Source organism: Streptomyces sp. NPDC031418 (assembly GCF_055581605.1).
The window spans coordinates 112031-212904 of sequence record NZ_JBVIJC010000017.1; the positions used below are offsets into that span (position 1 = coordinate 112031).

Annotated in this window: 85 protein-coding genes; 30 read left to right on the forward strand and 55 right to left on the reverse strand. The window is 72.3% G+C overall.

Annotation, left to right across the window (positions count from 1 at the left end; translation table 11 throughout):
- Positions 1 to 79: 79 nt before the first annotated feature.
- The 3 genes from ACZ5CZ_RS25130 to ACZ5CZ_RS25140 form a co-directional block, all read right to left on the reverse strand.
- Positions 80 to 1543, reverse strand: a complete 1464-nt coding sequence (locus tag ACZ5CZ_RS25130) for a glutamate synthase subunit beta (RefSeq protein WP_468946148.1) — start codon at positions 1541 to 1543, stop codon at positions 80 to 82.
- Positions 1536 to 6128: a glutamate synthase large subunit gene (gene gltB, locus ACZ5CZ_RS25135; protein ID WP_468946151.1), complete on the reverse strand. Its 4593-nt coding sequence runs from the start codon at positions 6126 to 6128 to the stop codon at positions 1536 to 1538. Before gltB ends, ACZ5CZ_RS25130 begins: the two co-directional genes overlap by 8 nt.
- 452 nt (positions 6129 to 6580) lie before the next feature.
- A complete protein-coding gene (locus ACZ5CZ_RS25140) occupies positions 6581 to 7312 on the reverse strand; it encodes a VIT1/CCC1 transporter family protein (protein ID WP_385843881.1) in 732 nt (243 codons plus the stop codon).
- Positions 7313 to 7594: 282 nt separating this feature from the next.
- Between ACZ5CZ_RS25140 and ACZ5CZ_RS25145 the strand changes: the two genes are divergently transcribed.
- The 7 genes from ACZ5CZ_RS25145 to ACZ5CZ_RS25175 all read left to right on the forward strand — a co-directional run bounded on the left by ACZ5CZ_RS25145 (position 7595) and on the right by ACZ5CZ_RS25175 (position 15573).
- A complete protein-coding gene (locus ACZ5CZ_RS25145) occupies positions 7595 to 8818 on the forward strand; it encodes an ADP-ribosylglycohydrolase family protein (RefSeq protein WP_468946154.1) in 1224 nt (407 codons plus the stop codon).
- A 133-nt stretch (positions 8819 to 8951) separates the two neighbouring features.
- Positions 8952 to 10097, forward strand: coding sequence for an ADP-ribosylglycohydrolase family protein (locus ACZ5CZ_RS25150; protein ID WP_468946286.1), 1146 nt, complete (start codon positions 8952 to 8954; stop codon positions 10095 to 10097).
- 8 nt (positions 10098 to 10105) lie between these two features.
- A complete protein-coding gene (locus tag ACZ5CZ_RS25155; protein ID WP_468946157.1) occupies positions 10106 to 11329 on the forward strand; it encodes an ADP-ribosylglycohydrolase family protein in 1224 nt (407 codons plus the stop codon).
- Positions 11317 to 12678, forward strand: coding sequence for an ADP-ribosylglycohydrolase family protein (locus tag ACZ5CZ_RS25160; protein ID WP_468946160.1), 1362 nt, complete (start codon positions 11317 to 11319; stop codon positions 12676 to 12678). The genes ACZ5CZ_RS25155 and ACZ5CZ_RS25160 overlap by 13 nt, the downstream gene beginning before the upstream one ends.
- Positions 12675 to 13568, forward strand: a complete 894-nt coding sequence (gene rbsK, locus ACZ5CZ_RS25165; RefSeq protein WP_468946161.1) for a ribokinase — start codon at positions 12675 to 12677, stop codon at positions 13566 to 13568. Before ACZ5CZ_RS25160 ends, rbsK begins: the two co-directional genes overlap by 4 nt.
- Positions 13565 to 14764: a CaiB/BaiF CoA transferase family protein gene (locus ACZ5CZ_RS25170; protein WP_385843890.1), complete on the forward strand. Its 1200-nt coding sequence runs from the start codon at positions 13565 to 13567 to the stop codon at positions 14762 to 14764. Before rbsK ends, ACZ5CZ_RS25170 begins: the two co-directional genes overlap by 4 nt.
- Positions 14761 to 15573: an HpcH/HpaI aldolase/citrate lyase family protein gene (locus tag ACZ5CZ_RS25175; protein WP_468946163.1), complete on the forward strand. Its 813-nt coding sequence runs from the start codon at positions 14761 to 14763 to the stop codon at positions 15571 to 15573. Before ACZ5CZ_RS25170 ends, ACZ5CZ_RS25175 begins: the two co-directional genes overlap by 4 nt.
- 134 nt (positions 15574 to 15707) lie before the next feature.
- Here the strand turns inward: ACZ5CZ_RS25175 and lgt are convergent, their stop codons facing one another.
- From lgt to ACZ5CZ_RS25220, 9 genes are all read right to left on the reverse strand, one after another.
- Entirely contained in the window at positions 15708 to 16703 is a 996-nt protein-coding gene (lgt, locus tag ACZ5CZ_RS25180; RefSeq protein WP_468946166.1) for a prolipoprotein diacylglyceryl transferase, read from the reverse strand.
- An 82-nt stretch (positions 16704 to 16785) separates the two neighbouring features.
- Positions 16786 to 17562 carry a DsbA family protein gene (locus tag ACZ5CZ_RS25185; RefSeq protein ID WP_468946168.1) on the reverse strand — a complete coding sequence of 259 codons (777 nt, stop codon included), beginning with the start codon at positions 17560 to 17562 and terminating at the stop codon, positions 16786 to 16788.
- A gap of 89 nt (positions 17563 to 17651) precedes the next feature.
- Entirely contained in the window at positions 17652 to 18470 is an 819-nt protein-coding gene (gene trpA, locus ACZ5CZ_RS25190; RefSeq protein WP_385843895.1) for a tryptophan synthase subunit alpha, read from the reverse strand.
- Positions 18467 to 19750, reverse strand: a complete 1284-nt coding sequence (gene trpB / locus ACZ5CZ_RS25195; RefSeq protein ID WP_468946172.1) for a tryptophan synthase subunit beta — start codon at positions 19748 to 19750, stop codon at positions 18467 to 18469. The genes trpA and trpB overlap by 4 nt, the downstream gene beginning before the upstream one ends.
- Before the next feature lie 135 nt (positions 19751 to 19885).
- The gene (trpM, locus tag ACZ5CZ_RS25200) at positions 19886 to 20053 is read right to left on the reverse strand and encodes a tryptophan biosynthesis modulator TrpM (RefSeq protein ID WP_385843897.1); all 168 of its coding nucleotides are present in this window, start codon (positions 20051 to 20053) and stop codon (positions 19886 to 19888) included.
- A gap of 21 nt (positions 20054 to 20074) precedes the next feature.
- A complete protein-coding gene (gene trpC / locus ACZ5CZ_RS25205; protein WP_385843899.1) occupies positions 20075 to 20884 on the reverse strand; it encodes an indole-3-glycerol phosphate synthase TrpC in 810 nt (269 codons plus the stop codon).
- A 134-nt stretch (positions 20885 to 21018) separates the two neighbouring features.
- Positions 21019 to 21393 (reverse strand): DUF2752 domain-containing protein, encoded by a 375-nt coding sequence (locus tag ACZ5CZ_RS25210; protein ID WP_385844107.1) that lies wholly within the window; start codon positions 21391 to 21393, stop codon positions 21019 to 21021.
- Between the two features lie 214 nt (positions 21394 to 21607).
- On the reverse strand, positions 21608 to 21868 hold the full coding sequence (locus tag ACZ5CZ_RS25215) for an HGxxPAAW family protein (protein WP_385843900.1): 261 nt from the start codon (positions 21866 to 21868) through the stop codon (positions 21608 to 21610).
- A 119-nt stretch (positions 21869 to 21987) separates the two neighbouring features.
- Complete coding sequence (locus ACZ5CZ_RS25220) at positions 21988 to 22626, reverse strand: TIGR02234 family membrane protein (RefSeq protein WP_385843902.1); 639 nt, start codon at positions 22624 to 22626, stop codon at positions 21988 to 21990.
- A 264-nt stretch (positions 22627 to 22890) separates the two neighbouring features.
- On the opposite strand from ACZ5CZ_RS25220, the gene ACZ5CZ_RS25225 reads away from it, so the two are divergent.
- Positions 22891 to 24099, forward strand: a complete 1209-nt coding sequence (locus tag ACZ5CZ_RS25225) for a S53 family peptidase (protein WP_468946178.1) — start codon at positions 22891 to 22893, stop codon at positions 24097 to 24099.
- Between the two features lie 6 nt (positions 24100 to 24105).
- Here the strand turns inward: ACZ5CZ_RS25225 and ACZ5CZ_RS25230 are convergent, their stop codons facing one another.
- Both ACZ5CZ_RS25230 and hisI read right to left on the reverse strand, forming a co-directional pair.
- Positions 24106 to 25584 carry an anthranilate synthase component I gene (locus ACZ5CZ_RS25230; RefSeq protein WP_385843904.1) on the reverse strand — a complete coding sequence of 493 codons (1479 nt, stop codon included), beginning with the start codon at positions 25582 to 25584 and terminating at the stop codon, positions 24106 to 24108.
- Between the two features lie 11 nt (positions 25585 to 25595).
- A complete protein-coding gene (hisI, locus tag ACZ5CZ_RS25235; protein WP_385843905.1) occupies positions 25596 to 25997 on the reverse strand; it encodes a phosphoribosyl-AMP cyclohydrolase in 402 nt (133 codons plus the stop codon).
- Between the two features lie 82 nt (positions 25998 to 26079).
- Between hisI and ACZ5CZ_RS25240 the strand changes: the two genes are divergently transcribed.
- Positions 26080 to 26715 (forward strand): TIGR03085 family metal-binding protein, encoded by a 636-nt coding sequence (locus ACZ5CZ_RS25240; protein WP_468946182.1) that lies wholly within the window; start codon positions 26080 to 26082, stop codon positions 26713 to 26715.
- Between the two features lie 19 nt (positions 26716 to 26734).
- Here the strand turns inward: ACZ5CZ_RS25240 and hisF are convergent, their stop codons facing one another.
- Genes hisF through hisD form a run of 8 tightly spaced genes read right to left on the reverse strand, consistent with a single transcriptional unit; the run spans position 26735 to position 32446 of the window.
- Positions 26735 to 27490 carry an imidazole glycerol phosphate synthase subunit HisF gene (gene hisF / locus ACZ5CZ_RS25245; RefSeq protein WP_385843907.1) on the reverse strand — a complete coding sequence of 252 codons (756 nt, stop codon included), beginning with the start codon at positions 27488 to 27490 and terminating at the stop codon, positions 26735 to 26737.
- Positions 27487 to 27891 carry a RidA family protein gene (locus ACZ5CZ_RS25250; RefSeq protein WP_385843908.1) on the reverse strand — a complete coding sequence of 135 codons (405 nt, stop codon included), beginning with the start codon at positions 27889 to 27891 and terminating at the stop codon, positions 27487 to 27489. Before ACZ5CZ_RS25250 ends, hisF begins: the two co-directional genes overlap by 4 nt.
- Positions 27888 to 28613 (reverse strand): bifunctional 1-(5-phosphoribosyl)-5-((5-phosphoribosylamino)methylideneamino)imidazole-4-carboxamide isomerase/phosphoribosylanthranilate isomerase PriA, encoded by a 726-nt coding sequence (gene priA / locus ACZ5CZ_RS25255; protein ID WP_468946186.1) that lies wholly within the window; start codon positions 28611 to 28613, stop codon positions 27888 to 27890. The genes ACZ5CZ_RS25250 and priA overlap by 4 nt, the downstream gene beginning before the upstream one ends.
- A gap of 3 nt (positions 28614 to 28616) precedes the next feature.
- Positions 28617 to 29270 (reverse strand): imidazole glycerol phosphate synthase subunit HisH, encoded by a 654-nt coding sequence (gene hisH / locus ACZ5CZ_RS25260; protein WP_385843910.1) that lies wholly within the window; start codon positions 29268 to 29270, stop codon positions 28617 to 28619.
- Entirely contained in the window at positions 29261 to 29425 is a 165-nt protein-coding gene (locus tag ACZ5CZ_RS25265) for a hypothetical protein (RefSeq protein ID WP_385843911.1), read from the reverse strand. The genes hisH and ACZ5CZ_RS25265 overlap by 10 nt, the downstream gene beginning before the upstream one ends.
- On the reverse strand, positions 29422 to 30015 hold the full coding sequence (gene hisB / locus ACZ5CZ_RS25270) for an imidazoleglycerol-phosphate dehydratase HisB (protein ID WP_247470096.1): 594 nt from the start codon (positions 30013 to 30015) through the stop codon (positions 29422 to 29424). The genes ACZ5CZ_RS25265 and hisB overlap by 4 nt, the downstream gene beginning before the upstream one ends.
- Positions 30012 to 31124 (reverse strand): histidinol-phosphate transaminase, encoded by a 1113-nt coding sequence (locus ACZ5CZ_RS25275; RefSeq protein WP_468946191.1) that lies wholly within the window; start codon positions 31122 to 31124, stop codon positions 30012 to 30014. Before ACZ5CZ_RS25275 ends, hisB begins: the two co-directional genes overlap by 4 nt.
- A complete protein-coding gene (gene hisD / locus ACZ5CZ_RS25280; protein ID WP_468946193.1) occupies positions 31121 to 32446 on the reverse strand; it encodes a histidinol dehydrogenase in 1326 nt (441 codons plus the stop codon). The genes ACZ5CZ_RS25275 and hisD overlap by 4 nt, the downstream gene beginning before the upstream one ends.
- A gap of 205 nt (positions 32447 to 32651) precedes the next feature.
- Here hisD and ACZ5CZ_RS25285 point away from each other — a divergent pair, with 205 nt between their 5' ends.
- The 4 genes from ACZ5CZ_RS25285 to ybaK all read left to right on the forward strand — a co-directional run bounded on the left by ACZ5CZ_RS25285 (position 32652) and on the right by ybaK (position 36739).
- Positions 32652 to 34253, forward strand: a complete 1602-nt coding sequence (locus tag ACZ5CZ_RS25285; RefSeq protein WP_468946196.1) for an oxidoreductase — start codon at positions 32652 to 32654, stop codon at positions 34251 to 34253.
- A gap of 138 nt (positions 34254 to 34391) precedes the next feature.
- On the forward strand, positions 34392 to 35480 hold the full coding sequence (locus ACZ5CZ_RS25290; RefSeq protein ID WP_468946198.1) for a hypothetical protein: 1089 nt from the start codon (positions 34392 to 34394) through the stop codon (positions 35478 to 35480).
- Positions 35477 to 36217, forward strand: coding sequence for an LON peptidase substrate-binding domain-containing protein (locus ACZ5CZ_RS25295; RefSeq protein ID WP_385843916.1), 741 nt, complete (start codon positions 35477 to 35479; stop codon positions 36215 to 36217). Before ACZ5CZ_RS25290 ends, ACZ5CZ_RS25295 begins: the two co-directional genes overlap by 4 nt.
- An 18-nt stretch (positions 36218 to 36235) precedes the next feature.
- Complete coding sequence (gene ybaK / locus ACZ5CZ_RS25300; RefSeq protein ID WP_385843918.1) at positions 36236 to 36739, forward strand: Cys-tRNA(Pro) deacylase; 504 nt, start codon at positions 36236 to 36238, stop codon at positions 36737 to 36739.
- Between the two features lie 348 nt (positions 36740 to 37087).
- Here the strand turns inward: ybaK and ACZ5CZ_RS25305 are convergent, their stop codons facing one another.
- The 4 genes from ACZ5CZ_RS25305 to ACZ5CZ_RS25320 all read right to left on the reverse strand — a co-directional run bounded on the left by ACZ5CZ_RS25305 (position 37088) and on the right by ACZ5CZ_RS25320 (position 41035).
- The gene (locus ACZ5CZ_RS25305; protein WP_468946203.1) at positions 37088 to 37747 is read right to left on the reverse strand and encodes an AAA family ATPase; all 660 of its coding nucleotides are present in this window, start codon (positions 37745 to 37747) and stop codon (positions 37088 to 37090) included.
- 34 nt (positions 37748 to 37781) lie between these two features.
- Positions 37782 to 38609 carry an ABC transporter permease gene (locus ACZ5CZ_RS25310; protein WP_385843920.1) on the reverse strand — a complete coding sequence of 276 codons (828 nt, stop codon included), beginning with the start codon at positions 38607 to 38609 and terminating at the stop codon, positions 37782 to 37784.
- 64 nt (positions 38610 to 38673) lie between these two features.
- On the reverse strand, positions 38674 to 39687 hold the full coding sequence (locus ACZ5CZ_RS25315; RefSeq protein ID WP_385843921.1) for an ABC transporter ATP-binding protein: 1014 nt from the start codon (positions 39685 to 39687) through the stop codon (positions 38674 to 38676).
- 118 nt (positions 39688 to 39805) lie between these two features.
- Positions 39806 to 41035 (reverse strand): NYN domain-containing protein, encoded by a 1230-nt coding sequence (locus tag ACZ5CZ_RS25320; protein WP_468946208.1) that lies wholly within the window; start codon positions 41033 to 41035, stop codon positions 39806 to 39808.
- 226 nt (positions 41036 to 41261) lie between these two features.
- Between ACZ5CZ_RS25320 and ACZ5CZ_RS25325 the strand changes: the two genes are divergently transcribed.
- A complete protein-coding gene (locus tag ACZ5CZ_RS25325; protein WP_385843923.1) occupies positions 41262 to 41438 on the forward strand; it encodes a hypothetical protein in 177 nt (58 codons plus the stop codon).
- A 79-nt stretch (positions 41439 to 41517) separates the two neighbouring features.
- Here ACZ5CZ_RS25325 and dnaE read toward each other — a convergent pair whose 3' ends face one another.
- Positions 41518 to 45057, reverse strand: a complete 3540-nt coding sequence (gene dnaE, locus ACZ5CZ_RS25330) for a DNA polymerase III subunit alpha (protein ID WP_385843924.1) — start codon at positions 45055 to 45057, stop codon at positions 41518 to 41520.
- A gap of 176 nt (positions 45058 to 45233) precedes the next feature.
- On the opposite strand from dnaE, the gene ACZ5CZ_RS25335 reads away from it, so the two are divergent.
- The 4 genes from ACZ5CZ_RS25335 (at position 45234) to ACZ5CZ_RS25350 (ending at position 49945) form a co-directional block, all read left to right on the forward strand.
- A complete protein-coding gene (locus ACZ5CZ_RS25335) occupies positions 45234 to 46559 on the forward strand; it encodes a DUF2252 domain-containing protein (protein ID WP_468946212.1) in 1326 nt (441 codons plus the stop codon).
- A gap of 68 nt (positions 46560 to 46627) precedes the next feature.
- Entirely contained in the window at positions 46628 to 47308 is a 681-nt protein-coding gene (locus ACZ5CZ_RS25340; RefSeq protein ID WP_468946215.1) for a hypothetical protein, read from the forward strand.
- A 66-nt stretch (positions 47309 to 47374) separates the two neighbouring features.
- A complete protein-coding gene (locus ACZ5CZ_RS25345; protein ID WP_385843928.1) occupies positions 47375 to 48184 on the forward strand; it encodes a DsbA family protein in 810 nt (269 codons plus the stop codon).
- Between the two features lie 90 nt (positions 48185 to 48274).
- Positions 48275 to 49945 (forward strand): alkaline phosphatase D family protein, encoded by a 1671-nt coding sequence (locus ACZ5CZ_RS25350; RefSeq protein ID WP_468946219.1) that lies wholly within the window; start codon positions 48275 to 48277, stop codon positions 49943 to 49945.
- A 36-nt stretch (positions 49946 to 49981) separates the two neighbouring features.
- On the opposite strand, the gene ACZ5CZ_RS25355 is transcribed toward ACZ5CZ_RS25350, so the two are convergent.
- Positions 49982 to 50560, reverse strand: a complete 579-nt coding sequence (locus ACZ5CZ_RS25355; protein WP_385843931.1) for a dienelactone hydrolase family protein — start codon at positions 50558 to 50560, stop codon at positions 49982 to 49984.
- A 105-nt stretch (positions 50561 to 50665) separates the two neighbouring features.
- On the opposite strand from ACZ5CZ_RS25355, the gene ACZ5CZ_RS25360 reads away from it, so the two are divergent.
- Positions 50666 to 51760: a mechanosensitive ion channel family protein gene (locus ACZ5CZ_RS25360; protein ID WP_385843932.1), complete on the forward strand. Its 1095-nt coding sequence runs from the start codon at positions 50666 to 50668 to the stop codon at positions 51758 to 51760.
- 25 nt (positions 51761 to 51785) lie between these two features.
- On the opposite strand, the gene ACZ5CZ_RS25365 is transcribed toward ACZ5CZ_RS25360, so the two are convergent.
- A complete protein-coding gene (locus ACZ5CZ_RS25365) occupies positions 51786 to 53372 on the reverse strand; it encodes a Na+/H+ antiporter (RefSeq protein WP_468946223.1) in 1587 nt (528 codons plus the stop codon).
- A gap of 246 nt (positions 53373 to 53618) precedes the next feature.
- Between ACZ5CZ_RS25365 and ACZ5CZ_RS25370 the strand changes: the two genes are divergently transcribed.
- Together ACZ5CZ_RS25370 and ACZ5CZ_RS25375 are read left to right on the forward strand one after the other, a co-directional pair.
- Positions 53619 to 53930 carry a trypco2 family protein gene (locus ACZ5CZ_RS25370; protein WP_385843934.1) on the forward strand — a complete coding sequence of 104 codons (312 nt, stop codon included), beginning with the start codon at positions 53619 to 53621 and terminating at the stop codon, positions 53928 to 53930.
- A gap of 11 nt (positions 53931 to 53941) precedes the next feature.
- Positions 53942 to 59218 carry a trypsin-like peptidase domain-containing protein gene (locus ACZ5CZ_RS25375; RefSeq protein ID WP_468946226.1) on the forward strand — a complete coding sequence of 1759 codons (5277 nt, stop codon included), beginning with the start codon at positions 53942 to 53944 and terminating at the stop codon, positions 59216 to 59218.
- 34 nt (positions 59219 to 59252) lie between these two features.
- Here the strand turns inward: ACZ5CZ_RS25375 and ACZ5CZ_RS25380 are convergent, their stop codons facing one another.
- The 4 genes from ACZ5CZ_RS25380 to ACZ5CZ_RS25395 form a co-directional block, all read right to left on the reverse strand.
- The gene (locus tag ACZ5CZ_RS25380; protein ID WP_385843937.1) at positions 59253 to 59720 is read right to left on the reverse strand and encodes a GNAT family N-acetyltransferase; all 468 of its coding nucleotides are present in this window, start codon (positions 59718 to 59720) and stop codon (positions 59253 to 59255) included.
- Positions 59717 to 60661 (reverse strand): RluA family pseudouridine synthase, encoded by a 945-nt coding sequence (locus tag ACZ5CZ_RS25385; RefSeq protein WP_385843938.1) that lies wholly within the window; start codon positions 60659 to 60661, stop codon positions 59717 to 59719. The genes ACZ5CZ_RS25380 and ACZ5CZ_RS25385 overlap by 4 nt, the downstream gene beginning before the upstream one ends.
- Positions 60662 to 60735: 74 nt before the next feature.
- Positions 60736 to 61305, reverse strand: coding sequence for a signal peptidase II (gene lspA / locus ACZ5CZ_RS25390; RefSeq protein ID WP_468946229.1), 570 nt, complete (start codon positions 61303 to 61305; stop codon positions 60736 to 60738).
- Positions 61306 to 61372: 67 nt separating this feature from the next.
- The gene (locus tag ACZ5CZ_RS25395) at positions 61373 to 62323 is read right to left on the reverse strand and encodes a TraR/DksA family transcriptional regulator (RefSeq protein WP_468946232.1); all 951 of its coding nucleotides are present in this window, start codon (positions 62321 to 62323) and stop codon (positions 61373 to 61375) included.
- Between the two features lie 593 nt (positions 62324 to 62916).
- On the opposite strand from ACZ5CZ_RS25395, the gene ileS reads away from it, so the two are divergent.
- The gene (gene ileS / locus ACZ5CZ_RS25400) at positions 62917 to 66060 is read left to right on the forward strand and encodes an isoleucine--tRNA ligase (RefSeq protein WP_468946234.1); all 3144 of its coding nucleotides are present in this window, start codon (positions 62917 to 62919) and stop codon (positions 66058 to 66060) included.
- Between the two features lie 227 nt (positions 66061 to 66287).
- On the opposite strand, the gene ACZ5CZ_RS25405 is transcribed toward ileS, so the two are convergent.
- The 16 genes from ACZ5CZ_RS25405 to rsmH form a co-directional block, all read right to left on the reverse strand.
- Positions 66288 to 67433 carry a DivIVA domain-containing protein gene (locus ACZ5CZ_RS25405; RefSeq protein ID WP_385843942.1) on the reverse strand — a complete coding sequence of 382 codons (1146 nt, stop codon included), beginning with the start codon at positions 67431 to 67433 and terminating at the stop codon, positions 66288 to 66290.
- 54 nt (positions 67434 to 67487) lie between these two features.
- Entirely contained in the window at positions 67488 to 67778 is a 291-nt protein-coding gene (locus ACZ5CZ_RS25410; protein WP_385843943.1) for a YggT family protein, read from the reverse strand.
- A gap of 61 nt (positions 67779 to 67839) precedes the next feature.
- Positions 67840 to 68481, reverse strand: coding sequence for a cell division protein SepF (locus tag ACZ5CZ_RS25415; RefSeq protein ID WP_385843945.1), 642 nt, complete (start codon positions 68479 to 68481; stop codon positions 67840 to 67842).
- Positions 68482 to 68609: 128 nt separating this feature from the next.
- Entirely contained in the window at positions 68610 to 69329 is a 720-nt protein-coding gene (locus ACZ5CZ_RS25420; protein WP_468946238.1) for a YggS family pyridoxal phosphate-dependent enzyme, read from the reverse strand.
- A gap of 6 nt (positions 69330 to 69335) precedes the next feature.
- Entirely contained in the window at positions 69336 to 70067 is a 732-nt protein-coding gene (gene pgeF / locus ACZ5CZ_RS25425; RefSeq protein ID WP_385843947.1) for a peptidoglycan editing factor PgeF, read from the reverse strand.
- Complete coding sequence (gene ftsZ / locus ACZ5CZ_RS25430) at positions 70064 to 71275, reverse strand: cell division protein FtsZ (protein ID WP_385843948.1); 1212 nt, start codon at positions 71273 to 71275, stop codon at positions 70064 to 70066. The genes pgeF and ftsZ overlap by 4 nt, the downstream gene beginning before the upstream one ends.
- Before the next feature lie 279 nt (positions 71276 to 71554).
- Positions 71555 to 72346 (reverse strand): cell division protein FtsQ/DivIB, encoded by a 792-nt coding sequence (locus ACZ5CZ_RS25435; RefSeq protein ID WP_468946242.1) that lies wholly within the window; start codon positions 72344 to 72346, stop codon positions 71555 to 71557.
- A gap of 28 nt (positions 72347 to 72374) precedes the next feature.
- On the reverse strand, positions 72375 to 73463 hold the full coding sequence (gene murG / locus ACZ5CZ_RS25440) for an undecaprenyldiphospho-muramoylpentapeptide beta-N-acetylglucosaminyltransferase (RefSeq protein WP_467542629.1): 1089 nt from the start codon (positions 73461 to 73463) through the stop codon (positions 72375 to 72377).
- A gap of 6 nt (positions 73464 to 73469) precedes the next feature.
- Positions 73470 to 74828, reverse strand: a complete 1359-nt coding sequence (gene ftsW / locus ACZ5CZ_RS25445; RefSeq protein ID WP_385843952.1) for a putative lipid II flippase FtsW — start codon at positions 74826 to 74828, stop codon at positions 73470 to 73472.
- A gap of 68 nt (positions 74829 to 74896) precedes the next feature.
- Positions 74897 to 76327, reverse strand: coding sequence for a UDP-N-acetylmuramoyl-L-alanine--D-glutamate ligase (gene murD, locus ACZ5CZ_RS25450; RefSeq protein WP_385843954.1), 1431 nt, complete (start codon positions 76325 to 76327; stop codon positions 74897 to 74899).
- Positions 76309 to 77382: a phospho-N-acetylmuramoyl-pentapeptide-transferase gene (gene mraY, locus ACZ5CZ_RS25455; RefSeq protein WP_385843955.1), complete on the reverse strand. Its 1074-nt coding sequence runs from the start codon at positions 77380 to 77382 to the stop codon at positions 76309 to 76311. Before mraY ends, murD begins: the two co-directional genes overlap by 19 nt.
- Positions 77379 to 78785 (reverse strand): UDP-N-acetylmuramoyl-tripeptide--D-alanyl-D-alanine ligase, encoded by a 1407-nt coding sequence (locus tag ACZ5CZ_RS25460; protein WP_385843956.1) that lies wholly within the window; start codon positions 78783 to 78785, stop codon positions 77379 to 77381. Before ACZ5CZ_RS25460 ends, mraY begins: the two co-directional genes overlap by 4 nt.
- 4 nt (positions 78786 to 78789) lie before the next feature.
- Positions 78790 to 80310 carry a UDP-N-acetylmuramoyl-L-alanyl-D-glutamate--2,6-diaminopimelate ligase gene (locus tag ACZ5CZ_RS25465; RefSeq protein ID WP_385843957.1) on the reverse strand — a complete coding sequence of 507 codons (1521 nt, stop codon included), beginning with the start codon at positions 80308 to 80310 and terminating at the stop codon, positions 78790 to 78792.
- Positions 80311 to 80502: 192 nt separating this feature from the next.
- A complete protein-coding gene (locus ACZ5CZ_RS25470; protein ID WP_468946248.1) occupies positions 80503 to 82467 on the reverse strand; it encodes a peptidoglycan D,D-transpeptidase FtsI family protein in 1965 nt (654 codons plus the stop codon).
- Between the two features lie 5 nt (positions 82468 to 82472).
- Positions 82473 to 83030, reverse strand: coding sequence for a cell division protein FtsL (gene ftsL, locus ACZ5CZ_RS25475; protein WP_468946251.1), 558 nt, complete (start codon positions 83028 to 83030; stop codon positions 82473 to 82475).
- A 73-nt stretch (positions 83031 to 83103) separates the two neighbouring features.
- Positions 83104 to 84060, reverse strand: coding sequence for a 16S rRNA (cytosine(1402)-N(4))-methyltransferase RsmH (rsmH, locus tag ACZ5CZ_RS25480; protein WP_385843961.1), 957 nt, complete (start codon positions 84058 to 84060; stop codon positions 83104 to 83106).
- Between the two features lie 419 nt (positions 84061 to 84479).
- Here rsmH and ACZ5CZ_RS25485 point away from each other — a divergent pair, with 419 nt between their 5' ends.
- The 4 genes from ACZ5CZ_RS25485 to ACZ5CZ_RS25500 all read left to right on the forward strand — a co-directional run bounded on the left by ACZ5CZ_RS25485 (position 84480) and on the right by ACZ5CZ_RS25500 (position 90054).
- Positions 84480 to 85028: a beta-class carbonic anhydrase gene (locus ACZ5CZ_RS25485; RefSeq protein ID WP_385843962.1), complete on the forward strand. Its 549-nt coding sequence runs from the start codon at positions 84480 to 84482 to the stop codon at positions 85026 to 85028.
- Between the two features lie 246 nt (positions 85029 to 85274).
- On the forward strand, positions 85275 to 86315 hold the full coding sequence (locus ACZ5CZ_RS25490) for an AAA family ATPase (protein ID WP_385843964.1): 1041 nt from the start codon (positions 85275 to 85277) through the stop codon (positions 86313 to 86315).
- Positions 86315 to 87676 (forward strand): DUF58 domain-containing protein, encoded by a 1362-nt coding sequence (locus tag ACZ5CZ_RS25495; protein ID WP_385843965.1) that lies wholly within the window; start codon positions 86315 to 86317, stop codon positions 87674 to 87676. The genes ACZ5CZ_RS25490 and ACZ5CZ_RS25495 overlap by 1 nt, the downstream gene beginning before the upstream one ends.
- Positions 87673 to 90054, forward strand: a complete 2382-nt coding sequence (locus tag ACZ5CZ_RS25500; RefSeq protein ID WP_468946258.1) for a transglutaminase TgpA family protein — start codon at positions 87673 to 87675, stop codon at positions 90052 to 90054. The genes ACZ5CZ_RS25495 and ACZ5CZ_RS25500 overlap by 4 nt, the downstream gene beginning before the upstream one ends.
- 92 nt (positions 90055 to 90146) lie before the next feature.
- On the opposite strand, the gene ACZ5CZ_RS25505 is transcribed toward ACZ5CZ_RS25500, so the two are convergent.
- From ACZ5CZ_RS25505 to ACZ5CZ_RS25515, 3 genes are all read right to left on the reverse strand, one after another.
- On the reverse strand, positions 90147 to 90530 hold the full coding sequence (locus ACZ5CZ_RS25505; RefSeq protein WP_468946260.1) for a DUF3040 domain-containing protein: 384 nt from the start codon (positions 90528 to 90530) through the stop codon (positions 90147 to 90149).
- A 287-nt stretch (positions 90531 to 90817) separates the two neighbouring features.
- The gene (locus tag ACZ5CZ_RS25510; protein WP_385843969.1) at positions 90818 to 91645 is read right to left on the reverse strand and encodes a methyltransferase; all 828 of its coding nucleotides are present in this window, start codon (positions 91643 to 91645) and stop codon (positions 90818 to 90820) included.
- A gap of 124 nt (positions 91646 to 91769) precedes the next feature.
- Positions 91770 to 92342, reverse strand: coding sequence for an SAV_6107 family HEPN domain-containing protein (locus ACZ5CZ_RS25515; RefSeq protein ID WP_385843971.1), 573 nt, complete (start codon positions 92340 to 92342; stop codon positions 91770 to 91772).
- A 168-nt stretch (positions 92343 to 92510) separates the two neighbouring features.
- Between ACZ5CZ_RS25515 and ACZ5CZ_RS25520 the strand changes: the two genes are divergently transcribed.
- The 4 genes from ACZ5CZ_RS25520 to ACZ5CZ_RS25535 all read left to right on the forward strand — a co-directional run bounded on the left by ACZ5CZ_RS25520 (position 92511) and on the right by ACZ5CZ_RS25535 (position 98030).
- Positions 92511 to 93380 carry an ATP-binding cassette domain-containing protein gene (locus tag ACZ5CZ_RS25520; protein WP_385843972.1) on the forward strand — a complete coding sequence of 290 codons (870 nt, stop codon included), beginning with the start codon at positions 92511 to 92513 and terminating at the stop codon, positions 93378 to 93380.
- A complete protein-coding gene (locus tag ACZ5CZ_RS25525; protein ID WP_385843973.1) occupies positions 93352 to 95436 on the forward strand; it encodes a YhgE/Pip family protein in 2085 nt (694 codons plus the stop codon). Before ACZ5CZ_RS25520 ends, ACZ5CZ_RS25525 begins: the two co-directional genes overlap by 29 nt.
- A 47-nt stretch (positions 95437 to 95483) precedes the next feature.
- On the forward strand, positions 95484 to 96113 hold the full coding sequence (locus tag ACZ5CZ_RS25530; protein ID WP_385843974.1) for a TetR/AcrR family transcriptional regulator: 630 nt from the start codon (positions 95484 to 95486) through the stop codon (positions 96111 to 96113).
- 405 nt (positions 96114 to 96518) lie between these two features.
- Positions 96519 to 98030 (forward strand): phytoene desaturase family protein, encoded by a 1512-nt coding sequence (locus tag ACZ5CZ_RS25535; protein WP_468946266.1) that lies wholly within the window; start codon positions 96519 to 96521, stop codon positions 98028 to 98030.
- A gap of 15 nt (positions 98031 to 98045) precedes the next feature.
- Here the strand turns inward: ACZ5CZ_RS25535 and ACZ5CZ_RS25540 are convergent, their stop codons facing one another.
- The 3 genes from ACZ5CZ_RS25540 to thiE all read right to left on the reverse strand — a co-directional run bounded on the left by ACZ5CZ_RS25540 (position 98046) and on the right by thiE (position 100718).
- A complete protein-coding gene (locus ACZ5CZ_RS25540; protein WP_468946269.1) occupies positions 98046 to 98948 on the reverse strand; it encodes an SCO2102 family sporulation regulator in 903 nt (300 codons plus the stop codon).
- A 56-nt stretch (positions 98949 to 99004) separates the two neighbouring features.
- Complete coding sequence (metF, locus tag ACZ5CZ_RS25545) at positions 99005 to 99928, reverse strand: methylenetetrahydrofolate reductase [NAD(P)H] (RefSeq protein WP_385843977.1); 924 nt, start codon at positions 99926 to 99928, stop codon at positions 99005 to 99007.
- A 142-nt stretch (positions 99929 to 100070) separates the two neighbouring features.
- On the reverse strand, positions 100071 to 100718 hold the full coding sequence (gene thiE, locus ACZ5CZ_RS25550; RefSeq protein ID WP_385843979.1) for a thiamine phosphate synthase: 648 nt from the start codon (positions 100716 to 100718) through the stop codon (positions 100071 to 100073).
- Positions 100719 to 100874: the final 156 nt, after the last annotated feature.

The window sequence follows — 100874 nt, forward strand, 5'->3', positions numbered from 1 at the left end:
AGGCGTCCGGTCGGGGACAGTTGGGCAGGCGCCGTTCGGTGTTCCGCACGCCGTTGTGCGGGACGTCTCAGGGGTGCCGTCAGACCGCCAGGGCGCGGTCCGTCGGGCGGATCGGGGCCGGCAGGTCGCTGGCACCGGTCAGGTAGCGGTCGACTCCGCGGGCGGCCGAGCGGCCTTCCGCGATCGCCCACACGATCAGGGACTGGCCGCGGCCGGCGTCACCGGCGACGAACACACCCGGCACGTTGGTCTGGAAGTCGGCGTCGCGGGCGATGTTACCGCGTTCGTCGAGGTCTAGACCAAACTGGTCCACCAGGCCGTTCTCCCGGTCGGTGCCGGTGAAGCCCATGGCGAGGGTGACCAGCTGGGCGGGGATCTTGCGCTCGGTGCCCGGCTTCGGGGTCAGCTTGCCGTCGACGAACTCCACCTCGCTGAGGTGCAGCCACTGGACGTTGCCGTCCTCGTCGCCCTCGAAGTGGGTGGTGGAGACCGAGTAGACGCGGTCGCCGCCCTCCTCGTGGGCGCTGGTCACCTTGTAGAGCATCGGGAAGGTGGGCCACGGCTGGCTGGCCGGGTTCCGCTCCTCGCTCGGGCGGGGCATGATCTCCAGCTGGGTGACGGAGGCCGCGCCCTGCCGGTGGGCGGTGCCCACGCAGTCCGCACCGGTGTCACCGCCGCCGATCACGACGACGTGCTTGCCCTCGGCCGAGATGGGCGCGGTGACGTAGTCGCCCTCCTGCACCTTGTTCGCCAGGGGCAGGTACTCCATCGCCTGGTAGATGCCCTTGAGCTCGCGGCCCGGCACCGGCAGGTCACGCGCGGTCGTGGCACCGGCGGCGATCACGATCGCGTCGTACCGCTTCTTCAGGTCGCGCGCGTTGATGTCGCGGCCGATCTCCACCCCGGTCCGGAAGCGGGTGCCCTCCGCGCGCATCTGCTCGATACGGCGGTTGATGTGCCGCTTCTCCATCTTGAACTCGGGGATGCCGTAGCGGAGGAGGCCTCCGATGCGGTCCGCGCGCTCGTAGACGGCGACCGTGTGGCCGGCCCGGGTCAGCTGCTGGGCGGCGGCGAGACCCGCCGGGCCCGAGCCGATGACCGCGACCGTCTTGCCGGACAGGCGCTCGGGGATCTGCGGGGCGACGTCCCCGGTCTCCCACGCCTTGTCGATGATCGAGACCTCGACGTTCTTGATGGTGACCGGCGGCTGGTTGATACCGAGCACGCACGCCGACTCACAGGGGGCGGGGCAGAGGCGACCGGTGAACTCCGGGAAGTTGTTGGTCGCGTGCAGCCGCTCCTGGGCGGCCGCCCAGTCCTCGCGGTAGGCGTAGTCGTTCCACTCGGGGATCAGGTTCCCCAGCGGACAGCCGTTGTGGCAGAACGGGATGCCGCAGTCCATGCACCGGCTGGCCTGCTTGCTGATGATCGGCAGCAGCGAGCCGGGGACGTAGACCTCGTTCCAGTCCTTGACGCGCTCGGCGACGGGACGGGTCTTGGCGACCTCACGGCCGTGGTTCAGGAAGCCCTTCGGGTCAGCCATTGATCGCCGCCTCCATCATCTTCTCGGTGATCTCGGTCTCGGACAGACCGGCTCGCTCGGCGGCGTCCTTGGCGGCGAGCACTGCCTTGTACGTGCTGGGGATGATCTTGCTGAACCGCTGCACGGCCGTGTCCCAGTCGGCGAGCAGCTTCTCGGCGACCGTCGAGCCGGTCTCCTCGGCGTGGCGGCGCACCACGTCGTGCAGCCACTGCTTGTCGGTGTCGTCCAGCGCCTCGACCGCGTCGGCGTTGCCGGCGTTGACGTTGTCCGGGTCCAGGTCGATGACGTAGGCGATACCGCCGGACATGCCCGCCGCGAAGTTGCGGCCGGTCGGGCCGAGGACGACCGCGTGGCCACCGGTCATGTACTCGCAGCCGTGGTCGCCCACGCCCTCGGAGACGACCAGCGCGCCGGAGTTGCGGACGCAGAACCGCTCACCGGTGCGGCCGCGCAGGAACAGCTCGCCGCCGGTCGCGCCGTAGCCGATGGTGTTGCCCGCGATGACCGAGTACTCGGCGAGGTGGTCGGCGGCCCGGTCCGGGCGGACGATGACACGGCCGCCCGAGAGGCCCTTGCCGACGTAGTCGTTGGCGTCGCCCTCCAGGCGCAGCGTGACACCGCGAGGCAGGAAGGCGCCGAAGGACTGGCCGGCCGAACCGGTGAAGGTGATGTCGATGGTGTCGTCGGGCAGGCCCGCACCGCCGAACTTCTTCGTCACCTCGTGGCCGAGCATGGTGCCGACCGTGCGGTTGATGTTGCGGATGGCGACCTGGGCGCGCACCGGCTGGGCCTCGGTGGCGTCACCGGCGGCGAGGGCGTCGGCGGCGAGCTTGATCAGCTCGTTGTCCAGCGCCTTCTCCAGGCCGTGGTCCTGCTCGACCACCTGGTGGCGCACCGCGCCCTCGGGCAGCGACGGCACGTGGAACAGCGGCTCCAGGTCCAGGCCCTGCGCCTTCCAGTGGTCGACGGCACGGGCGACGTCGAGCGCCTCGGCGTGGCCGACGGCCTCCTCGATGGAGCGGAAGCCCAGCTCGGCGAGGATCTCGCGGACCTCCTGCGCGATGAACTGGAAGAAGTTCACCACGTACTCGGCCTTGCCGGCGAAGCGGTCGCGCAGCACCGGGTTCTGGGTGGCGATGCCGACCGGGCAGGTGTCCAGGTGGCAGACGCGCATCATCACGCAGCCGGAGACGACGAGCGGAGCGGTCGCGAAACCGAACTCCTCGGCGCCGAGCAGCGCGGCGATGACCACGTCACGGCCGGTCTTCAGCTGGCCGTCGGTCTGCACGACGATACGGTCGCGCAGGCCGTTGAGCAGCAGGGTCTGCTGGGTCTCGGCGAGGCCCAGCTCCCAGGGACCGCCGGCGTGCTTCAGCGAGGTGAGCGGCGAGGCGCCCGTACCGCCGTCGTGGCCGGAGATCAGGACGACGTCCGCGTGCGCCTTGGACACACCGGCCGCGACCGTGCCGACGCCGACCTCGGAGACCAGCTTCACGTGAATCCGCGCCTGCGGGTTCGCGTTCTTCAGGTCGTGGATCAGCTGGGCCAGGTCCTCGATGGAGTAGATGTCGTGGTGCGGCGGCGGCGAGATCAGGCCGACGCCCGGCGTCGAGTGACGCGTCTTGGCGACCCACGGGTAGACCTTGTGGCCGGGCAGCTGGCCGCCCTCGCCGGGCTTGGCGCCCTGGGCCATCTTGATCTGGATGTCGTCCGCGTTGACCAGGTACTCGGAGGTGACGCCGAAGCGGCCGGAGGCGACCTGCTTGATCGCCGAGCGGCGCGCCGGGTCGTACAGGCGCTCCGGGTCCTCGCCGCCCTCACCGGTGTTGGACTTGCCGCCCAGCTGGTTCATGGCGATGGCGAGGGTCTCGTGCGCCTCCTTGGAGATGGAGCCGTACGACATGGCGCCGGTGGAGAAGCGCTTGACGATCTCGGAGACCGGCTCGACCTCGTCGACGGGGATCGGCGCGCGGTCGGACTTGAAGCCGAAGAGTCCGCGGAGCGTCATGAGCCGCTCGGACTGCTCGTTCACGCGCTCCGTGTACTTCTTGAAGATGTCGTAGCGGCCGCTGCGCGTGGAGTGCTGGAGGCGGAAGACCGTCTCCGGGTCGAACAGGTGCGGCTCGCCCTCGCGGCGCCACTGGTACTCGCCGCCGATCTCCAGCGCGCGGTGCGCCGGGGCGATGCCGGAGGCCGGGTAGGCCTTGGCGTGCCGGGCGGCGACCTCCTGGGCGATGACGTCGATGCCGACGCCGCCGATCTTGGTGGCGGTGCCGTTGAAGTACTTCTCCACGAAGGTCTCGTCCAGGCCGACGGCCTCGAAGACCTGGGCGCCGCGGTAGGAGGCGACGGTGGAGATGCCCATCTTCGACATGACCTTCAGCACGCCCTTGCCGAGGGCGTAGATCAGGTTCTTGATGGCCTGCTCCGGCTCGATGCCGTCGATGAAGGTGCCCGCGCGCAGCAGGTCCTCGACCGACTCCATGGCCAGGTACGGGTTGACGGCGGCGGCGCCGTAGCCGATCAGCAGGGCGACGTGGTGGACCTCGCGGACGTCACCGGCCTCGACCAGCAGGCCCACGTGGGTGCGCTGCTTGGTGCGGATGAGGTGGTGGTGGACGGCCGCGGTGAGCAGCAGCGACGGGATCGGCGCGTGCTCGGCGTCGGAGTGGCGGTCGGACAGGACGATCAGCCGGGCGCCGTTCTCGATGGCGGCGTCGGCCTCGGCGCAGATCTCCTCGATCCGCGCGGCGAGGGAGTCGCCGCCGCCGCTCACCCGGTACAGACCGGACAGGGTCGCGGCCTTGAAGCCGGGCATGTCGCCGTCGGCGTTGATGTGGATGAGCTTGGCCAGCTCGTCGTTGTCGATGACCGGGAAGGGCAGCACGACGGACCGGCAGGAGGCGGCGGTCGGCTCGAGCAGGTTGCCCTCCGGGCCCAGCGAGCTGCGCAGCGAGGTGACCAGTTCCTCGCGGATCGCGTCCAGCGGCGGGTTGGTGACCTGCGCGAACAGCTGGGTGAAGTAGTCGAAGAGCAGACGCGGGCGCTCGGACAGGGCCGCGATCGGCGAGTCCGTGCCCATGGAGCCGATCGGCTCGGCGCCGGTGCGGGCCATCGGGGCGAGGATGACGCGCAGCTCTTCCTCGGTGTAGCCGAAGGTCTGCTGGCGGCGGGTGACCGAGGCGTGCGTGTGCACGATGTGCTCGCGCTCGGGCAGGTCGCTCAGCTCGATCTCGCCGGTCTCCAGCCACTCGGCGTACGGCTGCTCGGCGGCGAGGGCCGCCTTGATCTCGTCGTCCTCGATGATGCGGTGCTCGGCGGTGTCGACGAGGAACATCTTGCCGGGCTGGAGGCGGCCCTTGCGGACGACCTTGGCCGGGTCGATGTCGAGGACGCCGACCTCGGAGCCGAGGACGACGAGGCCGTCGTCGGTGACCCAGTAGCGGCCGGGGCGCAGACCGTTGCGGTCGAGCACGGCGCCGACCTGGGTGCCGTCGGTGAAGGTGACACAGGCCGGGCCGTCCCAGGGCTCCATCATCGTGGAGTGGAAGCCGTAGAAGGCGCGCCGGGCGGGGTCCATGGAGTCGTGGTTCTCCCACGCCTCCGGAATCATCATCAGCACGGAGTGCGGCAGCGACCGGCCACCCAGGTGCAGCAGCTCCAGCACCTCGTCGAAGGAGGCGGAGTCGGAGGCGTCCGGGGTGCAGACCGGGAAGATGCGCGAGAGGTCGCCGTCGCCGAACAGGTCGGAGGCCAGCTGCGACTCGCGGGCGACCATCCAGTTGCGGTTGCCCTTGACGGTGTTGATCTCACCGTTGTGGGCGACGAAGCGGTACGGGTGCGCGAGCGGCCACGACGGGAAGGTGTTCGTGGAGAAGCGCGAGTGGACGAGCGCGATCGCGGAGCCGAAGCGGCGGTCGGACAGGTCGGGGAAGAAGGGCTCCAGCTGGCCGGTGGTCAGCATGCCCTTGTACACGATCGTGCGCGCGGAGAGCGACGGGAAGTAGACACCGGCCTCGCGCTCGGCGCGCTTGCGCAGCACGAAGGCCTTGCGGTCCAGCGCGATGCCCTCGCTGGCGTGGTCGGTCACGAAGATCTGCCGGAAGGCCGGCATGGTGGAGCGGGCGGTGGCGCCGAGCAGCTCCGGGGCGACCGGGACCTCGCGCCAGCCGAGGACCGTCAGGCCCTCCTCGGCCGCGATCGTCTCGATCTTCGAGACGGCGTCCTCGGTGCCGTCCTCCGGCAGGAAGGCGACGCCTACCGCGTAGGAGCCGGCGGCGGGAAGGTCGAATCCGGCCACCTCACGGAAGAAGGCGTCCGGCACCTGACAGAGGATGCCCGCGCCGTCGCCCGAGTCGGGCTCGGAGCCGGTGGCACCGCGGTGCTCCAGGTTGCGCAGCACGGTGAGTGCCTGCTCGACCAGCGTGTGGGACGCCTCGCCGGTAAGGGTGGCGACGAAACCGACGCCACAGGCGTCGCGTTCGTTGCGGGGGTCGTACATACCCTGCGCAGCAGGGCGAGCATCCATGAACGACCAGTTCTGGCCATTCGCGGAGTGCTGGGACGGCTGGCGCGGCGTACGCATCGGCTCTCCCGTCGTCGTCATGAGGCATGTGGCAGGTGCCGAGGGACGACGTTGGCCCTCTGCGTGAGATGCAAAATTTCGTGCAGGTTACATGATGGAGCGTTTCTCGGGAAGCGGGATACTCCGTTCCACCATGTGGACGCCACGGGTCCGTGGCCGGTGCCGCGCGAGGGCGGCGGGGGTACCGCGCGAGGCGGCAGGGCGCCGCACGGGGCGGCTGTGTGCCGCGCGGTGGCGGCGGACGTGTAAGAGGGGACCGCTGCGGACGAGATCGGTCGGATCGGTGTCCGTCGGCGGCCCGGAAGGCGGCGGGGGGAGCGTCGTCGGCTCACCCCGCGGGGGTGCGGCGGGCGTCATTGCCCACAGTGCTTACGGCTCATGCCCGGTGGTCACGCAGTCGAAACCAGCGAGTAACGGCTATTTATGCGGCCCAACGCATAAGTACCGGACGCTTATCCTACGGCCGTTCCGAACAGGCTGCCCAGGACGTACGTCACACCGGCCGCGGCACCGCCCAGCGCGAGCTGCCGCAGACCGCTGTACCACCAGGTCCGCGCGGTCACCTTGGCCACCACGGCACCGCAGGCGAACAGCCCCACGAGGGCGAGCAGCAGGGCGGGCCACAGGGCGGTCGCACCGAGCAGGAACGGCAGTACGGGCAGCAGGGCGCCCAGGGCGAAGGAGCCGAAGGACGACACGGCCGCGACCAGCGGCGACGGCAGATCGCTCGGGTCGATGCCCAGCTCCTCGCGGGCGTGGATCTCCAGCGCCTGCTCGGGGTCCTTGGACAGCTGCCGGGCCACCTCGCGGGCCAGCTGCGGCTCGACCCCGCGGGAGACATAGAGGGCGGCCAGCTCGTCCTCCTCGTCCTGCGGGTGCTTGCGCAGCTCACGCCGTTCGACGTCGAGTTCGGCCTCGACGAGTTCGCGCTGCGAGGCGACCGAGGTGTACTCGCCGGCCGCCATGGAGAAGGCGCCGGCGGCAAGGCCCGCGAGCCCGGTGAGGACGATCGTCTGATGGCTCACGGCACCGCCGGCCACACCGGTCATCAGCGCGAGGTTGGAGACCAGGCCGTCCATCGCACCGAAGACGGCGGGCCGCAGCCAGCCGCCGTTGACATCGCGGTGGGTGTGGTTGTCGCGGTGCGCCTCGTGCAGCGCGGCGGTGGTTTCGATGATGGCCATGCGGGCCCCCCGGGATAGCTTAGCCAAAGCTAACTTTGGACGAGTTCTACTTTTCGACTACAGGAAATCTACGCCGATCCGGTGCCCCCCGCCAGCAAGGAAAGGCTGGGCTAACCTGCGCTTTCTCCGTGACGTGCGCATCGGAGCCCCCTGCTTCCCGGGTGCGCGAGCGGGTGAACCCGGCCCCTCGACCGGCTCGGTGCGAGGCCCCCCGGGGGACACATCCGCAAAGGGTTTCCCCGGCACGGAGCCCGCGCGGTGCCGCCCCCAAGGAGGCCGTCCATGGCATCGATCGCCTGCTTGCCCCCGCTCCCCGCGCCCGGGGACGCCACCGGTCCGCGCGCCCGGGCCCGTGGCGCCCTGCTGGGGCTGGCCGTGGGCGACGCGATGGGCGCCCCCGCCGAGAACCTCAGGCCCTCCGAGATCCGCGCCCGCTGGGGCCGCATCACCGGTTATGTCACCGAGGACCCGTGCGGCACGGACGACACCGAGTACGCGATCCTCTCCGGCCTGCTGCTGGCCCGGCACGGCTCGGCGCTCACCCCGGCCCATGTGGAGGCGGCCTGGCACGAGTGGATCGCCGACCGGGCCGAGGGCCCCTTCCGGGGCGCGGGCTTCAGCGAGCGCGGCACCCTGGAGAACCTGCGCCGGGGCCTGGCCGCGCCCGTCTCCGCCCAGCACCGCCACGCCTGGAGCGACGGTCTGGCGATGCGCGCGGCGCCCTTCGGCGTCTTCGCCGCGGGACGCCCCGAGGAGGCCGCCCGGCTCGCGGCGATCGACGGCTCGGTCAGCCACGAGGGCGAGGGCATCTACGGCGGCCAGGCGGTCGCCGCCGGGGTCGCGGCGGCGATGGCGGGGGCACCGGTCCCGGTGGTGGTCGCCGCCGCGCTCGCGGTCGTCCCCGAGGACTCCTGGACGGCCCGTTCGCTGCGGCGAGCGGTGGCCGTGGCGCACCGCGGTGAACGGGCGGTGCGCTCCGCGGTCGTCATCGGCGGCTACCCGTGGACGGACCTGGCCCCGGAGGCGGTCGCCCTGGCCTTCGGCGCGTACGCCACCGCCGACGGCGACTTCCGGCAGGCGGTGCTCACGGCCGTCAACATGGGCCGGGACGCCGACACGACGGCGGCGGTGGCGGGCGCCCTGTCCGGTGCGACCCAGGGCGTCTCGGCCATCCCCCCGGACTGGGCCCGACCCATCGGCCCGTCCCGCGGCCGCTGCCTGCCCGCCATGGCGGGCCGCCACATCCTGGACATCGCCGAACTGCTGGTACCCGGGGAACGGGAACACCCTCGGCCACCCGGGGAGGGGGAGCACCTTCGGCCACCCGACGAGCCGGAACGCCGGCGGCCACCCGGTCGCCTGCCGACCGGACACCGGCCGACCCCCGCCTCCCAGCCGCCCGCCCACCAGCCGGCTCCCACCCCGCGACCCACCGAGCCCGGCGGCGGGAGCCCCCTGGTCGCGGTCGGCCAGTCCGCGGAGCACGACAGCGAGGGACGGCCATGAAGCCCCACACGACCAAAAGCCCCTTGGTCGGGCTCGGCACGGGCCACGCCACCGACCGGCCCACCCACCCCGGCAACACCGGCCGCCTCATCAGGCTCGGCCAGGCCGCAGCGCACGACAGCGAGGCATGCCCATGAAGCCCCGCAGGATCGAGGGCCTCCTGCTCGGGCTCGCCGCGGGCGATGCCGCCGGCTGGCCCGCGGCCCGGCACCGGGCCACCCGGATGCCCGAGTGGACCCGTCGGCTCACCCGCGAACTGGACACCTTCGCCGAGCAGAACGCGACGACCACCCTGCCCGTGCCGATCGCCCTGAACCAGCCCCCCGAGCCGCTCCGCCTCGGCCCCTCCGACGACGCCGAATGGGCCGTGTTCGCCGCGGAGGCGGTGCTGCGGGCCGGTGACGCCGACGCCTTCGGCGCCCCCGGTGACCTCGGTGATCCGGGCGACCTCGGCCGGGAGCGCCGGATGCGCGCCGCGATCGACCTCACCTGGACCGCCGTCGCCGCGGAGGTCGCCGCCGCGGCGGAACGCGCCCCCGAGGTCGAGTCCGCCGTGCTCCCGCTGCGCGCCCGCATCTCCGTCCGCGCCGGCCTCGGCAACCTCGCCGCCGGGCTTCGCCCGCCCGCCACCGGCCACGACAACCCGCACTACTTCGACGACGCGGCCTGCGTGCGCGCCTGTGTGCTCGCGGTGGCCCACCCCGGCGACCCGGGGCGCGCCGCCGCCCTCGCCGAGTTCGACGCCCGCTACACCCAGGACGGCGACGGCGTGCACGGCGCCCGGGCGATGGCCGCGGCGCTCTCCCTCGCCCTCGCCGGCGCGGAACCGGACACCTGTGTGACCGGAGCGCTCGCCGAACTCCCCGCAGACACCGAGATCGGCCGCAACACCCGCCACGCACTCGCCCTCGCCGAGGACACGGAGTCCGCCTTCGCCCTCGTACCACTCCTGGAGCACCAGATCGTCGACCACGTCTACAGCTACGGTGTCGCCGCCGCCGAGACCGTCCCGGTGGCGCTCGCGCTGGCCACCACCGCGCACGGCCGGATCGCCGAGGCCGTGCCCGCCGCCGCCTGTCTCTCCCGGGTCGCCGACTCCGCGCCCGCCCTCGCGGGCGCCCTCACCGGCGCGCTCGGCGGCGGCGCGGCCGTCCCGCAGGCCTGGCGCGACGCCTGCCGCACCCTCTCGGGCTGCACCCTGCCCCGCCTCACCGGCACCGACCTGGTGGAACTCGCCGGACTCCTGGAAGCCGCACAACCGGCCCGGCCAGGGGGATGATTCGGGGCATGAGGCCCAAAGAGTGCGAAGAACTCGGAGCATGCGAGGACCCGGCAGGAGGTGAAAGGGGCGCACACCACGAGCCCTCCGCCCTGGAGGAGCGCGTCACCGCCGCCCTCGTCGGGGCCGCCGTGGGCGACGCCCTGGGCGGGCCGGTCGAGGGCTGGTCACCGGAGCAGATCGCCGAACGCCACGGCGGCCGCGTGCACGGCATCGTCGGCCCCTGGCACGGCGACGCCTGGCGCACCGCCCGCCCCCTCGCCCCCTTCCACAAGGGCGACGGCCATGTCACCGACGACACCCTGATGACCCATGCGCTGATCCGGGTCTACGACCGCGTCCGCGACCACCTCGACGCCTACGCGGTCGCCGACCACCTGGTCCCGGACCTGATGACCACCCCGCGCTGGATCCCGGAGCTGGAGGCCGAGGCCCTGCCCCTGCACCGCCTCTTCCTCGCCGAGAAGTGGCTGGTGACCAGGATCGCCTACGGCCACGCCGACCCCCGGGAAGCGGGCGTCGGCAACATCGTCAACTGCGGCGCCGCGATGTACATGGCCCCCGTCGGACTGGTCAACGCGGCCGCCCCGGCCACCGCCTACGCCGAGGCGCTGGACATCGCCGGTGCGCACCAGTCGTCGTACGGCCGTGAGGCGGCCGGTGTCTTCGCGGCGGCGATGGCGGCCGCGACCGCACCGGGTGCGAGCCCCGACTCGGTCGTGGCCGCCTGCCTCCTGCTGGCCAAGGACGGCACCCGCACGGCCATCGAGAAGGTCTGCGAAGTGGCCTGCAAGCACAGCGACTTCGAGTCGGCGCTGCGGCCGCTGCGCGCGGCGGTCGCGCCGTACGACACGGTCGGCCCGGACTACCGCGCCCCCTCCCTGGCCGCCCGCCGCCCCTCCCGGCTGCACTCCATCGAGGAACTCCCCATCGCGCTGGGCATGCTGCTGGTCTCCGGCGGCGACTACCGGCACGCGGTCCTGGGGTCGGTCAACTACGGGCGTGACTGCGACTCGATCGCCACCATGGCCGGTGCCCTCGCGGGCGCGCTCGGCTCGCCCGTGCCCGAGGAGTGGGCGAAGACGGTGGCGGAGGCCAGCCGGCTGGACCTGTGGGCGCCGGCCCGCACCCTCGCCGAGGTCGCCCGGGAGGTCTTCCGCAAGGACGTGCGCCGGCGGCGCGCCCACGAGGAGGCGTTCGGCGCGCTGGGAGGCGACCGGTGCTCCGACTGACCTGGGTCCAGCCGGAGGACCTGCTCGGCCATGAACTCCGCCAGGCCCGGCTGGACGGGCGGGAGCCCTCGGCGATCGAGGCGCGCTGGCGGGCGGCGGGCGGCACGGACGCCCCGGAGCGGGCGGGCGCCTCCACGCCTCGCGCCTCCCGCTATCTGCGGCTGCTGGCCGAGGACCTGCTGGACGAACTCGCCGATCTGCCCGGCACGCTCGCCGACGACGAACCGACGGACCTGACGGCGATCAGGTCCCGCTGCCCCAACTGGCCCGCCGAACGGCTCGCCGCGGACCTCACCCCCGCCGCCCTGGAAGCCGCCTGGCTGGGCCGGGCCATCGGCTGCCTGCTCGGCAAACCGGTCGAGAAGCTCCCCCTGGACGCCCTCCGCGCCCTCTCCGAGGCAGCCGGAAACCGGCCCCTGACCGGCTACTTCACCGCGGTGGGCGTCCCCGCGGAGCTGCTCGGCCGCCACCCCTGGAACCGCCGCTCGGCCGCCACCAGTCTCGCCGAGAACATCGACGGCATGCCCGAGGACGACGACCTCGACTACCCGCTCCTCAACCTGCTGCTCCTCCAGCGCCACGGGAAGACCTTCACCACCGCGGACGTGGCCCGCCTCTGGCTGGACGAGCTGCCCCCGGGCCGTACCTTCACCGCCGAACGCGTCACCCACCGCAACCTCCTCAGCGGCATCGAACCCCCGCACACGGCCCGCCACCGCAACCCGTTCCGCGAGTGGATCGGCGCCCTGATCCGCGCCGACATGCACGGCTGGACCCACCCGGGCGACCCGGCCGCCGCCGCGGAACAGGCCTACCGCGACGCGGTCCTGTCCCACACCGCCAACGGCGTCTACGCGGCCATGTTCACGGCCGCCGTGATCGCCACCGCCGCCACCGGCCGCCATGACGTGCACGCCTGTCTGCGCACCGGCCGCTCGGTGGTGCCGCCGCGCTCCCGGCTGGCGCGGGCGATCGACCACGCCCTCCGACTCGCCCGGGACACCACCGACTTCGACGACGTGGTGGACGAACTCCACGCCGTGTACGGCCCGGACCACCACTGGGTGCACGCGATCCCCAACACCGCGCTGATCGCCGCCGCCCTCGCCCACGCGGACGGCGACTTCACCGGGTCCATCGGCCGGGCGGTGGCGGGCGGCTGGGACACCGACTCGGCCGGCGCCACGGCCGGTTCCGTCGCGGGACTGCTCGCCGGCCGCCCCGCCGCCCTCCCCGAACACTGGCGGGCCCCGCTGAAGAACCGGCTCGCCACCACCGTCGCCGACTTCGACGGCACCGGTTTCGACACCCTCGCCCACCTCACCCACCTGGAGGCGGTCCGCCCATGACCCACATCGCCGTCCTCGGCAGCACCAACATGGACCTCGTCACCTATGTCACGAAGGCCCCGCAGCGCGGGGAGACCGTGACCGGCCGGGAGTTCCGCACGATCCCCGGCGGCAAGGGCGCCAACCAGGCGATCGCCGCGGCCCGCGCCGGGGCCACCGTCTCGATGATCGGCGCGGTCGGCAACGACGCCTTCGGTGTGCGGCTGCGCGACACCCTCGAACACTCCGGGGTGGACACCGACTCCCTGCGCACCGTCGAGGGCGCCTCCGGCACCGCGCACATCGTGGTGGACGACGAGGGCGGCAACTCCATCGTCGTCATCCCGGGCGCGAACGGCACCGTCGACCACCTCTCCCCCGGCGACGAGGGCGTGATCGCCTCCGCCGACGCCCTGCTGCTCCAGCTGGAGATCCCCCTGGCGGCGGTCGTCGCGGGCGCCCAGGCCGCCCACCGGCACGGCGTCCGTACGGTCCTCACCCCCTCCCCGGCCCAGCCGCTGCCGCCCGAACTCCTCGCCGCGACCGACCTGTTGGTGCCCAACGAGTACGAGGCGGTCACCCTCACCGGCCGCACCGACCCGCGCGAGGCGGCGGCCGCGCTGCTGGAGCAGGTGCCGCAGGTGGTGGTCACGCTGGGCGCGACGGGCTGCCTCTACCTGGCCCGGGGCACCGAGCCGCTGATGGTCCCCGCGCCCCGGGTGAGCGCGGTCGACTCCACCGGCGCGGGCGACACCTTCGTGGGTGCGCTCGCGGTGGCCCTCGCCGAGGAGAAACCGGTGCGCGAGGCGCTGTCCTGGGCGGCGGCCGCGGCGGCGATCTCGGTGCAGCGGGAGGGCGCGTCGGTGTCGATGCCGTACCGCCCGGAGATCGACGCGCAGTTCACCGCATGAGTACGACGCCCACCCCGCCGCTGGCCGGTCTGCGGGTGCTGGACCTCGCGACCCTGTTCGCCGGTCCGCTGGCCGCCACGCTGCTCGGCGACTTCGGCGCCGAGGTGATCAAGGTCGAGCATCCCCGCACCCCCGATCCGTGCCGCGGGCACGGCCCGGCCAAGGACGGCATCGGCCTGTGGTGGAAGGTGCTCGGCCGCAACAAGCGGACCATCACCCTGGACCTGTCCACGCCGGGCGGCCGCTCCACCCTGCTCCGGCTCGCCGCGGACGCCGATGTGCTGGTCGAGAACTTCCGCCCCGGCACCCTGGAGAAGTGGGATCTGGGCTGGCCGGAGCTGTCGGCCGCCAACCCCCGGCTGGTGCTCGCCCGGGTCACCGCGTTCGGCCAGTTCGGCCCCTACGCCCACCGGCCCGGCTTCGGCACGCTCGCCGAGGCGGTGAGCGGCTTCGCCGCGCTCACCGGGGAACCGGACGCGCCCCCGACCCTGCCGCCCTTCGGCCTCGCCGACTCCATCGCGGGCGTGACCTGCGCCTTCGCCGTGCTGACCGCGCTGGCCGCCCGGGAGCGCAGTGGCGCCGGACAGGTGGTCGACCTGGCGCTCGTCGAGCCGATCCTCGCCGCCCTCGGCCCGCACCCCACCTGGTACGACCAGCTCGGATACGTCCAGGAACGCACCGGGAACCGCTCCGCCAACAACGCCCCCCGCAACACCTACCGCACCGCCGACGGCACCTGGGTCGCGGTCTCCGCCTCCGCCCAGTCGGTCGCCGAGCGGGTGATGCACCTGGTGGGCCGCCCCGATCTGATCGCCGAACCCTGGTTCGCCACCGGCGCCGGCCGGGCCGCGCACGCCGACGTCCTGGACGAGGCGGTCGGCTCCTGGATCGGCGCCCGCTCCCGCGCCGAGGTGCTCGCGGCCTTCGAGAAGGCCGAGGCCGCGGCCGCCCCGGTCCAGGACGTCCGGGACATCCTGGCCGACCCCCAGTACCAGGCCCTGCACACGATCACCACGGTCGACGACCCCGAGCTGGGCCCGCTGCGCCTCCAGAACCTCCTCTTCCGGCTCTCCGCGACCCCCGGCGCGATCCGCTGGGCCGGCCGGCCGCACGGCGCCGACACGGACGCCGTCCTCACCGAGCTGGGCCTCGCCCCGGAGGACATCGCGGCCCTGCGCGCGGAGGGGGCGCTGTGACCCGGTTCCCGCTCACCTGGCTCTACGCCCCCGGCGACCGCCCGCAGGTGGTGACCAAGGCGCTGGCGGCGGGCGCCGACGTGGTGGTGATCGACCTGGAGGACGCGGTCGCCCCCGACCGCAAGGAGTACGCCCGCGCGGCCACCGCCGAGCGCTTGCGCACCCCCCAGCCGGTTCCGGTGCACGTCCGCGTCAACGCCCTGGACACCCCCTGGGCGGCCGCCGACCTCGCCGCCGTGGCCGCCCTGCCCGGGCTGGCCGGGCTGCGGCTGCCCAAGGTGACGACCGCGCACGAGATCAGACGGGCCGCCTCGGTCACCCCCGTCCCCCTGTACGCCTTGCTGGAGACGGCCCTCGGCATCGAGCACGCCTTCGCCATCGCCACCGCCCACCCGGCCCTGCGCGGCATCGCCCTCGGCGAGGCGGACCTCCGGGCCGACCTCGGGATACGGGCCGACGCGGGCCTGGACTGGCCGCGCTCCCGGGTGATCGTCGCCGCCCGCGCTGCGGGCCTCGCCCCGCCCACGCAGTGCGTCCACCCCGACATCCGGGACCTGGACGGCCTCGCCGCGTCCTGCGCCCACGGACGCGCCCTCGGCTTCCTGGGCCGCGCCGCGATCCACCCGCGCCAGCTGCCGGTGATCGAGCGGGCCTACCTGCCCACCCCCGCGGAACTCGAACACGCCGAGACGATCCTCAAGGCAGCCGCCCTGGAGGAGGGCGCCCAGGCCCTGCCGGACGGCCGCTTCATCGACGCGGCGGTGGTGGCGACGGCCCGGCGGACCCTGTCCCTCACCCACCGGCTCTGACCGGCCTAGCTAGGCCTCTCTTCGGGTCTTGCCGGCGTCGCAGCCGACCTGACCCGAAAGAGAGGCCCTACGCGCCCGACGCACCGAGGGCGCCCGGAAAGTTCCGGGCGCCCTCGGTGTCGTACCGGCAGCGGTCAGCTCTTCTTGCCCGCCGACTCCGCCTCGTCCTTCGTCTCCTCGGCCTCGGCCGCAGGCTCGGTCTCCCCGGCCACGGGCTCGGCCTCGGCCTCCTGCTCCGCCCCGGTGGCGGCTTCCGGAGCCTCGGAGGCACTCTCGGCGGAACCAGCCGGGACGCTCTGCGCCGCAAGCCCGGCGGCGGCCGGCTCCACGACCGCCTCGCGCCCCGGCCGCAGCTTCGCCGACACGACGATGTACGTGACCGCCAGCAGGAACGCGATCAACGCGGTCCAGTCGTTGAGCCGGACGCCCAGGATGATGTGGGCGTAGTCGACCCGCATGTGCTCGATCCAGGCGCGGCCCACGCAGTACAGGGCGACGTACAGGGCGAAGGCCCGGCCGTGGCCCAGCTTGAAGCGGCGGTCGGCCCAGATCACGACGAGGGCGACACCGATGCACCACAGCGACTCGTAGAGGAAGGTCGGGTGGTAGTAGCCCGGCACCCGGCCGCCCTCGGAGGAGGTGATGTGCAGGGCCCAGGGAACATGGGTCTCCCGGCCGTACAGCTCCTGGTTGAACCAGTTGCCCCAGCGGCCGATGGCCTGCGCGATCGCGATGCCGGGCGCGATGGCGTCGGCGTACGCCGGCAGCGGGACGCCCCGGCGCCGCGCGCCGATCCAGGCGCCGAGCGCGCCGAGCGCGATCGCCCCCCAGATGCCCAGACCGCCCTGCCACACCTTGAAGGCGTCCACCCAGTCACGGCCCGGGCTGAAGTACAGCTCGTAGTCCGTGATCACGTGGTAGAGCCGGCCGCCGACCAGGCCGAAGGGGACGGCCCACACCGCGATGTCGGCGACCGTACCGGCCTGCCCGCCGCGAGCGACCCAGCGCTTGTTGCCGAGCCAGACGGCGACGAAGACGCCGATGATGATGCAGAAGGCGTAGCCGCGCAGCGGGATGGGGCCGAGATACAGCACCCCGCGCGACGGGCTGGGAATGTAGGCAAGTTCCATGGCAGGTCCGACGCTACCGTGCCGGGTGGTGGGGACGGCAAGCAGCCCGGCTACGGGTCCATAACGGGCCCGCGAAAAACGCCTACCCCTGGTTGGCCGCCTCCACCATCTGCTTGAGCTTGGCCGGGGTCATCGTCTGGTCCTGGGCGAGGTTCTTCCCGCCGAACAGGACGGTGGGCGTGCCGGTGAAGCCGCCGGCCGCGAAGGCCTTGTGGGACTTGTTCACCCAGCTGTTGTGGGTGCCGTCCTCGACGCACTTCTGGAAGGCGGGCGTGTCCAGGCCCTTCACCTTGCCGGCGAGGTCGATCAGCCTGGCGTCGTTGCCGTAGGCGTCGTCGGTCTCCTTGGGCTGGTTCGCGTACAGCACGTCGTGGTAGTCGCGGAACTTCCCGGCGTCCTGGGCGCAGGCGGCGGCGTTGGCCGCGCGCAGCGAGCCGGTGCCGCCGAGGTTGCCGTCGATCAGGCGGACCAGGTGGTACTCGATTCTGAGCTTGCCCGCGTCGACGAGTTCATGGAGGGTCGGCCGGTACACCGTCTCGAAGGCCTGGCAGGCCGGGCAGCGGAAGTCCTCCCAGACGGTGAGCGTCGACTTCGCGCTGTCCTTGCCGACCGGGATCGCGAGGCTGTCCTTGCCCTGCGCGCCCGAGGGCGCCACGGCCGGGCCCTCGCTCTTGCTGCTCTTGTCCTTGCCGGAGTTCGCGGCGATCACGCCGATCACCGCCGCGAGGCCGAGGACGCAGACGACGCTCGCGCCCACGATCAGCGCGCGCCGTCGCTTCTCCGCGGTCCTCTGCTTCTCACGCTCGACCGCCATCCGCTCCCGGGCGGTGCGCTTTCCGTCACGGTTCTTCTCGCTCACACCCCCAGAACGAACCGGGGAGGCGCAGCGCGCCTCCCCGGCCCGAGGTCCACCCGTTCGAGTGACCAGGTTGTCCTGGTAGGGAAGGGTTACGCCTGTCCGCGCACGCCCTTCGCCAGCTCGCCGGCCAGCTCCCGCACCGCCTCCAGGCCCGCGGCCTGGTCCGGGGCGTCCAGCATCCGCTGTACGAACGCGGAGCCGACGATCACTCCGTCGGCGAAGCCGGCGACCTGCGCGGCCTGGGCCCGGGTGGAGACGCCGAGGCCGACGCAGACGGGCAGGCCGGTGCCGGTCGCCCGGGTGCGCTCGACCAGGGTCTGGGCCTGCGCGCCGACGGATTCCCGGGTGCCGGTGACACCCATCAGGGAGGCCGCGTAGACGAAGCCGCTGCCCGCCGCGGTGATCTCGGCGAGCCGCTCGTCCTTGCTGCTCGGCGCCACCACGAAGACGGTCGCGAGGCCGTGCTTCTCGGCGTGCTCCCGCCACAGCGCCGACTCCTGGACCGGCAGGTCGGGCAGGATGCAGCCCGCGCCGCCCGCCTCGGCCAGCTCGGCGGTGAAGCGCTCGACGCCGTAGCGGTCGATGGGGTTCCAGTACGTCATGACGAGCACCGGCTTCCCGGTGGCCCGATGGGCCTCCCGGACCGTGCGCATCACGTCGGCGATGCGGACGCCGCCGCGCAGGGCGATGTCGTCGGCGGTCTGGATGACCGGGCCGTCGAGGACGGGGTCGCTGTGCGGCAGCCCGACCTCCACCACATCGGCGCCGCCGTCGAAGACGGCCTTGATCGCCTCGATGCCGCCGTCCACGGTGGGGAACCCGGCCGGCAGGTAGGCGATGAGGGCGGACCGCCCCTCCGCCTTCGCGCCCGCGAGGGTGTCGGTCAGCAACTGGATGTTCCCGCTCACTTGGCGTCCCCCTCGATCTCGGCGGTGTCGGCTGCGTCGGCGGCCACCTCGGCGTCGGTGTCGTACAGGCCGAAGTAGCGGGCTGCGGTGTCCATGTCCTTGTCGCCGCGGCCGGAGAGGTTGACGACGATCAGGCCGTCCGTGCCCAGTTCCCGGCCGACCTCCAGGGCGCCGGCGAGGGCGTGGGCGCTCTCGATGGCCGGGATGATGCCCTCGGTCCGCGACAGCAGGCGCAGCGCCTGCATGGCGGCGTCGTCGGTGACCGCGCGGTACTCGCCGCGGCCGGAGTCCTTCAGATAGGAGTGCTCGGGCCCGATGCCCGGGTAGTCCAGGCCCGCCGAGATCGAGTAGGGCTCGGTGATCTGGCCCTCGTCGTCCTGGAGCACGTACGACCGGGAGCCGTGCAGGATGCCGGGCTCGCCGGCGGTGAGGGTGGCCGCGTGCTCGCCGGTCTCGATGCCGTGTCCCGCGGGCTCGCAGCCGATGAGGCGGACGCCCTCGTCGGGGATGAAGGCGTGGAAGAGGCCGATGGCGTTGGAGCCGCCGCCGACGCAGGCGATGGCGGCGTCGGGCAGCCGCCCGGCGCGCTCCAGCAGCTGCCGCCGCGCCTCGACGCCGATGACCCGGTGGAAGTCCCGCACCATCGCCGGGAAGGGGTGCGGTCCGGCGACGGTCCCGAACAGGTAGTGGGTGTGGTCCACATTGGCGACCCAGTCGCGGAACGCCTCGTTGATGGCGTCCTTGAGGGTGCGGCTGCCGGACTTCACGGCGACGACCTCGGCGCCGAGCATGCGCATGCGGGCCACGTTCAGGGCCTGGCGCTGGGTGTCGATCTCGCCCATGTAGATGGTGCAGTCGAGGCCGAACAGGGCGCAGGCGGTGGCGGTGGCGACGCCGTGCTGCCCGGCACCGGTCTCGGCGATGACCCGGGTCTTGCCCATCCGCCTGGTGAGCAGGGCCTGGCCGAGAACGTTGTTGATCTTGTGGGAGCCGGTGTGGTTGAGGTCTTCCCGCTTGAGGAAGATCCGGGCACCGCCGGCCTGCTCGGCGAACCGGGGCACCTCGGTCAGCGCGCTGGGCCGGCCGGTGTAGTGGACGAGCAGCTCGTCGAGCTCGCGGGCGAACTCGGGGTCGTGCTTGGCCTTCTCGTACTCGACGGCGACCTCGTCCACGGCGGCGACGAGGGCCTCCGGGATGAACTTGCCGCCGAATGCGCCGAAGTAGCCCTCGGCGCTGGGCACCTGACCCTCCGGGTCGGGGAAGAAGAAGTTGTTGGGCATGCCGAACCTCACGGTGAGTGCGTGGGAAAACACTGTTCGCCGTGGGGCGACGGGGTGGTCAGTCGACTGCGGACCGGCTGAGGCCGGTCGCGCCCGCGCGGCGGTGGCCGCACATCGAACAGAGCCCCGCGCCCCTCAGGTTGGCTGCTGCCATCGCATGCCGTTGACTTGCCCCGGCTCATCGCCGATGACGTACCGCACGCGGCGGCCGTGGACACGCCTCGCCGGGGCGCGGCAGCCCCTCGGGCGGCAGCCGCGCGCCAGGCGGGCGTACCGGTCCACGGTCGTCATGATGAGAGTCATCGGGATCAGCCTAGCGGGAGATCAGCTCCGGCCGTGCCGCAGTGCGGGGTGCTCGCCCGCGGCGACCAGGTCGGCGACGGCGGCCTTCGGGTCGCGGCCGGTCACCAGCGACTCGCCGACCAGCACCGCGTCGGCGCCCGCGTTGGCGTAGGCGATCAGGTCGTGCGGGCCGCGGACGCCGGACTCGGCGACCTTCACGATGCCGTCCGGGATCTCCGGCGCGACCCGCTCGAACGTGCCCCGGTCGACCTCCAGCGTCTTCAGGTTGCGCGCGTTGACACCGATCACCTTGGCGCCGGCGGCGACGGCCCGCTCGACCTCGTCCTCGTCGTGCACCTCGACCAGCGGGGTGAGGCCGATGGAGACGGCCCGCTCGATCAGCGACTCCAGGGCCGACTGCTCCAGGGCGGCGACGATCAGCAGCGCGAGGTCGGCGCCGTACGCCCGGGCCTCCCACAGCTGGTACGACGTGACGATGAAGTCCTTGCGCAGCACCGGGATGTCCACGCGCGCGCGGACGGCCTCCAGGTCGGCCAGCGAGCCGCCGAAGCGGCGCTGTTCGGTGAGGACGGAGATGACGGCCGCACCGCCCGCCTCGTAGTCCGCGGCGAGCCCGGCCGGGTCGGCGATCGCGGCCAGCGCTCCCTTGGAGGGGCTGGACCGCTTGACCTCGCAGATGACCTTGACGCCGTCGCCCTTGAGCGCGGCCACCCCGTCCTTGGCGGGCCGGGCCTTGGCCGCACGCTCCTTGAGCTCGTCGAGGCTGACGCGTGCCTGCCGCTCCGCGAGGTCGGCACGGACTCCGTCGATGATCTCGTCGAGCACACTCACGCGAGCGGCCCCCTTCCAGACGGTGGTTCCTTCAGGTTTTGAATACCCGTGGTCACTGCGATGGTATCCGGAGGAACGCCGAGGCCTCGCATCCGGCGGACGGCGGTCCCACTACCTGGACGTTCCCCCATCGGTCAGGGATGCAGTCCGCTGCCGAGGGGGAGGTTGCGGACCACGGTGAAGACCAGCAGCAGCGCGCAGAGCGCCCACATCTGCGCCGGCCGCAGCCCCGGCCGGAAGGGCCGGCCGCGCACCGCGCGCACCACCCAGACGGCCCACAGCAGCGCGAAGGCCGGGTAGGCGGCCACGGCGACGGCGTTGTCGTGCAGCGCGGCGGCCAGGTCGCCGTGGACGACGGCGTGCGCGCTGCGCAGTCCGCCGCAGCCGGGGCAGTACAGGCCGGTGAGCGCGTAGAGCGGGCAGACGGGGTAGTGGCCGGGCTCGTTCGGGTCGACGGCGCCGACGTACGCGAAGGCTCCGGCGACCGCGGCGAACAGGCCGGCCGGCACGGCGAGCCGGCGCCATACGGAGTCGGGCGCCGGTGCCTGCGGGAGCGCCTCGGGGCCTTCGGGCGGGCGGGGCGGGGCCGTGCTGCTGTCGGCGGTCACGCCCGCATTCTGCCGTTCCCGGCCGCCCCCCGCACCCGGGAAGCGGCGAGGGGCGGCCGGGCACCGCCTGGGTGCCGGGCCGCCCCTCGGGGAAGCTCGTGGAAAAGCCGTCGGCTCAGCTCTCGGCAGCGACCGGCTCACGGGTCGCGGCGGGCGCGCCGGCCACCACCAGGGGCTTGGGGTTCGAGCCGAGGCCCATGGCGCGCATGATGCCGCCGACCACCGCGCCACCCAGGATCAGCGCCATGCCGGCCCAGAAGCCGACGGGCTGGGCCATCACCATGAAGGCGCCGGCGACGCAGAAACCGATGAAGGAAATGATGACACCGGTCCACGCGGCAGGGGTGTGACCGTGACCGTGGCTGCTACCCGCCATGACTTGCTCCTCGTTGCTGTGTACGTGTCGGCGTCCATTGTCCCGTACGCGCACGCGTGCCGGACGCGGGGGTGGCGTCTGGTTCGCCACACTCGCGCACGCCCTGCGGGTACCCCGGTTCAGGCGCCGGTCGGGTCCTCGCCCCGGTCCAGTGCCTTCCAGATCTCCTCGGGCCGCTCGGGGTCCACCGGGCGGGGGTTGCGGCGGGGCCGGCCGGTGCCGCGCTCGTAGCGGCCGGACATGGCGGGCCACCGGCTGCCGTAGCGCAGCGCGAGCAGGCCGGCGAGCAGGATCAGCAGGCCGCCGGCGGCCGCGACGTAGGGCCAGCCGGTGTGGCTGAGCGAGGCGACGGTGGCGGTGGTGTCGCCGCTCGCCTGGGCGGCCTTCTCGTCCAGCGCGGAGCCGTCGCCGGCGGCGACGAGGGCGGCGGCGGCGATCCCGGCGCCGGAGAGCGCGAGCAGCGCGGCGACGACCACGCGGCCGGCCCGGCGGACGGCGAAGACGGCGACGAGCGCGGCGAGGCCCACTATGGCGAGGGCCGCGGGGACGCCGGTGACGTCGCTGCCCTTCGCGGTCAGCGGGAACGCGCCGCCGGCCACCGTCGCGGTGCCCTCGGCCCAGCGCTGCCGGGTGGCGAGCAGCGCCACGGCCGCGCCGAGCGCACCGCACAGCAGGGCCAGGGCGAGGCTCCGGCGGCCGGACCGGGCGGGCGCGGCGGCTTCGGTACGGGGGTGAGGTACGGCAGTCACGTACTCCACTATCGCCTGAACCCCGGAAGAGCCCTCACCCGGGTCCGTCAACCCATGAACCCCTCAGGTTTCTGTCATGGCACGCTCAGGAACGGCATATGAATGCCCCAGGAACGGCAAAGGGACGTTCCGCCTTCAACAGGCGTCTTGTTGACGCGGTCCCGACATCCGTACGTTCTGCGCCACCCCGGCACGACACCACGCGCCGGGGTGGCACCGCGCACCCCCCACAGCCCTTCCCTGGTTCACCCCACCTCGTGGATAGGACGTACGTTGCGCAGAACCGCATCCCTCACCGCCGTGGCCACGCTCGCCACGGCAGCCCTGGCCCTGGCCGCCCCGGTCGGCCAGGCCGCCACCTCCTCCCACGGCGTCACCGTGGCGCACGCCTGCGCCGCGCCGACGAAGAAGGACGAGATGGCCTGCAAGGCCCTCCAGGTCACCTCGGGCACCCCGCTGTCGGCACACGCCGAGAGCGCGCTGACCGCGGCCGCCACCCCCTCCGGCTACGGCCCCGCCTCGCTCCAGGCGGCGTACAACCTGCCCTCCGCGACCGGCGGCACGGGCCAGACGGTGGCGATCGTCGACGCCTACGACGACCCCAACGCCGAGGCCGACCTCGCCACCTACCGCGCCCAGTACGGCCTGTCGGCCTGCACCACGGCCAACGGCTGCTTCAAGAAGGTGGACCAGACCGGCGGCACCAAGTACCCGCGCGGCAACTCCGGCTGGGCCGAGGAGATATCGCTCGACCTGGACATGGTCAGCGCGGCCTGCCCGAACTGCAAGATCCTGCTGGTCGAGGCCAGCACCGCCAGCATGACCAACCTGGGCACCGGCGTGAACACCGCGGTCAAGCTCGGCGCGAAGTTCGTCTCCAACAGCTACGGCGGCGGCGAGTCCTCCAGCGACGCGACGTACGACTCCACGTACTTCAACCACCCGGGCGTCGCCATCACCGTCTCCTCCGGTGACAACGGCTACGGCACCGAGTACCCGGCCGCCTCGCAGTACGTGACGGCGGTGGGCGGTACGTCCCTCAAGACGGCCTCCAACACCCGCGGCTGGACCGACACGGTGTGGAGCGGCGCGGGCTCCGGCTGCTCCTCCTACGACGCCAAGCCCAGCTGGCAGAAGGACACCGGCTGCGCCAAGCGCACGGTCGCGGACGTCTCGGCGGTCGCCGACCCGAACACCGGTGTCGCGGTGTACGACACCTACGGCCAGGCCACCGGCTGGATGGTCTTCGGCGGCACCAGCGCCTCCTCGCCGCTGATCGCGGCGACCTACGCGCTGGCCGGCGCCCCGTCCGGCGGCTCCTACCCGGCGTCGTTCCCCTACGCCCACACCTCGGCGCTGAACGACGTCACCAGCGGCTCCAACGGCAGCTGCGGCGGCTCGTACCTGTGCACCGGCACCACCGGGTACGACGGGCCGACGGGGCTCGGCACCCCGAACGGCACCGCCGCGTTCACCGGCTGAACCCTCCTATGAGGTAAGCCGGTTGGCCGTGTGCACCGCGCGGAGGACCGCCGCCGCCTTGTTGCGGCACTCCTGGTCCTCCGCCACCGGGTCGGAGTCGGCGACAATGCCGGCTCCGGCCTGTACGTATGCCGTGCCGTCCCGCAGCAGGGCGGTACGGATGGCGATGGCCGTGTCGGAGTCGCCGGCGAAGTCCAGATAGCCGACGCAGCCGCCGTACAGCCCGCGCCGGGACGGCTCCAGCTCGTCGATGATCTGCATCGCGCGCGGCTTGGGGGCGCCGGAGAGGGTGCCCGCCGGGAAGCAGGCGGTGAGCACGTCGAAGGCCGTACGGCCCCCGGCCACCCGGCCGGTGACGGTCGAGACGATGTGCATCACGTGCGAGTAGCGCTCGACGGACATGAAGTCGACCACCTCGACCGAGCCGGGCTCGCAGACCCGCCCGAGGTCGTTGCGCCCGAGGTCCACCAGCATCAGGTGCTCGGCCCGCTCCTTGGGGTCGGCGAGCAGCTCCTCGGCCAGCGCCTGGTCCTCCTGCGGGGTGGCCCCGCGGTGCCGGGTGCCGGCGATCGGATGGACCATGGCCCGCCCGTCCTCGACCTTCACCAGGGCCTCCGGGGACGAGCCGACGACATCGAAGCCGTCGAACCGGAAGAGGTACATGTACGGCGAGGGGTTGGTGGCCCGCAGCACCCGGTAGACGTCCAGGGCGCTCGCCGTGCACGGCGTCTCGAACCGCTGCGAGGGCACCACCTGGAAGGCCTCGCCCGCGCGGATGCGCTCCTTGATGTCCTCCACGGCCCGCCGGAAGTCGGGGCCGCCCCACTGGGCGGTGTACTCGGGCAGCTCGGAGGGCGGCAGCACGGCCGGCGGCTGCGCCACCGCGCGCGAGAGGTCGGCCTCCATCGCGTCGAGGCGGGCCACGGCGTCCGCGTAGGCCTCGTCCACGCCGGTGTCGAGGTCGTTGTGGTTGATCGCGTTGGCGATCAGCAGGACCGAGCCCTCCCAGTGGTCCATCACGGCGAGATCGCTGGTCAGGAGCATGGTCAGCTCGGGCAGCCGCAGGTCGTCGCGCTCGCCAGGGCCGATCTTCTCCAGGCGGCGCACGATGTCGTACCCGAGGTAGCCGACCATGCCGCCGGTGAACGGCGGCAGACCCTCCTGGTGCGGGGTGTGCAGCGTCTGGAGGGTGGTCCGCAGCACGGCGAGCGGGTCGCCGTCGGCCGGGACGCCCACGGGCGGGGTGCCGATCCAGTGGGCCGCGCCGTCCCGCGCGGTGAGGGTGGCCGCGCTGCGGACGCCCACGAAGGAGTAGCGGGACCAGGAACGGCCGTTCTCCGCGGATTCCAGCAGGAAGGTGCCGGGGCGCTCGGCCGCCAGCTTGCGGTAGAGCGCCACCGGGGTGTCGCCGTCGGCGAGGAGCTTGCGCGTGACCGGGATGACACGCCGGTCGGCGGCCAGCTTGCGGAAGGTCTCTAGGTCCATGGCCGCAGACCTTACTGATCAACGGTGGGTACGGCGGAACCGGCGTCCTTCAGGAGCACGTCCGCGTCGAAGCAGGTACGCGCGCCGGTGTGGCAGGCGGCGCCCTCCTGGTCGACCCGGACCAGCACGGTGTCGGCGTCGCAGTCCAGCGCGACGGACTTCACCCACTGGACATGACCGGAGGTGTCGCCCTTGACCCAGTACTCCTGGCGGCTGCGCGACCAGTAGGTGCAGCGGCCCGTGGTCAGGGTGCGGTGCAGCGCCTCGTCGTCCATCCAGCCGAGCATGAGCACCTCACCGGTGTCGTACTGCTGGGCGATGGCGGGCAGGAGGCCGTCGGCGCTGCGCTTGAGGCGCGCGGCGATCTCCGGATCGAGGCTGCTGGGCCGGGGGGTGCCGGTCGTACGGGTCATGAGTGCCATTGTGCCGCGCGGGACCGACAGCCCCGGGCGAGTGTCCACAGCGCGGACCGGGCGGGGGTCGTAGGCTGACACCATGTCGACCTTCGCCAAGCGTGAACGGCTCCTGCTCGCCGACCTCTTGGAAACCGTCGGTCCCGAGGCGCCCACCCTCTGCGAGGGCTGGCTCACCCGGGATCTGGCCGCGCACGTGGTGGTGCGCGAACGCCGGCCGGACGCGGCCGGCGGCACCGTGATCAAGCCGCTCGCGTCGCGCCTGGACAAGGTGACGGCCGAGTACACGGCCAAGCCGTACGAGGAGCTGATCCAGCTGATCCGTACCGGGCCGCCGCGCTTCTCGCCCTTCGCGCTCAAACAGCTCGACGAGGCGGCCAACGTCGTCGAGTTCTACGTCCACACCGAGGACGTCCGGCGCGCCCAGCCGGACTGGAGCCCGCGCGAGCTGGACCCGGTCTTCCAGGACGCCCTGTGGGCCCGGCTGGAGCGCACCGCGCGGCTGATGGGCCGTGGGGTGCCGACCGGTCTGGTGCTGCGCCGTCCGGACGGGCAGACGGCGGTCGCGCACCGGGGCACGCCGGTGGTGACCGTCACGGGTGAGCCCGCCGAGCTGCTGATGTTCGCCTTCGGCCGGCAGAGCGCGGCCACGGTGGAACTGGACGGCGACGCGGCCGCGATCGCCCAGCTGCACGAGTCCAAGCAGCTGGGCATCTGAGCGGCACCCCGCCGGGGCGCTACCGGACGGGGTGTCCGGCCTCCCGGAGGGTCTGCTTGACCTCGCCGATGCGCAGGTCGCCGAAGTGGAACACCGACGCGGCCAGCACCGCGTCCGCGCCCGCCGCCACGGCCGGCGGGAAGTCCGCCAGCCTGCCCGCGCCGCCTGAGGCGATCACCGGGACGGTGACGTGCTTGCGGACGGCGGCGATCATCTCCAGGTCGTAGCCGTCCTTGGTGCCGTCGGCGTCCATCGAGTTCAGCAGGATCTCGCCGGCGCCCAGCTCGGCCGCCCGGTGCGCCCACTCGACGGCGTCGATGCCGGTGCCGCGGCGGCCGCCGTGCGTCGTCACCTCGAAGGAGCCCGACCCGGTGCGGCGGGCGTCGACCGAGAGGACCAGCACCTGGCGGCCGAACCGCTCGGCGATCTCGCGGATCAGCTCGGGGCGGGCGATCGCGGCGGTGTTCACGCCCACCTTGTCGGCGCCGGCCCGCAGCAGCTTGTCCACGTCCTCGGCGGTGCGGACGCCGCCGCCGACCGTCAGCGGGATGAACACCTGCTCGGCGGTGCGGCGCACCACGTCGTACGTCGTCTCCCGGTTGCCCGAGGACGCGGTGATGTCCAGGAAGGTCAGCTCGTCGGCGCCCTCAGCGTCGTACACCTTGGCCATCTCGACGGGGTCGCCCGCGTCGCGCAGGTTCTGGAAGTTGACGCCCTTCACCACCCGGCCGTTGTCCACGTCCAGGCAGGGGATGACTCGGACCGCCAGGGTCATGAATCCACGGCTCCTCTGTATGCCTCTAGTTCCACTTCGACCAGGATGCGCGGATCGACGAAGCCCTCCACGACCAGCAGGGTCGCGGCCGGGCGGACGCCGTCGAACAGCTCCTTGTGCGCGCGGCCGACGGCGTCCACGTCCCGCGCATGGGTCAGGTACATCCTGGTCCGCAGCACCGAGCCGGGTCCCAGCCCGAACTCGGCGATCGCCTCCAGCGCGCTGGTGAACGCCACCTTGGCCTGCTCGTACGGATCGCCCTCGCCGTAGAGCACCCGGCCCCGGAAGGCCGAGGTGCCGGCCACCAGCACACGGTCCCCCGCCGCGACGGCCCGTGCGCAACCGAAACTCTCTTCCCAGGGACTTCCGCTCTGCACGCGCCGCACGGCTTCGGATGTCATGACGACACTGCCTCCAGTGCTTCTTCCAGGGTGAACGCCTTCGCGTACAGGGCCTTGCCGACGATGGCGCCCTCGACACCGAGGGGTACCAGCTCGGCGATGGCGCGCAGGTCGTCCAGGGACGACACGCCGCCGGACGCCACGACCGGGCGGTCCGTCGCCGCGCACACGTTCTTCAGCAGCTCCAGGTTGGGGCCCTGGAGAGTGCCGTCCTTGGCGATGTCGGTGACCACGTAGCGGGCGCAGCCCTCCCGGTTGAGGCGCTCCAGCGTCTCGTAGAGGTCGCCGCCGTCACGGGTCCAGCCACGGCCGCGGAGGGTGGTGCCGCGCACGTCGAGGCCGACGGCGATCTTGTCGCCGTGCTCGGCGATGACCTTGGCGACCCACTCGGGGCTCTCCAGGGCCGCCGTGCCGAGGTTCACGCGCGTGCAGCCGGTGGCCAGGGCGGCGGCCAGGGAGGCGTCGTCGCGGATGCCGCCGGACAGCTCCACCTTGATGTCCATCGCCTGGGTGACCTCGCCGATCAGCTCCCGGTTGTCGCCGGTGCCGAACGCGGCGTCCAGGTCGACCAGGTGCAGCCACTCGGCGCCGGAGCGCTGCCAGGCGAGGGCGGCCTCCAGCGGAGAGCCGTAGGAGGTCTCGGTCCCCGACTCGCCGTGCACGAGGCGCACGGCCTGGCCGTCGCGGACGTCGACGGCGGGGAGGAGTTCGAGCTTGGCCATGGTCTACAGGCTTCCGATCCAGTTGGTGAGGAGCTGGGCGCCGGCGTCGCCGGACTTCTCGGGGTGGAACTGGGTGGCCCACAGGGCGCCGTTCTCCACGGCGGCCACGAACGGCTTGCCGTGCGTCGACCAGGTCACCCTGGGCGCCTCGATGACCGGGTTGTGGGTCTCCAGCTGCCAGTCGTGCACGGCGTAGGAGTGCACGAAGTAGAAGCGGGCGTCGGCGTCCAGGCCGGCGAACAGCCGCGAGTCGGCCGGGGCGTCGACGGTGTTCCAGCCCATGTGCGGGACGACGTCGGCCTGGAGCGGCTCGACCGTGCCGGGCCACTCGTCCAGGCCCTCGGCCTCCACACCGTGCTCGATGCCGCGCGCGAAGAGGATCTGCATGCCGACGCAGATACCCATCACGGGGCGGCCGCCGGACAGCCGGCGGTCCACGACCCAGTCACCGCGCGCGGCCCGCAGCCCCTCCATGCAGGCGGCGAACGCGCCCACGCCCGGCACCAGCAGACCGTCGGCGTTCATCGCCTTGTCGAAGTCGCGGGTTATCTCGACGTCGGCACCCACGCGCGCGAGGGCGCGCTCCGCGGAGCGGACGTTGCCGAAGCCGTAGTCGAAGACGACGACCTTCTTGGCCTTTGTGGCGCTCAATTCCACACCCCCAGCCGCATGACGCCCGCGACCAGGCACATGCCCGCGCCGATGGAGAGCAGCACGATCAGGCTGGTGGGCATCTTCTGCTTGACGAAGGAGATGATGCCGCCGACCAGGAACAGGCCGACGACGATCAGGATGGTGGACAGGCTGTTCACAGGGCGCCCTTCGTGGAGGGGAGGATGCCGGCCGCGCGCGGGTCGCGCTCGGAGGCGTAGCGCAGCGCCCGGGCCAGCGCCTTGAACTGGCACTCCACGATGTGGTGCGCGTTGCGGCCGTACGGCACGTGCACGTGCAGCGCGATCTGTGCCTGGGCGACGAAGGACTCCAGGATGTGCCGGGTCATCGTCGTGTCGTACTCGCCGATCATCGGCGCCATGTTCTCGGGCTCGGTGTGCACGAGGTAGGGGCGGCCGGAGAGGTCGACGGTCACCTGGGCGAGGGACTCGTCCAGCGGGACCGTGCAGTTGCCGAAGCGGTAGATGCCCACCTTGTCGCCGAGCGCCTGCTTGAAGGCGGCGCCGAGCGCGAGGGCGGTGTCCTCGATGGTGTGGTGGGAGTCGATGTGCAGGTCGCCGTCGGTCTTCACGGTGAGGTCGAACAGACCGTGCCGGCCGAGCTGGTCGAGCATGTGGTCGTAGAAGCCGACGCCGGTGGCGATGTCGGTCCGCCCGGTGCCGTCCAGATCGATCTCGACCAGGACGGAGGTCTCCTTGGTGGTGCGCTCTATGCGTCCTACGCGGTTCATGCCTCAAGCTCCTTCTTCAGATCGCGGACCGCGTCGAGGAACGCGTCGTTCTCCTGCGGGGTGCCGGCGGTGACCCGCAGCCATCCCGGTACGCCGTTGTCCCGGACCAGGACGCCCCGGTCGAGGATCTTCCGCCAGGCGGTGTGCGCGTCCGCGAACCGCCCGAACTGCACGAAGTTGGCGTCGGACTCCGTCACCTCGTAGCCGACGGCCCGCAGCTCGGCGACCAGCCGGTCCCGCTCGGTCTTCAGCTGCTCGACATAGCTCAGCAGCGTGTCCGTGTGCTCCAGGGCGGCCAGGGCGGTCGCCTGGGTGACCGCCGACAGGTGGTACGGCAGCCGTACCAGCTGGACGGCGTCCACGACCGCCGGGTCCGCGGCGAGATAGCCGAGGCGCAGCCCGGCCGCGCCGAACGCCTTGGACATGGTCCGGGAGACGACCAGGTGCGGGCGGCCCGCGAGCAGCGGCAGCAGCGAGTCGCCGTGGCTGAACTCGACGTACGCCTCGTCCACGACCACCATCGACGGCTTGGCCGCCTGCGCCGCCTCGTAGAGCGCGATGACCGTCTCGGGCGGGACCGCGTTCCCGGTGGGGTTGTTGGGGGTGGTGATGAAGACGACGTCCGGCCGGTGCTCGGCGATGGCCCGCTCGGCGACGGCGAGGTCGATGCTGAAGTCCTCGGTGCGCGGGCCGGAGATCCAGCCGGTGCCGGTGCCGCGCGCGATGAGGGCGTGCATCGAGTACGACGGCTCGAAGCCCATGGCCGTACGGCCCGGTCCGCCGAAGGTCTGCAACAGCTGCTGGATGACCTCGTTGGAGCCGTTGGCGGCCCAGACGTTCTCCAGGCCGAGCGGGTAGCCGCCGGTCCGCGTCAGGTAGCCGGCCAGCTCGGTGCGCAGCTCGACCGCGTCCCGGTCGGGGTAGCGGTTCAGGTCGCGGGCGGCCTCGCGCACCCGCTCCGCGATCCGCTCGACCAGCGGCTCGGGCAGCGGGTAGGGGTTCTCGTTGGTGTTCAGCCGTACGGGGACGTCCAGCTGGGGCGCTCCGTAGGGGGACTTGCCGCGCAGCTCGTCCCGTACGGGCAGATCGTCGATCCTTACGTCGCTCACTTGCTCTCGGGTACCTTCCAGCCGAACCTCGCCTTGATCGCCGCGCCGTGCGCCGGGAGGTCCTCCGCCTCCGCCAGCGTCACCACGTGATGCGCGACCTCGGCCAGCGCTTCCTGCGTGTAGTCGACGATGTGGATGCCGCGCAGGAACGACTGCACGGACAGGCCCGAGGAGTGGCAGGCGCAGCCGCCGGTGGGCAGCACGTGGTTGGACCCGGCCGCGTAGTCGCCGAGCGAGACGGGGGCCCAGGGGCCGATGAAGATCGCGCCCGCGTTGCGCACCCGGTCGGCCACGGCGGGGGCGTCGGCGGTCTGGATCTCCAGGTGCTCGGCGCCGTACGCGTCGACCACCTTCAGGCCCTCCTCGATGCCGTCGACCAGCACGATCGCGGACTGCTTGCCCGCCAGGGCGGGCGCGATCCGGTCCTCGACGTGCTTGGCGGCGGCGACCTGCGGCTGAAGCTCCTTCGCCACCGCGTCCGCCAGCTCGGCGGAGTCGGTGACCAGGACGGCGGCCGCGAGCGGGTCGTGCTCGGCCTGGCTGATCAGGTCGGCGGCCACGTGCACCGGGTCGGCGGTGGAGTCGGCGAGGATCGCGATCTCCGTCGGCCCGGCCTCGGTGTCGATGCCGATCTTGCCGGTGAAGTAGCGCTTGGCGGCGGCGACCCAGATGTTGCCGGGGCCGGTGACCATGGTGGCGGGGGCGCAGGACTCGGTGCCGTGCGCGAACATCGCGACGGCGGTGGCGCCGCCGGCCGCGTACACCTCGTCCACGCCGAGCAGCGCGCACGCGGCGAGGATCGTCGGGTGCGGCAGCCCGCCGAACTCGGCCTGCGGCGGGGAGGCGAGCGCGATGGACCCGACCCCGGCCTCCTGGGCCGGTACGGCGTTCATGATCACGGAGGACGGGTAGACGGAGCGGCCGCCGGGCGCGTACAGACCGACGCGCTCGACCGGCACCCACTTCTCGGTCACCGAGCCGCCGGGCACCACCTGGGTGGTGTGCGCGGAGCGGCGCTGCGCGCGGTGGACCAGGCGGGCGCGGCGGATGGACTCCTCCAGTGCGGCGCGCACGGCCGGGTCCAGGGCGGCCAGCGCGTCGGTGAGCGCCTGGGCCGGGACACGGATGGATTCCAGCCGTACTCCGTCGAACTTCTCGGCGAAGTCGATCAGCGCCGCGTCCCCGCGATGATGCACGGCCTCGCAGATCGGACGCACCTTCTCGAGGGCGGCCGCAACGTCGAAGTCGGCTCGGGGCAGCAGGTCGCGCAGGGCGGGGCCCTCGGGAAGGGCGTCGCCGCGCAGATCGATTCGGGAAATCACAGTCCCAATTCTCTCAGACCGGTGTCCCGGCCCGTGGGCGCGTATCAATGGCTGATACAGAGCGTGGGACAAGGGGCGGTACAGACGCTGGCCGGATCCCGGAAGATCCCCTTCACTTTTGGTGTAACGGCCGTTACTCAGCGGGCATCAACCGGCTGCGCCGACTGCGTGAACATCGGTACGAGAGTCATGCGAGAGGAGAGCGGTGACCGAGGGGACCGGCTTCCACACCGGGAACCTGCCGGACGGCCTGCCGGGTGATCTGCCGGACGACCTGACCGCGGCCGAGGCCGGCCTCTGGCAGGCCTTCCGCAACGGCAGCGTGTACGACCTGAGCAGCAGGGACGCCGTGGTGGACGATCCGCACGGCGGGCATCCGTGGGGGCCCGAGCGGTCCGTGCGGGCGCGGGTCGTCGCCTGGCTGCTGCTGGACGGCCCGCCGGCGCTCGCGGGCCGGGTGGCCGCCCTGAAGCTCAGCGGGGTGCGGATCACCGGCACGCTGGATCTCGCGGGCGGCCAGATCACGCCGTACGTCGAGCTGCGCGGCTGCCGGTTCGACGAGGAGGTCCGGCTGCCGGAGGCGCGGTTCACCACGGTCCGCATGGTGGACTGCTCGGTGCCGCGGCTGGAGGCGGCCCGGGTGCACACCGAGGGCGATCTGCATCTGCCGCGGTGCAGGTTCCAGAACGGGGTCCGGCTGACCGACGCCCACATCGGCACCGATCTGCTGCTCAACCAGGCGGTGGTGTACCGCGACCGCACCGGCCGGTCGATCGCCGGGGACGGCATGACGGTGGGCCAGGACCTCCAGGCGGAGATGCTGGAGTCGCACGGCGAGCTGAGCCTGCGCGGCGCCAAGGTCGGCGTCTCGCTCAGCCTGCGCGGCGCGCACCTCGCCAACCCCTACTCCCGGCTGGCCCTGAACGCCCCCCAGCTGACCGTGGAGCGCACCCTGTACCTGACCCCGGCGGGGGTCGGCAGTCCGCTGCTGAGCGGCACCACGCCCGCGCGCGGGACCCGCGTCCAGCGCTTCGAGTGCCAAGGCGGGATACGCCTGGACGACGGGCGGTTCGGGGACGCCGTCGACCTGGAGCGGGCGCGGTTCTCCTTCACCGACGACCAGGAGCTGTCGCTGCGCCGGGTGCAGACGCCCGAGCTGCGGTTCCTCGGCGACAAGCCGCAGCGCGGCAAGGTGGTGCTGTCCGGCGCGCGGATCGTCAACCTGGTGGACCGCGCGAGCGCCTGGCCGGACGCCGGGCGGCTGCACATGGGCGGGTTCGCCTACGAGAACCTGGTCCCGCAGGGCCCCTTCCCGCTGACCCGGCGGCTGGACTGGGTCGCGGCGGCCACCGCCGAGTACGCCCCGGAGCCGTACGAGCGGCTGGCCGCGGTGCTGCGGGCGGCCGGGGAGGACGAGGACGCGCGCGAGGTGCTGCTCGCCAAGCAGCGCCGGCGCCGGGAGACCCTGCCGCTGGCGGGCAAGTTCTGGGGGTACGTCCAGGACTGGGCGGTGGCCTACGGCTACCGGCCGGGCCGGGCCGCGGTGTGGATGGCGGTGCTGTGGGCGGCGGGCACGCTGGCGTTCGGGCACGCCGACCATCCGCCGGTGAACCACGACGGCCACCCGGACTGGAGCCCCGCCCTGTTCACGCTGGACCTGCTGCTGCCGGTGATCGACCTGGGCCAGGTCGGGCAGTGGCAGCTGCGCGGCGGCTGGCAGTGGCTCGCGACCGTGATGATCCTGCTCGGCTGGATCCTGGCGACGACGGTGGCGGCGGGCGCGACCCGGCTGCTGCGCCGGAACTGACCGGTTTGCACCGCACGGCGCCACATAGGATGAACAGTCACCTTTTACCGCCTCTTTGCCGCGGCCCCTACAACTTTCCGCGACTTGCCCGGACCCTCTGGCGCTGCGCCGACCTGCGGACTTTCAATAGTCGGCACCATGGCACTGCTCCCGTCGTTCATCCGCCCCACCCGGATGACCAAACGCCCCGCGGGTCCCACCGGCCGGCCGCCGGCCGGCGACCGGGCCGGGTCCGGCGCGCCCGACGTCGTGCTGGACGCGCCCGACGACCGCCTCTCCCCCGCCCTGGTCGCGGCCGGCCAGGGCGAGTACGCCGCCGCGTCCCGGCTGCTGGCCGGGACCCGCGCCGCCGCCGACTGGGAGCACCACGACCGCTACGTCCGCCGTCTGGCCGGCTTCGCCGGCTCGCGCCCGGAGTGGTTCCAGGACTGGCGCGCCGCCGCCCCGGACGACCCCGGCGGGCTGCTGGTCGCGGCCCAGCTCGCGGTGGACCGGGTCTGGTCCTCGCCGGCCCGGGCCGAGCTGCTGCGCGAGGTGAGCCCGCTGATCACCGACGCCGCCCGCGCCGACGAGCGGGACCCGGTGCCCTGGCGGATCGCGCTGGACCACGCGCGCGGCTCGCGCGCCGGGCACCGGTACTTCGAGGAGCTGTGGGAGGCGGCCGTACGCCGTGCCCCGCACCATTACGGCTGCCATGTGGCCGCCCTGCGCTACCTGGCCGCGTTCCGGCACGGTGCGCACGGGGCCTGCCTGGACTTCGCCGAGCGCGCCGCCCAGGACGCGCCCGCCGACTCGCTCGTCCAGGCGCTGCCGGCCCGGGCGGCGTTCGGCTGCCTGACCGACGGCCACCCGGGCGGCCGCGACCCCGGGGTGCCGCCCGCCCGGCTGCACGCGGCGGCCGACCGGGCGATCGAGCTGTCCGGGCGGTTCGCGGCGGGCGATCCCTGGCCGGCCGAGATCCGCAACAAGCTGCTCTACGTCCTGTTGCGCCTGGACCGCCCGCTGGAGGCCCGCAGCCAGCTGTGCCTGATCGGCCCGTACGCCACGTCCTTCCCCTGGGGCCGGTTCTCGGACGACCCGCTCGGCCACTTCCTGCGGCTGCGCGACCATCTGCTGACGGCGCCCTCCGTGCCCGCTCCGCCCGGGCTCGTCCCGGTGTGCTCCGGTCCGCTCGGGGAGCGCGGCGGACACGCCGGCGCCGGTGCCGACTACGCTGGGGCGCCGTGACCACCGCCCGCCTCCCGCTCTTTCCGCTGAACTCGGTGCTGTTCCCCGGGCTCGTGCTGCCGCTCAACATCTTCGAGGAGCGTTATCGCGCCATGATGCGCGAGCTGCTGAAGACCCCCGAGGACGAGCCGCGCCGGTTCGCCGTCGTGGCCATCCGCGACGGCCACGAGGTGGCACCCAGCGCGCCCGGCATGCCGGATCCCACGGCCCAGCCCGAGCTGGGCCCGACGGCCGGTTTCGGGCCCGACCCCCTCAAGGCCTTCCACGGGGTGGGGTGTGTGGCGGACGCGGCGACCATCCGGGAACGCACCGGCGGCACCTTCGAGGTGCTGGCGACCGGCACCACCCGGGTGCGGCTGCGGTCCGTGGACGCGTCGGGCCCGTTCCTGACCGCGGAGGTGGAGGAGCTGCCGGAGGAGCCGGGCGACGAGGCGGGCGCGCTGGCCGAGGGGGTGCTGCGGGCCTTCCGCCAGTACCAGAAGCGGCTGGCGGGCGCCCGGGAGCGGTCGCTGTCCACCGGTGCGGAGCTGCCCGACGACCCGAGCGTGGTGTCGTATCTGGTGGCCGCGGCGATGGTGCACGACATCCCGACCAAGCAGCGGCTGCTCCAGGCGCCGGACACCGCCTCCCGGCTGCGGGACGAGCTGAAACTCCTGCGCGCCGAGACGTCGATCATCCGTACCCTGCCGTCACTGCCCGCGTTCGAGCTGACGCGGACGCCGACCAGTCTCAACTGAGGGAACGCGCGCGCACCGATGGCGAAGAAGTCGAAGAAGCAGCAGCAGTCCGGCGGCACGCCCGCGACCGTGGCACTGACCGCGGCCGGCGTGGACTTCACGGTCCACTCCTACGAACACGACCCGTCCCACCCCTCCTACGGCGAGGAGGCCGCCGAGGCCATGGGCGTCTCCCCCGACCGGGTCTTCAAGACCCTGGTGGCCGAGGTGGACGGCGCCCTGGTGGTCGGCGTGGTCCCGGTGGCCGGCACGCTCGACCTGAAGGCCCTCGCGGCGGCGGTCGGCGGCAAGCGGGCGGCGATGGCCGACCCCGCCCTCGCCGAACGCACCACGGGCTATGTCCGAGGCGGCATCTCCCCGCTGGGCCAGCGCAAGAAGCTCAGAACGGTCCTGGACGACTCCGCGAAGGCCCACGCGACGATCTGCGTGTCGGCGGGCCGCCGCGGCCTGGAAGTCGAACTGTCCCCGGCCACCCTGGCGACCCTGACGGACGCCGTACTCGCCCCCATCGGCCGCGCCTGACCCCGACACCGTCGCATAACCCCGTCCGGGGCCTGGGCTCGGGGCCGGGGCTGAGCCCGGGCCGGGGCCGGGGCCGGTTATGGGCTCGGAGTGGGGCATGGGCCCGGCCCGGCGCATCGAACGCGGCCGGGGCTGAGGCGGGGGCCGGAAGCGGCCCCAGGCCGGCGCATCGGCTCGGGCCGGCACACCGAACGCCGGGCGTGGGGCGTGAGCTCGGGGCCGGCACGTCGGCCCCGAGGGTGGACCCAGCGGCTCAGGACCGGCGCGACCGCCCGGGCCAGCCACCCATCGAACCGCGGCCGGAGCCATGGGCTCAGGACCGCCGCGTCCGCCCCGCCGGGATCGGGGTTATGCCGGCGGTGTCCCGTAGGGGCTCTGGGGGGCCGGGTAGGGGGCTTCGGGGTCGCGGGGGGTGAACAGGGCGGTCAGGGCGAGGTGTGCCAGCAGTGCGGCGATCGGCCAGGCCAGCAGTGCTCCCTTTGCCGAGAGCTTCAGCGGTGCCGGGAAGGTGACGCCCTTGCCCACGGCTTTGGCGTGCGCCAGTACGTCCTTCTCCGGGCCCAGCCAGACTCCGAGCCGCCACGCCAGCACCGAGGCCAGCAGCCCGCCGAGGGCCAGGGCCACCACGGCCGGCACACCCCCGCGCCGCCTCAGCAGGAACACCACGACCGCGCTGACCAACCCGAAGCCCAGCGCCAGCAGGGTGAACGTTCCGTCCACCCCGATCGCCTGCTCCCCCTCGCCGTCCTTGAGGTAGACCACCCAGCTCTTGTCGACCTCGTCCCCGACCAGCGGTATGTGCGGCGCGAGCCACCACCACAGCAGCCCGAGCAGCACCCCGCCCAGCGCCACCGCCACGGTGATCACGGCGGCGTCTCGCAGTTCGGTCTTCATCCCGGGGCCGTCCTGTTCGTACCCGCCCGTGTCCGGCGCCGTCACGGGCGGCGGCGCCTGCCGGACGTCGGGCGCGGAGTGGTCGTGCGGTGGCGGAGTCAGCGGTGCGGTCACCCTGACATCGTGCCAGGTCGGCCTGTGGGCCGCGTCACCGGACGGCGGCCCTGCGGTAGGCCCGGGTCGCCACGGCCAGCGAGACCACGCCCACCCCCGCGCACACCCCCAGGTCAGCGAGGACGGCGGCCCAGTCCGGATGCGCCCCGAAGGTCCGCGCGTACGCCTCCACGCCGTACGTCGACGGCAGCAGATCCCGGGCCAGCCGGATCGGTTCGGGCATCCGGTCGGCGGGCAGCACGCCCAGCAGCAGCGCCGCCGACATGCCCAGCTGGCCGAGGAGCGTGGCCAGCTCGGGCCGGGGCGCGAGCAGCCCGAAGGCCGCGCCGACCCCGGACAGCGCGGCACCCGCGAGCGGGATGACGGCGACCAGGATCCACAGGTTGGACAGCGGCAGCCCGAACAGCACGCAGCCGAAGACGGCGGTCACCAGGGTGCCCGGCACGGTGAAGGAGGCGTACGCCCCCGCCGCGCCCAGCACCACCGCGGCCGGCGGCACCGGCAGCGTGGCGTAGTGGTCGAGCCCGCCGCTGGCCCGCAGCTGCCCGAAGTACTGCGACAGCAGGTTCAGCGCCACATAGGCCACGACGAGCACCGAGGAGCCCGCCACCACGGACCGGGCCTCTCCGGTGCTGTCGACGACACCGCGCATCATCACGGCGATGCCGACGGACTGGAAGGTCGCCACGAACAGCAGCGGGATCCGCGCCACGCGCGCGCGGGACAGCTGCGCCCGGTAGACGGCCACCAGGGACGGCCACAGCCGCGCGGGCGGCCCCAGTTCGGCCGCGCCCGCGCCCGGCGCCCTCTCCGGCACGGTCCGGGCACCGCCCGGCAGAACCTCGGCGGGTACGACACTCACGACGAGCTGCTCCTCTTCCCCACGGCACTCCCGCCCACCCGTACGCGTTCCACGGCCCGTGTGCTCATGCCTTCACCAGCCCCTGCCGGGCCGCCCCGCCCAGCGCCAGATAGACGTCCTCCAGGCTGGGCGTGGCGAGCGTGAAGTCGTCCAGGGCGGCGAACGCGGCGCCGCCCGTCACCGTGGCGACGGCGGCCCGGGCCTCCTCGGGCGCGAGCCGCAGCGTCCAGCGCCGCCCGGACTCCACCGCGCGTTCGCGCAGGACGGCGACCTCGGGCACGTCCAGCGGCGCGCGTTCCCGCCACACCAGCTCCACCCGCACCTCGCCGGCGACCTGCGCCTTCAGCCCGGCCGGGGTGTCGCAGGCGATGACCCGGCCCTGGTCGACGACGGCGACCCGGTCGAGGACGGTCTCGGCCTCGATGACGTTGTGGGTGACCAGCAGCACGGTCGTACCGGCCTCGGCGCGCCGCCGGTCGACTGCCGCCCAGACCGCGCGCCGGGCCACCGGGTCCATGCCGGTGGTCGGCTCGTCCAGCACCAGCAGCGGCCGCTCGCCGACGAGGGCGGCGGCGAAGCAGGCGAGCCGGCGCTGGCCGCCGGACAGCTTCTTCAGGGCCCGCCCGGCGATCGGGGTGAGGCCCAGCTCCTCCAGCACGGCGTCCCGCTCGGCGCGGGCCCGCCGGGCGTCCAGGCCGCGCAGCCGCCCGGTGGTCTCGGCGGCGAGGGCCACGGTCAGCTCGTCCAGCGCGGAGGACTCCTGGCCGAGGTAGGCGAGGAGCCGCGCGGCCCGCTCGGGGTGCTTCACGATGTCGTGGCCGAGGATCTCGACGCTGCCGGCGTCCGGCCGCAGCAGCCCGGTGAGCTGCCGTACGAGGGTGGACTTGCCGGCGCCGTTCGGCCCGAGCAGCCCGAAGATCTCGCCGCGCCGCACCGCCAGCTCGACGCCGTCGGTGGCCCGCACCTCCGGCGTGCCGGGGGCGCCGCGGCGCCCCTTCACGGCCGGATAGGTCTTCCTGAGCCCGCGCACGCGTACGACCTCGTCATGCCGTAGTGCCTGTCCCGCGCGCGTACTCACAAGGGACGAGAGTACGGGGTCGGCGCCCTTTACTCGCCTTTGGGGCCGTATCCGGGGGACGCTCCCGCGGTCGTCCCGGAAGGCGCCGCCCGGCGAGCCCCGCCGCGACGGCGCGCCGTCACTCCCCCGCGCTCGCCGGACCGGCGGGTTCGGCCGCCGCCGGGACGTCGACCTCGCGCCAGAAGCCCGCCCGGATGGCGTACCGGTCGTGCTCGTCGATCTGGTCGTCCTTGTGGGCCAGCAGCCCGAAGCGGGCCGCGTACCGCAGCAGCTCCCCGTCGATGCGGTGCGGGATGCGCGGGTACATCTGCGACAGCTTCGCCAGCTGGCTCTGGTCGCCGAGCCGGGAGATCCAGCGGCGGGCGAAGACCTGCCCCACCTCGTAGGGGTCGCCGCCGACGGTGGTGATGTCCTCCTCCCGGTCGGCCCAGCGCTGCTCGGCCGTGGTGAGCTGGGCCAGCGTCGGCATGGAGGCGATCTCGGGCGGCTCCGCGGCGGTGGGCGGCCGGTCCACCCAGCCCTTGTCGGAGGACCAGCGCAGGGTCGCGGTGGCCGGGTGCTGCACGGGCTGGGCGCCGGGGGCGCGCAGCGCGGCGAGGTCCTTGGGGGTCGGTACGCCCTTGGCGGCGGGCACCCGCTCCTGGGCGCCGTTCTCCGCCGTGGCCGCGGCGGAGGGGCGGGCGACCGGCTCGGCGGGCCGCTCCGGTGCCGCACTGAGCGCCGACTCGGGCAGCGGCGCGGACAGGATCGCGGCGATCTCCGGGCGGGGCGCGGGCGGCGGCGCGCAGACACCGGTCAGTTCCTTGGCGCGGACGGCCTGGATGATCCACGCCCGGTCCAGCACGCGCCGCTCGTCGGCCTCGGCGACCAGGTCCTCGGACTGGTTGTAGTCGCCGTCGGCGGCCTGGACGGCCCACAGGTGGACGGCGACGCCGTGCTCCTTGGCGGCCATCATGCCGGGCAGCAGATCGCCGTCTCCGGTGACGAGCACGACGTCGGAGCAGGCGCCGTTGCGGGCCAGCTCGGTCAGCTCGGCGTGCATGGCCGCGTCCACACCCTTCTGGGCCCAGCGGCCGTCGCTGCGGGTGAGGGCGCCGAGCCGCACGGTGACCCGGGGCATCACCCGCAGCCGCCGGTGCTCCGGTTGGGGGACCCGGTCGGGGGCGCCGTCGAACCAGTAGATGCGCAGCAGCGGGCGTTCGGTCTCGGACTCCGCGCGTTCGCGCAGGGCCTGGATCAGCGCGGCGTGGTCGACGGTGATCCGGGACCGCGAGGGCTCACCGGCAAGGAGGCTGGCGGCGGCTCCCAGCAGATAGCCGGCATCCACCAGGACGATGCAGCGGTCCACGCGACACACCCTCTTCCCGGGAGGTTTTGCTTCGGACTTCCTTCGAGTCTGCCCGACGGCGCTGGGGTTCACGGCCCGAACTCGATCTTCGGCGTGGCGTTTGCGGGTTCCGGTGCGGCCACGCCCCCTGTGACGCACGGTAATTATCCGACATGCGCTTGATGTCAGCGTATGTGAATCTGGTCCCGGTCCTGGCCCCTAGATCCCCCACAGGAGGCAGATCACCATGGCCAAGAACAAGAACCGCAAGCAGGATCGCCCGCAGAGCCGCGCGTCGCAGACCGAGCACACGCAGGAGCACGCGCAGCGCTCGACGGAGGCGCACGAGTCGGCGGTGTCGCACATCCAGGGCAGCCCCGCGGATGTCGCCCGCAAGAAGCAGCGGAGCTTCGGCCATAACTAAAGGGCAGTTGAAGCCCAGGCACACAGAAGGGGCGCACCCGCACCGGGTGCGCCCCTTCTGCCTGTTCTCACCCGGGGTCTCAGCCGGCGAGGCAGGCCGGGCCGAGCAGCACCTTCAGATCGCCGAACAGCGCCGGATCGGGCTTGACCCGGTGCCGGTCCAGGCGCAGCACGGTGGTCTTGCGCGGGCCCTGGAGCCTGATGCGGACCTCGCTGTCGCCCTTGTGGTGGCTGAGGATCTCCCCGAGCCGGCTGACCATCGGCGGGGTGACCTTCACCGCCGGGATGGTGAGGACCACCGGCGCGTTGGTGCCCGCGTTGGACAGGTCGGGGACCATCAGTTCCATGGCGACGAGCCGCGGCACGTCCTCGCGCTTGTCGAGCCGGCCCTTGACGAAGACCACGGCGTCCTCGACCAGTTGGGTCGAGACCAGCTGGTAGGTCGCCGGGAAGAACATGCACTCGATGGAGCCGGCGAGGTCCTCGACGGTGGCGATCGCCCAGGCGTTGCCCTGCTTGGTCATCTTGCGCTGGAGACCCGAGATGATGCCGCCGATGGTGACCACCGCGCCGTCGGCGTGCTCACCGCCGGTGAGCTGGGCGATGCCGGCGTCGGCCTTGTCGGACAGCACGTGCTCCAGGCCGAAGAGCGGGTGGTCGGAGACGTACAGACCGAGCATCTCCCGCTCCTGGGCGAGCAGATAGGTCTTGTCCCACTCGTCGTCGGTGAACTGCACGTCGAGTCCGAAGCCGGGCTCGTCGCTGCTCTCCTCGCCCATGCCGCCGAAGAGGTCGAACTGGCCCTCGGCCTCCTTGCGCTTGACCGCGACCACGTTGTCGATCATCGGCTCGTACTGCGCCATGAGCCCCTTGCGGGTGTGGCCCATGGTGTCGAAGGCGCCGGCCTTGATCAGCGATTCCGTGGTGCGCTTGTTGCAGACCACCGCCTCGACCTTGTCGAGGTAGTCCGGGAAGGAGGCGTACTTCCCCTTGGCCTTGCGGCACTTGATGATCGACTCGACGACGTTGGTGCCGACGTTGCGGACGGCGGAGAGGCCGAAGAGGATCACGTCGTCGCCCTGGGCGGCGAAGTTCGACTCGGACTCGTTGACGTTCGGCGGGAGCACCCGGATGCCCATGCGGCGGCACTCGTTGAGGTAGACCGCCGACTTGTCCTTGTCGTCCTTGACGGAGGTGAGCAGGGCGGCCATGTACTCGGCGGGGTGGTTCGCCTTGAGGTACGCGGTCCAGTAGGAGACCAGGCCGTACGCGGCGGAGTGCGCCTTGTTGAACGCGTAGCCGGCGAACGGGACCAGCACGTCCCACAGCGCCTGGATGGCCTCGTCGCTGTAGCCGTTCTTGCGGGCGCCGGCCTGGAAGATGACGAAGTTCTTCTCCAGCTCCTCCGGCTTCTTCTTGCCCATCACGCGGCGGAGGATGTCGGCCTCGCCGAGCGAGTAGCCCGCGATGATCTGGGCGGCCTTCTGCACCTGCTCCTGGTAGACGATCAGGCCGTAGGTGACGTCCAGGACCTCCTTGAGCGGCGCCTCCAGCTCCGGGTGGATCGGCGTGATCTCCTGCTGCCCGTTCTTGCGCAGCGCGTAGTTCGTGTGGGAGTTCATGCCCATCGGGCCCGGCCGGTACAGGGCCGACACGGCGGAGATGTCTTCGAAGTTGTCCGGCTTCATCAGCCGCAGCAGCGAGCGCATCGGGCCGCCGTCGAACTGGAAGACGCCGAGGGTGTCGCCGCGCTGGAGCAGCTCGAAGGTCGTGGGGTCGTCGAGCGGGAGGGCCAGGAGGTCGATGTCGATCCCCTTGTTGGCCTTCACCATCTTGACGGCGTCGTCCATGATCGTGAGGTTGCGCAGGCCCAGGAAGTCCATCTTCAGCAGGCCGAGCGACTCACAGCTCGGGTAGTCCCACTGGGTGATGGTCACCCCGTCGGTGTGCCTGACCCAGACCGGGACGTGCTCGGTGATGGTCTCGCTGGACATGATCACGCCGGCGGCGTGCACGCCCATCTGCCGGACCAGGCCCTCCACACCGCGCGCGGTGTCGATGACCTTCTTCACGTCCGGCTCGTTCTCGTACATCGCGCGGACCTCGCCGGCCTCGCTGTAGCGGGGGTGGCTCGGGTCGGTGATGCCGGACAGCGGGATGCCCTTGCCGAGGACGTCGGCGGGCATGGCCTTGGTGATGCGGTCGCCCATCGCGTACGGGTAGCCCAGCACGCGCGCGGAGTCCTTGATCGCGTTCTTGGCCTTGATGGTGCCGTAGGTGCCGATCATGGCGACCTTGTCGGCGCCGTACTTCTCGGTCACGTACCGGATCACCTCGACGCGCCTGCGCTCGTCGAAGTCGATGTCGACATCGGGCATCGAGATGCGCTCGGGGTTGAGGAACCGCTCGAAGATCAGGCCGTGCGGGATCGGGTCGAGGTCGGTGATGCCCATGGCGTAGGCGACGATCGAGCCGGCCGCGGAGCCTCGGCCGGGGCCGACCGCGATGCCCTGCTTCTTGGCCCACATGATGAAGTCGGCGACCACGAGGAAGTAGCCGGGGAAGCCCATCGAGATGATGGTGTCCATCTCGTACTCGGCCTGCTTCTGGCGGTCCTCGGGGATGCCGTCCGGGAAGCGGCGCTCCATGCCGCGGCGGACCTCCTCCTTGAACCAGGTGACCTCGGTGTAGCCCTCCGGGATGTCGAACTTGGGCATGAGGTCGCGCTTCTCGAACATGCCGGTGGTGTCGACCATCTCGGCGACGAGGAGCGTGTTGGCGCAGCCCTCCTGCCAGGCGTCCGAGGAGTCGATGGCGTACATCTCGTCCGTGGACTTCAGGTAGTAGCCGGTGCCGTCGAACTTGAAGCGGTCCGGGTCGGAGAGGTTCTTGCCGGTCTGGATGCACAGCAGGGCGTCGTGCGCCCCCGCCTCGTGCGCGTAGGTGTAGTGCGAGTCGTTGGTGACCAGCGGGGGGATACCGAGCTTCTTGCCGATCTCCAGCAGGCCGTCCCGGACCCGGCGCTCGATCTCGATGCCGTGGTCCATCAGCTCCAGGAAGTACTTGTCCTTGCCGAAGATGTCCTGGTACTCGGCGGCGGCCTTGAGGGCCTCGTCGAAGTGGCCGAGGCGCAGCCGGGTCTGCACCTCGCCGGAGGGGCAGCCGGTGGAGGCGACGATGCCCTCGGACCACTGGGCGATGGTCTCCTTGTCCATCCGGGGCCACTTCTGGAGCCAGCCCTCGGCGTAGGCGTCGGAGGAGAGCCGGAAGAGGTTGTGCAGGCCGGTCCTGTTCACCGCCCACATCGTCTTGTGGGTGTAACCACCGGAACCGGAGACGTCGTCCCGCTTCTGGTGCGGCTGACCCCAGAGGATCTTGCGCTTGTTGCGGCGGGACTCGGGGGCGACATACGCCTCGATCCCGATGATCGGGGTGATCCCGGCCTTCTTCGCGGAGTGAAAGAAGTCATACGCCCCGTGCAGGTTGCCGTGGTCGGACATGGCGATGTGCGTCATGCCCATCTCGTTGCACGCGTTGAACATGTCCTTGAGCCGCGCGGCACCGTCCAGCAGCGAGTACTGGGTGTGGACGTGCAGGTGCGTGAAGGGCGGCTTTGACACGGTTCGGGCCTCCAGGGGGAACGGGTGGACAGCGTCGAAGTCTATGCCTCGGCACTGACACACGCGGCGCTTCCACACGTACCGTCCCACGGGAACCGGGCACTCCCCAGCGGCGTCGCCCGTTGAGACGGCAGAAACGCTGTCGTACACGTACATGCACCAGGAGGCACCCCGCGATGTCGATCACCCAGCTCAGCGACGAGCAGCGCGGCGAGGAGATCCTCGCCGTCTTCGACACCGCCTTCGGACGGCTCCTGGCCGCCGACCCGGCCGCGTTCCGCGTGAAGTTCCGGAAGATGGCGGCCTCGGCGTTCGCGTTCTACCGGGGCACGGCGTGCCTCTTCTACCACGACCTCGACCAGGAGAAGCGGGGCGGACCGTACCTGGACGACCGCACCTCGCGTGTGTGGATCCACGGCGACCTGCACGCGGAGAACTTCGGCACCTACATGGACGCGGGCGGCCGCCTGGTCTTCAACGTCAACGACTTCGACGAGGCCTACGTCGGCCCGTTCACCTGGGACCTGAAGCGCTTCGCGGCCTCGATCGCGCTGGTGGGGTACGCGAAGGCGCTCAGTGACGAGCAGATCACCGAGCTGGTGCGGATCTACGCGGGCGCGTACCGCGAGCGGATCCACGCGCTGGCCACCGGCGCCAAGAGCGACGAGCTGCCGCCGTTCACGCTGGACACCGCCGAGGGCCCGCTGCTGGGCGCGCTGCGCACCGCGCGTTCGCTGACCCGCTTCGAGCTGCTGGACTCGATGACCGAGATCCGGGACTTCGAGCGCCGCTTCGCGCCGGGCGGCGGCTCCGTCGAGCTGGACGCGGCGACCCGCTACAAGGTCCTGGCGGCCTTCGACGGCTATCTGGAGACGCTGCCGGACTCCTCGCTGGCCCGCCCCGACTCCTACCGGGTGAAGGACGTCGTGGGCCGCCGGGGCGTGGGCATAGGCTCGGCGGGCCTGCCGTCGTACAACATCCTGCTGGAGGGGCACAGCGACGCCCTGGAGAACGACGTCGTGATCTACATCAAGCAGGCCCAGACCCCGGCCGTCTCCCGGCACATCACGGACCCGGCCATCGCGGGGTACTTCCAGCACGAGGGCCACCGCACGGTGATCTCCCAGCGCGCCCTCCAGGCGCACGCCGACCCGTGGCTGGGCTGGACGGAGCTGGACGGCGCCGGCCAGCTGGTCGCCGAGGTCTCGCCGTACGCGGTGGACCTGGACTGGGGCGACATCGACGACCCCGAGGAGATCGCGCAGGTGGTGGCCGACCTGGGCCGGGCCACGGCGACCATGCACGCGGCGGCGGACGACCAGTCCGGCGAGTCCCTGGTGCCGTTCTCCACCGAGCGGGCCATCGACGCGGCGATCGCCGCCGACGAGGACGGCTTCGCCCCGCTCCTGGTGGACTTCGCGCACAGCTACGGGGCACGCGCGCGTGCGGACCACCACATCTTCGTGGACCTGTTCCGCAACGGCCGGATTCCGGGGCTGTGATTTCCGCGGTCTCCTAGGCACCCTTTAGGGGTCGCTTAACCGCCTCCGTGACAGACTCTTCTCTCGCTATGGACATATCCGGGACCCACCTCAGAGCCGTGCGCGCGGCGCTGTTCACGGCCTTCGTCGTGACCATCGGCACCGCGTCGCACGTGCTGCTGTCCCGGGCGCCGCTGCCGCTGGTGACGGTGGCGGCGGTGGCGGCGGGGGTCTTCGGCACCGCGTACGCGCTGGCCGGCCGCGAGCGCGGCTTCGGCCGGATCGCGGCCCTGCTGGTGCCGCTGGAGCTGGCCGCCGACACCGTCTTCACCACCGGCCAGCAGGCCTGCTACGGCCGCACCGGCGGCCCGGTCGCCGGGACGCTGCACGCCTTCGGCTTCGACGTGCTGTGCGCGGGCCGGGTGGGCACCCCGCTGGCGCAGATGGCCGGCGGCACGGACCGCGCGACCGCCCTGGTGACCCAGGGCGGCCCGGCCGCCGCCTGGCTGCTGCTCGCCGCGCACGTCGGGGTGGGCCTGCTGGCCGCGGCCTGGCTGCGCCGGGGCGAGCGGGCGCTGGCCCAGCTGCTGCGGGCGGTCGCCGCCGGCACCTTCCGGCCACTGCTGCTGGCGGTCGCCGCGGTCCGGGTCCGGCGCCTTCCGGCGGGCCCGCCGCTCCGCCCGGCCCCGCGACCGGCGGTGGCCCGCGACCGGCTCCTCGCGCACTCCCTGGGACGCCGGGGACCGCCGTGCTCACCGGCCTTCGCCTGAGCACGACCAAGTCCCCACACGTATCCCGCGTACGGCATGTGCGCGTCCCACACGGAGATCACCACCATGAGCAAGCGGAACAGCCAGACGGCGAAGACGGCGGCCCGGGAGCGGCTGCGCCAGGAGCGCGAGCGCCAGGCCAAGCGCGACAAGACGAAGCGGCAGGTGATCGTGGCCGCCTCGGTCGTGGCCGTGCTCGCCGCGGCCGGCGGCATCGGCTACGCCGTCGTCCAGGCCAACAAGCCCACCTACTGGGAGAGCATGAAGACCGCCAAGGTCGTCGCGCCGGCCAACACCTCCGGCGAGAACGGCACCACGGTCGTCATCGGCAAGGCGAGCGCCAAGAAGACCCTCAAGATCTACGAGGACCCGCGCTGCCCGGTGTGCGCCCAGTTCGAGCAGACCGTCGGGTCGACGCTGAAGAAGGACATCGACGACGGCAAGTACAAGTTCCAGTACGTCGGCGCGACCTTCATCGACCTGCACGACAACGGCGAGGGCTCGAAGAACGCGCTGAGCGCCCTGGGCGCCGCGCTGAACGTCAGCCCGGAGGCGTTCATGGAGTACAAGAGCGCCCTGTACTCGGCGAAGTGGCACCCGAACGAGACCACGGACACGTTCAAGGACGACAGCTACCTGCTCAAGGTCGCCGACACCGTCCCGGCGCTGAAGAACAACGCGAAGTTCCAGGACGCGGTCAAGAAGGGCACCTACGACGCCTGGGCGATGCGCATGTCCAAGACCTTCGACGACAACAAGGACGGCGTGAGCGGCACCCCGACCTTCGTCATGGACGGCAAGCAGCTCAACGGCGGCAAGCCGCTGCTGACGGTGGACAAGTACCGGCAGGTGGTGGACGCGGCCCTCAAGGGCTGACACCGGCCGCGGCCGGCCCTCGGATGAAGAGCGGGCGAACTTTCGATGTTCGCCCGCTCTCGTTCATACTGATCAGTAACCTGATCACTCGTGACCAGTCGATACAGATCATCCGAGGCGCCCGAGGCCCTCGGATCCCGCTTTCCCCGCCGCCGTACGGTCGTCAAGGCCGCGGCGGCGACCGCTGTCCTGGCCGGCCCGCTGGCCGCGGCGCTCCCGGCCCGCGCCGCCTCCGAGGCCCCGGCCTTCCTGCACGGTGTCGCCTCCGGCGATCCGCTGCCCGACGGCATTCTGCTGTGGACCCGGGTGACCCCGGTCCCGGAGGCGGCCCCCGGCTCAGGGCTCGGCCCGGACACCGAGGTCGGCTGGGTCGTCGCCCGGGACAAGGCGCTGACGGACATCGTCGCCAAGGGCTCCACCACCGCGACGGCCGCCGCCGACCACACCGTGAAGGCGGACATCCGCGGCCTGCGGCCGGCCACCGACTACTGGTTCCGCTTCTCGGCCGGCGGAACCGACTCCCCGGTGGGGCGCACCCGCACCGCGCCGGCGGCCGACGCGGACGTGGCCGGCCTGCGCTTCGGCGTGGCGACCTGCGCCAACTGGGAGGCGGGCTACTTCTCCGCCTACCGGCACCTCGCCGCCCGCAACGACCTGGACGCCTGGCTGCACCTCGGCGACTACATCTACGAGTACAAGTCCGGCGAGTACGCGCACCGCGGCACGGTCGTGCGGCCGCACGAGCCCGCCAACGAGATCATCACGCTGGCCGACTACCGGATCCGGCACGCCAAGCACAAGACCGACCCCGATCTCCAGGCGCTGCACCTGAAGGCCCCGGTCATCGCGATCTGGGACGACCACGAGTTCGCCGACAACGCCTGGTCGGGCGGCGCGGTCAACCACACCGAGGGCGCAGAGGGCACCTGGGCGGCCCGGCAGGCGGCCGCCAAGCAGGCCTACTTCGAGTGGATGCCGGTCCGCCCGGCGATCGAGGGCACCACCTACCGGCGGCTGCGCTTCGGCAAGCTCGCCGACCTCTCCCTGCTGGACCTGCGCTCCTTCCGCTCCCAGCAGGCGGCCACGGGGAGCGGCTCGGTGGACGACCCGAACCGGACGATGACCGGCCGCGCCCAGCTCGACTGGCTGAAGGCGGGCCTGAAGACGTCCGACACCAGCTGGCGGCTGGTCGGCAACTCGGTGATGATCGCGCCGTTCGTCATCGGCTCCCTCTCCGCCGACCTGCTCAAGCCGCTCGCCAAGCTGCTCGGCCTGCCGCAGGACGGCATAGGCGTCAACACCGACCAGTGGGACGGCTACACCCACGACCGCCGTGAACTCCTCGACCACCTGCGCTCGAACGCCATCGGCAACACCGTCTTCCTGACCGGCGACATCCACATGTCCTGGGCCAACGACGTGCCGGTGGACGCGGGCACCTATCCGCTGTCGGCGTCGGCGGCCACCGAGTTCGTGATCACCTCGGTGACCTCCGACAACCTCGACGACATGGTGAAGGTCCCGGAGGGCACCGTCTCCGCGGTCGCCGCGCCGCTCATCGAGGCCGCCAACCGGCACGTCCACTGGGTGGACACCGACCGGCACGGCTACGGCGTCCTGGACGTCACCGCCGCCCGGGTGCAGATGGACTACTACGTCCTGTCCGACCGCACCGACCCGAACGCGACCTCCCGCTGGGAGCGTTCCTACCGCACCCGCAGCGGCACGCAGAAGGTCGAGCGGAGCTACGACCCGGTGTAACCCCCGGCACGGCACGGCCCCCGAGGGCGGCCGCCGCTACGCCGAGCGGAGTTCGTCGAGGAAGCCGAGCGCCACCCGCCAGGTGGCCTCGGCGGCCTCGCGGTCGTAGTCCGGCAGGCCGGGGTCCGTGTACAGGTGGCCGGCGCCCGCGTACCGGTGGATCTCCACCTCGGCGCCGATCCGGCCCATCTGGAGGTACCAGGCGGTCAGCCAGTCGTCCGTCTCGAACGGGTCCGGCTCGGCCACATGCAGCTGCACCGGCAGGCCGTCCACCTGCGCGGTCTCGGCGATGTCCGACGTGCCGTGCAGAAGCAGCAGGCCGCGCGCCTTGTCGTCGCCGAGGGCGAGGGTCTGCGCGAGGGAGGCGCCGAGTGAGAAGCCCGCGTACACCAGCCCGCGGTCGGAGTACGGCGCCGCCGCCAGCACCGCCCGCTTCAGCAGCTCCTCCTTGCCGATGCCCTTGTTGAACTCCATGCCGTCCTCGACCGTGTCGAAGGTCCGCCCCTCGAAGAGGTCGGGCGTCCACACCTCGTGGCCCGCCCGGCGCAACAGGTCGGCGGCCTCGCGCACCGCGGGCCTGAGTCCGTAGGTGGAGTGAAAGAGCATGATGTTCATGAGGCCATGGTGCCAGCCGGGTACGACAGTGCCGGTGCCGCCGTACCCCGCATGCCGCCGAAGTCACATGTTCATGCCCGGCGGAGGCGGGTTAGACGCGCAGTCATGGAGAACCTGCTCCGACCTCTCGTCGTCCTCGGCGGCTCGGTGCTGATCACCGTGGCCGTCGGCTGGCTCACCGACCGGCTGCTGCGGCAGGCCGACGCGGCGCACCCCGACACCCCGCTGTGGGGGCTGCTGCGCCGCGGCCGCATCCCGTACCAGCTGGTCCTGTGCGCCGCCCTGCTGCGCGGCTCCTACGACCAGACGAAACTGCTGGAGCAGCACCAGGCGGGCATCGGCCGGTCGCTGACCCTGGTGCTGATCGGCTCCGCCGCCTGGCTGGTGATCCGGATCGCCGCGGCGGTCGTGGAGACCAGCTACAGCCGTTATGCGCGCGCCCACCGGGACGCCGCCCGGGTCCGCCGGGTGCGCACCCAGGTGGAGCTGATCATGCGGGTGGTGTCGGCGACGGTCGCCGTCGTCGCGATCGCCGCGATGCTGCTGACCTTCCCGGAGATGCGCGCGGCCGGTGCCTCGCTGCTGGCCTCCGCCGGCATCGTCGGCATCGTCGCCGGTGTCGCGGCCCAGTCGACGCTGTCCAACCTGTTCGCGGGGTTGCAGATCGCCTTCGGCGACATGGTCCGCATCGGCGACACGGTCGTCGTGGACGGCGAGTGGGGCACGGTGGAGGAGATCACCCTGACCTTCCTGACCGTACGGACCTGGGACGAGCGCCGGATCACCATGCCGGTGTCGTACTTCACCTCCAAGCCCTTCGAGAACTGGTCCCGGGGCACCCCGCAGATGACCGGCATCGTCTACTGGCACCTCGACCACAGCGCGCCCATCGAGGCGATGCGCGACAAGCTGCGCGACATCCTGCGCTCCTGCCCGGCCTGGGACGGCCGGGCCTACGGCCTGGTGGTGACGGACACCACACCGACCACCATCCAGGTCCGCGCGCTGGTGACCGCCAAGGACGCCGACGACATCTGGACGGCACGGGTCACGGTCCGCGAGGAGATGATCACCTGGCTGGCGGAACACCACCCGTACGCCCTGCCCCGCGTCACCACCACCCCGGTACCCCACCGGCCCCCGAACACGGTCCCCCTGCACAAGCGGGCGGACATACCCCACGCCCGCCGCACCTCCTGACCGGCCGTGGGAGACGCCGTCCGGATCACCGCAGCGAGCGCACGTCGAGATGCCGGAGCACCCGGTCCACGATCTCCGGGTCCGCCCCCGGCTCGCTGCGCGCCGCCAGCACCTCGTGCCGGGCCGCGCTCAGCATCTCCCCCTGGATGCGGCGGATCCGCTTCAGCCGCCTGGCCCGCTGGTGCTGGGCGTCCCGTCGCTCCTCCTCCCCCATGTCCGGGCTGATCCGGATCCCGATGTCGTAGGCCCGCCGCAGCATCTGCTCGGACAGGTCCTCGGGCAACTCCTCCACCTGCTCGATCTCCCGCAGCCTGCGCTTCGCCGCCTTCGCGGCCCGCACCGCCAGCTCCTTCTCGAACTCCTTCTCCCGCTCGGAGTCGGCCCGCACCCCGAGCCGCCGCACCAGCCACGGCAGGGTCAGCCCCTGGAGCACCAGCGTGGCGATGATCACCCCGAAGGCGATGAAGACGAGGACGTCCCGCTGCGGGAAGGGGGCGCCCGCGTCGGTCCGCAAGGGGATCGCCAGGGCCAGCGCCACCGAGGCCACCCCGCGCATCCCGGACCACCACATCACCACGGTCTCCCGCCAGCTCATCGGGATCTCCTCGTCGTAGTCCCGCAGGGCGTGCAGCCGCTTGGTCAGCCAGGTGGCCGGCAGCAGCCACAGCAGCCGTACGACGACCACCACCGCGACCACGGTCGCCGCCCACCCCAGCAGCTCGCCCCAGCGGCCCCGGGCCGTGTTGACGGCGTTGTGCAGCTCCAGGCCGATCAGCCCGAAGGCGACGCCCGTGACGAGGGTGTCGATGATGTCCCAGAAGGTGTGCCCGGCCAGCCGGGTCATCACGTCGTCGGCGTCGGTGGAGTACTCGGCGAGGAAGAGGGCCGTGGTGAGCACGGCGAGCACCCCGGAGCCGTGCAGCTTCTCCGCGAGCACATAGGAGGCGTACGGCACCAGCAGCGTCATGCCGATCTGGAGGGTGGGATCGCCCAGCAGGTTCATCAGCCGGTTCGCGCCCCAGCCGAGCACCAGCCCCACGCCCACCGCGACGACGGCGGACAGCACCAGGTCCAGGCCGGCCCGCCAGGGGGAGAAGGCGCCGCTCACCACGGCGGCGATCGCCACGTGGTACAGCACGATGGCCGTGACGTCGTTGAAGAGCCCCTCGCCCTCCAGGATCGACACCAGGCGGCGCGGCAGGCCGAGCTGACCGGCGACGCTGGTCGCCGCGACCGGGTCGGGCGGGGCGACCAGGGCGCCGAGCGCCACGGCCGCGGCGATCGGCAGCCCCGGCACGATCGCGGCGGCGACGACCGCCACGCACACCGTCGTCACGAACACCAGCGCGACGGCCAGCAGGAAGATCGGACGCTTGTTCGCCGTGAACTGCCGCCAGGAGGTGCGCCGTACGGCCGCGTAGAGCAGCGGCGGCAGCAGCCCGGGCAGGATCAGCTCGGGCGGGATGTCCACGTTGGGCACGAAGTCGGCCACCGCCAGCACCCCGCCGAACAGCGTCATCAGCACCGGAGCCGGCACCCCGAACCGGTCCCCCACCGGGACGCTCACCAGCGCCCCGAGCAGCAGCACGAACAACAGGGCCAACTGATCCACGCCGGCGCTCCGGGGGTCGACGATCACACGGCAGGCCTCCCAGTCTGCCACCGCGACCTGCGGCGAACGGGTCAGGCGTGAGGGACTTTCATGCCTCTGGCACGCTCGCATACACTGCACGCCCACCCCGGACGGAACGAGCAGCATCGCCAACCTCCGCTCTTTTCCGGAGAATTGACGTAATGTCAGTGACATCCGCCGAACCCGCCGCGCCGGTCACCGCCCTCGGCATGTCTGGAGGCCACCATGGACATCGAACTCTCCGACCTTCTCGCGTCCCTGCGATCCGAGATCGAGACCGCCCGAGCCGAGGCCGACGGCAAGGACGTCCGGTTCCGCATCGAATCCCTCGACCTGGAGCTCCAGGTCGCCGTCGAGAAGTCGAAGCAGGCCAAGGGCGGGGTGAAGTTCTGGGTGCTCTCCGGGGAGGCCTCCGGCGGGAGCAAGAACACCCGCACCCATGTGATCAAGCTGCGGCTGAGCGCCGAGACGTACGACGAGCACGGGCAGCCGACCACCGTGCTCACCGGTGACGACGTCTCCGACCTGCTCGCGTAGGGGAACAGCACATGGGGGGTCGCATCAATTACACCGCTCGCGTCGCGGAGATCCTCGTACAGCAGGGCGGGGACGGCGACTACGGCTCGGGGTTCCTCATCACCAAGAGTCTGGTGCTGACGGCCGAGCATCTGCTCCGGAAGACGGACACCGGAGGACCGCGCACCATCAGCGTCATGCTCGGCGGCTCCGCGGAGCGGCTCCTCGCCCACGTGGCATGGCGTTCGAAGACGCAGGACCTGGCACTTCTCCAGCTGCGTGATCCCCTGCCCGGCACGGGGCCGGTCGCGTTCGGCCGGCTGCCGTCCGGGCCCGGCACGGTGAAGGTGTTCGGCAACGGCTTTCCCCGGCACGCCCGCCGGGAGGAGATCCCCGGTCTCCCCGGGCGCGGCAACGTCGAGGTGCACGGCGTCGTCCGGCTCGGCTCGAACCTGAAGTCCGGCCACCTGGACATCGCCACCCCGGACGCACCCGTTCTGACCGGGCCCGATCCCTGGAAGGGCATGTCGGGTGCCGCCTTCTTCACCGAGGACGACGGCTGGCTCGTCGGGGTCCAGAGCCACCGCCAGACCCCGGCCGGACCGGGCAGCCTCACCGCCGAGCCGATCGCCCTGGCCTGGGACGATCCCGAGTTCAAGACCGTGCTCAAGAGCGACGGTGTCATGGTCAAGATCCGGGACATCCACCTCACCCACCCCGGGGACGCCGACCCCCTCGCCGCCGTCGTCGACCAGGACGACCTGCTGGCCGGTCTGACCGGGTTCAAGAAGAACCTCATCTCCGACCATCTGCCCTTCGTCTTCCCGGGCACCGACCACGAGGCCGACCCCCGCCGGATCTGGGACCGCATCCTGGACGGCAACGACGACGGCCTGCTGCTCGTCGGGCAGGCGGGCACCGGGAAGACCCGCACCGGCATCGAGGTGGGCCGGCTGGCCCAGGAGGCCGGCTGGCGGGTGCTGCACGTGCGGCCGGGCGGCTCGCCGTCCCTCACCGAGGACATCGCGCGGGCGGTCCAGTCCGACTCGCGGGACGTCCTCGTCGTACTGGACTACCTGAACCTGTTCCTGGCCGAGCGGGAAGGGGAGTCACCGCTCGACCTGGAGGCCGTCAAGGGCCGGCTGCTGCCCGATGCCGCCCGCGAGAACATCTCGGTGGTCTTCCTGGCGTCGGTGCGCCCGGGCTGGCTGCAACAGCACCGGGCCAGACTGCGGTCCTTCTTCGGCGAGGTGCATCTGCGGCAGGACGAGGAGTTCCTGCGGCTGGTCGCGGACCAGGCCCTCCACCAGCTCGCCCCGACCGCCATGGCCGACATCGGCGCGGAGCGCATGCGGCAGCTGTGCGGGCGCCGCCCCATCCTCGCGCTGCTCATCGCCTGCGAACTGGAACGCCGGGCCCGGGACCGCATCCCCCAGCCCGATCTCGCGGGCCTGCGGGAGGGCACCGAGCTGGCCAGATGGCTCCATGCGCGGCTGCACGAGGACGCGCTCACCGTGCCCGCCGCCAAGTCGTCCCTGGACGGCGTGCACGCCTCGGACGACCTGGTCGCCGCCGCTGCGGCCGCGGCCGCCTGCCCGCAGGCCCGGCCCGCGGTGCTGGACGCGGCCGCCACCGCGCTCGCCGCGCAGCCCGGCGGCGCCGCCCGCGCCGAGACCGTCCTGACGGCCCTGGTCGGCCTCGGCTGGCTGGAAGGCGACGGCGACGGGCACCTGGAGGTGGCGCACGACATCGTCTGCGACCAGCTGGTCGAGTCGGTGATCCTGCCCGACGGCATGACGGTCGACCCAGGGCGCACCTACGACCTGCTGTCCGGCTGTTTCACGGAACCCCGCACCATCGGCCGCTACTCGACGAACCTCGCCCGCCAGCTGAACGACCTCGCGCTCCGCAAACGCGACACCGAGGTCCGCGACTGTCTCTCGGACTGGTTCGCCGCGAACGCGCCCGCCATCGGCCAGGTCATGCAGCGCGACCCCGACGTCGGCGGCTACGCGCTCGGCGCGATCTGCTCCGGACCCCCGTGGGCCGGCCCCCTGGTGGAGCACTGGCAGGCGATCGTCGATCCCTGGATGGAGGAGTACGGCGGGACCGTCAACGCCCGGCATGTGCTGCGCCGCGGGATCAAGAACCTGCCCGTGGCCGCCGCCCGGCGCCTGGTGCCCACCGCGCTCCAGTGGCTGGAGACCTACAGCCGGCGGCGCGAGGGCGGCTATGTGCTGAGCATCCTCCTCGACCGCGAGGAGGTCAGCACGGAGTTCCTCGCCGAGGTGATCCAGGCGGCCGTGCAGTGGCTGGAGAACAACTCCCAGCTCGCCGAGGCCGGTGTCCTGTTCACCAGGATCCTGGCCCGCCGGGATCTGGCCCGGCAGCAGGAGCAGCGCGTCTTCGCCGCCGCCGGCCGGTGGCTGGTGTACCACGGCGGCAAGCGCGAGGCCGCGCAGGTGCTCGGCAAGCTGCTCGAACACCCCACGCTGCCGCAGAAGGACGCGCACCTGGCCATCAGCCGCACCGGCCCGTGGCTGCGGGAACACGGCACCCTGCACGAGGCGAGCCATGTGCTGTCCAAGCTGCTCGCCCGCGACGACCTCGTCCCCGCCGTGCGGCGGCAGACCGCCCTGCGGGCCGGGGAATGGCTCGACAAGAACGGTCTCACGCCCGAGGCGAGCCATGTGATCAGCCCTCTGGTCGGCCGGCCCGGCGCCAACCAGGAGGAGACCCGGAAGGTCCTCGCCTGGGCCGACGCCTGGCTCGACCTGTACGGCACCCGCCAGGACGCCAGCCATGTGCTCAGCAGGCTCCTCGCCCGCGAGGACCTCGCCGGCGAGGAGCTTCGCTCCGCCGTGCGGCGGGGCATCCTGTGGACCGAGGAGCAGCCCAAGGATTCCGACTGGACCTATGTGCTGGACGTGCTGCTCAGACGGCGGGACCTCACCGAGGCGGAACGCGACAGAGCGGTCCGGCTCGCCGACGAGTGGCTGGACCAGCATGCCGCGGACTCCGCCGCCGACTTCTTCATCCGCGTCGTCATCGAAAGGCCGGACCTGACGCCGGCGGAGACCCGGCGCTTCGTGGCCCACGCCGACCACTGGCTGGGGCTGCACGCGCTGGCCCACCAGGCCGACCGCCTCATCAACTCGCTGCTCGAGTGCCACGGCCTCACCCCCGACGAACGCGGCATGGCGACGCGCTACGCGGAGCAGCGGCTCCAGGGCCAGCCCCACGACGAGGACAACAGCTACGCCCTGGTACGACTGCTGCGGCAGCGCGACGTGTCCGCCCAGGACGCCGAACGGCATGTCGCGGCGGCGCTCGACTGGCTCGTGGCACACGGCGACGGCAGTTCGGCGAGCCATGTCATCGGCGCGCTGCTCGAACGCCAGGGGCTGACCGCCGACACGGTCGCCCGGGCGTCCGCCACCGCGCTCTCCTGGCTCGACGGACACCAGCCCGAGACCGGCAGCAGCTGGGTCCTCGCCGCGCTCCTCGCCCGGACCGATCTGCCGGCGGCCGCCGTCCCGCAGACGGTCGCCAAGGCGGTGCGCTGGCTGACCGGGCACGGCGACGAGGAGGGGGCAGGCTTCGTCCTGCAACACCTGCTCAACGGCTGGGAGATGGACGGCCCGCAGCTGCGCACCGTCTTCGGCCTCTCCCTCGGCTGGATAGAGCAGCACCAGAGCGACATCCTGCTGTCCAGCCGCATCCTCGGCAACCTGCTCTTCCGCAACGACCTCACCGAGCAGGAGGTCGAACAGGCGGTGAGCCGTGCGCTGTCCTGGGCGCGGGAGCATCTGGACACCTACCGTTCGGAGCGTACGGTGCGTGCCCTGCTGCGGCGCGAGGAACTGAACGAGACCGACACCCGCACCGCGGTCGAACTCGCCACGGTCTGGGGCGCCATGCACTGCGAGCACCACCTGGCGGGCCTGCTCCTGGCCGATCTGCTGGGGCGGCCCGACATCACCGAAGAGCAGCTGACCATCACCCTGGAAGCGGCCACCACCTGGCTGGAGAAGAACCCCGGGCACGTCAAGCTCGCCGCCGTCCACGCCGCGAAGGTCAGGGCGCAGGGGCGCACCGCCGCGGCCGGGGACTCGATCGCCGACGCCGTCGCGCATCTGCGGCAGAGCGGGGACGGGCTTCCCAGCCTGGACCTGGTCGGCGCCCTGCTCAGCCAGAAGGGCCTGTCCCAGGAGGAGTTCGACTCGCTCGCCGCGCTCGTGCTGGACCGGGTCGACGCACACTTCACCGATCCGGACAGCGCGCACCATCTCAACCGGGTCCTCACCCGGCGCCGCCTCGCCGGCGCCATGCACAGCCGGGCCGTCGCCACGGCGGAACGGTGGCTGAAGCAGCAGGGGGACACGCCCCAGGCACGTCTGGTGCTGCGCGGGCTGCTGATGCGCGAGGACCTCAGCCCGGCCCAGGCCGCGACCGCGCTGGAGCACACCGAACGCTGGATGCAGCGTCACGCCCTGCTGCACGAGGCGCAGTTCGTCCTCAAGACGCTGCTCAAGCGGCACATGGCACCGGAGGAGGGACGGAAGACGGTGCGCACCGCCCTGCGCTGGCTGGAGCTGCACGGCGGCACCCCGCAGGCGACGGACGTGCTCCATCGGCTCAACGCGTCGCGCTGGCCCACGGCGGCCGACCTCGCCCGGCTGGTCGGCCACTCCCGGGACTGGGTGACCGACGAACGGTCCGGGCACGACGTCCAGCTCGTGCTGGAACCCCTCCTCGAACGCTCCGACCTGACACCGGAGCAGATGGAGATCATCGCGTCCTGCGCCGTGCGCTGGGGTGCGACCCATCTCGGGGAGGTCAGCGCACCCCGGCTGCTGAAGTCCCTGCTGGCCCGAAGCGACATCCCCTGGCATGTCGCCGAACCGCTGGCCGGGCTCACCCACGACCAGGTCCGCCCCGACCCCACGGGCTTCGAGATCTGCTTCTACCTGGACGCCCTGCTCCGGGTCCGCACCTTCCCGGCCGAGCGGCTCGGCTCGGTGGTGGGCTGGTCCCTCCAGTGGCTCGGGCTGCACATGCCGCACTTCAAGGCACGGCTGGTGCTGAGGTCGCTGCTGCCGCTGGACCTGCTGGCGGCGGAGCAGCTCCGGGCGGCCGAGGAGCACGCGCTGCGCTGGCTCCGGGAGAACCAGGAGATCATCCTGGCCACCTCGGGGCAGCGCCCCGGGCGGGAGATCGTGGAGCTGCTGCTCGCCCGCCCGGACATCGGCGCGGACACGGCCGCCGAGGCCAGGCGCTTCGCGGCCGTGTTCGATCAGGCCGCCTGACAGCGGGGCCGGCCGGTGGCCCGGCGGTGCGCCGCTACAGCGCGCGGCGCATCGCCCGGTGGGGTATGCCGGCGTCCGGGAACTCCGGGCCGTACGCCGCGTAGCCCAGCCGCTCGTAGAAGCCGAGGGCGTGGGTCTGGGCGTGCAGGTCGACCGCGGTGAGGCCGCGGGCGCGTGCCGCGTCCTCGATGGCCCGCACCAGGGCCACGCCGACGCCGAGCCCGCGGGCCTCCCGGGAGACGGCGAGCCGCCCGAGGGAGCCCACCTGCGGGTCGCCGCCGGTCTTGGCGGCGGCCGCCTCGCCGTGCAGCAGCCGCCCGGTGCCGAGCGGCACCCCGTCCCCCCGGACCGCCAGCACATGGACGGCCACGGCGTCGTAGGCGTCGTACTCGATGTCCTCGGCGACGCCCTGTTCGCGGACGAAGACCTCCTTGCGGACCGCGAAGCAGGCCTCGCGGTCGGCGGGGTCCTCGGCGACCCGCACGGTGTACGGCACGCTCACGCGTAGGTCTCCTCGCGGACCTGGTCGAGGGCCCGCTGGAGGTCCTCGGGGTAGTCGCTCTCGAACTCCACCCAGCTGCCGTCCCCGGGGTGCTCGAAACCGAGGCGTACGGCGTGCAGCCACTGGCGGGTGAGCCGCAGCCGCTTGGCGAGGGTCGGGTCGGCGCCGTAGGTGAGATCGCCGACGCAGGGGTGGCGGTGGGCGGCCATGTGGACGCGGATCTGGTGGGTGCGGCCGGTCTCCAGCTTCACGTCCAGCAGGGAGGCCGCGCGGAACGCCTCGACGAGGTCGTAGTGGGTCACCGAGGGCTTGCCGTCGGCGGTGACCGCCCACTTGTAGTCGTGCTGCGGGTGGCGGCCGATCGGGGCGTCGATGGTGCCGCTCGTGGGGTCCGGGTGGCCCTGGACCAGGGTGTGGTAGCGCTTGTCGACCGTGCGCTCCTTGAACTGGCGCTTGAGCGAGGTGTACGCGTACTCGGACTTGGCGACGACCATCAGGCCCGAGGTGCCGACGTCCAGCCGGTGCACGATGCCCTGGCGCTCGGCGGCGCCGGAGGTGGAGATCCGGTATCCGGCGGCGGCGAGACCGCCGATGACGGTCGGGCCGGTCCAGCCCGGGGAGGGGTGCGCGGCCACGCCGACCGGCTTGACGATCACGACCACGTCATCGTCGTCGTGCACGATGTCCATGCCCTCGACCGGCTCGGCGACCACCTGCACCGGCTGGGGCGCCTGCGGCATCTCGACCTCCAGCCAGGCGCCGCCGTGCACCCGCTCGGACTTGCCGACCACCGCGCCGTCGACCTGGACCTTGCCGGCCGCGGCCAGCTCCGCGGCCTTGGTGCGGGAGAAGCCGAACATGCGGGAGATGGCGGCGTCGACGCGCTCGCCCTCCAGGCCGTCGGGCACGGGCAGGGTACGGATCTCGGGAATCGTGCTCACCCGTCGAGTATGCCGGACGGCGGGAACCGGCCCGCACGAGCCTGTGGAAAACCGCCTGTGGACGGCCTTGGCCTTCAGTCCTTGTGGACGGTGCCGTCCGGGTCCAGGCCGCGGAAGGACAACAGCACGATCAGGATGCCGCCGCACACGATCGCCGAGTCGGCGAGGTTGAACACCGCGAAGCCCTTGGGCGCGATGAAGTCCACGACCTCGCCCTCGAAGAGGCCGGGCGAGCGGAAGATCCGGTCGGTGAGGTTGCCGAGGGCACCGCCGAGCAGCAGGCCGAGCGCGATCGCCCAGGGCAGGCTGTACAGCTTGCGGGCCAGCCGCATGATCACGACGATCACGGCCGCGGCGATCAGCGTGAAGATCACCGTGAAGGCCGCCCCGAAACCGAAGGCGGCCCCCGGGTTGCGCAGGGCGTGCAGTTCCAGCCACTGCCCGAGCAGCTGGATCGGCGCGTGCTTCTCCAGCTTGGCGACCACGAGCAGCTTGCTGACCAGGTCGAGCGCGTAGGCGAACGCGGCCACCGCGAACAGCACGCCGATCCGGCGCCGGCGGCCCGTCCGCTGCTGGGCCGCCGCCGGCTGCTCTGTGTCGTCCGGGGTATCCGGCGTACCGATGATGCGCTCCGCCTCTGCCACGTGAGTCCCTCGACCTAGGTGCCTGACTGAGGACGAGACTACGGCACGGTCCGACGGCCCCGGACGCTCAGGAGCGACGTTCCTGCTTCTGCTTGCACTCCACGCACAGGGTGGCCCGCGGGAAGGCCTGCATGCGCGCCTTGCCGATGGGATTGCCGCAGTTCTCGCAGAGGCCGTAGGTGCCCGCGTCCAGCCGCTCCAGGGCGCGCTCGGTCTGGGTCAGCATCTCGCGCGCGTTGGCGGCCAGCGCCAGCTCGTGCTCGCGCGTGATGTTCTTGGTGCCGGTGTCGGCCTGGTCGTCGCCGGCGCCGTCCCCGGAGTCCCGCATCAGGCCGACCAGGGAGGCCTCGGAGGAGCTGATCTCCTCGCGCAGCCGCGTCATCTCCGACTGGAGCTCCGTACGGGCCTCCTCGACCTCCTCCGCGGTCCAGGGGTCCTCTCCGGGGCGTACCGCCAGCTCGCCGGGGTCCGCCGCGGAGGCCCGCGCCTTGGGCACTGCGGTCTGTTCGGCCGTGGCCGTACCAGGAGTCTTCTTCGCACCCACTGTCGTGGCTCCCGTCTGCTTCGCGGCCCGCGCCGCGCCCGCTTTCTTGGCCGTGCTCTTTCCGGCGGCCCGCTCGGCGACCGTCGTCCCGGCGGCCGTCTTCCCGGCGACCGTCGTCTCGGCGGCCTGCCGGCCGACAGCGTGCTGCCCGACCGGCTCCTTCACGGCTGCGTCCTTCGCCACCGTCTTCTTGGCCACCGTCTTCTTCGCCACACTCTTCTTCGCCGCTGTCTTCTTCGCGGCCGCCTTCTGCCCAGCCGGCTCCTTCACGGCTGTCTTCTTCACGGCAGTCTTCTTCGCCGCCGTCTTCTTCGCGGCCGCCTTCTGCGCGGTCGCCTTCCTGGCAGTCGTCGTCGTCTTCCCGGCACCGGCGGTCGTCCTACCGGCAGCCGTCTTCCCGGCGGCCGTCTTCACCGGTCCCGCCCGGCCCGTGGAGGCGGCACCCTGCTGTACGGCGGTCTTTTTCGCCACCATGGCCGCGGCCCCTTCACATATTGTGATCTTGCTCGCGAATCGTGCTGGGACGATAAATCGACTCGAGTCCCGCGGCAACGGGGCACACCGCCCGATTCGCCCGCCCGCACCCCCCGCGCAGCGGGCCTGCAACCGTTGTGCCCAGCTCCCCGCCGGGTAATCCGCCGGGCCGGGGCTCCCCGGACGCGTCCGCCCGCCCCCTCGCCATTCGGGTCATCCGGCCGCCCTCCGCGCCGTCCGCCGCGCCGCCCCGGAATTCGGTCGGCCGCTGTCCGCGGGGCGCCGTACACTGGGCGGAGCGAAAAGCGTGGATGGGGACGAGTAGCGGCGTACGCAGCCCAGAGCGACCCGGGGACGGTGTGAGCCCGGGGGTGAGCGCGTCGTGAAGATCACCCCGGAGCCGCCGGAAGAAAGCCCCCTGTGGGCCGGTAGAACCGGCTTCGCGAGCCAATGAGCGGGCTCACCGACGCGTACGGCGCGGCGGCGGGCCAAGGAGGGTGGTACCGCGGGAGCGCGCCGCACCGGCGCAGGCTGAACAGCAGGCTCTCGTCCCTCCGACGGAAGGCAGCAAGTCCGTTGGAGGATGCTCGCAGATGACAGCGCCGACGTACCGCCAGGTGCCCGCACAGGTCGACCTGCCCGCTCTTGAGCACGCCGTGCTCGACTTCTGGCGTGAGCAGAAGATCTTCGCCAAGAGCCTGGAGCAGTCCGAGGGCCGCCCTGAATGGGTGTTCTACGAAGGCCCGCCCACCGCCAACGGCATGCCCGGCGCCCACCACATCGAGGCCCGCGTCTTCAAGGACGTCTTCCCTCGCTTCCGCACCATGCGCGGCTACCACGTGGCCCGCAAGGCCGGCTGGGACTGCCACGGCCTGCCCGTGGAGCTGGCGGTCGAGAAGGAGCTGGGCTTCTCCGGCAAGCAGGACATCGAGGCGTACGGCATCGCCGAGTTCAACGCCAAGTGCCGTGAGTCCGTGACCCGGCACACCGACGCCTTCGCCGAGCTGACGACCCGCATGGGCTACTGGGTCGACCTGGACGACGCCTACCGCACCATGGACCCGGAGTACGTGGAGTCGGTCTGGTGGTCGCTGAAGGAGATCTTCTCCAAGGGGCTGCTGGTCCAGGACCACCGCGTCGCCCCCTGGTGCCCGCGCTGCGGCACGGGCCTGTCGGACCACGAGCTGGCGCAGGGCTACGAGACGGTCGTCGACCCGTCCGTGTACGTCCGCTTCCCGCTCACCTCCGGTCCGCTCGCCGGCGAGGCCGCGCTCGTGGTGTGGACGACGACCCCCTGGACCCTGGTGTCCAACACGGCGGTCGCCGCGCACCCCGAGGTCACCTATGTCGTCGCGACCGACGGCACGGAGAAGCTCGTCGTCGCCGAGCCGCTGCTCGCCAAGGCCCTCGGCGAGGGCTGGGAGCCCACCGGGCAGACCTTCACCGGTGCCGAGATGGAGCGCTGGACGTACCAGCGGCCCTTCGAGCTGGTCGAGTTCCCGGAGCCGGCGCACTACGTGGTCAACGCCGACTACGTCACCACCGAGGACGGTACGGGTCTGGTCCACCAGTCCCCCGCCTTCGGTGAGGACGACCTCAAGGTCTGCCGCTCCTACGGCCTGCCCGTGGTGAACCCGGTCCGCCCGGACGGCACCTTCGAGGAGGACGTGCCGATGGTCGGCGGCGTCTTCTTCAAGAAGGCGGACGAAAAGCTCACCGAGGACCTGTCCCAGCGCGGCCTCCTCTTCAAGCACATCCCGTACGAGCACAGCTACCCGCACTGCTGGCGCTGCCACACCGCGCTGCTCTACTACGCGCAGCCCTCCTGGTACATCCGTACGACGGCGATCAAGGACCGCCTCATCCAGGAGAACGAGAAGACCAACTGGTTCCCGGAGACGGTCAAGCACGGCCGCTTCGGCGACTGGCTGAACAACAACATCGACTGGGCGCTCTCCCGCAACCGCTACTGGGGCACCCCGCTGCCGATCTGGCGCTGCGCGGACGACCACCTCACCTGCGTCGGCTCCCGCGCGGAGCTGACCGAGCTGACCGGCACCGACCAGTCGGGCCTCGACCCGCACCGGCCGTACATCGACGAGGTCACCTTCGCCTGCCGCCACGACGGCTGCGGCAAGACGGCCACGCGCGTGCCGGAGGTCATCGACGCCTGGTACGACTCGGGCTCGATGCCGTTCGCGCAGTGGGGCTACCCGTACAAGAACAAGGAGCTGTTCGAGAGCCGCTACCCGGCGCAGTTCATCTCCGAGGCGATCGACCAGACCCGCGGCTGGTTCTACACGCTGATGGCGGTCGGCACCCTGGTCTTCGACAAGTCGTCGTACGAGAACGTCGTCTGCCTCGGCCACATCCTGGCCGAGGACGGCCGCAAGATGTCCAAGCACCTGGGCAACATCCTCCAGCCGATCCCGCTCATGGACCAGCACGGCGCGGACGCGGTGCGCTGGTTCATGGCGGCCGGCGGCTCCCCGTGGGCGGCCCGCCGGGTGGGCCACGGCACCATCCAGGAGGTCGTCCGCAAGACGCTGCTGACCTACTGGAACACGGTCGCCTTCCAGGCCCTGTACGCCCGTACGACGAACTGGGCGCCCAGCGCCGCCGACCCGGCCCCGGCCGAGCGCCCGGTGCTGGACCGCTGGCTGCTGTCCGAGCTGCACGCGCTCGTCGGCGAGGTCACCGAGGCGCTGGAGACGTACGACACCCAGCGCGCCGGCAAGCTGCTGTCCGCGTTCGTCGACGACCTGTCCAACTGGTACGTCCGCCGTTCGCGGCGCCGCTTCTGGCAGGGCGACAAGGCCGCGCTGCGCACGCTGCACGAGGTGCTGGAGACGGTCACCAAGCTGATGGCGCCGATCACGCCGTTCATCACCGAGCGGGTGTGGCAGGACCTGGTCGTGCCGGTGACCCCGGGCGCCCCGGAGTCGGTGCATCTGGCCGCCTGGCCGCAGGCGGACCCGTCCTCGATCGACCCGGAGCTGTCGCGGCAGATGGTCCTGGTCCGCCGGCTGGTTGAGCTGGGCCGGGCCACGCGCGCGGAGTCGGGCGTCAAGACGCGCCAGCCGCTGTCCCGCGCGCTGATCGCCGCGACCGGCTTCGAGTCCCTGGACCCGGAGCTGCACACCCAGATCACCGAGGAGCTGAACGTCACCTCCCTGGCGTCCCTGTCGGAGGTCGGCGGCAGCCTGGTGGACACCACCGCCAAGGCCAACTTCCGTGCGCTGGGCAAGCGGTTCGGCAAGCGGGTGCAGGACGTGGCGAAGGCGGTCGCGAGCGCCGACGCGGCCGCGCTGTCGCTGGCGCTGCGCGAGGGAACGGCGTCCGTGGAGGTCGACGGCGAGACCGTCACCCTCGCCCCGGACGAGGTGATCATCACCGAGACCCCGCGCGAGGGCTGGTCGGTGGCCTCCGACTCCGGTGCCACGGTCGCCCTGGACCTGGAGATCACCGAGGAGCTGCGGCAGGCGGGTCTGGCCCGGGACGCGATCCGGCTGATCCAGGAGGCCCGCAAGAACAGCGGTCTCGACGTGGCCGACCGGATCGCGCTGCGGTGGGTGTCGACCGACCCGGCGGTGGTCGCCGCGCTGGCCGAGCACAGCGAGTTGATCGCCGAGGAGGTCCTGTCGACGGACTTCCAGCAGGGCGAGGGGGACGACAGCTTCGGTGAGCCGTTCACCGACGAGGGACTGTCCCTGACGTTCCGGCTGCACAAGGCGTAAGGCACACGCTGTAAAGCACAAGGCGCAGGCACAGCGCGTCGGCGCCGAGCGCTGACCGAGAAGGGCCCGGTCTCCCCGCGGAGGCCGGGCCCTTCCGGGTTCCGTCACGCAACACGCGGTTCCGTCACGCAACACGCGTAAAAAGGGCGGGCCCCCGGACCGGAGTCCAGGGGCCCGCCCTATTGAGCGCTGCCGACGCCTACGGCGTACTACTCACCGTGGGGTGCTCAGTTGTCGTCCTCGTCGATCAGGAAGCCGCGCATCGGCGACGGCGCCTGGCCCATTGGGGACGGACCCTGCGGACGGACCGGGGCCATGGGCTGGGTCATCGCGGGGGTCATCTGCTGCTGACCGCCGTAGGACGGGGCGGACGGGCCGGGGTTGCCGCCCATCGTCTGGTTGCCGCCGTACGACGGGGTGCTCGCACCGGCCGGGGCCATGGAGGGCGCCGGGGACGGCGGCAGCGAGGCGGTCGCCGGGGTGCGCGGCGGGGCCAGGGAGTCGTCGGCCTGGGTCTCCAACTGGCGCAGCTGCGACTCCAGGTACGACTTCAGACGCGTGCGGTACTCGCGCTCGAAGCCGCGCAGGTCCTCGACCTTGCGCTCCAGCGTGGCGCGGGCGGACTCCAGGGAGCCCATCGCGACGCGGTGCTTCTCCTGCGCGTCCCGCTCCAGGGCGTCGGCCTTGGCACGGGCGTCACGCTCCAGACCCTCGGCGCGGCTGCGGGCCTCGCCGACGATCTTGTTGGCCTCGGAGCGGGCCTCGGCGATCGCCTGGTCGGCGGTCTGCTGGGCCAGCGAGAGGACACGGGCGGCGCTGTCGCCACCAGGGCCCTGACCGGGCATGCCGGGGCCGCCCATCGGACCGCCCATCGGGCCGCCCATGCCCATCTGCTGCTGCATGGGGGGCTGTCCACCCATCGGGCCCTGACCCATCGGACCCTGACCCATCGGACCCTGGCCCATCGGACCGGGACCCTGCGGGCCGCCCTGGCCGCCGGGACCGGCGGGCAGCTGCGGGGCACCGCTCGGCAGCTGGGGCGGGCCACCCATGGGGCCGCCCATCTGCTGCTGCGGCGGGCCCGATATGCCGGCGGGCACCGGCGCGCCGGGACCTCGCATGCCCTGCTGCTGCTGGGGGTTCTGCTGCTGGTCCTGCTCCGGCGGACCCTTGCGCATGTTCTGCTGGTTCTGCGCGGCGGCACGCGTGGCGGCGGCCAGCTTGGCGCGCAGATCCTCGTTCTCGCGGAGCAGACGGGTCAGTTCGGCTTCGACCTCGTCGAGGAAGGCATCGACCTCGTCCTCGTCATAGCCTTCTCGGAGGCGGACGGTCGTGAACTGCTTGTTCCGCACGTCCTCGGGGGTCAACGGCATCTCTTCACCTCAACGTAGTCATCGGCAGTCGGCAAGACCGGGTCGTCCACACGCTCATCTCACGAAGTTCTGCACGACGGCGATGAGAATGTAGACGATGATCATCAGTACGAAGAAGGACAGGTCGAGCGCCACGCCCCCGAGACGCAGCGGCGGGATGAACCGCCGCAGAAGCTTCAGCGGTGGATCGGTGACAGTGTAGGTGGCCTCCAGGAGCACCACCATCGCCTTGCCGGGTTGCCACGAGCGGGCGAACTGGAAGACGTAGTCCATGACCAGCCGGAAGATCAGCACGACGAGGAACACCATCAGCGCGATGTAGATCACCTGCGCGAACACGCTCATGGCTTGCGCTTCCCTCTCCCCTGTTTCCCGTGCTCTTCCGTACTTCGATCCGGTCTGCGTCTCAGCTCTGGTTGAAGAACCCGCCCTCTGCGATGCGGGCCTTGTCCTCCGCCGTGACATCGACGTTAGCAGGAGACAACAGGAACACCTTCTGCGTCACCCGCTCGATGCTGCCGTGAAGACCAAACACCAAACCGGCCGCAAAGTCGACAAGTCGCTTCGCGTCTGTGTCATCCATCTCAGTCAGATTCATGATCACCGGGGTGCCCTCACGGAAGTGTTCCCCGATGGTACGGGCCTCGTTGTAGGTCCGCGGGTGGAGCGTGGTGATCCGGTACGGCTCTCGTTCGGACACGACCTTGGGCATGATCACCGGTGCGTTCTTCTCCAGGGACTGACGTTCTTGTGTGATGGACGCCACGGGCGCGATCCGTGCCGGACGCGAGGATTCCGCGGTGAGCGAGGTCGCACGGGCCACCGGCTCGCGAGGCGCGGGCGGTTGGACGATTCGCACCTCTTCGTCCCTTTGGGACTGATGTGCATTATGTGACTGATGCGACACTTCGTGCCGTCGGTGGTCCCGCTCGGGCTCCGGGTCCAGTTCGGGCTCGAAGTCGTCGTCGGGGTCGAATCCGCGGCCGTCGTACCCATCGTCCTCCACGAGGCCGAGGTAGACCGCCATCTTGCGCATCGCGCCGGCCATGCTCTGAGTCCTCCGCTCTGTGGTGGATCGACTGACGACTGCCAAGTGCCCGCGATCCACGTGGTCGTTGCGCCCACCTTCACGGGCATTGACCATATTTTCTGCTGTGGTCCGACTTCCTGGCGACGTTACCCGAGCCTCGGGCGGACTCCGAGTACCGCGGTGCCGACGCGTACATGTGTCGCCCCGGCGGCCACGGCCTGTTCGAGGTCCGCACTCATCCCTGCGGACACCATGGTTGCAGCCGGATGGGCTCGGCGCAGGTCAGTCGACAAATCCATGAGCCGCTCGAACGCCGCCTGTTCGCGTCCCGCGTACTCGCCGGTCAGCGGGGCGACGGTCATCAGTCCGTCGAGCCGCAGCCCGGGCGAGGCGGCGACGAGGTCGGCCAACTCTTCGATTCCCTCGGGAGCCACGCCCCCGCGCTCACCGCGGCCGCTCTCGCCCGCGTCCAGCGCGACCTGGATGCAGCACCCCACCTCGCGCCCGGCCCGCTCCGCCTCCTTCGACAGAGCGGTGACGAGCCTGGAACGGTCCACGGACTGCACGACATCCGCGTAACCGACCACGGAACGGACCTTGTTGGTCTGCAACTGGCCGACAAAATGCCACTTCAGGGGCAGATCCGCACATGCGGCGGCCTTCGGGGCCGCGTCCTGGTCCCGGTTCTCGGCGACATGGCGCACACCGAGTTCCGACAGGATCCGCACATCGCTCGCCGGGTAGGTCTTGGTGACCACGATCAGGGTCACCTCCTCCCGCGCCCGGCCGGCCGCCGCACAGGCGACGCCGATGCGCTCCTCCACATTCGCCAGGTTCGCGGCGAGTTCGGTCTTACGGTCCGTCATGCCCCATCAGTCCAGCCAGACATAGCCCGCGAGCCGACCGGTGGTGCGGTCGCGGCGGTACGAGAAGTGGTCCCCCGACTCCAGCGTGCACACCGGCGACTGCGCCCGGTCGCACACCCCGAGCCGGTCGAGCTGTGCGTGCACGCCGGCGCTCACATCGACCGCCGGCGTGCCCCAGCTGGTTTCGGCGTGCGCCGCCGGCTCGACGGCGGCCACCTCGGCGCGCATCGCCTCCGGCACCTCGTAGCACCGGCCGCACACCGCCGGTCCGGTGCGGGCGACGATCCGCCCGGGGACGGCGCCGAGTTCGATCATGGCCCGCACGGCGGCCGGGACGACCCCCTTGACCATGCCGGGCCGGCCCGCGTGGGCCGCGGCGGCGACCCCGGCGACGGGGTCGGCCAGCAGCACCGGCACGCAGTCCGCGGTGAGCACGGCGAGGGCGAGTCCGCGCCGGGCGGTGACGACCGCGTCGGCCTCCGGCACCACCGGCCGCTCGCCCCACGGTTCGTCCACCACGGCCACCTCGGCGCCGTGCACCTGGTTCATCCAGACGACCCGGTCCGGGCCGAACCCCAGGGATGCGGCGGCGAGGTCCCGGTTGGCCCGTACGGCCGCCGGGTCGTCGCCGACCGCGCCGCCGAGGTTGAGCTCCTCATACGGAGCGGCGCTCACCCCGCCCCACCGGTCGGTGAAGGCGAAGTGCGCGCCGCTCACGCTCTCCTGCTGTCCTATCACTTGAGGAAGTCCGGGACGTCCAGCTCCTCGGCCGCGCTGTCCGTGTAGGAGGGGCGCGGGGCCGGGGTCACCGGCGGGGCGACCGGGATGTCGGCCACCGGCTCGGCGACCGGCTCCGGCTCCTCCTTGGGCTTGACGCTGCCGAGCGTGCCGAAGGAGGGACGGCTGGGCTCGGACTGCCGTACCGGAGCGGGCTCCTCGCGGCGGGTGGGCGCCGAGGCCGAGGCCGAGCCGAGGACGTTGTCCCGGCGGGCCGGCGGCTGGCCGCCGTCGAAGCCGGCCGCGATCACGGTGACCCGGACCTCGTCGCCGAGGGCGTCGTCGATGACGGCGCCGAAGATGATGTTGGCCTCGGGGTGGGCCGCCTCGCTGACCAGCTGGGCCGCCTCGTTGATCTCGAACAGACCGAGGTCGGAGCCGCCGGAGATGGAGAGCAGCACCCCGCGGGCGCCGTCGATGGACGCCTCCAGCAGCGGCGAGGAGATCGCCATCTCGGCCGCGGCCACCGCGCGGTCGTCGCCGCGGGCCGAGCCGATGCCCATGAGGGCCGAACCGGCCTCGGACATGACCGACTTGACGTCGGCGAAGTCCAGGTTGATCAGACCGGGCGTGGTGATGAGGTCGGTGATGCCCTGCACACCGGAGAGCAGGACCTGGTCGGCGGACTTGAAGGCGTCCAGGACCGAGACCTGGCGGTCCGAGATGGACAGCAGCCGGTCGTTGGGGATGACGATGAGGGTGTCGACCTCTTCGCGCAGCTCGGCGATGCCGTCCTCGGCCTGGTTGGCGCGGCGCCGTCCCTCGAAGGTGAACGGGCGGGTGACCACGCCGATGGTGAGGGCGCCCAGGGAGCGCGCGATGTTGGCCACGACGGGCGCGCCGCCGGTGCCGGTGCCGCCGCCTTCACCGGCCGTCACGAAGACCATGTCGGCCCCCTTGAGGACCTCCTCGATCTCCTCGCGGTGGTCCTCGGCGGCCTTGCGGCCGACGGCCGGGTTGGCGCCGGCGCCGAGTCCGCGGGTGAGTTCGCGGCCGACGTCGAGCTTGACGTCGGCGTCGCTCATCAACAGCGCCTGCGCGTCGGTGTTGATGGCGATGAACTCGACGCCCTTGAGACCGACCTCGATCATCCGGTTGATGGCATTGACACCACCGCCGCCGACACCGATGACCTTGATGACTGCGAGGTAGTTCTGCGGTGCTGCCACGTCGAAGGCCTCTCGCCTCGAATTACGTTGTCGCCGCCGGGCGGTGCCCCGCGCCGGGACGACGGATGCCGAATGGGACGGTCCGTAGCGCCGACCCGAACCCTAACCCTGAAGTTTAGGGTTACCAGTGTGTCTGTTCCCTGGAGTCTTCTGAACAGGACACTAAGTCGACAAGTGGCGCCCGTTCAACGAACACGCCGAACCTCCCGTTTTTCTTTTCACCCTATGTGATCAGCCATAGCAGTGCCCAACCAGGGTGCTGGCCTGCGCTGATGTGCGTCAACTCCCCGATGACGCAGGGGCGGTGGGAACGCTGACATCGAAGTGCCGCGCGCCGGGAGCTGCTTTCATGAGAGCTGTGAGGGCCCGTGCCTTGGCGCGGCCGTTCTCGTCGCTGCCCCAGGCCACGGTGCGCCCGTCGCCCAACTCCACGACGATGTCGTCGTAGGAGCGCACCTGGACGGCCCTGGTGGTCCCGGCGACGGCGGCCGGCAGGTCGGCCGCGATCCGCACCGCCTCGCGGTCCAGCCGGTCGACGCCGAAGCGCCGGAAGCTGGCGGCGCCGGAACCGGAACGGGATGCGGACAATTCCAGCAGCGGAACGCCTTTCGGCGCCTGGGAAACCGTGGCGAAACGGACACCTTCGTGGTCGACTTCGATGAACTTCGCGCCCTTTGGCACCAGGAGAACCGGAGTGCGCTCAATCACTTTCAGGCCGATTCCATGGGGCCAGGAACGAACCACATCAACGGCGTCAATTCGGGCCAATTTCCGGCGAAGACGCGCCTCGATGGCATCCGTGTCGACGGAAATCATCGGCGCCCCGACCGGCACGGCGGCCGCCTCGCGCACCTCGGCCGGGGTCAGCACCCGGGTGCCGGACACCGTGACGCGTTCCACCCGCAGCCACTCGGAGCCGTACAGCACCCAGACGCCGGCGCCGAGGAGCACGACGGCCGCGGCCAGGACGACCACCGCCCGAAGGCGGACCCGGCCGAGGCGGCGGACGGGCGGCGGGCCGGACGACTCCTGCTGGCGTTCCCCGCGCTCGGCGGTCGTCGGTCCGGCCACGCTCTCACTGCCCTTTCGTCATACGGTCCTAACGGCGCGAGGCGATCGCCTCGTACACCATGCCGACGAGCAGCTCGTCGGCGTCCCGGCGGCCGAACTCGCTTGCCGCGCGGGACATCTCGTACAGCCGGTGCGGGTCGGCGAGCACGGGCAGGACGTTCTGCTGCACCCACTCGGGCGTGAGTTCCGCGTCGTCGACGAGGAGTCCGCCGCCGGCCTTCACCACCGGCTGGGCGTTGAGCCGCTGTTCGCCGTTGCCGATGGGCAGCGGGACATAGGCGGCCGGGAGCCCGACGGCGGAGAGTTCGGCGACGGTCATCGCGCCCGCGCGGCAGAGCATCATGTCGGCCGCGGCGTACGCGAGGTCCATCCGGTCCAGGTAACTTACCGGGATATAGGGGGGCATCCCCGGCATCTGGTGCACCTGCGGCAGTTCGTTCTTCGGGCCGACCGCGTGCAGGATCTGGATACCGGCCTGCTGGAGCCAGGGGGCGACCTGCTGGACGACCTCGTTGAGGCGGCGGGCGCCCTGGGAGCCGCCGGAGACGAGCAGCGTGGGCAGGTTGGGGTCGAGGCCGAAGCGGGCGCGGGCCTCCGGGCGGACGGCGGCGCGGTCCAGGGTGGCGATGGAGCGGCGCAGCGGGATGCCGATGTAGCGGGCGTCGCGCAGCTTGCTGTCCGGCGTGGAGACGGCGACCCGGGCCGCGTACCGCGAGCCGATCTTGTTGGCCAGACCGGGCCGGGCGTTGGCCTCGTGGATCACGATGGGCACGCCGAGCCGCTTGGCGGCGAGATAGCCGGGCAGCGCCACATAGCCGCCGAAGCCGACCACGACATCCGCCTTGGTGCGCTCCAGGATCTGCTCGGCGGCCTTGATGGTGCCGCGCAGCCGGCCCGGGACGGTGATCAGCTCGGGGGTGGGCTTACGGGGCAGCGGCACCGCCGGGATCAGCGCCAGCTCGTAGCCGCGCTCCGGGACGAGCCGGGTCTCCAGGCCGCGCTCCGTGCCCAGGGCCGTGATTCCCACGGTCGGGTCCTGCCTGCGCAGGGCGTCCGCGAGGGCGAGCGCGGGCTCGATGTGGCCGGCGGTCCCCCCACCGGCGAGTACGACATGCACCGAAATTCACCGCTCTCCGGACGAACGCGCCGCCGAGGCACGCCGTCGCATCGTGTTCCATCTCCGAGGCCCCCGCTCCGCACCGGAGCCTCCCGCCCGCTTTCTACCAAAGCGAGGTTGCCGCATCGCAAGCGCTGCCCGCGCAGCGGGCTCGTCGCGCGCGAAGGCGATCAGCAGCCCGATGGCGAACATGGTCGGCAGCAGGGCGGACCCTCCGTAGGAGAACAGCGGGAGGGGGACACCGGCGATCGGCAGCAGGCCGAGCACCGCACCGATGTTGATCACCGCCTGGGCGGTGATCCAGGTGGTCACGCCTCCCGCGGCATACCTCACGAAGGGGTCCTCCGTGCGTCCGGCCACGCGGATACCCGCATAGCCTAGAGCCGCGAACAGGGCGAGCACCGACAGCGTCCCCGCCAGGCCCAGTTCCTCACCGGTCACGGCGAAGATGAAGTCGGTGTGCGCTTCCGGGAGTTCACCCCATTTTTCCACACTCGCGCCGAGCCCGGATCCGAAGAATCCGCCGGAGGCGAGCGCGTAGATGCCGTGGGCGCCCTGCCAGCACATGTCGTTGGGGCCGGGATCGGTGGCCGCGATGCAGTCGAGCCGGGCCATCCGGTGCGGGCTGGTCTCGATGGCGATGGCGCCGAGCACCACGGCCACGCCCAGCACCCCGGCGAACAGCCGGGTCGGCGCCCCGGCGAGCCAGAGCAGCCCGAACAGGATCGCGGTCAGGATGATCGTCGTACCCATGTCGCCGCCGAGCATGATCAGCCCGAGCAGCAGGAAGGCGACCGGCACCAGCGGCACCAGCATGTGCTTCCACTGGTTCAGCAGCTTCTTCTCCTGCTTGCGGGCGATCAGGTCCGCGCCCCACAGCACCAGCGCGAGCTTGCCGAACTCGCTGGGCTGGATCTGGAAGGAGCCGCCGAGGGAGATCCAGTTCTGGTTGCCGTTGACCGCCATCCCTATCCCGGGGATCTGCACCAGGACCATCAGGAAGACGGCGCCCGCGAGGATCGGGTAGGCCAGCGCCCGGTGCAGCTTCACCGGCATCCGGGAGGCCACGAAGAGCAGCGCGCCGCCGATGGCCGCGGCGAGGAACTGCTTGCGGAAGAAGAACGACCCGGGCAGGGACAGCTGCAACGCGGTGATCTGGGAGGCCGAGTAGACCATCACCAGGCCCAGCACGATGATCAGCACACTGCCGCCGACGATCAGGTAGTAGGCGGTCAGCGGCCGGTCCCACGCCTTTCGCGCGCGCGTGCAGAGCCGCTGCACGGGGTTCTCGCGCGGCGGCCGGGGTACGACGGGACGCCGGGACGCCCGCTGCACGGGCGGACGACCGGTACGGCTACTGGGCATCGGCGCCTCCACTGAACGTCGGCCGTCCCACGCGTCCCTCCCAGGATCCGCCCGGCGGGCGGCCGGGGTCAGGCGCGGAGTTCGCGGACCGCCGCCGCGAACGCGTCACCGCGCTGGTTGTAGTTGGTGAACATGTCCATGGAGGCGCAGGCCGGGGCAAGGAGCACCGTGTCCCCGGGCCGGGCAAGCCGCTTCGCTTCCGTCACCGCCTGGAGCATCGCCCCAGTGTCGGTCCGGTCGAGGTCCACCACGGGGACCTCCGGGGCGTGTCGCGCCAGGGCCTCGCGGATCAGCTCCCGGTCCGCGCCGATCAGCACGGCGCCGCGCAGCCGCTTCGCCGACGCGGCGACCAGCTCGTCGAAGGTCGCGCCCTTCGCCAGACCGCCCGCAATCCATACGATCGACTCATATGCCGCCAACGACGCTTCCGCGGCATGGGTGTTGGTCGCCTTGGAGTCGTCCACGTACGCCACGCCGTCCAGATCGGCGACGTGCGCGATGCGGTGGGCGTCCGGGCGGAAGGCCCGCAGACCGTCCCGTACGGCCGTGGCGGGCACCCCGAAGGCGCGGGCGAGGGCGGCGGCGGCCAGGGCGTTGGCGATGTTGTGCGGGGCCGGCGGGTTGACGTCGGAGACCTCGGCCAGCTCCTGCGCGTTCTTCTGCCGGTTCTCCACGAAGGCGCGGTCGACCAGGATGCCGTCCACGACGCCGAGTTGGGAGGGGGCCGGGGCGCCCAGGGTGAACCCGATGGCGCGGCAGCCCTCTTCGACGTCGGCCTCGCGCACCAGGTCCTCGGTGGCCTTGTCGGCCACGTTGTAGACGCAGGCGACGGTGTTGCCCTCGTAGATGCGGCCCTTGTCGGCGGCGTAGGCCTCCATGGAGCCGTGCCAGTCGAGGTGGTCGGGCGCGAGGTTGAGGACGGCGGCGGAGTGGGCGCGCAGGGAGGGCGCCCAGTGCAGCTGGTAGCTGGACAGCTCGACGGCGAGGACGTCGTAGCGCTCCTCGCCGAGGACGGCGTCCAGCAGGGAGACACCGATGTTGCCGACGGCGGCCGTGCGCAGGCCCGCCGCCGTCAGGATGGAGGCGAGCATCTGCACGGTCGTGGTCTTGCCGTTGGTGCCGGTGACCGCGAGCCAGGGGGCCGCGTCGGGGCCGCGCAGCCGCCAGGCCAGCTCGACATCGCCCCAGACCGGCACACCGGCCTGCGCGGCCGCCTGGAACAGCGGCTTGTCGGGCTTCCAGCCGGGCGCGGTGACGATCAGCTCGGTGCCCTCCGGCAGGGTCGCCCCGTCGCCGAGGCGCACGGTGATGCCGAGCGCCTCCAGCTCCGCGGCCTGCTCGCGCGCGCGTGCGTCGTCGCCGTCGTTGACGACCGTGACGACCGCACCACGCGCGTGCAGCACCTTCGCCGCCGGGACGCCGGAGACACCGAGTCCGGCGACGGTGATGTGCTTGCCCTGGAAGAGCTCCGAGCTGGAGGTCACTTTTCCGCTGCCCATCCTGCATAGAAGAGACCAAGTCCGACGATCACACAGATGCCCTGGATGATCCAGAACCGGACCACCACCAGGACCTCGGACCAGCCCTTGAGTTCGAAGTGGTGCTGGAGCGGTGCCATCCGGAAGACGCGCTTCCCGGTGAGCCGGAAGGAGCCGACCTGGATGACGACCGACATGGTGATCAGGACGAACAGACCGCCCATGATGGCCACCAGCAGCTCCGTGCGGGAGAGGATGGCCAGGCCGGTGAGGACACCGCCGAGGGCGAGCGAGCCGGTGTCGCCCATGAAGATCTTCGCCGGCGAGGTGTTCCACCACAGGAAGCCCAGGCAGGCGCCCATCAGGGCGGAGGCGACCACGGCGAGGTCGAGCGGGTCGCGCACCTCGTAGCAGGCGTGCGGGTTGGTCAGCGTCATCGCGTTGGCGCAGGACTCCTGGTACTGCCAGACGCCGATGAACGTGTAGGCGCCGAAGACGAGCACGGAGGCGCCGGTGGCGAGACCGTCCAGACCGTCGGTGAGGTTCACGCCGTTCGACATCGCGAGGATCATGAACAGCGCCCAGATCACGAACAGCACCGGGCCGATCGACCAGCCGAAGTCGGTGATGAACGACAGCTTGGTGGAGGCCGGGGTGTTGCCGCGCGCGTCGGAGAACATCAGCGACAGCACGGCGAAGGCGATACCGACGATCAGCTGGCCGGCCATCTTCGCCTTGGCCCGCAGACCCAGCGAACGCCGCTTGACGATCTTGATGTAGTCGTCCAGGAAGCCGACCAGGCCCATGCCGACCATCAGGCCGAGCACCAGCACACCGGAGAACGTCGGCGGCTTGCCGGTGATCACCTTGGACAGGAAGTAGGCGGCGACCGTCGCCAGGATGAACGCGATACCGCCCATGGTCGGCGTACCGCGCTTGCTGGCGTGCTCGCGCGGCCCGTCGTCACGGATGTACTGGCCGTAGCCCTTGCGCGCGAGCAGTTTGATCAGCAGCGGGGTGCCGACCAGCGTCAGGAAGAGACCGATGACGCCCGAGAACAGGATCTGGTTCATCATCGGGCGGCAACCTCACCCTGGGCACCGGTCTCGATGAGCGCCTGGGCAACGCTCTCGAGCCCCACCGAACGGGACGCCTTCACGAGCACGACGTCCCCCGGGCGCAACTCGCTGCGCAACAGGTCGATCGCCGCCTGTGCGTCGGACACGTGCACCGACTCCTCACCCCACGAACCCTCGTTATATGCGCCCAGTTGCAGCCAGGAGGCCTCATTCCCCCCGACGGCGACGAGCTTGCTGACGTTGAGCCGGACGGCGAGCCGTCCGACGGCGTCGTGCTCGGCGAGCGCCTCGTCCCCCAGCTCGGCCATCTTGCCGAGCACCGCCCAGGTGCGCCGCCCCCTGCCCATGGCCGCGAGCGCCCTGAGGGCGGCCCGCATGGACTCGGGGTTGGCGTTGTAGGCGTCGTTGACGATGGTCACGCCGTCCGGGCGCTCGGTGACCTCCATGCGCCAGCGGGAGAGGGAGCCCGCCTCGGAGAGCGCGGTGGCGATCTCTTCCGCGGACATGCCCAGCTCATGGGCGACGGCGGCCGCGGCGAGCGCGTTCGACACGTGGTGCTCACCGTACAGGCGCATGGTCACATCGCTTGCACCGGAGGGTGTGTGAAGCCTGAAGGAGGGCTGTCCGCTGTCCGTGAGTCGTACGTTCTCGGCGCGTACGTCCGCTTCGGCCGACTCTCCGAAAAGGAGCACCTTCGCCTTGGTACGGGACGCCATGGCCCGCACCAGCGGGTCGTCGGCGTTGAGGATCGCCGTGCCGTCCTCGGGCAGCGCCTCCACGAGTTCGCCCTTGGCCTGGGCGATCTGCTCGCGGCCGCCGAACTCGCCGATGTGGGCGCTGCCGACGTTGAGCACCAGGCCGATCTTGGGCGGGGTGAGGCCGGTGAGGTAGCGGATGTGGCCGATGCCGCGGGCACCCATCTCCAGCACGAGGAACCGGGTCTCCTCGGTGGCGGTCAGCGCGGTCAGCGGCAGCCCGATCTCGTTGTTGAGGGAGCCGGGCGTGAACACCGTCGGCGCCTTGCGCCGCAGCACCTGGGCGATCAGGTCCTTGGTGCTGGTCTTGCCCGCCGAGCCGGTCAGGGCGACGAGGGTCGCGCCGAGCCGGCGTACGACGTGCCGGGCGAGGGCGCCGAGGGCGGTCTGGACGTCGTCCACGACGATCGCGGGCACGCCGACCGGGCGCGACGCCAGTACGGCGACCGCGCCCGCCTCGATGACCTGCGACGCGTAGTCGTGGCCGTCCACCCGCTCGCCGACGAAGGCGGCGAACAGGCTGCCCGGCACCACCTCGCGGGAGTCCCGGACCACCGGCCCGGTGACGGCTGCGGACGGATCCGGTATGTCGTGCGTCTGCCCGCCGACGACTGCTGCGATCTCGGCGAGGGAGAGGGCGATCACAAGTTCATCCCTGGGTCTTCTGGATAGCTTCGCGAAGCACCTGGCGGTCGTCGAAGGGACGGACCACGCCGGCGATGTCCTGGCCCTGCTCGTGACCCTTGCCCGCGACCAGCACGGTGTCACCGGCCTGGGCACGGCCCACGACGGCGGTGATCGCGGCGGCCCGGTCCTCGAAGAGGAGCACCTCGCCGCGCTCGTGCGCGGGCACGGAGGCCGCGCCCTGGAGCATGGTCGCGAGGATCGCGAGGGGGTCCTCGGAGCGGGGGTTGTCGGAGGTCAGTACGGCCGTGTCGGCGAGCCGGGCCGCGGCGGCGCCCATCGGGGCCCGCTTGGTCTGGTCGCGGTCGCCGCCGCAGCCGAGGACGATGTGCAGCCGGCCCTTGGTGACCTTGCGCAGCGCCTTGAGCACCGACTCGACCGCGTCGGTCTTGTGGGCGTAGTCCACGACCGCGAGGTAGGGCTGCCCGGCGTCGACGCGCTCCAGGCGGCCGGGGACGCCGGGTACGGCGGCGATGCCGTCGGCGGCGGCCTGCGGGTCGAGGCCGGCCGCGGCGAGGGCGACGATGGCGGCGAGGGTGTTCGCCACGTTGAAGGGGCCCGCCAGCGGCGACCGGGCGTGGACGCGCTCGCCGTTCGGGCCGACGACGGTGAACGTCGAGTCCATGGGGCCGACCTGGACGTGCTCGGCCCGCCAGTCGGCGTCGGGGTGGCCCTCGGCGGAGAAGGTGACCACGGGGACCGTGGCCTCCTCGGCCAGCCGGCGGCCGTACTCGTCGTCGGCGTTGACCACGCCGAGCCGACTGCGCTCCGGCGTGAACAGCTGCGCCTTGGCCCGGAAGTAGTCCTCCATGTCGGAGTGGAACTCCATGTGTTCCGGGCTGAGGTTGGTGAAGACGGCGATGTCGAAGACGCAGCCGTCGACCCGGCCGAGCACCAGCGCGTGACTGGAGACCTCCATGGCGACGGCCTCCACCCCGCGTTCGCGCATGACGGCGAACAGGGCCTGGAGGTCGGTGGCTTCGGGGGTGGTGCGCTCGGACTTGATGCGCTCGTCGCCGATGCGCATCTCGACGGTGCCGACGAGACCGGTGGACTTCGCGGTCCTGAGTCCGCCCTCGACCAGGTAGGCGGTGGTGGTCTTGCCGGAGGTGCCGGTGATGCCGATCTGGAGCAGGTCCCGGCCGGGGCGGCCGTAGATCGTCGCTGCCAGCTCGCCCATCCGCGCGCGCGGGTCGTCGACGACCAGGACCGGCAGTCCGCTCGCCGCGGCGCGCTCGGCACCCGTCGGGTCGGTGAGCACGGCGACCGCGCCGAGACCGGCGGCCTGGGTGACGAAGTCGGCGCCGTGCAGACGGGCGCCGGGGAGGGCGGCGTACAGGTCGCCCGGGCGGACGGCGCGCGAGTCGTGGGTGATCCCCGTGACCTCGGCGGCGGTGTCCGGAGCGGCGGCACCCAGCTGATCGGCCAGTTCCGCGAGGGGTGTGGCGGAGACCTGAACCGGTCGCGGCGGTCCCGGATATGTCACGGAAGCGCCCTTCTGGGTGGTTTGGGACTGATCAGCGTGTGGCACGGCGGTGAGCGTACCGGGCGTACCCGCTCCGGGGCGAAGTGAGGACTCCGGGCCGTCGTGGTTCCCAGGGTGAGGGGTGATCGTTGTCACAGGTGCGTTCCTGGTCTTCCGGTGCTGTTCGGGCTGATCAGGGGTGGTCAAAACTGGTCAGGGCTTGTAGTCGACGGGCAGGTTGGCGGGGGGTGCCCCGGTCGGCGGGACCTGGAGGGTCTTCAGCGCGAACTCCATCACCTGCTTGTAGACGGGGCCGCAGATCTGGCCGCCGAAGTAGCTGCCGGAGGTGGCGTTCTGGATGGCGCAGTACACGGTGATCCGGGGGTTGTCGGCGGGCGCGAAACCGGCGAAGGACGAGGTGTAGCCGCGGTACCTGCCGGTGGCCGGATCCACGCGGTTGGCCGTGCCGGTCTTACCGGCCACGCGGTACCCCGGGATGCGGGCCTTGATGCCGGTGCCCTGCTCGTCGTCCACCACGGACTCCAGCATCTGGGCCACGGCCCTGGCGGTTCGGGCGCTGACGACCCGGGTCTCCTTGGGCTTGGGCGCGGGCGTGAAGCGTCCGTCGGCCCCCTTGGTGCCGCGCACCAGCGTCGGCTGGATCCGCACCCCGCCGTTGGCGATGGTCGAGTACACGGAGGCGGCTTGCAGGGCGTTGATGGAGAACCCCTGGCCGAAGGGGATCGTGTACTGCTGCGAGGTGGACCACTTCTGGTACGGCGCGAGGATGCCCGGGGTCTCGCCGGGGAAGCCGAGTCCGGTGTAGCTGCCGATGCCGAACTTGCGCAGATAGGAGTACAGGACCCGGTTGGCCTCCGGCTGGGTCCTGCCGAGCTGGCCGGTGGCGAGGATGGTGCCGATGTTGCTGGACTTGGCGAGCACGCCGTTGAGCGTGAGGTACCAGGTGCCGTGGTCGACGTCGTCCTGGAAGAGACGGTCGCCGCGGTGCAGCCGGTTGGGTACGACGACATGGGTGAGCGGGGTGGCCGCGTTCTCCTGGATCACGGCCGCCATGGACATCACCTTGGCGGTGGAGCCGGGCTCGTAGGCGTCCTGGACGGCCGCGTTGCCCATGGCCTCCGCGTCGGCCTTCGACAGGTCGTTGGGGTCGAAGCCGGGCGAGTTGGCCATGGCCAGGATCTGCCCGGTGCGGGTGTCCTGGACGATGACATAGCCCCGGTCGGCCCGGGACTTCTGCACCTGCTCGGTGATGGCGTTCTGCGCGGCCCACTGGATGTCGCGGTCGATGGTCAGCTCGACGTCGCTGCCGGGTACGGCGGGCGTCTCCGTGGAGCCCACGGTCGGCACCTCCCGCCCGCCCGACTGGGCGTACCGGAGCGTGCCGTTCTTCCCGGTCAGCTCCTTGTCCAGCGCCTGCTCGACACCGCCGCCGCCGCGGCCGTCGGCGTTGACCCAGCCCAGTATCCCGGCGGCGAGGTCGCCGTTGGGGTACACGCGCTGGCTGCTGGGGTCGGCGAAGACGCCGGCGAGCACGTTGACGGTGTTCTTGTCCGTCTCCGCCTTCTTGGCGAGCGCCGCCTTCAGGTCCTTGATCTGCTTCCAGACCTGCGGGGTCCGCCGCGCGGCGAGCTTGGCGTACCGGGAGTTCCGGTTCGCCGGCCGCAGCTTCTTCACGAGCGCGGCCTGGTCCTGGCCGAGGATGGGCGCGAGCAGCGCGGCGGCCTGTTCCGGGCCGTCGCCGATCTTCAGCTGCTTCCTGGTGAACATCGTCGGGTCGGCGGTGATGTCGTAGGCATCCTCGCTGACGGCGAGGGCCACGCCGTTGCGGTCGGTGATCCCGCCGCGCTCGGCGGTCAGCGTATGCACGACATACCGGTTCTGCTCGGCCCGCGCGGCGTACGCACTGGCGTCCACGGCCTGCACCTGCAACAGCCGTACGACGAAGGCGATCAGCACCAGCGTCAGCGCGAGGCTGACCATGCGCAGCCGGGGCCGGGGGCTGCCGAGCTTCAGCGGGCGCGGGGCCGGCGGCCGGGCACCGCCCGGGCGGCGCGCCGGCCGGGCACCGGGCCCGGCCTGCCGCCGCACGGCACTCCCCGACCGGGGAGGCTTGGCGGGCCCGGGCACACGGCGGCGCGGCGGTTCCCTGTCGGACACTTCCGTCACCTGCCGGGGGTCGGGGTGGAGGCGGGCTGGGGGGTGGCCGCCGGGGCGGCCGGGGCGGAGAGGGGCGCGGCTGTGGGGGCGGCCGTGGGGGTGGGGCTGCTCGCGGGGGTGGCCGGGGCCGTGGCGGGTGCGGCCGGGGTGGCGGGGAGGCCGCCGGCCGGGGTCAGGGGGTCCGGGGCGAGCGGGGCGGTGAGGGCGGCGGGCTCGGCCGAGGCGGGGCTGGGCACGCCCCGGACCGTGCCGTCGGGGTTGAGGAAGGCCGGGTCGCCGCCGGGGACCATGCCGAGTTGGCGGGCCCGGCGCTGGAGCGCGTCGGGCGCGGAGTAGGCGTCGATGTCCCGTTGCAGGGCCTGTTCCTCGTCGGTGAGGCTCTTCGTCTGCTTCTGCAAGTCGCTCATTCTGAACGAGCCCGCGCTGAGCGCGGAGTTCAGCACCAGCAGCCCGATGAGGCCGCCGCCGAGCAGCAGGACGACGAGCAGGACGAACGGCGTACGGGCGGCCCGGGCGCGGCCGGCCGGCAGGAGCCGGGCGAGCCGCGCGGCCCTCCCCCGCAACTCCGGCCTCTTCCCCGGTTTCCTGCTCGGCTGGGGTTTCCTGTTCACTGGCCCTCCGGCGGCTTACCCGGCCTCACTCGACGTCCTCCCTGATGCGCTCGGCACCGCGCAGCCTGGCCGGTGCGGCCCGGCGGTTCTCGGCGATCTCCTCCTCGGTGGGAAGTTCGGCACCGCGGGTGAGCAGCTTGAGCCGCGGCTGGTACCGCTCGGGTACGACGGGCAGCCCGGGCGGCGCGGTGGTCGCGGCACCGGCCGCGAAGACCTGCTTGACCAGCCGGTCCTCCAGCGAGTGGTACGACAGCACGGCGACCCGTCCGCCCACGGCGAGGGACTTCACGGCGGCCGGGATCGCCCGCTCCAGCACGGACAGCTCGCCGTTGACCTCGATGCGCAGCGCCTGGAAGGTGCGCTTGGCCGGGTTGCCGCCGGTGCGCTTGGCGGCCTGCGGCAGGGCGTCCCGGATCAGCTCCACGAGCCGGGCGCTGTTGCTGAACGGCTCCTTCTCGCGCTCCCGGACGATCGCGGCCACGATCCGCTTGGCCTGCTTCTCCTCGCCGTACGCGCGCAGGATGCGCACCAGCTCGCCCGCCGGGTAGGTGTTGAGGACCTCCGCGGCGCTGATGCCGGTCGTCTGGTCCATGCGCATGTCCAGCGGCGCGTCCTGGGCGTAGGCGAAGCCGCGGTCGGCCTCGTCCAGCTGCATGGAGGAGACACCGAGGTCGAAGAGCACGCCCTGCACGCGCGCGAGGCCGAGCCGGTGGAGCACGTCGGGCAGCTCGTCGTACACGGCGTGCACCAGGGTGGCCCGCTCACCGAAGGGCGCCAGCCGCTCGCCGGACAGCCGCAGCGCCTCCTTGTCCCGGTCCAGGCCGATCAGCCGGGCCTCGGGGAACCGGGTCAGCAGCGCCTCGCTGTGGCCGCCGAGGCCGAGGGTGCAGTCGACGACCACGGCTCCCGGGCGCTCCAGGGCGGGCGCCAGCAGGTCCAGGCACCGCTGGAGCATCACCGGGACGTGTCGACTCTGGCTCAAGGGGGCCTCTCAGGATCCGGCGCGGGCCGTACGCACCGCCGGGTCCCCGCCAGCTCGTGACGGTCCGGTCCGCCGGCGCCGGAAGCGTCAGCCGACCGGGAGCGGGAGGAGGCCGAGCCGTACGTACGCGCCGCGCACGTGGGGAGACGTCCGGGCGGGTGCCGGGTCTCCGGGGTTTTCACCAGCAGGGAGAGCCACGCCTCCCGCTTCGCGTCACTTTAGTCCACCCTGTCTCGCGGTCAATCAACCGGCCTGCGCGTCGCGCACCGGCGCCCGGCCGGAACCGCGGTTCGAACGGATTCACCCGTCCGGGTCGGGTTTGCCCTCCGTGTGGGGTAGCCCACAACAAGCCATGATGGCGTTCTTTGTCCGCTCTCACAGCGCGCCGTGGCCGCCGGCGACCAGTAACGTGCACGAGTATGACGACTTCCGCAGCAGTTCCCACTGGATCCGAAGGCGCCATATCCGGCGAGCGCCGTGTCACCGACCGCCTGGTGGAGTCCAACCAGCGGTACGCCGCAGAGTTCACCGACCCCGGCATGGACGCCCGGCCCGTCCTCAAGGTCGCGGTCGTGGCCTGTATGGACGCCCGTCTCGACCTGCACGCCGCGCTCGGCCTCCAGCTCGGCGACTGCCACACCATCCGCAACGCCGGCGGTGTGGTCACCGACGACGTGATCCGCTCCCTCACGATCAGCCAGCGGGCGCTCGGCACCCGCAGCATCGTGCTCATCCACCACACCGGATGCGGCATGGAGGCCATCACCGAGGAGTTCCGGCACGACCTGGAGATGGAGGTCGGCCAGCGCCCGGCGTGGGCGGTGGAGGCCTTCCGCGACGTCGACCAGGATGTGCGCCAGTCCATGCAGCGGGTGCGCACCTCGCCGTTCCTGCTGCACACCGACGATGTGCGCGGCTTCGTCTTCGACGTGCGCACCGGTCTGCTGCGCGAGGTCGACCCGGCCTGAGACGGGCCGCACCGGCGGGCCACCCCGAGGCATCCCTGCGGCGACCGCGTCGACGACGCGGTCGAAAAGTCGTAAGACCGACATCGTGCGGGCAGTTGTCCACAGGCGAGTGACACGAATCGGTAACGGCGGCAAGAATGCGGGTGGGACGGCACGCGGAACCTTTTCCGCGTGGTGTCCGTGTTTCGGGGTGAGCCGGCTGCGCACCGAGCGTGCCGGCCCGGAAAAAGGGCCGAGGAGGGCCGGGTGACGACCTATGACGATCGAGCGAGCCTCACTGATCTGACCGCCACGGTGGAACGGGTGCGCGGTTCGGTGGAGAGCGTGATCGAGGGCAAGCCCGAGGTCGTACGGCTCGCGCTGACCGTGCTGCTCGCCGAGGGCCACCTGCTGATCGAGGACGTCCCCGGGGTGGGCAAGACGATGCTCGCCAAGACGCTGGCGCGGTCCATCGACTGCTCGGTGCGGCGCATCCAGTTCACGCCCGACCTGCTGCCCTCGGACATCACCGGGGTGTCCATCTGGGACCAGCAGCGCCGGGACTTCGAGTTCAAGCCGGGCGCCATCTTCGCCCAGATCGTGATCGGCGACGAGATCAACCGCGCCTCCCCCAAGACCCAGTCCGCGCTGCTGGAGTCCATGGAGGAGCGGCAGGTCACCATCGACGGGCACAGCTACGAACTGCCCACGCCGTTCATGGTGGTCGCCACGCAGAACCCGGTCGAGATGGAGGGCACCTACCCGCTGCCCGAGGCGCAGCGCGACCGTTTCATGGCCCGGGTCTCCGTCGGCTATCCGAGCATCGAGGCCGAGCTCCAGATGCTGGACGTGCACGGCGGGGTGAGCCCCCTGGAGGACCTCCAGCCGGTGGCGCACGCGCACGAGATCGCGAAGCTGATCGAGGCGGTGCGCGAGGTCCATGTCTCCGAGGCCGTCCGGCGGTACGCGGTGGAGCTGGTCGCCGCCACCCGCACCCACCCCGACCTGAGACTCGGTGCCTCCCCGCGCGCGACCCTGCACCTGCTGCGCGCCGCGAAGGCGTCCGCGGCCCTGGCCGGTCGGGAGTTCGCGCTGCCAGACGACGTCCAGGCGCTGGCCGTCGCCGTCCTCGCCCACCGGCTGCTGCCCACCGCCCAGGCCCAGCTGAACCGCCGTACGGCCGAGCAGGTCGTCCTGGAGATCCTCCAGCACACGCCGGTGCCCGCCACCCCCGGACAGCAGAACGCGTTCGGCGTGCTCGGCCGGAACCTGCCGGACTATCCCCAGCAGCCCCCGCGGAGTCTGTGATGAGCGCCGGGGGGACCGGCCCGGCCGAGCCGGACCGCGGGGAGGCGGGCGGGGTCCGGACGGCCCTGGCGGGCCTCACCACCCGCGGCCGCTCCTTCCTGGCGGCCGGGATCGCCGCCGCTTCTTGCGCCTATGTGCTGGGCCAGAGCGATCTGCTGCGGGTCGGTCTGCTGCTCGCCGCGCTGCCGCTGATCTGCACGACCGTGCTGTACCGCACCCGCTACCAGGTGGCAGGCACCCGCCGCCTGTCCCCCGCCCGCGTACCCGCCGGCAGCGAGGCCCGGGTGCATCTGCGGGTGGACAACGTCTCCCGGCTGCCCACCGGTCTGCTGATGCTCCAGGACCGGGTGCCCTACGTCCTCGGACCGCGCCCGCGCTTCGTGCTGGACCGGGTGGAGCCGGGCGGCCGCCGCGAGGTCTCCTACCGGGTCCGCTCCGATCTGCGCGGCCGCTATCCGCTGGGCCCGCTCCAGCTGCGGCTGACGGACCCGTTCGGGATGTGCGAACTGACCCGTTCCTTCTCGGCGTTCGACACGCTGACGGTCGTCCCGCACGTGGCGCCGCTGGCCCCGGTCCGGTTCGGCGGCGAGGCCCAGGGGTACGGCGACGGGCGGCAGCGCGCGCTGGCCCTGGCCGGCGAGGACGACGTGATCCCGCGCGGCTACCGCTACGGCGACGACCTGCGCCGGGTGCACTGGCGGTCCACCGCGCGCTACGGCGAGCTGATGGTGCGCCGCGAGGAGCAGCCCCGGCGCGCCCGCTGCACCGTGCTGCTCGACACCCGGGGCGGCGCCTACGCGGGCGCGGGCCCCGACTCGGCCTTCGAGTGGGCCGTCTCCGGTGCCGCCTCGGTGCTGGTGCACATGCTGGAACGCGGCTTCTCGGTACGGCTGCTGACGGACAGCGGCAGCGTGGTGCCCGGCGAGGGCGCCGACGGGTTCGCGGGCAGCGGCCCGGAGACCGCGGACGCGGCCGGGCTGATGATGGACACCCTCGCGGTGATCGACCACTCCGACGGCACCGGCCTGTCCCGGGCGTACGACGTGCTGCGCGGCGGCCACGAGGGCCTGCTGATCGCCTTCTTCGGCGACCTGGACGAGGGACAGGCGGCGACCGCCGCCAAGATGAGCCGGCGCAGCGGCGGTGCCGTCGCCTTCGTGCTGGACCCGGACACCTGGGTGCGGGAGCCGACCGATGTGCCGCGCCCGGGCGACCGGCACGGCGAGCGGCTGCGCCTGCTGCGCGAGGCGGGCTGGACGGCGCTGAGCGTGCCGCGCGGTGCCGCGCTGGACGACCTGTGGCGGCAGGCCGAGCGGGAACGCTCCGGCCTGGCCGCCCTGAGCGGGGAGGCGTCTCGATGAGCGGGCGGGCACGACTGTCCCTGTTCGCCGCCGCGGCCACGCTGATGGCGTCGACCGCGCTGCTGCCCCTGGTGGACCGGCCGACCTGGCTGCTGGAACTGGTCCCGCTGGTGGCCGTGCAGACCGGGGTGGGCGCCGCGGCCCGGAGGGTGCCGCTGGCCCGGCCGCTGACCGTGGCGGCGCAGGCGCTCACCACACTGGTCCTGCTGACCCTGGTCTTCGCCCATCAGCACGCGCTGCTCGGGCTGATCCCGGGTCCGGACACCTTCCGGTTCTTCGCCGAGCTGTTCCGGCAGGGCGCGCAGGACGTCAACCAGTACGCGATACCGGCACCGCTCACCGACGGCATCCGGCTGATGCTGATCGGCGGGGTGCTGCTGATCGGTCTGCTGGTGGACAGCCTCGCGGTGACCTTCCGCAGCGCGGCTCCGGCCGGGCTGCCGCTGCTCGCCCTGTACTCGGTGGCCGCGGGCCTGTCCGACGGGGGCGCCGACTGGCTGTGGTTCCTGGTGGCGGCGGGCGGCTATCTGATGCTGCTGCTCGCGGAGAGCCGGGAGCGGCTCGCCCAGTGGGGCCGGGTCTTCGGCGGCGGCCCCCGCTCCACGGGCGTCCCCGAAGGCGCCGTGGCACCGGTGCGCACCGGACGCCGGATCGGCGCGGTCGCGCTCGGGGTGGCGCTGATCGTGCCGCTCGCCCTGCCCGGCATGCAGGGCGGCCTGCTGGCCGCCGCCGGCACCGGGGTGGGCGGGGACGGCGGCGCCGGCGGCACCATCTCCGCGGTCAACCCCCTGGTGTCCCTGCGCGACAGCCTGAACACGGACAACGACCGCGAGGTGCTGTCCGTGCGCACCAGCGCGAACGACATCTCGGACCTGTATCTGCGGATCGTCTCGCTGGACGACTTCGACGGCACCACCTGGAAGCCGGCCCAGCGGCGCATCGTCGGCGTACCCGACACCTTCCCCACGCCCATCGGGCTGGGCCCGGACATCAAGCGCAGCACGGTGCGGACGAACGTCACGACGGCGGACTGGTACGCCCAGGACTGGCTGCCGATGCCGTACCCGCCCAGCTCGGTCCGGATCGACGGCAACTGGCGGTACGAGCCGGTCGGCATGACGCTCGTCGGCGACCACGGCCAGAACACCCGCAGCGCGCACTACCAGGTGACCAGCCTGGACGTGCGGCCGACGGCCCAGCAGCTGGCCTCCGCGCCGGAGCCGCCGGCGGCCCTGGAGCGCGAGTACGCCAAGGTGCCGGCGTCGCTGCCGCAGGTGGTGGCCCGCACCGCCCAGCAGGTCACCGCGGGCGCGGCGAACCACTACGAGGAAGCGGTCAAGCTCCAGGACTACTTCGCGGTCAGCGGCGGCTTCCAGTACGACACCCAGGTGGCGGTCGGCCGCGGGCCGAACGCGATCGCCAACTTCCTGAAGAAGAAGGAGGGCTTCTGCGTCCACTTCTCCTTCGCGATGGCGGCGATGGCCCGCACCCTGGGCATCCCGGCCCGGGTCGCGGTGGGCTTCGCGCCCGGCACCCCGCAGGCCGACGGCACGGTCGCGGTCAATCTGAAGGACGCGCACGCCTGGCCCGAGCTGTACTTCGAGGGTGTGGGCTGGACCCGCTTCGAGCCCACACCCACCCGCGGCACCATGCCGTCGTACACCCAGTCGAGCAGCCCCGGCACCTCGCTGCCGGACCCGGCCCTGCCGTCCCGGAACGCCTCCTCGGCGCCCTCGGCGGCGGCCTCGCCGAGCGAGAGCTGCACCGGTCAGCTCAAGAAGCTGGACGCCTGCTCCAGCGCCTCGGCCGCGGCGGCTCCGGCCGGCGGCGACAGCGGTACGGGCCCCTGGTGGCCGCTGCTGATCGGGCTGGCCGCACTGCTGGTGCTGGCGGTGCCGCTGTCGCCGATGCTGTGGCGGGCGCGGGTGCGCTCCGCGCGGCTCGGCGGGCACGCGCGGACCGAGGAGGGGGCGGCGGCCCACACCCTGGCGGCCTGGCAGGAGCTGACGGACAGTGCCTGGGACCACGGCATCGCTCCGGACGAGTCGCTGACCCCGCGCCGGGCCGCCGAGCGGATCGTCCGGCTGGGCCGCCTGGACCCGGCGTCCGGGGACGCGGTGCACCGGCTGGCGGGCGCGGTGGAGCAGGTGCTGTACGCGCCCCGGCCGCGTCCGGCGACCGGGGCGGCGGAGGATGTGCGCCGGGTGATCGCGGCCCTGCGTGCCACGGTGAGCACGGGGGTGCGGCTGCGGGCGCGGTTCCTGCCCCGCTCGTCGGCCCGGCTGCTGTGGGCGGCATCCGCCCGCGGGTCGGCCCTGCGCTCCCGCCTCCGCATGCCCCGCCCGACCCTGCGCAAGCCCTCGGAACAACGGGGCTAGCACGGGGGCGCGAGGGCGCCGGCACATGCGTGAGGGGCGGCCACCGAGTGGTGGTCGCCCCTCACGGAGTCTCTGTACGGGCCGTGTGACCGCTAGCGGCCGTGTTCGTCCCGGCGACGCTGCCAGCGCTGCTCGATCCGGTCCATCATGGAGCGCTTCGGCCGGGCCTGACGGCGCCCGGCGCCCACCGGGTGCTCACCCGGCTTCGGCGCCTTGCGCCAGCCGGTGACGGCGAGCACGGCACAGCCCAGCATGACGAGGAAACCCACCACGCTGACCCAGATCAGCTGCATGACCATTCCGGTCATGAGGAGCGCGATACCCACGAGGAAGCCCGCGACCGCCTGGTAGACCCGCCGCCGGGTGTACGTACGCAGCCCGCTTCCCTCAAGCGCTGACGCGAACTTGGGATCTTCGGCGTACAGCGCTCGCTCCATCTGCTCGAGCATGCGCTGCTCGTGCTCCGAGAGCGGCACGGAGTCCTCCTCATCGTGCAGTCGCCGGGGCGACCCGGGGGGTCCCTTCAGGATAGGCAGGGAATCGCCCCCGTGAAACCCGCCCCTCTACGCCAATTGACCAACCACGGTGCGTGGTGGCCATCCGGCTCGCTGAGGCTTCCATTCCCCGGCGGCCGACCCGTCATGCCGGGTGGTGTACCTCGATCATACGGCGCAAACCGCTCGTTCGGGGGGCTTGTGGCGTACTCCATCCGCTGCCGAGCCCCTGATCAGCGCCGGGTACGGGAGGCGCACCGGCGATGCGTTCAGGCCTCCGCGCCACCCGGCGTCTCGCCGAGCACATGGAGCTGGGTGGCCACGGAGCGGAAGGCGGGCAACTCGGCCGCCGCGGCCTCCAGCTGGAGCAGCGCGTCCAGGGCACCGGGCTCGGTGTCCACCAGGACGCCGGGCACCAGGTCGGCGAAGACCCGCACGCCGTGCACCGCGCCGACCGTGAGGCCCGCGTCCTCGACCAGCGCGGTGAGCTGCTCGGCGGTGAACCGGCGGGGCATCGGGTCGCCGGTGCCCCAGCGGCCCTCGGGGTCCTGGAGCGCCCGCCGGGCCTCGGTGAAGTGGCCGGCGAGGGCGCGGGCGAGCACCGCGCCGCCGAGGCCGGCGGCGAGCAGGCTGAGGACACCCTCGGGGCGCAGCGCGGCGACCGCGTTGCGCACGCCCTCGGCCGGGTCGTCGACGTACTCCAGGACACCGTGGCACAGCACGACGTCGTAGCCGCCGCGCTCGACCACGTCGAACAGGCCGTGGGCGTCGCCCTGCACGCCCGTGACCCGGTCCGCGACGCCGGCCTCGGCGGCGCGGCGCTCCAGCGCGAAGAGCGCGTTGGGGCTGGGGTCGACCACGGTGACACGGTGGCCGAGCCGGGCGAGGGGCACGGCGAAGTTGCCGCTGCCGCCCCCCGTGTCGAGGACGTCCAGCGACTCCCGGCCGGTGGCCTTGACCCGGCCGTCGAGGGCGTCCTGGAGGACCTCCCACACCACGGCGGTACGGAGCGAGGCACGGGACCGAGGGGTGCCGGAGCGCAGCGACTCCCGTTGCGCATGGTGGTGGGAGACGGGCGGGCGCATCGGGTCCGACACGGCAGTTGACTCCTCGCGGGGCTGGACGGCTTCAGGCAACCCCACCCTATTGCCTTCGGCGCCCCGGCCCCTCATCGCGCGGGGTGGCGGCGGTGTCCGTCTCGCCGGGCGGACGAGCCGGTGGTCAGCCCGCGTCCGGAAGGTCGCTCCGCGTCCCCGCCGGGGTGCCCGGGCCGGGCGGCTCGCCGGTGTCCTGGCGGGGCTGGGGCAGGACGGGCTGGAGGACGAGCAGCCGCTCGACGATGCGCAGGAACATCGCCACGTCCCGTATCAGGTCGTCGGCGTCCCGCCGGCTCGCGGCGCCCCGGATGCCGGCCTCGGCGCGGGCCCGGCGGGCGGCGCCGGAGGCGAACAGCGCGCTCCACTCGGTCAGCTCGGGGGCGATCTCGGGCAGCACCTCCCAGGCGCTGCGGATCCGGGCGCGGCGGCGCGGGGAGGTCTCGGGGCGGCCGCGGGCGGCGAGCACGGCGGCGGCGGTGCGCAGGGCGGCGAGGTGGGCGGTGGCGTAGCGCTCGTTCGGCGGGTCCAGGCGCGCCGCCTCGGTCAGGCCGGCGCGGGCCTGGGCGAGCAGGTCGAGGGCGGCGGGCGGGGCCGGGGCGCGGCGGAGCACGGGGTGCACATCGCTGGCCGGGCCGGTCAGTGAGGGGGCAGGGCCGGTGGCGGCGCGCCGGCGGGCGGCGGCGGACGAGTGGGCCATGACGAACCTCCTGTCGTCTGGGTGACGGCACGGGTGCCGTATGTGCACATCGTGCGGTATGCCACTGACAATCCGTTCTGACCTGGGGTTTTGCCTCGATCGCAGGTTCGGGCGTATTTTTGAACTGACCAGTCAGTTCAAAAATACGGGAACCAGGCAGGGGGGCTTGTGGACGGCGTCGACGTCACGGCCGAGGGCCTCGGGCTGAAGGGGCCGCGGGGGTGGGCCTTCCGCGGCATCACCTTCACCGCGGAGCCCGGCTCGCTGATCGCCATCGAGGGACCGTCCGGCTCCGGCCGTACGTGTCTGCTGCTCGCACTCACCGGGCGGATGAAGCCCACCGAGGGAGTGGCCATCGTCGGCGGGGCCAAACTTCCCCGGCAGATGGCCGCGCTGCGCCGGATCAGCGCGGTCGCCGGGGTGGCCGGGGTGACGGACCTGGAGCCCGCGCTGACCGTCGGGGAGCACCTGCGCGAGCGGGCCCTGCTCCAGCGCCGGTTCGGCGACTCGCTGCGCGAGCTGCTGCGGCCCCGCCCCCAGCGCACGCACGAGGCGAGGCTGCGGATCGACGCGGCCCTGGCCGCCGCCGGGCTCGACCTGGAAGAACTGCCCAAGGGCTCCCGGACGGCCGTACGCGACCTGGAGCGGCTCCAGGAGCTGCGGCTGTCCATCGCACTGGCCCTGCTCGGCCGGCCGCGGCTGCTCGGGGTGGACGACATCGAGACGAAGCTCTCGGACGCCGAGCGCGCCGAGGTCTGGGACCTGCTGCGGTCCCTCACGCGCGCGGGGACGACGGTGGCCGCCGTGTGCCGGACGGCCCCCGAGGACTGCATCACCGTGCCGACCGGCAGCGCCGGCACCACCGGCACCACCGGCAAGGACACCGAGCCGACCGGCGCCCCCGACGAAGACACCGAACCGGCCGCCACCCCCGACGAGGACACCGAGCCGGCCGGCACCGTGCACCAGGACACCGAGCCGCACACCGAGCGGAAGGAGGACGCCGGTGATGCGCTCACCGAGGCTGGCCGCGCTTGAGCTGAGGCGCTTCGGCCGCGGCCGGCTGCCGCGCGCCGCCCTCATCGCGCTGCTCGTGCTGCCGCTGCTCTACGGCGCCCTGTACCTGTGCTCCTTCTGGGACCCCTACGGCCGGCTCGACCGCATCCCGGTGGCCCTGGTGAACGACGACAAGGGCGCCACCGCGGACGGCAGGAAGATCACCGCGGGCGACGACATCGTCGCCGGACTCCGCCACAGCCGGACCTTCGAGTGGCACCGGGTGAGCGACGCGGAGGCCCGCAAGGGCGTCGAGGACGGCACCTACTACCTGTCGCTGACCATGCCCCGCGACTTCAGCAGGCGGATCGCGTCCAGCTCGGGCGACACCCCGGTGGCCGGCGCCCTCCAGGTGCGCACCAACGACGCCAACAACTACATCGTCGGCCAGATCTCCCGCTCGGTCTTCAGCGAGATCCGCACGGCCGCGTCGACCAAGTCCTCCCGGGCCTTCCTGGACCGGATCTTCGTCTCCTTCTCCACCATCCACGACCGCACGGTCACGGCGGCCGAGGGCGCCGACAAGCTCGACACCGGCATCGGCAAGGCGGAGAAGGGCTCCAAGGACCTCGCCGACGGGCTGAAGGACGCCAAGACCGGCAGCGGAAAGCTGCTCAAGGGCCTGAAGAAGCTCAACACCGGCGCCGGCGACCTCGAGGACGGCTCGCAGCAGGTCGCCGACGGCACCCAGGCCCTCGCCGACAAGGTCGACGGCGTCTACGCCAAGGCGGGCCCGTTCCTGAACGACAACGGCAAGACCATCGGGGACACCGCCCGGCTGGTCGCCGACTCCGCCAAGACCGTCAAGGACAACCTCGACACGCTGGTGAAGGCCGCACCCGGCGCCGCCAAGGCCGCGCACGCCTCGGCGAAGGTCCTGAGCGACGTCTACACGGCCCGCTGCGAGACCGCGACCGTGCCCGACCCCGCCTGCCCGGAGCTGAAGAAGGCCCGGACCGCCGCCACCGATGTGGCCGGCGTCGCCGACGACCTCAACACCCTCATCGCCGACCAGAACGGCGACCTGACGACCATGCGGGCCAACCTCGCCACCCTCCAGAAGCAGGCCGAGGCCCTCCAGGAGCGCGCACCGCACCTGGCCGAGGACGTCGGCGACGCCGTCAAGAAGATCGACAAGCTGAACGCCGGTGCCCAGAAGGTGGCCGCCGGCGCCAAGAAGCTGCACACCGGGCTCGGCACCGCCCAGACCGGCGCCACCGCGCTGGACACGGGCATCGGTACGGCGAAGTCGGGCGCCGAGACCCTGAACGGCGGCCTGTACAAGCTCTCCGACGGCTCCGGAAAGCTGGCCGGCGGGCTGCACTCCGGCGCCAGGAAGATCCCCGACTACGACCGGCAGGACCGGGACAAGCGCACCGGCGTGATGGCCGACCCGGTCCAGCTGGCCTCCCACGACCTGCACCGGGCGCCGAACTACGGCACCGGGTTCGCCCCGTACTTCATCCCGCTGTCCCTGTGGGTCGGCGCGATGGTGGCCTACATGCTGATCGCGCCGCTCAACCGGCGTGCGCTCGCGGCCGGTGCGCCGGCCTGGCGGATCGCGCTCGCCGGCTGGCTGCCGGTGGTCGCCGTGGGCGTGCTCCAGGTGGCGGCCCTGATGGCCGTGCTGCACTGGGCGGTCGGGCTGGACATGCAGCGGGCGGGCGGCACGGTCGGCTTCCTGTTCCTGGTCAGCGCGTGCTTCGCGGCGATCGTGCAGTGGCTGAACGCCCGCTTCGGCGCGGCCGGCCGGATCCTCGTCCTCGCGCTGCTGATGCTCCAGCTGACCTCGGCGGGCGGCACCTACCCGGTGCAGACCAGCCCCGGCTTCTTCTCCGCGATCCACCCGTACCTGCCGATGAGCTACGTCGTGTCGGCGCTGCGCCGGCTGATCACGGGCGGCGGGCTCGGCCCGGTGTGGCAGGCGTGCGCGGTGCTCACCGCGTTCACCGCGGGCGCCCTCGCGCTCACCGCGCTCGCGGCCCGGCGCCGCCAGGTGTGGACGCTGGACCGGCTGCACCCGGAGCTGAGCCTGTGACCCCCGGGAGCGCACCGCACACGCGCGTACCTGTGAGAATCTGGCCCATGGAAAGCAGCAGCGCCAGGTCGGGCGGGAGTACACGCCGCGAGGCCACCCGGCAGAAGCTCTACGAGGCGGCCGTCACGCTCATCGCCGAGCAGGGCTTCTCCGCCACCACGGTGGACGAGATCGCCGAGCGGGCCGGGGTCGCGAAGGGCACGGTCTACTACAACTTCGCGAGCAAGTCGGTCCTCTTCGAGGAGCTGCTGCGGCACGGAGTGGGCCTGCTCACCGCCTCGCTCCAGGAGGCGGCGGAGCGGACGGCCGCCCAGGGCGGCAGCAAGGTGGACGCGCTGGACGCGATGGTCCGCGCGGGGCTGGTCTTCATCGACCGCTACCCGGCCTTCACCCAGCTCTACGTGGCCGAGCTGTGGCGCACCAACCGCGCCTGGCAGTCCACGCTGATGGTGGTCCGGCAGGAGGCCGTCGCGGTGGTCGAGGGCGTGCTGCGCGAGGGCGTGGCGGGCGGCGAGTTCAGCGACGAGATCGACATCCCGCTGACGGCGGCCGCGCTGGTCGGCATGGTGCTGGTGGCGGCGCTGGACTGGAAGTCCTTCCAGCCGGAGCGCTCCCTGGACGATGTGCACGCGGCGCTGTCCCGGCTGCTCCAGGGCCGGGTCAGCGGGCGGGCCTGAGCCGGCGGGCGAGCAGCGCGAGGGGTGAAGGCGGACGGGCGGACGCGGGAAGGCGCCGGCCCGTCACCGGACCGGCGCCTTCCCGCTCCCCGTACCGCACCGTGCTCCCCCGCACGGTGTCCCCGTTGTCCCCCGTGGGTGGTCGTCCCCGGGTCCCCCGTCTCGCTTCCGCCGACGGATCGGCGGAAGGAGCGGCCAGGTGGCGGGCGCCGTTCCGCCGCCCCGTGCCGGCGGTGCCGGGCCGCGCCCCTTGCCGTGCCTCCACTGTGTCGCCCGCGCGGGCCCCGGCCCATCCGCGCGGGTACTCATCTCGCGGTCTAGGTACGGGTACTCAGAAGCCCGCACCCGGGCCCGCGGACCGGCCCGCGGACCGGATGGTCGGTGCGGGTCGATAAAGTCGCAGGCATGGCACGGATTGCGGTGATCGGCGCCGGGATGGGCGCGATGGCGGCCGCTGCCCGGCTGGCCGTCGCGGGCCACCGGGTGGCGGTGTACGAGCGTACGGAGACGTACGGCGGCGCGGTGCGCCGGCTGGAGCGCGACGGATTCGCCTTCGACACCGGCCCGGGGCTGCTGACCCTGCCCGCCGTCTACCGCGACCTGTTCGTCAAGACCGGCCGGGAGCCGCTGGAGGACTGCGTCGAACTGGTCCAGGTCGACCCGTCCTCGCGGCACCTCTTCGCGGACGGCACCGAGGTCCGGTTGCCGAACGCCTCGCGCGGGGGCGTCGTCGCGGCGCTGGAGGAGGCGCTCGGCGCGGGTGCGGGCAAGCGCTGGGGCGACTTCCTGATCCGCGCCCGCGAGGCCTGGGACCGCACCCGCCGCCCGCTGCTGGAGGAGCCGCTGTGGCCCGACTGGCAGGTGCTGGCCGTGAAGGAGCCGTACCCGGCCGTCCCGCACAAGCGGCTGCTGCGCACCCGCCGGGCGAGCACACCGGCCGAGATCGCCGCCTGGGAGCTGCGCGACGAGCGGCTGGGAGCCCTGCTGTACAGCCAGGTGCTCGGGTACGGCCTCGATCCGCGGAGCGCCCCGGCGAGCGCGGCGGTGCTGCCGTACATGGAGCACGCCTTCGGCACCTGGTATGTGCGCGGCGGGATCCGGGAGTTGGCGCGCGCGGTGTACGAGCGGTGTCTGGCGCGGCGGGTGGAGTTCGTCTTCGGCGCCGAGGTCACCCGGATCGTGGAGAAGGACGGCCGCGCGGCCGGTGTGGAGCTGGGCGACGGGTCGGTGGCGGAGGCGGACCAGGTCGTGGCCGATGTGCATCCGGCGCGGCTGGCGGCGCTGACCGGGCATCCGCTGGACGCCGAGGGCGATGTGCGGGCCGCCGCCGACGCGTTCCGGCCCGGGCGGTTCACCGTGTCGCTGGCCCTGCGCGGCGGCCGGGAGGCGGACGCCGTGCACCGCACGGTGGTCCACGCCCCGGACGAGGAGGCGGAGCTGGACTTCCTGGTCTCTCCGGGCGGTGATCTGCCCCAGTGTCCCACGGTGACGGTGCTGCGCCCCGACGACCCGGCGCTCAGACCGGACGACGCGCACGAGTCGGTGGTGCTGTCCGCGGTGGTGCCGGCCGACGCCGGCTGGGACCGGCCGGACACCGTCCGCCGGTACACGGACCTGGTGCTGGAGGCCGCGCGGGCGGCGGTCCCGGGGCTGCCGGACCGGGTGCTGTGGCAGGAGGTGCGCACCCCGGCCCACACCGCCGAGGAGACGGGCGCTTCCCTCGGGGCGGTGCCCGCTCCCGCCCTCGCCGCCGGCCAGGGGCGTTTCCTGCACCCGGCGAACACCACCCGGCTGCCCGGTCTCTACCGGGCGGGCGGCTGGTCCCACCCCGGCGGCGGGCTCGCGCACGCGGGCATGTCGGGCGCGCTGGTGGCGGGGCTGATCGTGGAGGGCCCGGAGTTCCGCGGCTCGCAGTGAGCGGGCCGCGGGGCCTCAGAAGCGGTACTGCTCGCCGTACTCGGCGCCCGGCTGCGGCTGGCCGTGGTACGGGTACGGCTGCTCCTGCGGGAGTTCGCCGCCGTGGGTCTCGTCGGTGCGCTGCTGCGGCACCCACACCCCGCCGGGCGGGGTCTCGGAGTAGCCGCCGCCCGCGTACGGGTCCTGGGCGTAGCCCTGCTGCTGGTAGCCGGTGTCGTAGGCGCCGCCGCCGTAGGACTGGCTGCCGATGTACGGGTCGGAGTAGTTGGCGTAGCCCTGCTGCTGGCCGCCGGAGTCGTAGCCGTACCCCTGGGTGCCGTAGGCCGAGTAGTCGTAGGCGTACGCCTGCTGCTCGCCGGCCTGGGGCTGGGTGGGGTTCGAGTAGGCGGTGTCGCTGTAGACGCCGTAGTTGCCGGTGTCCTCGGGCAGCGGCTGCGGCTCGTAGACGGCGGTGGTCTCGGCGGCGGCGTGCGGGAGCGGCTGGGCGGGGGTGAAGACGTCGTCGCGGTCGTAGTCCTCGTAGCCCCCCTGCGGGGTGCCGTAGGCGTCCTGGTCCGGGCCCGGCTCGTCGGCGGCGGGCTCCGGCCCGGTGCCCGCCACGGGCGCCTCCTGCCGGTCCGCCCGGCCGCGGCGGCGCTTGCTGCCGCCGCCGGACTCCGCCTCGGGCCGCTTGACCGCCCAGCCCGCCGCGAAGCCGCGGCGGAACGACAGCGTGACGTAGGTCTGGCCGACCGCGAAGGCGATCGCGCCGAGGCCGATCACGATGACGGACGGGATGAGCACACCCAGCACGACACCGAGGAAGCCGGCGAAGGCGAGCAGCCGCCAGCGCAGCCGCGCCTTGTACTGAAGCAGCACCTCGCCCAGCAACCACAGTGCGACGACGCCGAACGCGATGTAGAGGACCGTCCAGCCCATGTACGCCCCTCTCCCAGTGGCCGTTCCGCAGTGTGTCGTACGGCGGTGTGGCCGGTCTAGGCCTGCGGAGGGTGGTGCAGGCCCAGGTTCTCGTAGATTTCCAGGGTCGCCGTGGAGTTGTTGAGCGTGATGAAGTGCAGTCCGGGCACTCCCTCGGCCAGCAGCCGTGCGCAGAACTCCGTGGCGAACTCGATACCGATGGAGCGTACCGCCGCCGGATCGTCCTTCGCTGTGAGGATCCGCTCTTTCAGGGCATCCGGGAAGTGCGCGTTGCTGAGTTTCGGCAACCGTTCCAGCATCTTCACGCTGGTGACCGGCAGGATCTCCGGGATGACCGGGGTGTCGCAGCCGGCGGCCGCCACCCGGTCGCGCAGCCGCAGGTAGGACTCCGGCTGGAAGAACATCTGGGTGATGGCGTAGTCGGCACCCGCGCGGCACTTGTCCACGAAGTGGGCGACGTCGGTGTCCCAGTCGGCGGAGCGCGGGTGCATCTCCGGGAACGCGGCGACGCCCACGCAGAAGTCGCCCGACTCCTTGATGAGCCGGACGAGTTCGGCCGCGTAGGTCAGGCCCTGGGGATGCGCGATCCACTCGCCCATGGGGTCGCCGGGCGGGTCGCCGCGCACGGCGAGCATGTTGCGGATGCCGGCGTCCGCGTACTGGCCGATGATGTTGCGCAGCTCGGCGATGGAGTGGTCGACCGCGGTGAGGTGGGCGACCGGGGTGAGCGTGGTGTCGGCGACGATCTGCTGGGTCTCCTTGACCGTGCCCGCGCGGGTGGAGCCGCCGGCGCCGTAGGTCACGGAGACGAAGTCGGGCGCGACCGCCTCGACCCGCCGGAGCGCGCTCCACAGGTTCCGCTCGCCCTTGGGGGTCTTCGGCGCAGAGAACTCGAACGAGTACGTCGTCTTGCCGGTGGCCAGGATGTCGCGGATCGTGCGGGCGCGATCAGTCCTGGTGGATGCGGTTCCGAGGGCCATACGGGCAGGTTAGCCAGGGGTGGGCGGTCACCCAACCGGATCTCGCAAATTTGCCTGATTTGCCGTCCTTCTGTCCACCCCTTGGACAGAAATCCGGACAGAAATCCGGACAGCCGCCCCGCGGACACCCCTCAGATGCCCCTCAGAGCTGCCGCAGCCGCTTGGCGAACTCCGCCGCGGCGGCACCCGGGTCGTCGGCCTCGGTGATCGCGCGGACCACGACCACCCGGCGGGCGCCGGCGTCCAGCACCTGGTCCAGGTTGCCGAGGTCGATGCCGCCGATGGCGAACCAGGGGCGGTCGGTGCCGAGGCCGGCCGTGTAGCGGACCAGGTCCAGGCCGGGCGCGTGCCGGCCGGGCTTGGTCGGGGTGGGCCAGCAGGGTCCGGTGCAGAAGTAGTCCACACCGTCCTGGACGGCGGCCGCGGCGGCCTCGGACTCGGCGTGCGTGGAGCGGCCGATCAGGACGCCGTCGCCGAGGATGGCGCGGGCCGCGGGCACCGGCAGGTCGCCCTGGCCGAGGTGCAGCACGTCGGCGCGGGCCGCATGGGCGACGTCCGCGCGGTCGTTGACCGCCAGCAGCTTGCCGTGCCGGGCGCAGGCCTCGGCGAAGACCTCCAGATGGGCCAGCTCCTCGGCGGCCTCCATGCCCTTGTCACGCAGCTGCACGATGTCGACACCGCCGGCCAGGACCGCGTCCAGGAACTCGGCGAGGTCGCCCTGGCGCCGGCGGGCGTCGGTGCAGAGGTACACGCGGGCGTCGGCGAGTGCGGCGCGGGCGGTGTCGGACATGGCGGGTCCCCCCGGTGGTCGGTGTCCCTGGCGGCGTGACGGGTGGCGGGCGGGGCCCGGGGGACATACGCCCCCCCCCCGTGCGGTCTGGCTCCAACAGGGAGAGCACCGGCCCAGTGCTTCACCCCCCTGCCGCGATGCTCTTTCCAGGCCCGC

Bases quoted from the DNA above. Each gene is read 5' to 3' on its own strand.
- metF (WP_385843977.1), bottom strand. From the start codon at position 99,928: ATGGCCCTCGGAACCGCATCCACCAGGACTGATCGCGCCCGCACGATC.
- ACZ5CZ_RS25415 (WP_385843945.1), bottom strand. From the start codon at position 68,481: ATGGCCGGCGCGATGCGCAAGATGGCGGTCTACCTCGGCCTCGTGGAG.
- ACZ5CZ_RS25375 (WP_468946226.1), top strand. From the start codon at position 53,942: ATGGGGGGTCGCATCAATTACACCGCTCGCGTCGCGGAGATCCTCGTA.
- trpM (WP_385843897.1), bottom strand. From the start codon at position 20,053: ATGACTCTCATCATGACGACCGTGGACCGGTACGCCCGCCTGGCGCGC.
- ACZ5CZ_RS25335 (WP_468946212.1), top strand. From the start codon at position 45,234: ATGTCGATCACCCAGCTCAGCGACGAGCAGCGCGGCGAGGAGATCCTC.
- ybaK (WP_385843918.1), top strand. From the start codon at position 36,236: ATGGCGAAGAAGTCGAAGAAGCAGCAGCAGTCCGGCGGCACGCCCGCG.
- ACZ5CZ_RS25535 (WP_468946266.1), top strand. From the start codon at position 96,519: ATGGCACGGATTGCGGTGATCGGCGCCGGGATGGGCGCGATGGCGGCC.
- ACZ5CZ_RS25420 (WP_468946238.1), bottom strand. From the start codon at position 69,329: ATGACGGACCGTAAGACCGAACTCGCCGCGAACCTGGCGAATGTGGAG.
- hisB (WP_247470096.1), bottom strand. From the start codon at position 30,015: ATGAACCGCGTAGGACGCATAGAGCGCACCACCAAGGAGACCTCCGTC.
- ACZ5CZ_RS25140 (WP_385843881.1), bottom strand. From the start codon at position 7,312: ATGGCCATCATCGAAACCACCGCCGCGCTGCACGAGGCGCACCGCGAC.
- ACZ5CZ_RS25515 (WP_385843971.1), bottom strand. From the start codon at position 92,342: ATGGCCCACTCGTCCGCCGCCGCCCGCCGGCGCGCCGCCACCGGCCCT.
- hisI (WP_385843905.1), bottom strand. From the start codon at position 25,997: ATGACCCGTACGACCGGCACCCCCCGGCCCAGCAGCCTCGATCCGGAG.
- thiE (WP_385843979.1), bottom strand. From the start codon at position 100,718: ATGTCCGACACCGCCCGCGCCGCACTCGCCGACGCCCGCGTGTACCTC.
- ACZ5CZ_RS25405 (WP_385843942.1), bottom strand. From the start codon at position 67,433: ATGCCGTTGACCCCCGAGGACGTGCGGAACAAGCAGTTCACGACCGTC.
- ACZ5CZ_RS25395 (WP_468946232.1), bottom strand. From the start codon at position 62,323: ATGGTGGCGAAAAAGACCGCCGTACAGCAGGGTGCCGCCTCCACGGGC.
- ACZ5CZ_RS25150 (WP_468946286.1), top strand. From the start codon at position 8,952: ATGAAGCCCCGCAGGATCGAGGGCCTCCTGCTCGGGCTCGCCGCGGGC.
- ACZ5CZ_RS25170 (WP_385843890.1), top strand. From the start codon at position 13,565: ATGAGTACGACGCCCACCCCGCCGCTGGCCGGTCTGCGGGTGCTGGAC.
- ACZ5CZ_RS25530 (WP_385843974.1), top strand. From the start codon at position 95,484: ATGGAAAGCAGCAGCGCCAGGTCGGGCGGGAGTACACGCCGCGAGGCC.
- ACZ5CZ_RS25525 (WP_385843973.1), top strand. From the start codon at position 93,352: ATGCGCTCACCGAGGCTGGCCGCGCTTGAGCTGAGGCGCTTCGGCCGC.
- ACZ5CZ_RS25240 (WP_468946182.1), top strand. From the start codon at position 26,080: ATGTCGACCTTCGCCAAGCGTGAACGGCTCCTGCTCGCCGACCTCTTG.
- ACZ5CZ_RS25540 (WP_468946269.1), bottom strand. From the start codon at position 98,948: ATGGGCTGGACGGTCCTCTACATCGCGTTCGGCGTCGTCGCACTGTGG.
- ACZ5CZ_RS25500 (WP_468946258.1), top strand. From the start codon at position 87,673: ATGAGCGGGCGGGCACGACTGTCCCTGTTCGCCGCCGCGGCCACGCTG.
- murD (WP_385843954.1), bottom strand. From the start codon at position 76,327: ATGGGCAGCGGAAAAGTGACCTCCAGCTCGGAGCTCTTCCAGGGCAAG.
- rbsK (WP_468946161.1), top strand. From the start codon at position 12,675: ATGACCCACATCGCCGTCCTCGGCAGCACCAACATGGACCTCGTCACC.
- ACZ5CZ_RS25145 (WP_468946154.1), top strand. From the start codon at position 7,595: ATGGCATCGATCGCCTGCTTGCCCCCGCTCCCCGCGCCCGGGGACGCC.
- ACZ5CZ_RS25215 (WP_385843900.1), bottom strand. From the start codon at position 21,868: ATGGCGGGTAGCAGCCACGGTCACGGTCACACCCCTGCCGCGTGGACC.
- ACZ5CZ_RS25495 (WP_385843965.1), top strand. From the start codon at position 86,315: ATGAGCGCCGGGGGGACCGGCCCGGCCGAGCCGGACCGCGGGGAGGCG.
- ACZ5CZ_RS25355 (WP_385843931.1), bottom strand. From the start codon at position 50,560: ATGAACATCATGCTCTTTCACTCCACCTACGGACTCAGGCCCGCGGTG.
- ACZ5CZ_RS25325 (WP_385843923.1), top strand. From the start codon at position 41,262: ATGGCCAAGAACAAGAACCGCAAGCAGGATCGCCCGCAGAGCCGCGCG.
- ACZ5CZ_RS25250 (WP_385843908.1), bottom strand. From the start codon at position 27,891: ATGACATCCGAAGCCGTGCGGCGCGTGCAGAGCGGAAGTCCCTGGGAA.
- priA (WP_468946186.1), bottom strand. From the start codon at position 28,613: ATGGCCAAGCTCGAACTCCTCCCCGCCGTCGACGTCCGCGACGGCCAG.
- ACZ5CZ_RS25130 (WP_468946148.1), bottom strand. From the start codon at position 1,543: ATGGCTGACCCGAAGGGCTTCCTGAACCACGGCCGTGAGGTCGCCAAG.
- hisF (WP_385843907.1), bottom strand. From the start codon at position 27,490: ATGACCCTGGCGGTCCGAGTCATCCCCTGCCTGGACGTGGACAACGGC.
- ACZ5CZ_RS25155 (WP_468946157.1), top strand. From the start codon at position 10,106: ATGAGGCCCAAAGAGTGCGAAGAACTCGGAGCATGCGAGGACCCGGCA.
- ftsW (WP_385843952.1), bottom strand. From the start codon at position 74,828: ATGCCCAGTAGCCGTACCGGTCGTCCGCCCGTGCAGCGGGCGTCCCGG.
- trpB (WP_468946172.1), bottom strand. From the start codon at position 19,750: ATGCCCAACAACTTCTTCTTCCCCGACCCGGAGGGTCAGGTGCCCAGC.
- ACZ5CZ_RS25410 (WP_385843943.1), bottom strand. From the start codon at position 67,778: ATGAGCGTGTTCGCGCAGGTGATCTACATCGCGCTGATGGTGTTCCTC.
- ACZ5CZ_RS25370 (WP_385843934.1), top strand. From the start codon at position 53,619: ATGGACATCGAACTCTCCGACCTTCTCGCGTCCCTGCGATCCGAGATC.
- ACZ5CZ_RS25485 (WP_385843962.1), top strand. From the start codon at position 84,480: ATGACGACTTCCGCAGCAGTTCCCACTGGATCCGAAGGCGCCATATCC.
- ACZ5CZ_RS25360 (WP_385843932.1), top strand. From the start codon at position 50,666: ATGGAGAACCTGCTCCGACCTCTCGTCGTCCTCGGCGGCTCGGTGCTG.
- ACZ5CZ_RS25230 (WP_385843904.1), bottom strand. From the start codon at position 25,584: ATGGACCTAGAGACCTTCCGCAAGCTGGCCGCCGACCGGCGTGTCATC.
- ileS (WP_468946234.1), top strand. From the start codon at position 62,917: ATGACAGCGCCGACGTACCGCCAGGTGCCCGCACAGGTCGACCTGCCC.
- ACZ5CZ_RS25345 (WP_385843928.1), top strand. From the start codon at position 47,375: ATGAGCAAGCGGAACAGCCAGACGGCGAAGACGGCGGCCCGGGAGCGG.
- ACZ5CZ_RS25290 (WP_468946198.1), top strand. From the start codon at position 34,392: ATGGCACTGCTCCCGTCGTTCATCCGCCCCACCCGGATGACCAAACGC.
- lgt (WP_468946166.1), bottom strand. From the start codon at position 16,703: ATGGAACTTGCCTACATTCCCAGCCCGTCGCGCGGGGTGCTGTATCTC.
- mraY (WP_385843955.1), bottom strand. From the start codon at position 77,382: ATGATGAACCAGATCCTGTTCTCGGGCGTCATCGGTCTCTTCCTGACG.
- ACZ5CZ_RS25340 (WP_468946215.1), top strand. From the start codon at position 46,628: ATGGACATATCCGGGACCCACCTCAGAGCCGTGCGCGCGGCGCTGTTC.
- gltB (WP_468946151.1), bottom strand. From the start codon at position 6,128: ATGCGTACGCCGCGCCAGCCGTCCCAGCACTCCGCGAATGGCCAGAAC.